The 81,440-nt window shown below is 62.9% G+C and carries 80 protein-coding genes, 1 tRNA gene, 3 pseudogenes and 1 riboswitch (1 of these 85 only partly in view); of the genes and pseudogenes, 53 read left to right on the top strand and 31 right to left on the bottom strand.

All coding sequences use genetic code 11. The features are described from left to right. Positions 1-147: 147 nt before the first annotated feature. Entirely contained in the window at positions 148-1,104 is a 957-nt protein-coding gene (trxB, locus tag CDI09_RS06780) for a thioredoxin-disulfide reductase (protein WP_078527663.1), read from the bottom strand. 144 nt (positions 1,105-1,248) lie between these two features. Here trxB and CDI09_RS06775 point away from each other — a divergent pair, with 144 nt between their 5' ends. Both CDI09_RS06775 and CDI09_RS06770 read left to right on the top strand, forming a co-directional pair. Then, a complete protein-coding gene (locus CDI09_RS06775) occupies positions 1,249-1,719 on the top strand; it encodes an Lrp/AsnC family transcriptional regulator (protein ID WP_078527661.1) in 471 nt (156 codons plus the stop codon). Positions 1,720-1,729: 10 nt separating this feature from the next. Next, complete coding sequence (locus tag CDI09_RS06770) at positions 1,730-3,196, top strand: ArnT family glycosyltransferase (RefSeq protein WP_205836665.1); 1,467 nt, start codon at positions 1,730-1,732, stop codon at positions 3,194-3,196. A 178-nt stretch (positions 3,197-3,374) separates the two neighbouring features. Here CDI09_RS06770 and CDI09_RS06765 read toward each other — a convergent pair whose 3' ends face one another. From CDI09_RS06765 to CDI09_RS06755, 3 genes are all read right to left on the bottom strand, one after another. Next, on the bottom strand, positions 3,375-3,725 hold the full coding sequence (locus tag CDI09_RS06765; protein ID WP_078524326.1) for a response regulator: 351 nt from the start codon (positions 3,723-3,725) through the stop codon (positions 3,375-3,377). Further along, positions 3,722-4,252, bottom strand: a complete 531-nt coding sequence (locus CDI09_RS06760; RefSeq protein ID WP_408884489.1) for an NUDIX hydrolase — start codon at positions 4,250-4,252, stop codon at positions 3,722-3,724. The genes CDI09_RS06765 and CDI09_RS06760 overlap by 4 nt, the downstream gene beginning before the upstream one ends. Before the next feature lie 77 nt (positions 4,253-4,329). After that, positions 4,330-4,725 carry a hypothetical protein gene (locus CDI09_RS06755; RefSeq protein ID WP_078527659.1) on the bottom strand — a complete coding sequence of 132 codons (396 nt, stop codon included), beginning with the start codon at positions 4,723-4,725 and terminating at the stop codon, positions 4,330-4,332. Positions 4,726-4,893: 168 nt separating this feature from the next. Between CDI09_RS06755 and guaA the strand changes: the two genes are divergently transcribed. Both guaA and CDI09_RS18950 read left to right on the top strand, forming a co-directional pair. Then, entirely contained in the window at positions 4,894-6,495 is a 1,602-nt protein-coding gene (guaA, locus tag CDI09_RS06750) for a glutamine-hydrolyzing GMP synthase (protein ID WP_167370246.1), read from the top strand. 320 nt (positions 6,496-6,815) lie between these two features. Beyond that, positions 6,816-6,968: an Arm DNA-binding domain-containing protein gene (locus tag CDI09_RS18950; protein ID WP_456306000.1), complete on the top strand. Its 153-nt coding sequence runs from the start codon at positions 6,816-6,818 to the stop codon at positions 6,966-6,968. A 184-nt stretch (positions 6,969-7,152) separates the two neighbouring features. Here CDI09_RS18950 and CDI09_RS06740 read toward each other — a convergent pair whose 3' ends face one another. Beyond that, complete coding sequence (locus tag CDI09_RS06740; protein ID WP_236944655.1) at positions 7,153-7,494, bottom strand: transposase family protein; 342 nt, start codon at positions 7,492-7,494, stop codon at positions 7,153-7,155. Positions 7,495-7,743: 249 nt separating this feature from the next. Here CDI09_RS06740 and CDI09_RS06735 point away from each other — a divergent pair, with 249 nt between their 5' ends. The 3 genes from CDI09_RS06735 (at position 7,744) to shc (ending at position 11,652) form a co-directional block, all read left to right on the top strand. Then, entirely contained in the window at positions 7,744-8,802 is a 1,059-nt protein-coding gene (locus CDI09_RS06735; RefSeq protein ID WP_078524323.1) for an NAD(P)-dependent alcohol dehydrogenase, read from the top strand. Between the two features lie 145 nt (positions 8,803-8,947). Beyond that, the gene (locus CDI09_RS06730) at positions 8,948-9,505 is read left to right on the top strand and encodes a TetR/AcrR family transcriptional regulator (RefSeq protein WP_078524322.1); all 558 of its coding nucleotides are present in this window, start codon (positions 8,948-8,950) and stop codon (positions 9,503-9,505) included. A 191-nt stretch (positions 9,506-9,696) separates the two neighbouring features. Beyond that, positions 9,697-11,652: a squalene--hopene cyclase gene (gene shc, locus CDI09_RS06725; RefSeq protein WP_408884490.1), complete on the top strand. Its 1,956-nt coding sequence runs from the start codon at positions 9,697-9,699 to the stop codon at positions 11,650-11,652. Between the two features lie 104 nt (positions 11,653-11,756). Here the strand turns inward: shc and CDI09_RS06720 are convergent, their stop codons facing one another. Further along, positions 11,757-12,317 carry a hypothetical protein gene (locus tag CDI09_RS06720; protein ID WP_110571219.1) on the bottom strand — a complete coding sequence of 187 codons (561 nt, stop codon included), beginning with the start codon at positions 12,315-12,317 and terminating at the stop codon, positions 11,757-11,759. Between the two features lie 154 nt (positions 12,318-12,471). Here CDI09_RS06720 and CDI09_RS06715 point away from each other — a divergent pair, with 154 nt between their 5' ends. Beyond that, entirely contained in the window at positions 12,472-12,822 is a 351-nt protein-coding gene (locus tag CDI09_RS06715; protein ID WP_146220811.1) for a hypothetical protein, read from the top strand. 83 nt (positions 12,823-12,905) lie between these two features. On the opposite strand, the gene CDI09_RS06710 is transcribed toward CDI09_RS06715, so the two are convergent. Beyond that, entirely contained in the window at positions 12,906-14,534 is a 1,629-nt protein-coding gene (locus CDI09_RS06710) for a tannase/feruloyl esterase family alpha/beta hydrolase (protein WP_078524319.1), read from the bottom strand. A gap of 131 nt (positions 14,535-14,665) precedes the next feature. Further along, the gene (locus CDI09_RS06705; protein WP_205836686.1) at positions 14,666-16,114 is read right to left on the bottom strand and encodes a phosphomannomutase; all 1,449 of its coding nucleotides are present in this window, start codon (positions 16,112-16,114) and stop codon (positions 14,666-14,668) included. A 492-nt stretch (positions 16,115-16,606) separates the two neighbouring features. On the opposite strand from CDI09_RS06705, the gene CDI09_RS06700 reads away from it, so the two are divergent. From CDI09_RS06700 to CDI09_RS06690, 3 genes are all read left to right on the top strand, one after another. Then, a complete protein-coding gene (locus tag CDI09_RS06700; protein WP_078524317.1) occupies positions 16,607-18,742 on the top strand; it encodes a putative bifunctional diguanylate cyclase/phosphodiesterase in 2,136 nt (711 codons plus the stop codon). 114 nt (positions 18,743-18,856) lie between these two features. Next, positions 18,857-18,964: riboswitch (SAM-I-IV-variant riboswitch) on the top strand. Between the two features lie 45 nt (positions 18,965-19,009). Continuing rightward, positions 19,010-19,957, top strand: a complete 948-nt coding sequence (locus CDI09_RS06695; RefSeq protein WP_078527653.1) for a homoserine O-succinyltransferase — start codon at positions 19,010-19,012, stop codon at positions 19,955-19,957. 171 nt (positions 19,958-20,128) lie between these two features. Beyond that, positions 20,129-21,208 carry a glycosyltransferase family 4 protein gene (locus tag CDI09_RS06690; RefSeq protein ID WP_078524316.1) on the top strand — a complete coding sequence of 360 codons (1,080 nt, stop codon included), beginning with the start codon at positions 20,129-20,131 and terminating at the stop codon, positions 21,206-21,208. A gap of 99 nt (positions 21,209-21,307) precedes the next feature. On the opposite strand, the gene kdsA is transcribed toward CDI09_RS06690, so the two are convergent. From kdsA to tpiA, 4 genes are all read right to left on the bottom strand, one after another. Continuing rightward, positions 21,308-22,156 (bottom strand): 3-deoxy-8-phosphooctulonate synthase, encoded by an 849-nt coding sequence (gene kdsA / locus CDI09_RS06685; protein WP_078524315.1) that lies wholly within the window; start codon positions 22,154-22,156, stop codon positions 21,308-21,310. After that, the gene (locus CDI09_RS06680; RefSeq protein ID WP_078524314.1) at positions 22,153-23,787 is read right to left on the bottom strand and encodes a CTP synthase; all 1,635 of its coding nucleotides are present in this window, start codon (positions 23,785-23,787) and stop codon (positions 22,153-22,155) included. Before CDI09_RS06680 ends, kdsA begins: the two co-directional genes overlap by 4 nt. A 130-nt stretch (positions 23,788-23,917) precedes the next feature. Then, a complete protein-coding gene (gene secG, locus CDI09_RS06675; protein WP_078524313.1) occupies positions 23,918-24,211 on the bottom strand; it encodes a preprotein translocase subunit SecG in 294 nt (97 codons plus the stop codon). Between the two features lie 37 nt (positions 24,212-24,248). After that, positions 24,249-24,992, bottom strand: coding sequence for a triose-phosphate isomerase (gene tpiA, locus CDI09_RS06670; RefSeq protein WP_078524312.1), 744 nt, complete (start codon positions 24,990-24,992; stop codon positions 24,249-24,251). Between the two features lie 263 nt (positions 24,993-25,255). On the opposite strand from tpiA, the gene CDI09_RS06665 reads away from it, so the two are divergent. The 13 genes from CDI09_RS06665 to CDI09_RS06605 all read left to right on the top strand — a co-directional run bounded on the left by CDI09_RS06665 (position 25,256) and on the right by CDI09_RS06605 (position 39,270). After that, on the top strand, positions 25,256-27,190 hold the full coding sequence (locus CDI09_RS06665; RefSeq protein WP_078524311.1) for a peptidylprolyl isomerase: 1,935 nt from the start codon (positions 25,256-25,258) through the stop codon (positions 27,188-27,190). Next, positions 27,187-28,752 carry an anthranilate synthase component I gene (gene trpE, locus CDI09_RS06660; protein ID WP_078524310.1) on the top strand — a complete coding sequence of 522 codons (1,566 nt, stop codon included), beginning with the start codon at positions 27,187-27,189 and terminating at the stop codon, positions 28,750-28,752. The genes CDI09_RS06665 and trpE overlap by 4 nt, the downstream gene beginning before the upstream one ends. A 101-nt stretch (positions 28,753-28,853) precedes the next feature. Then, positions 28,854-29,450 carry an anthranilate synthase component II gene (locus CDI09_RS06655; RefSeq protein WP_078527651.1) on the top strand — a complete coding sequence of 199 codons (597 nt, stop codon included), beginning with the start codon at positions 28,854-28,856 and terminating at the stop codon, positions 29,448-29,450. A 6-nt stretch (positions 29,451-29,456) separates the two neighbouring features. Continuing rightward, positions 29,457-30,791: an anthranilate phosphoribosyltransferase gene (trpD, locus tag CDI09_RS06650; protein WP_078524309.1), complete on the top strand. Its 1,335-nt coding sequence runs from the start codon at positions 29,457-29,459 to the stop codon at positions 30,789-30,791. Positions 30,792-30,809: 18 nt separating this feature from the next. After that, positions 30,810-31,709 carry an indole-3-glycerol phosphate synthase TrpC gene (trpC, locus tag CDI09_RS06645; protein ID WP_078524308.1) on the top strand — a complete coding sequence of 300 codons (900 nt, stop codon included), beginning with the start codon at positions 30,810-30,812 and terminating at the stop codon, positions 31,707-31,709. Further along, positions 31,706-32,197 (top strand): cyclic pyranopterin monophosphate synthase MoaC, encoded by a 492-nt coding sequence (gene moaC, locus CDI09_RS06640; protein ID WP_078524307.1) that lies wholly within the window; start codon positions 31,706-31,708, stop codon positions 32,195-32,197. The genes trpC and moaC overlap by 4 nt, the downstream gene beginning before the upstream one ends. 135 nt (positions 32,198-32,332) lie before the next feature. Further along, positions 32,333-33,292, top strand: a complete 960-nt coding sequence (gene pdhA / locus CDI09_RS06635; RefSeq protein WP_236944706.1) for a pyruvate dehydrogenase (acetyl-transferring) E1 component subunit alpha — start codon at positions 32,333-32,335, stop codon at positions 33,290-33,292. 7 nt (positions 33,293-33,299) lie between these two features. Next, positions 33,300-34,655, top strand: coding sequence for a pyruvate dehydrogenase complex E1 component subunit beta (locus tag CDI09_RS06630; RefSeq protein ID WP_078524305.1), 1,356 nt, complete (start codon positions 33,300-33,302; stop codon positions 34,653-34,655). A 12-nt stretch (positions 34,656-34,667) separates the two neighbouring features. Continuing rightward, the gene (locus CDI09_RS06625; RefSeq protein WP_078524304.1) at positions 34,668-35,900 is read left to right on the top strand and encodes a pyruvate dehydrogenase complex dihydrolipoamide acetyltransferase; all 1,233 of its coding nucleotides are present in this window, start codon (positions 34,668-34,670) and stop codon (positions 35,898-35,900) included. A gap of 13 nt (positions 35,901-35,913) precedes the next feature. Then, positions 35,914-37,323: a dihydrolipoyl dehydrogenase gene (gene lpdA, locus CDI09_RS06620; RefSeq protein ID WP_078524303.1), complete on the top strand. Its 1,410-nt coding sequence runs from the start codon at positions 35,914-35,916 to the stop codon at positions 37,321-37,323. A 150-nt stretch (positions 37,324-37,473) separates the two neighbouring features. Then, complete coding sequence (gene lipA / locus CDI09_RS06615) at positions 37,474-38,466, top strand: lipoyl synthase (RefSeq protein WP_078524302.1); 993 nt, start codon at positions 37,474-37,476, stop codon at positions 38,464-38,466. Next, positions 38,467-38,949 carry a type II toxin-antitoxin system RatA family toxin gene (locus tag CDI09_RS06610; RefSeq protein ID WP_078524301.1) on the top strand — a complete coding sequence of 161 codons (483 nt, stop codon included), beginning with the start codon at positions 38,467-38,469 and terminating at the stop codon, positions 38,947-38,949. Positions 38,950-38,988: 39 nt separating this feature from the next. After that, a complete protein-coding gene (locus tag CDI09_RS06605) occupies positions 38,989-39,270 on the top strand; it encodes a hypothetical protein (RefSeq protein ID WP_078524300.1) in 282 nt (93 codons plus the stop codon). Between the two features lie 133 nt (positions 39,271-39,403). Here CDI09_RS06605 and CDI09_RS06600 read toward each other — a convergent pair whose 3' ends face one another. The 4 genes from CDI09_RS06600 to CDI09_RS06585 are packed head-to-tail and all read right to left on the bottom strand — an operon-like array spanning position 39,404 to position 43,006. Further along, complete coding sequence (locus CDI09_RS06600; protein ID WP_078524299.1) at positions 39,404-39,907, bottom strand: CinA family protein; 504 nt, start codon at positions 39,905-39,907, stop codon at positions 39,404-39,406. 35 nt (positions 39,908-39,942) lie between these two features. Next, a complete protein-coding gene (locus CDI09_RS06595; RefSeq protein ID WP_078524298.1) occupies positions 39,943-40,407 on the bottom strand; it encodes a phosphatidylglycerophosphatase A family protein in 465 nt (154 codons plus the stop codon). Continuing rightward, complete coding sequence (locus CDI09_RS06590; RefSeq protein WP_078524297.1) at positions 40,407-42,401, bottom strand: lytic transglycosylase domain-containing protein; 1,995 nt, start codon at positions 42,399-42,401, stop codon at positions 40,407-40,409. The genes CDI09_RS06595 and CDI09_RS06590 overlap by 1 nt, the downstream gene beginning before the upstream one ends. After that, positions 42,401-43,006 (bottom strand): YjbE family putative metal transport protein, encoded by a 606-nt coding sequence (locus tag CDI09_RS06585; protein WP_078524296.1) that lies wholly within the window; start codon positions 43,004-43,006, stop codon positions 42,401-42,403. The genes CDI09_RS06590 and CDI09_RS06585 overlap by 1 nt, the downstream gene beginning before the upstream one ends. A gap of 224 nt (positions 43,007-43,230) precedes the next feature. Between CDI09_RS06585 and purB the strand changes: the two genes are divergently transcribed. From purB to CDI09_RS06535, 10 genes are all read left to right on the top strand, one after another. Continuing rightward, positions 43,231-44,583, top strand: coding sequence for an adenylosuccinate lyase (purB, locus tag CDI09_RS06580; RefSeq protein WP_078524295.1), 1,353 nt, complete (start codon positions 43,231-43,233; stop codon positions 44,581-44,583). A gap of 42 nt (positions 44,584-44,625) precedes the next feature. Next, on the top strand, positions 44,626-45,366 hold the full coding sequence (locus CDI09_RS06575) for an NRDE family protein (protein WP_078524294.1): 741 nt from the start codon (positions 44,626-44,628) through the stop codon (positions 45,364-45,366). Positions 45,367-45,502: 136 nt separating this feature from the next. Then, positions 45,503-46,267 carry a phosphoribosylaminoimidazolesuccinocarboxamide synthase gene (gene purC / locus CDI09_RS06570; protein ID WP_061274201.1) on the top strand — a complete coding sequence of 255 codons (765 nt, stop codon included), beginning with the start codon at positions 45,503-45,505 and terminating at the stop codon, positions 46,265-46,267. Beyond that, positions 46,264-46,506: a phosphoribosylformylglycinamidine synthase subunit PurS gene (purS, locus tag CDI09_RS06565; protein ID WP_078524292.1), complete on the top strand. Its 243-nt coding sequence runs from the start codon at positions 46,264-46,266 to the stop codon at positions 46,504-46,506. Before purC ends, purS begins: the two co-directional genes overlap by 4 nt. Further along, complete coding sequence (locus CDI09_RS06560; RefSeq protein ID WP_078524290.1) at positions 46,503-46,886, top strand: Rap1a/Tai family immunity protein; 384 nt, start codon at positions 46,503-46,505, stop codon at positions 46,884-46,886. The genes purS and CDI09_RS06560 overlap by 4 nt, the downstream gene beginning before the upstream one ends. Further along, complete coding sequence (gene purQ, locus CDI09_RS06555; protein WP_078524289.1) at positions 46,883-47,587, top strand: phosphoribosylformylglycinamidine synthase subunit PurQ; 705 nt, start codon at positions 46,883-46,885, stop codon at positions 47,585-47,587. The genes CDI09_RS06560 and purQ overlap by 4 nt, the downstream gene beginning before the upstream one ends. Continuing rightward, positions 47,584-49,794, top strand: coding sequence for a phosphoribosylformylglycinamidine synthase subunit PurL (gene purL / locus CDI09_RS06550; RefSeq protein ID WP_078524287.1), 2,211 nt, complete (start codon positions 47,584-47,586; stop codon positions 49,792-49,794). Before purQ ends, purL begins: the two co-directional genes overlap by 4 nt. 19 nt (positions 49,795-49,813) lie before the next feature. Then, positions 49,814-50,047 (top strand): BolA family protein, encoded by a 234-nt coding sequence (locus tag CDI09_RS06545; RefSeq protein WP_078524285.1) that lies wholly within the window; start codon positions 49,814-49,816, stop codon positions 50,045-50,047. Positions 50,048-50,090: 43 nt separating this feature from the next. Continuing rightward, positions 50,091-50,426: a Grx4 family monothiol glutaredoxin gene (gene grxD, locus CDI09_RS06540; protein WP_078524283.1), complete on the top strand. Its 336-nt coding sequence runs from the start codon at positions 50,091-50,093 to the stop codon at positions 50,424-50,426. Positions 50,427-50,567: 141 nt separating this feature from the next. Beyond that, positions 50,568-50,903, top strand: a complete 336-nt coding sequence (locus tag CDI09_RS06535; protein WP_205836664.1) for a hypothetical protein — start codon at positions 50,568-50,570, stop codon at positions 50,901-50,903. A gap of 163 nt (positions 50,904-51,066) precedes the next feature. On the opposite strand, the gene CDI09_RS06530 is transcribed toward CDI09_RS06535, so the two are convergent. Further along, positions 51,067-51,459, bottom strand: coding sequence for a YraN family protein (locus CDI09_RS06530; protein WP_205836663.1), 393 nt, complete (start codon positions 51,457-51,459; stop codon positions 51,067-51,069). Positions 51,460-51,736: 277 nt separating this feature from the next. Here CDI09_RS06530 and cls point away from each other — a divergent pair, with 277 nt between their 5' ends. After that, a complete protein-coding gene (gene cls / locus CDI09_RS06525; RefSeq protein ID WP_078524280.1) occupies positions 51,737-53,155 on the top strand; it encodes a cardiolipin synthase in 1,419 nt (472 codons plus the stop codon). On the opposite strand, the gene CDI09_RS06520 is transcribed toward cls, so the two are convergent. Beyond that, the gene (locus CDI09_RS06520) at positions 53,146-53,859 is read right to left on the bottom strand and encodes an endonuclease/exonuclease/phosphatase family protein (RefSeq protein WP_078524278.1); all 714 of its coding nucleotides are present in this window, start codon (positions 53,857-53,859) and stop codon (positions 53,146-53,148) included. The two genes, cls and CDI09_RS06520, sit on opposite strands and share 10 nt — an antisense overlap. Next, entirely contained in the window at positions 53,856-54,932 is a 1,077-nt protein-coding gene (locus CDI09_RS06515) for an AI-2E family transporter (RefSeq protein ID WP_078524276.1), read from the bottom strand. The genes CDI09_RS06520 and CDI09_RS06515 overlap by 4 nt, the downstream gene beginning before the upstream one ends. 119 nt (positions 54,933-55,051) lie before the next feature. Here CDI09_RS06515 and CDI09_RS06510 point away from each other — a divergent pair, with 119 nt between their 5' ends. From CDI09_RS06510 to CDI09_RS06495, 4 genes are all read left to right on the top strand, one after another. Next, positions 55,052-55,903, top strand: coding sequence for a sulfurtransferase (locus CDI09_RS06510; RefSeq protein ID WP_078524275.1), 852 nt, complete (start codon positions 55,052-55,054; stop codon positions 55,901-55,903). A 15-nt stretch (positions 55,904-55,918) separates the two neighbouring features. Next, positions 55,919-57,178, top strand: a complete 1,260-nt coding sequence (gene metC / locus CDI09_RS06505; RefSeq protein WP_078524273.1) for a cystathionine beta-lyase — start codon at positions 55,919-55,921, stop codon at positions 57,176-57,178. A 128-nt stretch (positions 57,179-57,306) separates the two neighbouring features. Further along, a complete protein-coding gene (gene adhP / locus CDI09_RS06500; protein WP_078524271.1) occupies positions 57,307-58,341 on the top strand; it encodes an alcohol dehydrogenase AdhP in 1,035 nt (344 codons plus the stop codon). A gap of 102 nt (positions 58,342-58,443) precedes the next feature. Then, positions 58,444-58,740 carry a hypothetical protein gene (locus tag CDI09_RS06495; RefSeq protein WP_078524270.1) on the top strand — a complete coding sequence of 99 codons (297 nt, stop codon included), beginning with the start codon at positions 58,444-58,446 and terminating at the stop codon, positions 58,738-58,740. Between the two features lie 489 nt (positions 58,741-59,229). On the opposite strand, the gene CDI09_RS06490 is transcribed toward CDI09_RS06495, so the two are convergent. Continuing rightward, on the bottom strand, positions 59,230-59,700 hold the full coding sequence (locus CDI09_RS06490; protein WP_078527647.1) for a hypothetical protein: 471 nt from the start codon (positions 59,698-59,700) through the stop codon (positions 59,230-59,232). Positions 59,701-59,781: 81 nt separating this feature from the next. Then, complete coding sequence (locus CDI09_RS06485) at positions 59,782-59,970, bottom strand: hypothetical protein (RefSeq protein WP_078527645.1); 189 nt, start codon at positions 59,968-59,970, stop codon at positions 59,782-59,784. A 199-nt stretch (positions 59,971-60,169) separates the two neighbouring features. On the opposite strand from CDI09_RS06485, the gene CDI09_RS06480 reads away from it, so the two are divergent. Further along, positions 60,170-60,478, top strand: coding sequence for a hypothetical protein (locus CDI09_RS06480; RefSeq protein WP_078527644.1), 309 nt, complete (start codon positions 60,170-60,172; stop codon positions 60,476-60,478). Between the two features lie 19 nt (positions 60,479-60,497). Here CDI09_RS06480 and CDI09_RS06475 read toward each other — a convergent pair whose 3' ends face one another. Beyond that, positions 60,498-61,826, bottom strand: coding sequence for a DUF6056 family protein (locus CDI09_RS06475; RefSeq protein WP_078524268.1), 1,329 nt, complete (start codon positions 61,824-61,826; stop codon positions 60,498-60,500). A 191-nt stretch (positions 61,827-62,017) separates the two neighbouring features. Between CDI09_RS06475 and CDI09_RS06470 the strand changes: the two genes are divergently transcribed. Further along, complete coding sequence (locus tag CDI09_RS06470) at positions 62,018-63,436, top strand: sugar porter family MFS transporter (RefSeq protein WP_078524266.1); 1,419 nt, start codon at positions 62,018-62,020, stop codon at positions 63,434-63,436. On the opposite strand, the gene trhA is transcribed toward CDI09_RS06470, so the two are convergent. After that, the gene (gene trhA / locus CDI09_RS06465; protein ID WP_078524264.1) at positions 63,433-64,110 is read right to left on the bottom strand and encodes a PAQR family membrane homeostasis protein TrhA; all 678 of its coding nucleotides are present in this window, start codon (positions 64,108-64,110) and stop codon (positions 63,433-63,435) included. The two genes, CDI09_RS06470 and trhA, sit on opposite strands and share 4 nt — an antisense overlap. 285 nt (positions 64,111-64,395) lie before the next feature. On the opposite strand from trhA, the gene CDI09_RS06460 reads away from it, so the two are divergent. Further along, positions 64,396-64,611 carry a hypothetical protein gene (locus CDI09_RS06460; protein ID WP_078524263.1) on the top strand — a complete coding sequence of 72 codons (216 nt, stop codon included), beginning with the start codon at positions 64,396-64,398 and terminating at the stop codon, positions 64,609-64,611. A gap of 78 nt (positions 64,612-64,689) precedes the next feature. Here the strand turns inward: CDI09_RS06460 and CDI09_RS06455 are convergent, their stop codons facing one another. Beyond that, positions 64,690-64,941 carry a hypothetical protein gene (locus tag CDI09_RS06455; protein ID WP_078524261.1) on the bottom strand — a complete coding sequence of 84 codons (252 nt, stop codon included), beginning with the start codon at positions 64,939-64,941 and terminating at the stop codon, positions 64,690-64,692. A 140-nt stretch (positions 64,942-65,081) separates the two neighbouring features. On the opposite strand from CDI09_RS06455, the gene CDI09_RS06450 reads away from it, so the two are divergent. Further along, positions 65,082-66,326 carry a DUF2075 domain-containing protein gene (locus CDI09_RS06450; protein WP_078524260.1) on the top strand — a complete coding sequence of 415 codons (1,245 nt, stop codon included), beginning with the start codon at positions 65,082-65,084 and terminating at the stop codon, positions 66,324-66,326. Between the two features lie 2 nt (positions 66,327-66,328). On the opposite strand, the gene CDI09_RS06445 is transcribed toward CDI09_RS06450, so the two are convergent. Next, a complete protein-coding gene (locus CDI09_RS06445) occupies positions 66,329-66,568 on the bottom strand; it encodes a hypothetical protein (protein WP_205836662.1) in 240 nt (79 codons plus the stop codon). 119 nt (positions 66,569-66,687) lie between these two features. Continuing rightward, positions 66,688-66,876, bottom strand: a complete 189-nt coding sequence (locus CDI09_RS06440) for a CsbD family protein (RefSeq protein ID WP_078524257.1) — start codon at positions 66,874-66,876, stop codon at positions 66,688-66,690. A gap of 389 nt (positions 66,877-67,265) precedes the next feature. On the opposite strand from CDI09_RS06440, the pseudogene CDI09_RS06435 reads away from it, so the two are divergent. Then, positions 67,266-68,072 (top strand): annotated as a pseudogene (locus tag CDI09_RS06435) (IS5 family transposase). 489 nt (positions 68,073-68,561) lie between these two features. After that, positions 68,562-69,821, top strand: a complete 1,260-nt coding sequence (locus CDI09_RS06430; protein WP_167370167.1) for a peptidoglycan-binding domain-containing protein — start codon at positions 68,562-68,564, stop codon at positions 69,819-69,821. A 506-nt stretch (positions 69,822-70,327) separates the two neighbouring features. Here the strand turns inward: CDI09_RS06430 and CDI09_RS06425 are convergent. Continuing rightward, positions 70,328-71,034 (bottom strand): annotated as a pseudogene (locus CDI09_RS06425) (IS5 family transposase); the annotation flags it as partial. A 362-nt stretch (positions 71,035-71,396) separates the two neighbouring features. Here CDI09_RS06425 and CDI09_RS18530 point away from each other — a divergent pair. The 4 genes and pseudogenes from CDI09_RS18530 to CDI09_RS06405 all read left to right on the top strand — a co-directional run bounded on the left by CDI09_RS18530 (position 71,397) and on the right by CDI09_RS06405 (position 74,532). Then, positions 71,397-71,927: pseudogene (locus CDI09_RS18530) on the top strand (heme NO-binding domain-containing protein). Then, on the top strand, positions 71,924-73,822 hold the full coding sequence (locus tag CDI09_RS06415; protein WP_078524253.1) for a bifunctional diguanylate cyclase/phosphodiesterase: 1,899 nt from the start codon (positions 71,924-71,926) through the stop codon (positions 73,820-73,822). Before CDI09_RS18530 ends, CDI09_RS06415 begins: the two are co-directional and overlap by 4 nt. 42 nt (positions 73,823-73,864) lie before the next feature. Further along, a complete protein-coding gene (locus tag CDI09_RS06410; protein WP_078524251.1) occupies positions 73,865-74,326 on the top strand; it encodes a site-specific integrase in 462 nt (153 codons plus the stop codon). Then, the gene (locus CDI09_RS06405; protein WP_078524249.1) at positions 74,296-74,532 is read left to right on the top strand and encodes a tyrosine-type recombinase/integrase; all 237 of its coding nucleotides are present in this window, start codon (positions 74,296-74,298) and stop codon (positions 74,530-74,532) included. Before CDI09_RS06410 ends, CDI09_RS06405 begins: the two co-directional genes overlap by 31 nt. 97 nt (positions 74,533-74,629) lie before the next feature. Here CDI09_RS06405 and CDI09_RS06400 read toward each other — a convergent pair. Continuing rightward, positions 74,630-74,704, bottom strand: a tRNA-Met gene (locus CDI09_RS06400). 177 nt (positions 74,705-74,881) lie between these two features. Here CDI09_RS06400 and CDI09_RS06395 point away from each other — a divergent pair. After that, on the top strand, positions 74,882-76,111 hold the full coding sequence (locus tag CDI09_RS06395; protein ID WP_078524247.1) for a mechanosensitive ion channel family protein: 1,230 nt from the start codon (positions 74,882-74,884) through the stop codon (positions 76,109-76,111). 17 nt (positions 76,112-76,128) lie between these two features. Here CDI09_RS06395 and CDI09_RS06390 read toward each other — a convergent pair whose 3' ends face one another. Continuing rightward, positions 76,129-76,971, bottom strand: coding sequence for an undecaprenyl-diphosphate phosphatase (locus CDI09_RS06390; protein ID WP_078524245.1), 843 nt, complete (start codon positions 76,969-76,971; stop codon positions 76,129-76,131). A gap of 126 nt (positions 76,972-77,097) precedes the next feature. Here CDI09_RS06390 and CDI09_RS06385 point away from each other — a divergent pair, with 126 nt between their 5' ends. Then, positions 77,098-77,556: an MlaD family protein gene (locus CDI09_RS06385; RefSeq protein ID WP_078527642.1), complete on the top strand. Its 459-nt coding sequence runs from the start codon at positions 77,098-77,100 to the stop codon at positions 77,554-77,556. Between the two features lie 292 nt (positions 77,557-77,848). Continuing rightward, entirely contained in the window at positions 77,849-79,012 is a 1,164-nt protein-coding gene (locus CDI09_RS06380) for a pyridoxal phosphate-dependent aminotransferase (RefSeq protein ID WP_078524243.1), read from the top strand. A 260-nt stretch (positions 79,013-79,272) separates the two neighbouring features. On the opposite strand, the gene CDI09_RS06375 is transcribed toward CDI09_RS06380, so the two are convergent. Further along, on the bottom strand, positions 79,273-80,367 hold the full coding sequence (locus CDI09_RS06375; RefSeq protein ID WP_078524242.1) for a D-alanine--D-alanine ligase: 1,095 nt from the start codon (positions 80,365-80,367) through the stop codon (positions 79,273-79,275). Then, on the bottom strand, positions 80,364-80,942 hold the full coding sequence (locus CDI09_RS06370; protein WP_078524240.1) for a DedA family protein: 579 nt from the start codon (positions 80,940-80,942) through the stop codon (positions 80,364-80,366). Before CDI09_RS06370 ends, CDI09_RS06375 begins: the two co-directional genes overlap by 4 nt. Before the next feature lie 270 nt (positions 80,943-81,212). Here CDI09_RS06370 and CDI09_RS06365 point away from each other — a divergent pair, with 270 nt between their 5' ends. Beyond that, positions 81,213-81,440 carry the 5' portion of a lytic murein transglycosylase gene (locus CDI09_RS06365; protein ID WP_167370166.1) on the top strand. 789 nt of this gene lie beyond the right edge of the window, so 228 of the gene's 1,017 nt are visible here — the first part of the coding sequence; its start codon is at positions 81,213-81,215; its stop codon lies off the right edge, out of view.

Raw genomic sequence — 81,440 nt, 5'->3', positions numbered from 1 at the left:
GATACGGCTGGGATCGGTCAAACGGGATGAAGCGGCTCATCGCGACACTCTACAGCCTTACCCCTTCACAGGGTACCCCAACCCGACAGGCTGCTAGAGGCTGTGGTGAAGGAAATGCTGGGGCAGGTCAAGGACTCATGCAGTCCTTTACTGACCCGTGGCAAGAAAACGCTCGGCCTCGAGCGCTGCCATGCAGCCGGTGCCCGCGGCAGTGACAGCCTGCCTATATATCTTGTCCTGCACGTCACCTGCGGCAAATACGCCTGGCACCGAGGTGCGTGTGCTACCGGGTGTCGTGGTGATGTAACCATCCGTATCAATGGCCACTACATCACGAAAAATTGTGGTGTTCGGGGCATGCCCGATGGCAACGAACACGCCATCCACGTCGATATGAGTGATTGCGCCCGTAACCGTGTCGCGCAGGTCAGCTCCCGTGACCACGGCGGGCGTGCCGCTGCCGGTAATGCGTTCGACCGCCTTGTTCCACAGCACCGATATCTTGGGGTTGGCATGCAGGCGGTCCTGCAGGATCTTTTCCGCCCGCAGGCTGTCGCGGCGGTGGATCAGGGTAACGTGGCTGGCATGGTGGGTGAGGTAGAGGGCTTCCTCCACCGCCGTGTTGCCGCCGCCAATCACGGCCACGCGCCTGCCACGATAGAAAAAGCCATCACACGTGGCGCAGGCTGAAACGCCACCGCCCTGGAATTCCTTCTCGCCCGGCACGCCCAGCCATTTGGCCTGCGCACCGGTGGCGATGATGACGCTGCGCGCCTCGTACACCGTGCCGGAATCGCCCGTGGCGTAGAAACGGCCGCTGCCATCCTTGCGGCTGAAATCGCAGGAAACAATGATGTCATCCATCATCCGGGTGCCGACATTGCGGGCCTGCTCGGCCATCTGCTCCATCAGCTCCGGCCCCTGTATGCCCTTGGCGAAGCCGGGATAGTTCTCGACATCGGTGGTGATCATGAGCTGGCCACCGGGCTGCAGCCCCGCCACGAGAACGGGCGAAAGACTGGCGCGTGCGGCATAGATGGCGGCGGTATAACCGGCGGGACCCGCGCCGATGACAAGCAGGTCTGTGGAAACGGTCTGGGGCATGAGATCGGGAAAACCTATCGTATCGTCATAATTTCCTTTGGTATGGTCGTCCACTGGCGTCCGTGCAAGGGTTGGAGTAGAAAGTGCTTCATTATCGTGGCACCCGGCCAGACGGTTGCCCCTTTGTCGAGAGATGGAATGTGCATGGCGGAACGGATGGCTGATCTGGATGCGATTGATCGTCGGATTGTGGCCGAACTTCAGCTCGACGGACGCATGACGAACGTGGAACTGGCGCGGCGGGTCGGCATTTCCGCGCCGACATGCCTGCGCCGCATGCGCAGGCTTGAGGAAGACCACGTGATCCGTGGCTACCATGCCGATACCGATGGCGCGCGGCTGGGCTGGTCGATTACGCTTTTCGCCCTGATCGGGCTCGACAGCCAGAAGGAAACCGTGCTCGCCGCCTTCGAGGCGCAGGTCTCGGCCTGGCCGGAAGTGCGCGAGTGCCACATGATTCGTGGCGGTGGCGATTTTCTGGTGCGGCTCGTGGCCCGCGACGCCACGCATGAAAACCTGCTGACCCGGCAGTTGACCGAAGCCACCCATGTGGTGCGCGTGCAGACACTCCAGACCATCCGCACCAGCCTCAACCGCCCCGGCGTGCCTGTGTGAAGGCAGCAGCGTGAGGGTAAAGGACAGCCCGCGCACGTGGCTGTGCCTGCTTGGTCTGGTGGTCTGCCTGCGGCTGGTGGTGGCGGCATTTCTGCCACTTTCGCCCGATGAGGCGTATTACCGCATCTGGGCGCTGGCTCCTGCCGCAAGCTACCTTGACCATCCACCCATGGTGGCGGCGTGGATCAGGCTGGGCATAACGCTGGGGGGAGATGACCCGCTTGGCGTCAGGCTGGTGGGCGTGCTGGCGGGGGCGGGGCTCTCCTTTTTCCTGTTCAGGGCCGTGCGTGACCTGCTGCCAGGTGCGGCACCCGCGCTGGCATGGCGGGCCTGTGCGCTGTTGCAGGCAACGCTTGCGCTGGCCATCCAGTCCATTGTCATGACACCCGACATGCCGGTGCTCTTCTTCCTGTCCGTGCTGCTCTGGGTCATGGGGCGCATCGTGGCCGGAGGGAGCGCGTGCTGGTGGCTGGCTGTTGGTCTTGTGGCGGGGCTGGGCTTTGACAGCAAATATACCGCCGTGCTGCCTGTGGCGGGCATTGGCCTGTGGTGGCTGGGCCAGAGCCTGTGGCGGCGCGTGCCGGGGCAGGGGCGGCACTGGGCCGCGATTGCGGGCGGGCTGGTGCTGGCGGTGCTGTGTGTCACACCCGTGCTGTGGTGGAACGCAACCCATGGCTGGGCCAGTTTTGCCCGGCAGGGTGGCCGCACGGCTGACTGGCACCCGGGCAGGGCCTTTCAGTTCCTGACCGAATTGCTGGTCGGGCAGGCGGGGCTGATGACGCCGGGCATCGCCGCGTTTTTCGTGTGGGGGCAGGTGCGTGCATGGCGGCAGGCCCGGCAGGTACCCGGCGCGGCCCTGCTGGCCTGCCTTGTGGCGGTGCCCGCCTGCGTGTTCATGCAGCATGCCATAGGCGATCGGGTGCAGGCGAACTGGCCGGTGGTGATCTATCCGGCGCTGGGGGTGGCCACGGCGCTGGTGGGCTGGCGCTGGGGGCGTTGGGCGATTGGCGGCGGGCTGCTGGTTGGCACGCTGGTTTACGGGCAGGCGCTGTTTGCACCACTGCCCCTTTCTTCCCATACCGATGTGGCCCTGCGGCAGATGGCGGGGTGGCGCGGGCTGGCAGCGGATATTGGCGCCGTGGCCAGACCTGGTGAATTCGTGGCCGCGTGTGATTACGGCACGGCGGCGGAACTGGCCACGGTGCTGCCCGGGCGCACCGTGGTGGGCATGGAGCCGCGCTGGGCGCTGTTCAACCTGCCGCATGATGTAACGGGCGGGGGCATCATGGTGTGTAATCCGCGTCGCCCGTTCGATACGGCTGTCTTCGCCTCCATAAACAGGCTGGGCACGGTGATGCGTGGGCGCAGGGGCCGCGTGGCCGAGCCGGTTAGCCTGTATCGCGTGCGGTTGCGTGATGACCTGTCCACCGCTCAGCGTCAGGCGATGGCGCGCCTGCCGGTAGCGGGCGGGGGATGAGTATCATGCATGATGTCTGAAAATTGCTTTGAAAGGCATGATATTTAAGTTCTGTTTGAAAAGTCAGGGTCAGTAATGTCCTGATAATTATAATTTTTTTTGGTGAAAATTTTTCAAAAAGCGGTTTCCTTCGAAGCATTATGAAAGAAGCCTGACCAAAATAACGGCCGTGTCAGGCTCAGTCAGCTACGGGCAATGCGAGGCGCACCTGTTCAAGCATGGCCTTCATGCGGAAGGGTTTTTCCAGCAGGGGCAGGGGGGCGTAGCCTGCCAGCCGGTCGGGGTCGCCGCTCATCACGATCACATGGCTGCCGCGCGCGCGGGCTGCGGCAATGAAGGCGTCAGGATCGCCATCGGGCAGCGTCAGGTCCACCAGCGCCAGCGCGCAAGGGCGCGCTTCAAGCTGGCGCATGGCCTCGGCCACGCTGGGGCATATCGTGGCGGTGATGCCGTCGCTTTCCAGCATGGTGGCGACCAGTTCGGCAATCATGGCCTCGTCTTCAACAATCAGGGCGGTGCGCGCAGTCATGACAGGAGACTTTCGGCCCGGTGGTGAGGGGTCGTATCGGTCGTGCGGGTTTGCGGGGCCAACGGCCAGGGGGCAATGCCGCGTGGCGACAGGGCCAGCGCGCCCAGTTCGGGCAGGCCGGGGCTGAAGGCGGCCGGGCAGGCATGCACCTGCTCAAGATCGAACCAGTCCACTGCATCCGCGTCGTCACCCGCATGGATGTCGGTCCAGCCATTGTCGTGGCATTTCACGGCCACGATCAGGTAGTGAAAGCGGATATGACCCCTGTCATCACGATCGATCAGATCGAAGGCGGTCAGCGTGCCTTCGGCGTGGGTGATGAAGCCGGTTTCCTCGCGCAGTTCACGCGCGGCGGCATCGAAACAGGTTTCGCCATGCTCGATGCGCCCGCCGGGAAAGCCCCACAGCCCCTGATCGGGCGGATTGCGGCGGCGCACGAGCAGCATGCGCCCCTTGCGGACGATGATGGAAAGAACGGCCCCGGCCAGTGTCATGTTATCGGACATAAACGGAATATATCGGATCACGGCCCCGCATCCATGCCTGTACGGGACCGGAGTGTTCCCGATTGCGTGAACACGCCCGTGCAGGCGGCATGGCAGGCCTATCGGCTGAGCACGATATGCGCCCGGCAACGCGGCGTTCCGTAGGTGCCCACAATGGTTTTTCCTTCAGGGTGGGCCTCGAACACCATGGGGTAGGCCGCCCCCGAGGGCTGTTGCAGCAGGGCCTCGGCATGATAGTGGGCGTATCCCTTTTCAGGCTGGCCGCGCAGCGGCACGGAGCCATCGGCGGGGGTGAAGGTAAGGGTTTTCGAGCCCACCTGAAAGGTGGAGGTATCGCGCGTTTCGCTGGTGCAGTTGCCCCTGTCGGTCACGAGCTGGCCGGTCCACAATCCTTTCGGGTCGTGCAGCGCATCGGCTGCGGCGGGGCGCGCAAGGGCAAGGATGCCGGCCAGGCCAAGGGCCACCACTGCTGGCCGCGCGAGGCATGCAATCATGAAAACGGACCTCTGGTTCGTGTTTCGGAACGCGGCAGGCGACATGGGCCTGCCTCATGCTTTATATTGTGCTATCTGCGCCCGAAAGACTATCCCACCCTTGCATCGGGTCGCCCGCTCATGCTGGAAGCCCTGTGTATCGATAATGCCGCGACCGAAAGACACATGATGAACGACACCGTGAATACAGCCCCCCCACCGGCAGGACTTGATGAATCCCTGCACGAAGACCGGATCCTGATCCTGGATTTCGGCAGCCAGGTCACGCAGCTGATTGCCCGCCGCGTGCGCGAGAGCGGGGTGTATTGCGAAATCTGGCCGTATTCCAGCACGGCCGAGCGGATTCGGGCCTTTGCGCCCAAGGGTATTATCCTCTCCGGCAGCCCGGCCAGCGTGCTTGACGAGAATGCGCCGACCATTCCGCCGGTGGTGTTTGAACTGAATGTGCCGGTGCTGGGCATCTGCTACGGGCAGCAGGCCATGTGCCGCATGCTGGGTGGTAAGGTCGAATCATCCGAACATCGTGAATTCGGCCGCGCGCATATCGATATCATCAAGGATTGCGCGCTGTTTCGCGGCACATGGGCGCGTGGTGGGCGCGAGCAGGTGTGGATGAGCCATGGTGACCGCGTGACCGCGCTGCCGCCCGGCTTCCAGGCCGTGGCCGTGAGCGAGGGCGCGCCGTTCGCCATCATCGCCGATGAGGGCCGCAGGCTCTATGGCGTGCAGTTCCACCCAGAGGTGGTGCACACGCCGCATGGCGCGGCCCTGCTGCGCAACTTCACGCATGGCGTGGCGGGCTGCCGGGGCACCTGGACCATGGCAGGCTTCCGCGACATGGAGATCGCGCGCATCCGCCAGCAGGTAGGCAAGGGGCGGGTGATCTGCGGGCTTTCGGGCGGGGTTGATTCCTCGGTAGCCGCCGTGCTGATCCATCAGGCCATTGGCGACCAGCTGACCTGTATTTTCGTCGATCCGGGCATCCTGCGCGCGGGCGAGGCGGATGAGGTGATCCGCACCTTCCGTGACCGCTTCAACATCCACCTGATCCACCGCGATGCTTCCGATCTGTTCCTTAACGCGCTTGAAGGGGTGAGCGACCCCGAAATCAAGCGCAAGACCATTGGCCGCCTGTTCATCGAGGTGTTTGAGGAAGAAGCCGCCAAGCTCGGCGGCGCCGAGTTCCTTGCACAGGGCACGCTCTACCCCGATGTGATCGAGAGCGTGAGCTTTACCGGCGGCCCGTCGGTTACCATCAAGTCGCACCACAACGTGGGTGGCCTGCCCGAGCGGATGAAGATGCAGCTTGTTGAGCCGCTGCGCGAACTGTTCAAGGACGAAGTGCGCGAACTCGGCCGCGAGATGGACATTCCCGAAGCGATCGTGGGCCGCCATCCGTTCCCTGGTCCGGGGCTTGCCATCCGTATTCCCGGTGCCATCACGCGCGAGAAACTGGCCCTGCTGCGCCGTGTTGATTCGATCTTCCTTGAGGAGATCCGCTCAGCCGGGCTGTATGACGCCATCTGGCAGGCCTTTGCCGTGCTGCTGCCCGTGCGCACCGTGGGCGTGATGGGCGATGGCCGCACCTATGATTACGCCTGCGCCCTGCGTGCCGTGACCAGCACGGATGGCATGACGGCGGATATCTATCCGTTTGACATGTCTTTCCTCAACCGTGTGGCCGGGCGTATTGTCAATGAAGTGCGGGGCGTGAACCGCGTTACATATGACATTACTTCCAAGCCGCCGGGGACGATTGAGTGGGAATGATTCCAACGGGGTCCTGAAATATCCCATTTCCTCCCAGAACTCGACCTAACATACTGAAATAAAAAGTTAATGTCGTCGTCTGCTATTGCAGGCTATCGATATGCACAGGTTGGTTTTGACGGTATGCCTGACGGACCTCGTCAGGCTTGCCAGTCGGGAATTGTGTGAATACCGTCATGGGCAGATGGGCCTGTGACGGTATTTTTATTTACAATAAACCTTTGTAAACAGGTCATTTTTAGCCAAAATGGCCCACCAGAATCCCCTTGACGGTATTTTCGGGTCGGAGGCGGTGCAATGCTTACGGATGCTGTAATTAGATCGTCGAAACCAAAAGGAAAAAATACAAGGTCACGGACCGTGACGGGATGCATGTCCTCGTCACGGAAAAAGGCGTGGTGTCCTTTCGAATGGACTACCGCCTGAATGGGCGGCGCGAGACCATGTGTTTGGGAAAATACGGTATCTGTTGATTTTCACTGAGAACTGGGCTCTTCCGCAAAGTGTGTGGCGATTTTTGCGCTATGAGACTGGAATTACACGTGCCCTGAGGAGTTGGAAGCCTGCTCTCCCGACGTCAGGCCCGGTCATCCACACCCGGAACACGAGGAGACCTCGAAGAAGGCTTCCCTGACATTCTGGAAAGGAGCCTGCGGATCAGAGGGTGTCTGCGCTGACCGGGCAACGCAGGCGTTCTGCCCTTCTTGCGCCAGCAGGCCCACCCGAGGCGTGAGCCACATAATGGTGAAGATCCGTCAGGCGCATGGTATGCCGCCTATAAGGCACGGTCATATCAGAAAGCGGGATGACAAACGTCCGGCGACGACAGCCAGCACTGTTGCAGTACAGACGGACCGAGGAAACCCGGAGTGTAACACGACGGCCCTGCCAGGGCAGATCCGACAATGTGCGGCGATAAAGACTGTGGATCCGCTGCGTCCGGACATGACAGTCGGGGCAGACAGTACTGCGATCACGCAAACGCGCTTCAATCTGCACCGTATTGTCGCTCGGGATGACCTGATCAACAACGAGAGAGGGAGGAAGATCAAGGCACCGGAAACGTGACACAACAGGAAAATCCCCAAAAGTTGCAAACCTTCAGGATGTCCCGGCTTCTTTTCGGCAGTACAACCCCTCGCACCACACACTTTGCGGAAGAGCCCAGTTCTCAGTGAAAATCAACAGCAAAGGGCTTTCTGCCGGTGCCCGTGCAGTAGAATCAAAAATCTGAACAGGTGAAACAACATGAAAACCATTGGTTATGCCGCGCGTGATGCAAAAACGCCGCTGGCTCCGTACACTTTCGAGCGTCGGGCGTTGCGCGATAATGATGTCGCACTCGAAATCCTGTATTGTGGCGTCTGCCATTCCGACCTGCACCAGAGCCGTGATGACTGGAAAGAGTGGGGCCCAACCCTCTACCCCTGCGTGCCGGGGCATGAAATCATTGGCCAGGTCGTGGCGGTTGGCCCAAAGGTGACGCGCCACAAGGTGGGTGATGCCGTTGCCGTGGGCACCATTGTCGATAGCTGCCAGCAGTGCGACCAGTGCCGCCGGGGCGAGCAGCAGATGTGCCGCGAGGTGCCGACCCTGACCTATAACGGGCGCGACCGGCTCACCTGCGAAACCACGCATGGCGGCTACTCCAAGCACATCGTGGTGCGTGACGACTTTGTGCTGCGCCTGCCTGAAGGGCTTGATCCCTCCCGCGCGGGGCCGCTTCTGTGCGCGGGCATTACCGTCTATTCCCCGCTGCGCACCTGGAATGTGGGGCCGGGCAGCCGCGTGGGCGTGGTGGGCATTGGCGGGCTCGGGCATCTGGCCGTGCGGCTTGCGGCAGGACTTGGCGCCACGGTCACGGTCATTACGCGCAGCGCCGCCAAAGCGGCGGAAGCAAAGGCGCTGGGGGCGGATCATGTCATCGTTTCCACCTCTGATGAGGCCATGAAGGCCGGGGCCTCCTCGCTCGATGTCATTATTGACACCGTGCCCGTCTCGCATGATGTCTCGCCCTATGTCGCGCTGCTCGATGTGGAAGGGGTGCTGGTGATCGTGGGCAATCTTGGTCCGGTGCCCGCGTTCAGTTCGCTGCCGCTGGTCATGGGGCGGCGGCGCATTACGGGCTCGCCCGTGGGCGGCCTGCCACAGACGCAGGAACTGCTCGATTTCTGCGCACGCAAGAACATCCTGCCCGATTGCGAGATCGTGCCCATGCAGCAGATCAACGAGGCCTTCGCGCGCATGGACCGGGGCGATGTGCATTATCGCTTCGTCATCGACATGGCCTCGCTCACCACGGCCTGAGCCGTGGCGGCAGGACAATAAACGCTCCCGGGTGCCGCCTTGTTGCTAAAGGCGGCATTTCCCGTATGCCACGGTCATGGCTTGCGGGGCCGCCCGGCATGGTTTAATTCCATCCGGACGGAATGAAACGGCGGAGACCCCGCGCATGGCGCGTCCGAGAACCATCGACCGCGACAGGGTGCTTGATTGTGTCGAGCACCTCGTGCAGCGCGAAGGCGCCACCGCGCTTACGCTCGATGCCGTGGCGCGCGAGGCCGGCATTACCAAGGGCGGGCTGCAATACTGTTTTGGCAGCAAGGACGACCTGATTACCGCCCTGATCGATCGCTGGATCGCGGTTTTTGATGCACAGGTCAGCCAGAACATGCCTGCCCGACCCGATGCCACCGATCGGGCGCGCGCCTATGTGGTGGTCGCCAGCCAGATTGATGAGGCCACGCAGGCCAGAATGGCGGGCATGCTTGTCACCCTCATGCAGTCCCCCAAACACCTGCACCGGCTGCGGGCGTGGTATGCACGCTGGTTCAAAGTGTGTAATCCGGCCTCTGCCGTGGCGCGTCGGGCCCGCACGGCGCTTTTTGCCGCCGAGGGGGCATTTTTTCTACGCAGCACAGGGTTTATTGAAATGGATCAGGCGGAGTGGGAAACTGTCTTCGCTGATTTTGAGCAACTGGTCACGCCCCTGCAGGCCAGCACGGATTGACAAGGCCCCTGACTATTATATCGCCCACAGGTATGGATGAAATGAACAGCGAAAGTCGTCTTTCACGCAAGCAGGCCGGAGCCCCCGGTCCCGACAAGATCGAAGCCCGCCCCGATTCCACTCCGGCGGCGGCTTTCAGGGGCATCGACAACAGCCTGACGCACACGCTCTCATCCGCCTGCAAATGGCTGATGGAGCAGCAGAAGCCTGACGGCCACTGGGTGGGGTCGGTGGCCTCGAACGCCTCGATGGAGGCCGAATGGTGTCTGGCCCTGTGGTTTCTGGGGCTGGAGGATCACCCCCTGCGCCCTCGCCTGGGCAAGGCCCTGCTGGAAATGCAGCGCGAGGATGGCTCATGGGGCATCTATTACGGCGCGGGCAATGGCGACATCAACGCAACCGTTGAATCCTACGCAGCCCTGCGCTCGCTGGGCTATGCCGCCGATGACCCCGCCCTGAGCCGGGCGGCCACATGGATCGCGAGCAAGGGCGGCCTGCGCAACGTGCGCGTGTTCACCCGCTACTGGCTGGCCCTGATCGGGGAATGGCCTTGGGAAAAGACCCCCAACCTGCCACCGGAAATCATCTGGTTTCCCAATAAATTCGTGTTTTCCATCTACAATTTCGCGCAGTGGGCGCGCGCAACATTGGTGCCGCTGGCCATCCTGTCCGCGCGCCGCTCGTCACGCCCCCTGCGCCCGCAGGACCGGCTTGACGCGCTCTTTCCCGGCGGGCGCGAGAATTTCGATTACGAACTGCCCCCGCGTGACGGGCAGGACCTGTGGGCCACCTTCTTCCGCAAGACCGACCGCGCGCTGCACTGGCTGCAGACGAAATTCCTCAAGCGCAACACCATGCGCGAGGCCGCCATCCGCCATATGCTGGAATGGATCATCCGCCACCAGGATGCCGATGGCGGCTGGGGCGGCATCCAGCCGCCGTGGGTCTATGGCCTGATGGCGCTGCATGGTGAGGACTACCAGTTCCATCACCCTGTCATGGCCAAGGGGCTGGCAGCGCTTGATGATCCCGGCTGGCGTTATGACCGGGGCGATGCAAGCTGGGTGCAGGCCACCAACAGCCCGGTATGGGACACCATGCTGGCGCTGATGGCCCTGCATGATGCCGATGCCGAGACCGATTTCACCCCCGAGATGGACAAGGCGCTGGGCTGGCTGCTCGAGCGCCAGGTGCGGGTGAAGGGCGACTGGTCCGTCAAGCTGCCGGATCTGGAACCCGGGGGCTGGGCGTTCGAATACGCCAATGACCGCTACCCCGACACCGATGACACCGCCGTGGCCCTGATTGCGCTGGCCGCCTGCCGCGACCGGGAGGAATGGAAGGGCAGGGGCGTGGAAGCCGCCATCACCCGCGGCGTGAACTGGCTCGTGGGCATGCAGAGCACCTGTGGCGGCTGGGGCGCGTTTGACAAGGACAACAACCGCGCATTGCTTTCCAAGATCCCGTTCTGTGATTTTGGCGAGGCGCTTGATCCCCCCTCCGTCGATGTTACGGCGCATGTGCTCGAGGCCTTTGGCGTGCTGGGCCTGCCGCGCGACATGCCGGCACTCCAGCGCGGTCTGGCCTATATCCGCGCCGAGCAGGAAGCCGATGGCCCGTGGTTTGGCCGCTGGGGCGTCAATTACCTGTATGGCACGGGTGCGGTGCTGCCCGCCCTTGCCGCCATTGGCGAGGACATGACCCAGCCTTACATCGCCAGGGCGTGTGACTGGCTTGTGGCCCACCAGCAAGAAAATGGCGGCTGGGGCGAAAGCTGCGCGTCGTACATGGAGATCGCCTCCATCGGGCGCGGGCCGACCACGCCATCACAGACCGCCTGGGCGCTCATGGGCCTGATCGCGGCCAACCGCAAGCAGGACCATGAGGCCATCGTGCGGGGCTGCCGCTACCTGATCGACCAGCAGCAGGCTGATGGCAGTTGGGAGGAAAAGGAGTTCACCGGCACCGGCTTCCCCGGCTACGGGGTAGGGCAGACCATCAAGCTCGATGACCCGGCCCTGACAAGCCGGTTGCAGCAGGGTGCGGAACTCTCGCGCGCGTTTATGCTGCGCTATGATCTGTACCGGCAGTTCTTCCCCATCATGGCGCTGAGCCGGGCGGTGCGCGTGCTTAAAGGCAGTAAATAAAATGGGGGGCAGGCGTGTTTTTAAAGCGCCTGCCCACATCTTTTAAAAAAACTGAAAGAAGTTTTTGATGAAGCTTTTTTCAAAAAGCTTCAGAACAGCGCTTTTTATTTCTGCTCTCCGTCTTTTTCGCTTGTAGCGGGGCTGGATTCAATCCCGATCGGTCGGGTTTTCATGGCGTCAGCCGCGGGCGCGCCGTTCAGGCGGATGGCTGCGATCCTGCGCAGGATCGGCTCCTTGGCGCGCGACAGGGCGGCTGTCAGCAGCCTGTCCATACGGGTCTTGCGCAGGACAAGCTGGATATGTGGCGGCAGGTGCGCAATGACCAGATCGGCAAACCGGGCGATGATAAGTTCATCGGCAAGGATATCGAACGCGGCGGAAGAAGCGACCTGCCGGATGGTCCGCTCGATCAGCGGGCCATATTTTTCCAGCAGTTCAGAATCCTTGATGGACAGGGTCCTGTTCCGCAGCCACTGGATCTTCTCCTGCGAGGCGTCGCTTCTGTAATAGTCTTTCACCCCGTTCCGGACCTTGCCCGTTTTTTCGGCTACCGAGGCGAATTTTGATTTCAGCCACCCCTTTTTGCCGCCGTTTTCAAGGGGAGCATCATCGCCTTCCGGTTTGCCCGGCGTGGCTTCAGTGTGTTCGTGGTCTGCTGTCATCATGTTCTCCGGCCGGGCATGGTGAATAGTGGCATGGGTCTTGATAAAGAATGGCCAGTGCCTGTCGGATGATCAGGCGTAAAGCCTGGTTTATTGACATCTATGGGCACCTTTATCATAAGCACGGCCTCAATTCCTGCCCATGAAAGAACTTACCATGCGTTTTTCAGTTAAGTCCCTGCGTTACTGCCTGGTGATGCTTCCCGTGCTGGCGCTGACGGCCTGCGGCGGCCCTTCGACGGGCGACATACAGACGGCGCTGGACAAGAGCATGAAGCAGGAACTCGATCAGGCGAACCATCTCAGCATGGAGCTGATCGGGCGGCCCAACCCGCTCGTGTCACAGAACCCGCAGGTCAAGGTTGTTGATAGCGACTGCCACACGAAGGAAGGCGATGACTCCATCTACACCTGCAAGATCACGCTGAAAAACGCGCAAGGCGACGTGCGCGAGGCCACCGTGCCGGTAAAAAAGGTCGAGGGTGAGTGGGTTATTCTCAAAAACTGAAAAGAGTATTGAAAAAATAACTGAAGTTTCAGAGAGCGCCGCCTTTTTGAAAAAGGCGGCGTTCTCTGAAAACATTGTAAAAATCAGTTCGCGCCGGGGGGAACGCAGGCAAAGCTGCGGGCATCATCCATATCGCCCTGCCCATTATAACGCGCAACGGCGGGCCAGGCGCAGAGCGGGCGGGTGCGCACGATTTTTCCCTCGTCAACGCGGGCGGCAACGATCATGTCAGGCGCCTGCCCGTGGCTGACCCAGTTATCGATTGCGCCGAGCTTGCTGAAGGTGTCGCACCCGGCGCCACCGTGGCAGTGCTCCATGCCGGGAATGGTGATAAGCCTGACCCCGTCATGCCCGGCAGCCCCCGCGTGGCGCTGCACGGCCTGATAGTAGGAGGCGAGCTGCTGGGGGTTATGGCCGTCATTCCAGCCGATATAAAGCAGCAGCCTGCCGCCACGGGCGAGGAAGGGCGTGAGGTTGTCATCCACATGCAGGAGCGGGCCGATTTTGCGGGTGGCGTCCTGTATGTCGGTATCCCATTTCAGGGTGGTCCAGTCCCAGTCAGGGTTCTGGAAGGCCGCGTATCTGAACAGGTCGAGCGCTACGGGGAAGGCCTTGCCATCAGCCGAGAACCCATACTCGCTGCCCTTGGCCGGGCCGGGGAAGATGACCGTGTGCGTCTGCGGGTCAACGGGGCCCTGATAGATGTTGCGCGCGGCGCGTACTTCATCGGCGGTCAGGCAGTTGGCGGTATTGGCGCCGGTCCTGCACAGGATCTGCTCGGGCCTGAAGGTGCATCGGTCCGGTTCATCCACAAAGCCCTGCTTTTTGCCCACCGGTCCCGCGCAGGCATTCATCACCGCCGTATTGAGCAGGCGGAACTTGTCGTGTGATACACGCAGCGCGGGGTCATGATAGCTCATCCACCCCGCCCAGAGCTGTTCGGCATTGAAGCTGACAATCGGGTTGGGCGGCGCACCGGCTACGATGCCGTCATAATCCTCGGGGTAGCGTTTTGCCTCGATCAGCCCTTCCAGGCCGCCGAGCGAGCAGCCGATCCAGTAGGCATGCGTGGCCTCGTGACCATAAAAGGTTTTGACCAGCGCCTTGGCCGCGACCGTCATCAGGTGGTCGGCGCGGTAGGCGTAGTCGATCATTTTTTCGGGGTGGCCCAGCGTAAAGCGGCCGCCCTGGCCCTCCGGCGTGGCGCTGTCATGCCCGGTATCGGTGCTGGCCACCGCATAGCCTTCGCTCAGCCCGGTGGCCATGCCGTCATACATGAGCGAGCCGGCCCAGCCAAAATTACCCACGCCCAGCAATCTGCCGTTCCAGCCCTTGAGTGGCAGCCAGACTTCGGTGCGGATGTGGGAATCCGCCGTCGGGTGCAGGGTCATGGCCACGCGGCAGAAGGTGGGGTTCGCCGCCTCGGTCGGGTGCCCGGCCAGATTCATGCCCGGGGTCGACATGATGTGGCTGAGCTGGTCCTGCGGCGCGTGCCAGCTTCCGGCCTTTACCGTTTCAACGGTGGTGAAGGTGGCGTCAGGCAGGACGTGGCGGGCCAGGTCGCTACAGCCTGCAGCCTGTGCGGCGCAGGCCCCGGCCACCATGAGCGGGGCGGCAAGCAGGGCACCTGCCATGGCGCGCCGGCAGGGGCGTCGTAGGCAGGGCGCGGGCAGGGGGGCGGGGTGGGGCATGCGAAGGTCCTGGCAGCTCATTGCAGGGAAAAATCAGGTGTCATGCGCCATGGCGGGTCATGACGGCTGGCCCCATTGTGGTCCCGAATGCCCGGAGTTGGAAGCCCCGCGCCATGGAAGGCGGGGGCTTCAATCCTGTGCGGGCCGTATGCTCAGCGCCACGCGCTGACGGCCTCAAGCCCCGTGTGCAGGAGCAGTGCCGCCCGTTCGGGGCTGGCGGCCTCCACATACACGCGCAGTTCCGGCGCGTTGCCTGAAGGGCGGAGGTGAATGACCTCGCTGCCCGCAAAGGTCATGCGCAGGCCATCGGTTTCATCCACATGAGCCAGCGGGCCGCAGGCCCCGGTCAGGCCCAGCGTATCTGCCCCCTGTGCCGGGTTGCGGCGCAGGGCGGCGATATGGGCGGCGCTCTGCTCGGTGGGCATGTCCTTCAGGCGGTCGCTCAGCGTAAAGCGGCGGGGCAGGGTGGCGACAAGCCCGGCAAGGTCGGTGCCTGCCTCGCGCGCGGCCACGAGCGCGCAGATCATGGGCAGCACGGAATCCCGCGTGGGCAGGGCCGCCAGCGTGCGCCCGCCGCGCGTGACCGGGCTTGCCAGCAGAAAACCGCCATTGGCTTCATAACCGACCGAGGGTTCGTGTCCATCGCCCGCGGCCTGCGTCATGGCCGCGACCACATAGGGCGAACCGATGCGCGTGCGCTGCACCTTATGGGCAAAGCCTGCCTGCTCCAGCGCCGTGTTGCTGCTGACCGGCGTTGCCACGGCGCGGGCGGCCAGAAACCGTGCGGCCAGAATGCCCAGCACATCGCCGCGCAGCCACGCGCCATGGCGGTCGGCCAGCAGGGGGCGGTCGGAATCACCATCGGTGGTCAGGATGGCATCCAGCGCGCCATCGGCGGCCCACTCGCGGGCAAGGGCGGCATCCTCGGGGCGGACGGCTTCGGTGTCGACGGGGATGAAGCTGTCCATGCGGCCAAGTGGCACGGCGGTCGCGCCAAGGGCCTCGACAATCTGCACCAGCACGTCGCGCCCCACGGCCGAATGCTGATAGATGCCCAGTTTCAGCCCCGCCAGCGCATCGGCGCCAAAGAAGTCACGGTAACGGGCCACGAAGCCGGGCACCACATCGGTCACGGGCGGCAGGTCAGGTGGTGCGCTCAGCGTGCCTTCGGCATCGAACCAGCCTTCGGGCAGATTGACGTCAAGTTCGCGCATCGCGGCCTCATCTGGTTTGAGGAACTCGCCGCGCGCGCGGTTGAACTTGATGCCGTTGCGGTCGGCCGGAATATGGCTGCCCGTGACCATGAGCGAGGGCATGCCGCGCGCAAACGCATGCAGGCACAAGGCGGGCGTGGGCACATAACCGCAAAAGACCGGCACGCCGTGCATGTAACGGATCGCGGCGGCACAGGCGCGCAGGATGCGCGGCGTGCTCGGGCGCAGGTCTCCCGCCACGGCCACGCCAGCACCCGGCGCGAACTCGCCCAGACTTGCGAGGTGCCGCAGGTAGCCCACCGTGTAGGCGAAGCAGACCGAATCCTTCATCGCGCTGACAAGGCCGCGCGCGCCGCTCGTTCCAAACGCGACACCGGAATGCTGCATCCACTGGGCTATCTTCATGGGTTCTTTCTCGCTCCTGACCAATCCTGCGCGGGCTTTCGCGCCTGCTTGCATACAACGCAGGCGCGCGGGCAGGCGTTTATATAAACAATCGTGCCTGATCGAGGCCATGCGTCCTGCCCGCCACGCGGGCCAGCGTGGGGCAGCGGCATGGCGCAAATAAGGCGGGCTGGCAGGAGGCCGGGAGCGGGATATTGTATTAATGGCTGATCTATACTGTGTTTTTTGGTTCTGTTCATAAAAGCATAATAAAAATGTATTGAAAATATAACACATGTGGTCAGGCGGGGCGGCTAGATGAAGGGGCCGTGGTTAAGGAATGATGAATTATGGCCTGCCGGTTTGCTGCAACATCATGATGTGCCCGTACATCGATTGCGCGGCCCCGGTTTTCAGGCCGGTGGGGCAGGCTGGCATGTTGAATACTGATGCAGGCATGGCGCCCTCCGCTTTGAAATAGACGTGGAACATTGCATGATGAACGATATCGCCGCCCCGCCAGCCCCGTCGGCCTTCATGACCATGGGCGATATTGCATGTCAGGGGCCGGTGCTCAGGCCGGATGCGCTGGGCGAGCGGCTGTTCGAACTGTTTCACAATGACCCGGCGCTGATGCTGGTGGCGGTGGTGGATGAACACGACGCGCCGGTGGGCCTGGTGGAGCGGCAGGCCTTCTTCCTCAAGGTATCGGGCCGGTTTGGCCATGCGCTGTTCAACCGCCGCCCCGTCGCGCTGCTGATGGATGACCGCCCGGTCATGATCGATGCCAATATTCCCTCCGCCGAGTTTACGGCGCGCGCGCTCATGACCCAGCCCTCCGACCTCATGCGCGGCTATATCGTAACGAAGGCGGGGCGCTATCACGGCACGGGCTCGGCGCTGGATCTGATCAACGCCTCGCATTCCCACGCCGTGGCCTCCGCCTCGGGGCTGAAGGCGGCGGCGGAAGACCTGCGCCGGGCCAATAAACGCATTCTGCGTGACAAGCTGTTCATCGACACCATTGTCGAGAACATTCCCTCCGCCCTGATCGTGCGCTCCACGCGCGATGACCACCCCGTGCTGGTCAATCGCGCGGCCGAGGAGATGATGGGCTGCACGCGCGACCTGCTGCTTGAGCGCAAGGTCGATGATGTATTCGATGCTGACGAGATCGGCCACCTGCTGCTCAGCCGCGCGGCAGGGCGCGAGCAGGCGACGGAGCAGGTTCTGTGCGACCACCATGGCACGGCGCGCGCCATTGCCACCCGCCATGTCACCATTACCGATGAGCGTGGCGGCGCACGGTGGGAGATGTGCGTGGCCGATGACGTGACCGAACAGCGCAACGCCCAGCACCGTGTCGAGCAGCTTGCCCATTACGACCCGCTGACCGGCCTTGCCAACCGTGCCCTGTTCTCCGCCCGGCTCGAGACCCTCTGCGCCCCCGGCCTGAGCGCGACGCTGCTGTGCATCGACCTGGATTACTTCAAGACCGTCAATGACGTGTATGGCCACGCGGCGGGCGATACGCTGCTGCGGCTGGTCTCCGCCCGCCTGCTGGCATGCAGCCGCCCCGAAGACCTTGTGGCGCGGCTGGGTGGAGACGAATTCGCCATCATCTGGCCCGATGTGCCTGACCCCGCCGAACTGACCGGCCGCGCGCGAGAGATTGTCGAGACCGCAAGCAGGCCCTACATCATCGACGGACACCATATCGTCATTGGCGCCAGTATCGGTGCCGCGCTGTACCCGCAGGATGGCGACAGTGCCGAGATCCTTCTCCAGCATGCCGATATTGCGCTCTATCGCGCCAAGTCGCTCGGGCGCAACGGCTTCCAGTTCTTTGATGCCGACCTGCGCGATGAAATCCAGACCCGCGCGCGCCTGGGCAACGAGCTGCGCGCGGCCATTGCGGGCAATGCGCTGACGCTGCACTTCCAGCCGCTCTATTCCATGCCGGGCAACCGCATCAGCGCGTGTGAGGCGCTGGTGCGCTGGCACCACCCCGAGCGCGGCATGATCCCGCCCGACCAGTTCGTGGGCCTTGCGGAAGAGAACGGCCTGATCCACGATCTGGGCGAATGGGTGCTGCGGGCCGCCTGCCTCGAGGCGGCAGGCTGGCCCGAGCAGGTGCGTATTGCGGTCAATGTCTCGCCCATCCAGCTACGCAATCCGCGCTTCCTGAGCATTGTGGAAGGAGCGCTGGCGTGCTCAGGTCTGGCGCCAGCGCGGCTTGAGGTCGAGATTACCGAAAACATCTTCGTGCAGAACAGCGCCACCAATCGCGACATCCTGCACAGGCTGGGCCAGATCGGGTGCAGCATCGTGCTTGATGATTTCGGCACCGGCTATTCCTCGCTGGGCTACCTGCGCTCGTTTCGTTTCCAGAAAATCAAGATTGACCGCTCGTTCGTGCAGGAACTGCCCGAGCGCGGGGCTGCGGGCATCATCCGCGCCATCATCAGCCTGGCCCAGAGCATGGACATTCCCATCACGGCGGAAGGCGTGGAAACACACGACCAGTGGACGCACCTCAACGCGCTTGGCTGCAACCAGGTGCAGGGTTTCCTGCTCGGTCGCCCGCAGCCATCGGAGATGATCCGCCAGAGCATCCTGTCTCATGCCTGAACGCAGGCGCTGCGGGCCGGGGAGGGGGGCAGCGCTGGCGCAGATGTGAGGCACGCCACACATGGCACCTGTGCGCATGGTCTTGCAATCGTAACGGAAAACACGTAAAAGCGCGGCCTGCATCAGGAGTTGGGGCGACGCCCAACGCCAACCTGCCGTGCCGGGCAAGGTGGCGCTCCCGCAAGGGAGGATGTGGCCAGACCGGCAACCAAGCGGATCATGCCACGTAGCGCGTCATGCCCCTCGTAATTGAGGATGGACGCGGCAATGCCCATAAGAATACCCGATGATCTCCCCGCCCGTGGCACGCTTGAAGCCGAGGGCGTGATGGTGATGGGCGAGACCGACGCCATACGGCAGGATATCCGCCCGCTGCGCATCGGGCTGCTCAACCTCATGCCCAACAAGATCCGCACCGAGACCCAGATCGCCCGCCTCATCGGTGCAACCCCGCTGCAGGTCGAACTCACGCTGGTGCGCATGAGCGGGCATGTGCCGCGTAATGCGTCCGCCAGTCACATGACCTCGTTCTACCGTGCGTGGGAGGATGTGCGGAGCGCGCGTTTCGATGGCTTCATCATTACCGGTGCGCCAGTCGAGCGCCTGCCCTTTGCCGACGTGACATACTGGGATGAACTGCGCCGCGTGTTCGACTGGACCCGGACCAACGTGCACCGATGTTTCAACATCTGCTGGGCCGCGCAGGCAGCGGTGCACCACTTTCATGGCATGCCCAAGCACGCGCTCGCCCGCAAGGCGTTCGGGGTGTATGACCACCGCATCCTGGCTCCGACCTCGCCCTACCTGCAGGGCTTTGCCGATGACCTGTCCATTCCCGTCTCGCGCTGGACGGAGGTGCGGCGCGCCGACCTGCCGCACAGGACTGACATGACCGTTCTGGCCGAAAGCCCCGAGACCGGCCTGTGCCTGCTTGATGATCCGCGCCACCATGCGCTGCACATGTTCAACCACCTTGAATATGATTCCACCTCGCTGGCCGATGAATATTTCCGCGATCGCGAGAGGGGGCTCGATATCGCGGTGCCGCACAACTACTTCCCGCATGATGACCCCACCCTGCGCCCCATCAACCGCTGGCGCGCGCACGCGCACCTGCTGGCGGGCAACTGGATCAACCAGATCTACCAGACCACGCCCTTCAATATCGCGCGGATCGGGCATGAAAGCCGTAGCCCCGCCCTGGCCTGTGCCTGACAGAAAACGGATGCGTGACGGGGCCATGCCTGTATCGGGCAGGTTCCGCATACGGCGTTCATCACCTGCCAGCCGTGCCGTCCGGAACATTGTGTATTCCTGTTCGCATGGTAAAACGTCCGCCGCCTGAAACAAGAGAGCCCATGACCATCGATGTGGGAGGAGAGGGTCATGCGGATCGCCTATGTCATCAACACGTTCGAGGGCGGTGGCGCTGCCCTGCCCATACCCGATATCGTGGAGGTGTTCCGCGCCAACGGACACAGTGTTGATGTAGCTGCCCTTGCGCCGCGCAATGGCCGTGCGATGCCTGTCCTGCGCAAGGCCGGGCTGGCACCGGTCGTGCTGGCCGGGGATACGTCCTCCCCCGCGCTGATGCTGCAAAGGCTCGATGCTTGGGTGCGGCAGGTACAGCCGACCCATATCTGGACATCGCTGACCCGTGCGACCCTGCTCGGGCAGCTTGTGGGGCTGCGTCAGGGCATTCCGGTGGTGAGCTGGCAGCACAATGCTTTTCTCAAGCCAGCCAACCTCGCGCTGCTGCGGCTGATGAAAAACCGCAGCCGGTTATGGGTAGGCGATTCAGACTACGTGACCGAACTGACCCGCCAGCGCCTGCGCCTGCCTGCCGGTCGGGTGATGTCATGGCCCATCTTCCGCATTGACCCTGATCTGGCGCCCGCAGCACCGTGGCGGCCGGGCGAGGTGGTGCGGATCGGCTCGTTGGGGCGGCTTGATCCATCCAAGGGGTATGACGTGCTGTTCCGCGCGCTGCTGGCCCTGCGTGACGTGCCGGGCCTGCCGCCCTACAGCGTCACCATAGGCGGCGAGGGAGCGGAACATGCGCGGCTGCGGGGCTTCTGCCAGCGCCACGGGCTGGATCAGGTGCATTTCGCGGGCTATGTCGAGGATACGGCGGCCTTTTTGCGGGGCTGCCATCTCTATGTCCAGCCATCAAGGCGGGAAGGGTTCTGCATTGCCGCCCACGAGGCCATGAACATGGGCCTGCCGGTGCTGGGCAGCGCGGTGGGCGAGATGACTCATTCCATTACCGAAGGGGTCAGCGGCTGGCATGTCCGCCCCCGTCGCCCGCATGAGCTGGCTGGCAGGCTCGAGCAGGCCCTGCGCCAGCCCGAACGCCTTGCCTCCATGGGGCAGGCGGCACGGTCCTATGTGGCGCGGCACTTCAGCCCGGCGGCCTTCATGCAGGCAGGGAGCGCCGTGCTTCAGCGCATGGCGGCGCTGGCGTAGCGCCGTTAACTGTCAGAGATAAGAATAGTAAAAGTTTTTGGGAGCTGCCTTTTTGAAAAAAGCTTCACCAAAAACTTTTGAGGCCAAGGGCAGGAGCGTTTAAAGAATCTCGTCCGGCGGGGTCTGCTTGGTCAGCTGGTCATAGCGCAGCAGGGTGCCGAGCAGGTCTTCCATGGCTGAAAGCGGCAGCATGGTCGCGCCATCGCTTGGGGCCGTGTCGGGGTCGGGATGGGTCTCGATAAACAGGCCCGCCACGCCAATGGCCAGGGCCGCGCGCGCCAGGATGGGCGCAAACACCCGCTGCCCGCCCGAGGCCGAACCCAGCCCGCCCGGCTGCTGCACCGAATGCGTGGCGTCATAGATCACGGGGTAGCCCGTGCCCGCCATGATAGGCAGGGCGCGCATGTCATTGACCAGCGTGTTGTAGCCAAACGACGTGCCGCGCTCGCACAGCATGATGCGCTCGTTGCCGGTCGAGGCGACCTTGACCGCCACGTTCGCCATATCCCACGGGGCAAGGAACTGCCCCTTCTTGATGTTGATGGCAGCCCCGGTCTGGCCCGCTGCCAGCAGCAGGTCGGTCTGGCGGCACAGGAAGGCGGGGATCTGGAGCACATCGGCCACTTCGGCCACCGGCGCGCACTGTTCGGGCTGGTGCACGTCGGTCAGCACCGGCATGCCAAAACGCGCGCGCACCTGCGCCAGGATATCAAGCCCCTGCGCCATGCCCACGCCCCGCGCCCCGTTGATGGAGGTGCGGTTGGCCTTGTCGAACGAGCTTTTATAGATCAGCCCGATGCCAAGGCGCGTGGCCATGCCGTGCAGGGCATCGGCCACCTCGGTCGCATGCTGGGCGGACTCGATCTGGCACGGCCCCGCAATCAGCACGAACGGGTGTTCATTGCCGACCGCGAGGGAGCCGATATTGACCGTGGCGTGCGCTGTCATCGCTTGCTTGCCGCGTGCGCCACCGCCGCCTTGATGAAGCCGGAGAACAGCGGATGCGGGTCAAACGGCTTGGACAGCAGCTCGGGGTGGTACTGCACCGCGATGAACCACGGGTGGTCGGGGTATTCCACCACTTCGGGCAGGATATCGTCAGGCGACATGCCCGAAAAGCGCAGGCCGGTCTTTTCCAGCTGCTCGCGGTAATGCACGTTGACTTCATAGCGGTGGCGATGGCGCTCGCGGATGTCGGTGCGGCCATAGGTCTCGGCCGCGCGTGATCCTTCGGCCAGCTTGGCAGGGTAGGCGCCAAGACGCATGGTGCCGCCCATCTCGCCGCCTTCGCGCCGGCGCAGCAGTTCGTTGCCGCGCGCCCATTCGGTCATCAGGCCCACGACCGGCTGGTCGGTCGGCCCGAATTCGGTCGAGGACGCATCGGGAATGCCCGCAAGGTTGCGCGCGCATTCCACCACCGCCATCTGCATGCCAAAGCATATGCCCATGAAGGGGATGTTGTTTTCACGCGCATAGCGCACCGCGCGGATCTTGCCTTCCGAGCCGCGCTCGCCAAACCCGCCGGGCACCAGAATGGCGTCGCTGCGGGCCAGCATGTTTACCGCGTCGTCCGATTTCTCGAAGCTTTCGGCCTCGACCCAGTTCAGCCGCACGCGCGCGCGGTTGGCAATGCCACCATGCTGCAGCGCCTCGATCAGCGACTTGTAGCTGTCGAGCAGGGCGGTGTACTTGCCCACCACCGTCACCACCACCTCGCGGTCGGGGTGGCGCACGGCGTCGACAATCTTCTCCCACCGCGACAGGTCGGGGGCCGTATCGGTCGGCAGGCCGAAATGGTGCAGCACCTCGGTGTCCATGCCCTCGGCATGATACGAGATGGGGCAGGCATAGATCGTGTCCACATCGCGCGCGGCAATGACGGCCTGCGGGCGCACGTTACAGAAATTGGCGATCTTGCGGCGCTCGTTTTCCGGTATTTCACGATCCGAGCGGCACACCAGCATCTGCGGCTGGATGCCGACGTTCTGCAGTTCCTTGACCGAATGCTGCGTGGGCTTGGTTTTCAGCTCGCCCGCGGCCGCGATCCAGGGCAGCAGGGTGAGGTGGATGAACATCGTCTGGTCAGGGGCAAGGTCATTGCGCAGCTGACGGATGGATTCAAGGAAGGGCAGGCTCTCGATATCGCCCACCGTGCCACCGATCTCGACAAGCACGAAGTCGAGATCCTCGGTATCCGCCACGATCGTTTCCTTGATCGAGTCGGTAATGTGGGGAATGACCTGCACGGTCGCGCCGAGGTAATCGCCACGCCGCTCGCGCGCGATCACGCCGGAATAGATCTGCCCCGTGGTGGCATTATCCGCCTTGGTGGCGGGCACGCCGGTAAAGCGCTCATAATGCCCGAGGTCGAGATCCGTCTCGGCACCGTCGTCGGTCACGAAGACCTCGCCGTGCTGATAGGGGCTCATGGTCCCCGGATCGACATTCAGGTAGGGGTCAAGCTTGCGCAAACGGACCCGATAGCCACGGGTCTGGAGCAGGGCAGCAAGGGCAGCCGAAGCGATGCCTTTGCCAAGGGAGGACACCACGCCGCCGGTGATGAATACAAACCGCGTCATGGATGGCCTTCCTACACTGCTTGCAGCCTACGCGCAAAGCCTACCTGCGGGCTGATCGAAAAAATAAAAAAGCCCCCGGCCCGCACATGCGGGGCGCGGGGGCGCAACCCTTGCCCGAAAGGGGCCGGGCTTACTTGCCTGCGGGGGCCGAGGGAGCGGGCGGCTGGGCCAGGATATCGTGGCCAACGCCGCTCGATGCGCCACGGTTCATGACCGCGAGCGTGAGCGACAGCACCATGAACGCCGTGCCGAGCACCGCGGTCGAGCGGGTGAGCAGCGTGGCCGTGCCGCGACCGGACATGAAGGAGCCCATGCCCTGCGAGCCGCCGATTCCAAGCCCGCCACCCTCGCTGCGCTGGATCAGGATGGTGCCGATCAGCGCGATGGTGACGAACAGGTGCAGTAGAAGAAGAACTGTAATCATGCGTCTTTCCAGTAGATCCCCGCAGGCCGCGCGGCAATCACGATGCGCGGGCGGCGCGGACAAGCGGCACGAAGGACTCGGCCTTCAGGCTGGCATTGCCCACCAGCGCCCCGTCAACGTGTTCGACAGGCAGGATATCGGTGACATTGCGTGCGTTAACGGACCCACCATAAAGGATTCGGATCGTTTTGCCAGCTTCACCGAACTGCCGCACCAGTTCGGCGCGGATAAAGGCGGACATGTCGGCAATATCCTGCTGCGATGCGGCCTGCCCGGTGCCGATGGCCCAGATCGGTTCATATGCCACGATGCCCTTGAAGCCCTGCGGCAGCGAGCCTTCAAGCTGCCAGCCCACGGTCGCCTGCGAATCCCCCGATGAGCGCTGGTCGTCGTTCTCGCCCACGCACACGATGGGGGTGAGGCCCGCCGCCATGGCGGCAACCGCCTTCTCGCGCACCGTCTCGTCAAGCTCATGGTGCTCGGCGCGGCGCTCGGAGTGGCCAAGGATGACATATTCCACCCCAAGATCGACCAGCATGGGGGCGGAAATATCACCGGTATGCGCGCCGGATGCATCCTTGTGGCAGTCCTGCGCGCCCAATGCGATGCCTGCCGCCTTGAGTTTGGGCGCAAGGCGGGCAAGCTGCGTGAAGGGCGGGCAGACCACCACATCGGCGCGGGTGGCCAGGGTGGCCAGGTCCGTGGCCAGCCCTTCCACCAGCGCGTCGGCATCCGCGCTCAGGCCGTTCATCTTCCAGTTGCCAACAATGATCTGTTTCATGTTTCCCCTCCTGGCCATGGCCCGGTCGTGCGGCCTGCGGGCGGCACGGGGCATGGCGATGATGGCGGCAAGCCTACACCACGGCTGTCGCGGCGTTGCAACCCGCGCGCGCGGCACAGCCGGCCCGCATGCATGCTAGCGCTGGTCAAACCGCCCCCGTGACCGTATGGTGCCCGACCGGAAAACAGGGCCGCCCGCACGGCGTACGGGGTGCGCGGGTCTGATCCGTCCGCCTTTATCTTGGTCCTGGTGCAGGGTTTTTCATGCTGTCTTTTCTGTATCGCGTGTTTGTCGATTCATGGGTGGGGCGTATCGTCGCCGGGCTGTTCTTCCTGGCCTTCATCGGTTTTGGCGTGGGGGATGTGCTGCTCAATATCGGCAGTGAGCGTGCCGATGTGGCCGCCCGCGTGGGCAACCGCCCCATACTGGTGCAGACCTACCAGAACGCGTTGCAGACCGAGATGCCGCAGGTGGCGCAGTCCATGCACCTGACCGACCCCTCGCAGATTCCCCCCGCCACGCGCGCGCAGGTGGCCCAGCAGGTGCTCGGTCGCCTCATGCTGCAGGCCGAGATTGCCGAGGCGGCGGACCGCCATGGCCTGATCGTGCCCGATTCCGTGGTGCGTAATGAAATCTTCTCCATCCCCGCCTTCAAGGGGCGCGATGGCCAGTTCGACCGTGCCCTGTTCAATGACCGCCTGCGCCGCACCGGCATGACCGAGGGCCGCCTGATCGAACTGGTGCAGCAGGAACAGGCCTCGCGCGTTCTGCTTCAGCCGATTCGTGATGGCGTGGCCGCCCCGGACGTGATGGTGCGCCACGTGTTCGATTTCGAGGCCCAGACCCGCACCATCGACCTCGTGCGCGTGCCGTTTGCCGAGCAGAATGTGGCCGCCACCCCCACCGCGGCGCAACTGGCCCGCTACCAGGTCAACCACCCGTGGGAATTTACCGTGCCGGAATACAGGCATGCCCGCATTGTTGTGCTGTCGGCCGATACGATTGGCCAGCGGCTTGATGTGACCGATGCCGACCTGCATCAGGCCTATGAGGCGCAGGCCCAGACCTTCAACCAGCCCGAGCGGCGCAACGTGCAGATCGTGACCGTGCCGACCGAGGAGCGCGCCAGGGCCCTCGCCGCGCAGTGGACGGATGGCGCCGCCTGGGCCAGCGTGCAGAAAAACGCGGGCAAGGATGCTGCGGCGGTTGAACTGCCGGGCATCAAGGTTGGTGACGTGCCCTCGGCCGATCTGGGCAAGCAGATCTTCGCGGCCCCCGCCGATGCAACGCAGGGTCCCATCAAGAGCGAGGGCGGCTGGGTGGTCTTTCGCGTGACAGCCATCAATGCCGCGCATTTCACGCCCTTTGATGAGGTGAAGCAGGCCCTGCACGACAGGCTCGCGCATGAGCGCGCCAGGGCGCTGCTCGCCGACCGGGTGCAGAAGCTGCAGGATGCGATTGCAGGCGGCGGGCTTGACTCCATTCCCACCGATCTGGCCGCCACCGCCGTTTCGGGCGATCTTGATGCCCGGGGCCTGACCCATGAGGGCACACCCGCCCCCATTCCCGGCAGCGACGCCGCCCGGCAGGCGATCATCGCGCGCGTGTTCTCGCAGGCAAAAGGGGCGAACCCCGAGCTGGTGGCGGGGCCTGATGGCGTATGGTATGCTGTGGCGGTTGATGGCGTAACGCCGGGCCATGTGCAGACCCTGGCCGAGGCCGGGCCGAAGGTTGCGGCCGCATGGCAGGAAGCGGCCCGTCGCCACATGGCAGACCAGCAGGCCACTGCCTATTACACGCAGGCCACGGCTCAGGGCGGCCTGGGCCATGTCAGCCCCGCCATTGCCGGGCTTGAGCACAGCCAGCCGATCTCGCCCATGCAGCCCGCGCCTGAAATCCCGCGTGAGGTGGCAGCCCTGATCTTCCGCCTGTCGCAGCCGGGGCAGAGTGTCATGACGCAGGCGGGCGATGCGTATGTCGTGGCCACGCTCACCGCCATCAACCACCCCGACCCGGTCACCCAGAAGAACCTGTATGACCAGGTGCGTGCCGGGCTGAACCAGTCGATGGGCGATGATATTGAAATGAGCTATGGCGCGGCGCTTGAGGGCATCATCAAGCCCAAGCCCAATAATGGCGCGATTCAGGCGGTCATGGCGGAAGTGACCGGCCAGCAGAATACGGGAGCAGCACAGTGAGCGCACAGGCAGCAGGCTCTGGTTCCCTTCTCCCTCAGGCCGGGCGCGACGCGGCGCTGGCCAGCCTGCGGGCGGGGCAGGCCAGTGTGGCGTGGCGTGTCGAGCCCGCTGATCTGCTCACGCCGGTCGCGGCCTTCCTGCGGCTGGCAAAGCTGGCGCGCAGCCATGGCGGCGGCAATGGCGGGCATAACGCCTTCCTGCTTGAAAGTGTCGAGGGGGGCACCTCGCGCGGGCGCTACTCGGTCATTGGCCTGCTGCCCGACCTGATCTGGCGCTGCCATGACGGCAGGGCCAGCGTGTGCACTGACCCCGCAGCCCCCGCCCATGTCTTTACGGATGAGGCCGAGGCTCCGCTGGTCTCGCTGCGGCGCATCCTGCACGAAAGCCGCATCGACCTGCCCGAGGGCCTGCCGCCCATGACCGGCGGGGTATTTGGCTATCTGGGCTATGACATGGTGCGCCAGGTCGAGCACCTGCCCGACATGCCCGCCGATGACCTGAACCTGCCCGAAGGCATTCTCATCCGCCCCGGCCTGTTCGCCATATTCGACACCGTGCGCGATGAACTGCTGCTGGCAAGTCCGCTGCGCCCCCGGCCCGGTGTCACGCCCGAGACCATATGGGAAGAGGGGCAGGCCCGCCTGCAGCAGGCCCGCGCGGCACTCTCCACCCCGGTGGAACTGCCCGATGCGCCTGCGGGGGCGATCGAGGCGCCGGTGCCGCAATCCACGCTGTCGCGTGAGGCGTTCTGCGATATCGTGCGGAAGTTGCAGGAATACATTGCGGCGGGTGATGCGTTCCAGATCGTGCCGAGCCAGCGCTTCAGCGCGGCCTTCACCCTGCCGCCTTTCGCGCTGTACCGTGCGCTGCGGCGCATCAACCCCGCGCCTTTCCTGTTCTATCTCGACCTTGACGGGTTCAGCCTTGTCGGTTCCTCGCCCGAGATTCTGGTGCGCCTGCGTGAGGGCACCATGACCGTGCGCCCGCTGGCGGGCACCCGCCCGCGTGGCCACACCGCGGCGGAGGATCTGGCGCTGGAAGAGGAACTGCTGGCCGACCCCAAGGAACGCGCCGAGCACCTGATGCTGATCGACCTCGGCCGCAACGACGTGGGCCGCGTGTGCGAACTCGGTTCGGTCAGGGTAACCGAGCAGTTCGTAATCGAGCGCTTCAGCCATGTCATGCACATTTCCTCGAACGTGGAGGGCACTCTGAGGCCGGGGCTCGAGGCGCTTGATGCGCTGATGGCGGGTTTCCCCGCAGGCACGCTGACCGGTGCGCCCAAGATCCGCGCCATGGAAATCATTGACGAGGTGGAACCCACCCGCCGGGCGACCTATGCCGGGTGCATCGGCTATTTCGGCCCCGATGGCGACATGGATACCTGCATCGGTCTGCGCATGGCGGTGGTCAGGGACGGGCGTATGTACGTGCAGGCGGGCTGCGGCGTGGTGGCCGACAGCGTGCCCGAGGCGGAATACGAGGAAACCCGCCAGAAAGCCCGCGCCCTGTTCCGCGCGGCGGAGGAGGCGGTGCGTTTTGCCAGTGATGAGGGTGCATAAGGCAATTTGATAGCAGGGGCGTGCATGATAGGATGCGCCCAGACATGCCGGGGCAGGCCACAGTGTTTGACCCGGCCCAGCGGAAAAGCCATGATACGCCCATGATCCTCCTGATCGACAATTATGACAGTTTCACGTTCAATCTCGTCCATTACCTCGGTGATCTGGGCGAGACATGCGATGTGTACCGTAACGATGCCATCAGCGTGGAAGAAGCGCTTGCGCTCGGGCCCGAGGCCATTGTCATCTCGCCCGGCCCCTGTTCGCCCAACGAGGCCGGGATCTGCTGCGACCTGATCGCCGCCGCCGCAGGCAGGGTGCCGGTCTTTGGGGTCTGCCTTGGCCACCAGGCCATCGGCCAGGTGTTTGGTGGCAGGGTGGTGCGCGCGCCCATGCCCATGCATGGCAAGGTCTCGCCGGTCTATCATGATGGCACCGGCGTCTTTGCCGGCCTGCCCGATCCCTTCAACGCCACCCGCTACCACAGCCTGACGGTCGATCCCGACAGCCTGCCCGATACGCTGGTACCCACCGCCCATACATCCGATGGCGTGATCATGGGCCTGCGCCACGCCAGCCTGCCGATCTTTGGCGTGCAGTTCCACCCCGAGAGCATCGCCTCGGAATATGGCCACGAGATCATGGCCAATTTCCTGTCCATCGCGCGTGGCAGGAACACACCGCGCAAGGCCGCCTGAGCCGATATGGGCAGCACGATGGACAACGCCCCCGATCCGCAGGCCGCGTTCAGGGATATTCTGGCCCGTGTCGTGGGGCAGGGGGACGTGTCGCCCGAACTTGCACAGGCCGGGCTGGGGCAGGTGCGCGCCGGGCAGGTGGCGGAAATTCCGGCGGTCGCGTTCCTCACCGGGCTGCGCCTGCGCGGCCTGCTGCACGCTGACCCGGTGGAGCTTGAAGGCGTCATGACCGGGCGCGCGGCTGACCCTTCGGCAGCGTCCGCCACGTTTCGGGCTGTTGTGGATGCGGTGCTTGAAGGCCACGAACTGTCGCCCGGGATGGCGGATGAAGCCTTCGGGCTGATTATGGATGGAGCGGTGGGCGAGGGCATGCTGGCTGCGTTCCTGACCGCGCTGCACATGCGCGGCGAGAGCGTGGTCGAGCTCGAGGCCGCCGTAAAGGCCATGCGCGCGCGCATGCTGGCCGTGCCCGGCATGCCCGAGGGCGCCCTTGATGTATGTGGCACCGGCGGCGACGGGCTGGGCACACTCAATGTCTCGACAGCCGTGGCCTTTGTACTGGCAGCCCTTGGCGTGCCGGTGGTCAAGCATGGCAACCGCGCCCTGTCATCACGCTCGGGTGCGACGGACGTGCTGCTGGAACTCGGCGTGCCGATGCCCGTTGACGCCGCACCGATCGGGCAGATGGTGGCGGCGTATGGCGTGACGTTCCTGGCCGCGACAAGCCATCATCCCGCCATGCGTCATGTGGGGGCGGTGCGCCGCGCGCTGGGGTTCCGCACCATTTTCAACCTTGTCGGTCCGCTTTCCAACCCCGCCGGGGTCAGGCGGCAGCTCGTGGGCGTGTTCACGCCGCAATGGCTTGATGTCATGGTCCGCACCCTGCGCGCGCTCGGCTCCGAGCGGGTCTGGGCGGTGAGCGGGGATTGCGGACAGGGGCGCTTTATTGATGAACTGACTCTCGCTGGCCCCACACAGGCCTGCGTGCTGGAAAATGGTCAGGTCCACACCCTGACCATCGAGCCCGGAAAGACCGGCCTGCAGCCCGCCCCCATCGCGGCCATTGCGGGCGGTGCATCCGCCCATAATGCCGCCGCCCTGCGCGCGCTTGCGGCAGGCGGGCGGGGTGCCTACCGTGATACCGTGCTGCTCAATGCAGCCGTGGCATTGCATGTGGCGGGGCGAGGGGACAATATCATGCACGGTGGCGTGATTGACTATGCCGCCCTGCAGGAGAACATCCGCCTCGCTGCGGATGTGCTCGACAATGGCGCGGTCGCGGCCGTGCTGGAGGCTGTCCGGCAGTTCCGGGCAGACGGGCCAAACAGAGTAACAGGGTAAAACATGAACGACACGCCAATGACCCCCCCCCAGACAGGCAGTGTCCAGCCCGTGGATGTGGACAGCATCCCCGATGTTCTGGAACGTATCTGTGCACGGACCCGGGTGGACGTGGCGCAGCGTGCCAAGGTCATGCCGCTGAAGGAAATCACCGCCCGCGCACGTGAGGTGAACACCCCGCCGCGTGGCTTTGGCCAGGCGCTGAAGCAGAAGACCGCCGACCATCAGATCGGCCTGATCGCGGAAATCAAGAAGGCCTCGCCTTCTGCCGGTATCCTGCGCCCCGACTACGAGCCCACCGTCATTGCCGAAGCCTACGAGGCGGCGGGAGCGGCGTGCATTTCCGTCCTGACCGAGGGTTCATGCTTCCACGGCAGCGCCGAGGACCTGACCCGCGTGCGCGAGGCCTGCAAGCTGCCCATCCTGCGCAAGGATTTCATCATCGACCCGTGGCAGGTGCATGAAAGCCGCCTGATGGGCGCGGACTGCATCCTGCTCATCATGGCCATCCTGACCGATGCCGAAGCCGCCGAGCTGCTCGACATCGCCCGTGGCCTCGACATGGACGTGCTCGTGGAAGTGCATGATGAAGGCGAGCTCAACCGCGCGCTGGCGCTCGATACCTCGCTGATCGGCATCAACAACCGTAACCTCAAGACGCTGCAGACCGATATCGAAACCACCTGCCGCCTTGCCCCGCTGGTGCCGCCCGACCGGATTATCGTATCCGAAAGCGGCATCCGCACGCATGCCGATGTGATGAAGCTCAACGCCATTGGCGCATCGGGTTTTCTGGTGGGCGAGAGCCTGCTGCGGCATGAAGATGTGGGGGCTGCCGTGCATGCCCTGCTCGGCACCACCGCCCCGGCCAGCCCGGACGCGGGTGAGGCCGCTCCACCCGCCGAGAGCACGCCATGACCGCACCCCGCCTGTCACATCTCGATGCGGCGGGGCACGCGGTCATGGTCGATGTCTCGGCCAAGCCTGACACGCGCCGCGAGGCCGTGGCGCATGGGCACATAAAAATGCGCGCTGCGACGCTGGGCCTGATCCTGGCGGGTGCGATGCCCAAGGGCGATGTGCTGGCCACGGCGCGCATCGCGGGCATCATGGCGGCCAAGAAAACGGCAGACCTGATCCCGCTTTGCCACCCGCTGGCCATTTCCTCCGTCAAGGTGGAGCTGGTGCCGGACGGGGCGGGTGAGGGGATCGAGATTACCGCGCGCGTGCGCACCACGGGGCCGACCGGGGTGGAGATGGAGGCGCTGACGGCGGCTTCCGTCGCGGCGCTGACCTTATATGACATGTGCAAGGCGGTGGAGCGTGACATGGAAATTGGTCAGATCCATGTGATCCATAAATCCGGCGGCGCGTCTGGCACTTATGATCGTGCATCAGGTTCCTGATGACACTGGCTACACCCTGCAATCTCAACGGCTGCCCTGCCCCGCGCGGGTGGCGGCACGGCCACCATGAACCAAGGACGTTCGATGAGTAACGAGACCGATCCCGGCCTGGGGGGCGGCCACAACAGCCGCGCCATGACCGAAGCCGACCTGAAGCATGCCTATTATCAGATGGTGCTGATCCGCCGCTTCGAGGAGCGTTCGGGCCAGCTTTATGGTATGGGGCTGATTGGCGGGTTCTGCCACCTGTATATCGGGCAGGAAGCCGTCGTGGTCGGGATCCAGATGGAACTCAAGCAGGGTGACAAGATCATCACCTCCTACCGCGACCATGGTCAGATGCTTGCCGCCGGCATGGACCCGCGCGGCGTGATGGCCGAGCTGACCGGGCGCGAGGGAGGGTACTCCCACGGCAAGGGTGGGTCGATGCACATGTTCTCGAGCGAGAAGCACTTCTATGGCGGCCACGGCATCGTGGGCGCGCAGGTCTCGCTGGGCATCGGGCTGGCATTTGCTAACAAGTATCGTGGCACGGACGAGGTTTCGGTCACGTATTACGGCGAGGGCGCCTCCAACCAGGGCCAGGTTTACGAGAGCTTCAACCTCGCTGCCCTGCACAGGCTGCCCTGCCTGTTCGTGCTGGAGAATAACCGCTACGGCATGGGCACCAGCGTTGAGCGGGCTTCGGCCTCCAAGGCGCTGTGGCGCAATGGCGAGCCGTGGGGCATTCCGGGCATGTATGTCGATGGCATGGACGTGCAGGCCGTGCGCGCCGCCGCAGCCGAGGCCGTGGCCCATTGCCGCGCGGGCAAGGGGCCGGTGTTGCTCGAGGTCGATACCTACCGCTACCGTGGCCACTCCATGTCCGACCCGGCGAAATACCGCCAGCGCTCGGAAGTGGATGAAATCCGCAAGAACCAGGACCCCATCGACCGCGTGCGCCGCGAGCTGCTGGCCATGGGCGTGGAAGAAAACGAACTCAAGGCCATGGACGAACAGGTCAAGGCGGTTGTGACCGATGCGGCGTCGTTTGCCCAGACCAGTCCCGAGCCCGACCCCTCGGAGCTGTGGACGGACATACTGGTGGAAAGCTGATCTAGAAATGGCAACAGAAATACTCATGCCCGCCCTTTCTCCGACCATGAAGGAGGGGAAGGTGGCCCGCTGGCTGCGCAAGCCGGGTGACGCGATCACCGCAGGCGACGTGATTGCCGAGATCGAGACCGACAAGGCCACGATGGAAGTCGAGGCCGTGGATGAAGGCACCCTTGGCCAGATCCTTGTGCCCGAAGGCACCGAGAATGTCGCGGTCAACACGCCCATCGCCGTATTGCTGGCGGAAGGCGAGGATTCATCGGCCATGCCTGCCGCAGCGCCCACGGCCGCGGCAGAACCTGCTGTAGCGCAGCCTTCCTGCGGGCCGGTCGCGGCCCCGCCAGGGGCTGCCCCCGTTGCCCCGCAGCCGGAAAAGGACTGGGGCGAGACCCAGGAGATCACCGTGCGCGAGGCGCTGCGTGACGCGATGGCCGCCGAACTGGCGCGTGATGAGGATGTGTTCCTGATCGGTGAGGAAGTGGCCCAGTACCAGGGGGCCTACAAGGTCTCGCAGGGGCTGCTCGACCAGTTTGGCGAGAAGCGGGTGATCGACACCCCCATTACCGAGCAGGGCTTTACCGGCATGGCCATCGGCGCGGCCCTGACCGGGCTCAGGCCGATTGTCGAGTTCATGACCATGAACTTCGCCATGCAGGCCATTGACCAGATCATCAACTCGGCGGCCAAGACGCGTTACATGTCGGGCGGGCAGATGTCGTGCCCCATCGTGTTCCGTGGCCCCAATGGCGCCGCGGCCCGCGTGGGGGCGCAGCATTCGCAGTGCTATGCCAGCTGGTACGGCCATGTGCCGGGGCTGAAGGTGGTGGCGCCGTGGTCGGCGGCGGATGCCAAGGGCCTGCTGCGCGCGGCCATCCGCGACCCCAACCCGGTCGTGTTCCTTGAAAACGAGATTCTGTATGGCCAGCGCTTTCCGTGCCCGGTGGATGAGGATTTCATCCTGCCCATCGGCAAGGCCAAGGTGGAGCGCGAGGGGCGTGACGTGACCATCGTCACCTTCTCGATCATGGTGGGCGTGGCCCTTGAGGCGGCGGCAAAACTGGCCGAGCAGGGCATTGAGGCAGAGGTGATCAACCTGCGCACCATCCGCCCGCTTGATACTCAGACCGTGGTGGACAGCGTGAAGAAGACCAGCCGCCTCGTTACGGTGGAAGAAGGCTGGCCGTTTGCAGGCATTGGCGCGGAAGTGGCCATGCAGGTGATCGAGCATGCGTTCGACTATCTTGATGCGCCGCCGGTGCGCGTGGCGGGGGCCGATGTGCCCATGCCGTTCGCCGCCAACCTTGAAAAACTGGCCCTGCCCAATACGGACTGGATCATCAATGCCGTCCGGCAGGTTGTGTGAGGGGAACGCGCGATGTCCATCAACATCCTGATGCCAGCCCTTTCCCCCACCATGAAGGAAGGCACGCTGGCCCGCTGGCTCAAGGCGGAAGGCGACACGATTGCAGCCGGCGACGTGATTGCCGAGATCGAGACCGACAAGGCCACGATGGAAGTCGAGGCCGTGGATGAAGGCATTCTGGGCCGCATCCTGATCGCGGGCGGCACGCACGGCATTGCCGTCAACACGCCCATCGCCATCCTGGTGGCGCAGGGGGAAAGCGTGCCGGATGCACCGGCGCCAGCACCTGCTGCTGCGGCGCCTGAGCGGGTTTTGGCGTCTGCTCCGGCTGCGGCAGTGGCGCCACAGGGCGCTCCGGCGGGCGCGACGAAGGGCAGGCGCGTGTTTGCTTCCCCCCTCGCGCGGCGCATTGCAGCGCAGAAGGGCATTGATCTTGCCACCCTCAAGGGCAGCGGCCCCAACGGGCGCATCGTGCGCCGTGATGTGGAGCAGGCGGCAACTGCCCCGGCACCCAAGGCCGCAGCGCCTGCCGCAACGGTGGAAGAAGCGGGCTTTGAGAGCATTCCGCACACCACCATGCGCAAGGTCATTGCGCGCAGGCTGACGGAATCCAAGTCCACCGTGCCACATTTCTATGTGGAAATGGATGTGGAGCTTGATGCGCTGCTCGCGCTTCGCAGTCAGATGAACGCGGCCTCGCCCGACGAGGGGCCGGGGGCGTACAAGATTTCCGTCAATGACATGCTCATCAAGGCCGTGGCGGTGACGCTGCGCCGCGTGCCGCAGGTCAACGTGTCCTTCACCGAGGAGGCCGTGCGGGTCTATGAGGACGTGGACATCTCGGTGGCCGTCTCCATCCCCGATGGGCTGATTACGCCCATCGTGCGCAAGGCCGACACCAAGAGCCTGCGCCAGATCAGCCTCGAGACGCGCGACCTCGTGGCGCGCGCGCGGGCAGGCAAGCTGAAGCCGGAGGAATTCCAGGGCGGCACCTTCTCCATCTCCAATATGGGGATGTATGGGGTCAAGGCGTTCTCGGCCATTCTCAACCCGCCACAGGCGGCCATCCTCGCCATTGCGGCGGGCGAGCGCAGGCCGGTGGTCAAGGGCAACGAGATCACCATCGCCACTGTCATGACCGTAACGCTTTCGGTCGATCACCGGGTGGTGGATGGCGCGCTGGCCGCGCAGTGGGTCTCGGCTTTCCGCAAGGTGGTCGAAAACCCCATGAGCCTTGTGGTCTGAGGGAGCGCGTTCAATGAGCACCACACAGTTTGATGTCATTGTCATTGGCGGCGGTCCCGGCGGGTATGTCGCGGCCATCCGCGCGGCGCAGCTCAAGCTGAAGGTTGCGGTGGTGGAGGCCTCCCAGCTTGGTGGCATCTGCCTCAACTGGGGCTGCATTCCCACCAAGGCGCTGCTGCGCGCCTCCGAGATCAACCACCTGCTGCATAATCTTGGCGCGTTCGGGTTCGCGGCGGATAACGTGCGCTTTGACTTTGACAAGGTGATCAAGCGCTCACGCGCGGTTTCGGCGCAGCTTTCGGGTGGCGTTGCCCACCTGCTTAAAAAGCACAAGGTCACGGTTATCAACGGTTTTGGCAGGCTGGCCGGAACGGCGGGCGCCAACCGCAAGGTCTCTGTAAGCGTGGAGGGCAGGGAAACCACCGTGCTGACCGCGCCGAACGTGATCGTGGCCACCGGCGCGCGGGCCCGCGTCCTGCCGGGTCTGGAGCCTGACGGCAAGCTGGTCTGGTCCTACCGCGAGGCCATGGTGCCCAAGGCCATGCCGCGCAGCCTGCTGGTGATCGGCTCGGGCGCGATTGGCGTGGAGTTCGCCTCCTTCTACCGCAACATGGGTGCCGAGGTGACCATTGTGGAAGTGGCTGACCGCATCCTGCCGGTGGAAGATGCCGAGATCAGCGGCTTTGCCCGCAAGGCGCTGGAAAAGCAGGGCATGAAGATCCTGACCGGGGCGAAGCTGGGCAAGATCACCAAGGGCGACAATTCGGTCACGATCGAGGTGAGCGCAGGTGGCAAGACCACGCCCATCACGGTTGAGCGCGTAATCTCGGCGGTGGGCATTGTTGGCAATGTCGAGAATATCGGTCTCGAGGGTACGGCCATCAAGGTGGAGCGCACCCATATCACGGTCGATCCCTACTGCCGCACGGGCGAGAAGGGCGTGTTCGCCATTGGCGATATCGCGGCTCCGCCTTGGCTTGCGCACAAGGCCAGCCATGAGGGCGTGATGGTGGCGGAACTGATTGCGGGCCATGAAGTGCACCCGATCAGCCCCATGAACATTCCCGGCTGCACCTACTGCCGCCCGCAGGTGGCCTCCGTCGGGTTGAGCGAGGAGAAGGCAAAGGCGGCGGGCTACAAGATCCGCGTCGGCCGCTTCCCGTTCATCGGCAATGGCAAGGCGATTGCGATGGGCGAGCCCGAGGGCATGGTCAAGACCATCTTTGATGACGCCACCGGTGAACTGCTTGGCGCCCACATGGTTGGCGCGGAAGTAACCGAGATGATCCAGGGCTACGTGATTGCCCGCACGGGTGAGCTGACCGATGGCGAACTGAAGGAAACGGTCTTCCCGCACCCCACCATCTCGGAGACCATGCACGAGGCCGTACTGGCCGCGTATGACGGGGCGCTGCATATCTGACCCCCGCTGAAAGCCGGGGGCAGGGGCCATACCGCACCCTGATCGTGCGGTTGTGATCCCGCCCCCGGCTCAGGGCGCCAAGAATGCTTGACGTCGTGCGGCAGGCGTTTCACTTCTGGTTATCTGCCTGTTTACGGGATTTTTTGCATCATGTCCGTGCGTTTGATGATCGACCACCGCAAGAAGGGTGAAGCCACGCTGCGCCATCCAGAAAAGGCGCACAGGCCCGATAACCCCATTGCCCGCAAGCCAGAGTGGATCCGCGTGCGCGCGCCCAACCACCCCACCTATCACGAGACGCGCAAACTCATGCGCGACAATAACCTCGTGACCGTGTGCGAGGAGGCGGCCTGCCCCAATATTGGTGAATGCTGGTCGCAGCGCCACGCTACCATGATGATTATGGGCGAGATCTGCACCCGGGCCTGCGCGTTCTGCAATGTCACCACCGGCCTGCCCAACGCGCTCGATGCCGATGAACCCGGGCGCGTGGCCGATGCCGTGGCCAGGCTGGGCCTGCGGCACGTGGTCATTACATCGGTGGATCGTGACGACCTGGCCGATGGCGGCGCGCACCACTTCGCCCGCGTGATCGGCGCGATCCGGGCCAGTGCGCCTGACACCACCATCGAGATCCTGACGCCCGACTTCCTGCGCAAGCCTGGCGCGCTGGAAGTGGTGGTGCGCGCCCGGCCCGATGTGTTCAACCACAACCTCGAGACCGTGCCCCGGCTTTACACCACCATTCGCCCCGGCGCGCGGTACTACCAGTCGATGCGCCTGCTTGATGACGTGAAGCGGATGGACCCGTCCATCTTCACAAAATCGGGATTGATGCTGGGACTGGGCGAGGAACGGCCCGAAATCCTGCAGGTCATGGATGACCTGCGCATTGCGGACGTTGATTTCATCACCCTGGGGCAATATCTCCAGCCTACGGTCAAGCATGCGGCGGTGGCCCGGTTTGTAACGCCTGAAGAATTTGCCGATTATGCGGGCATGGCCCGTGTAAAGGGCTTCCTGCAGGTCAGTTCCTCACCCCTGACCCGGTCGTCGTACCATGCGGATTCAGATTTTGCGCAGCTACGCGCCGCACGTGAGCAACGCCTGCGGGCAGAGCGTGGCGCAATGGAGATCAAGTAGATGCCCACCCATGCCGAACGTCGGCTTATTGCCTATTCGCCCAGCCAGCTTTTTGACCTGGTGGCCGACGTCGGGAAATATCCCCAGTTCCTGCCGTGGTGCACCAGTGCCCGCGTGCGCACGCGCACCGCAACCGAACTGGTGGCTGACCTGACGATCGGGTTCGGCCCCTTCCGTGAGACATTTACCAGCCGTGTCCTGCTTGAAGCGCCCAACACCATACGCGTCAGCTACGAAAAGGGGCCGTTCCGCTACCTGAACAACGTCTGGACCTTCACACCCGAGCCGCGTGGCTGCCTGGTCGATTTCTTTGTAGATTTCGAGTTCAAGTCCCGTCTGTTGCAGGCGGCGATCGGGGTGGTGTTCAACGAGGCCGTGCGCCTCATGGTCTCGGCCTTCATCCGCCGCGCACGTGATATTTATGGCCCGCCGCCCGTGGCGGCACCCGCGCAGGTGAGCGCGGCCAAGGCGGGCAACGCCTGATCCCCCCGTATTGATCGAACCGGACAGGAAAACACGTACATGAACAGGATTTTTCCCGCCATCATGGGGGGCATGCTTCTTTGCGTGGCCCCGCTGGCCCATGCAGCCTCGCCCGCGGCACATAAGGTGGAAGCGCCCACGCCCGGCAGCGATGCCGAGACCGCCGACCTGAACGAACAGAGCCTGCAAAAGGCCCGTGCCTCGCTTCAGGCACCGGCTCCTGTGGCATCCGCAGGCCACCCCGTGCAGGCACAGGGCACGGGCCAGACGGCAAGCCCCATTCAGGTGCCGGAAACCGGCAGCACGGTGGCCGGTTACTAAACCGCACCGGCATATCCTGAAAACAGAAGAAAGTTTTTGGTTAGGCTTTTTTCAAAAAGCTTAAAAACGCCGCCTTTTTGAAAGGCTTTTTGAAAAAAGGTGGCCTCTGGAAGCTTCTGTTATTGTGTCGCCCTTATTCCGCCGCCAGTCGGCCCGCATGGTCAAGCAGCAGGCCAAGGGCCGCGCGCACGGCCTGGGTGCGGATATCCCACCGTTCCCCCGCAAAATTGTGCGAGACCGTATGGACCGTGCCGCTACCCGCCACGGCAAACCACACCAGCCCCACCGGCTTGCCCGGCGTGGTCCCGCCGGGGCCTGCAATGCCGGTAATGGCGACCGACAGATTGGCATCGGGCGCGTGGCCGAGTGCACCCTGTGCCATGGCGGCCGCCACCTCGCGGCTGACCGCGCCGTATTCCTCCAGCAGTTTCAGCGGCACGCCCAGCGCATGGTGCTTCATGCTGTTGGAGTAAGTGACAAAGCCGCCGCATACGACATCCGATGCGCCAGCGGCTTCGGTCAGGGCAGCAGCCAGCAGGCCGCCAGTGCAGCTTTCCGCCGTGACAACACGCTGGCCTGCGGCGCGCAGGCGGGCCAGGGCATCGGGCATGCGGCCCAGAAAGGTGTCAGGTAACATCCGCGGCGTTCTCCTTTTTCAGGGGTGTCAACGCATCAGGCAAGGCAACGGATGCCTGCCAGGATTGCAGCGGCCATGATTCCGGCTACCACGTCATCCCCCATGATGCCCAGCGCATCATGCCTGCGGTCGAACCAGCCTACGGGGCCGGGCTTGGTAATGTCGAACAGGCGGAACAGAACGAAGGCCAGCGCCAGCCACAGCCCGTCGGCCCAGCGCAGGCCCTCAAGCGGCAGCGGGGCGAGGGGGAGCATGGCGATCCACATGCCCGCCACCTCGTCGATCACGATCCAGCCGTGATCTTCCCCGCCTGAGGCCAGTTGCGTGGCGCGGTAGCCCACAAAGGTCACCACCAGTACCGCCAGCGCCATCCATATCCACTGCCCCAGCAGTGGCACGCCCACAATCAGGGCAGCGAACGAACCCACCGTGCCCGGCGCGCGGGGTGCAAAGCCGGTGCCACAGAAGCTGGCGATGAAGCGGGCAGGAGAAAACGCCATCAGCCTGCCCCCAATGCCGGATCGGTAGCCTGATAGATGGCCATGTTTTCCTCCACCCGTTCCACGTAGTTGCGCGTCTCGCCAAAGGGGATGCTCTCGATCCAGTCCAGCATGGCATCGGGCACCGGCGTATCGCGCGCGGGGTTGCCCAGAGTGAGCAGCCAGCCATCGGTGCGGTGGGGGCCTGCGTTATAGGCGGCGGCCACATAGGGCACGGCGCCGCCCACGCGCTGGGCGATATCAGCCAGATAGGCGGCGCCGAGCCGCATGTTCAGGTCCGGGTTGGTCAGGCTGGCGGCGCTGACATTCACGTTCAGGCCCGCCTTGCGCGCGACTTCACGCGCGGTGGGCACGAGCATCTGCATCAGGCCAACCGCGTGGGCGGGGCTGACCACGCCTGCGTCAAATCCGCTTTCCTGCCGGGTTATGGCCAGTTCCACATCGGGCGGCAGGGTGCTGGTGGGGGGCGCGCAGGCGCGTGGCCAGCCCTCATGCACCAGTGTAAGCCCGTCCTTGCCTGCCAGGCGGGCCACCATTACGGCGGCATCGGGCATGCCGAGGCGGGTGGCCATGCGGGCGGCAAGCACGTGGGTGATGGGGCTGGTGCCCTGTGCATCGAGAGCGAGGACGAAGTCACGCGCATGGTGGCGGTCGTTCCATGAGACGAGGATCTCGGCCGCGCGCGCAAGGTCGGTGGTGTCGAACCGTACGGAATCGGCCACGCTGGGGCTGGGTTCGCTCTCGTGCAGCAGGTGGGCGCGGATCTGGAGGCCCGCCCTGTCGGGGGTGATAAGCTGGTTGGCGTGGTTGCCCGCCAGCCATTCTATGGCCATCTGGCCATAAAAGGTGTTGGCAAGGGTTGCGGCCTGCGTCCATTGCGCGCGGGCAGGGCCATGGCGCCCGCGTGCCCAGAGCGCGCGGCCCACCCAGAACAGGCCCCGGCTGCGGGTAATGACCGGCACGGCCTGCGCCAGCGGGGCGAAATTGGCCTGCGCATGCTCGGCATCATGCAGGTATTCCAGCCGGATCCAGCCTGTGAGGAACAGGGCGTCATAATGGTTGGCCGAGCCGATATCCGCCGTGTCGTTCGCCATGAACAGCGCGTCATCCACCCGGTGGGCCAGCAACAGGTCGCGCGCCAGCCCGTCACGCTCGCGCCAGAATACGGTGGCAATGGCGGGGGGCTGCTGCTTCTCGGTGTCCACGCCACGGGCGCGCCACAGGTCCAGCGCCTCATCCAGCCGTTGCGCGTGGTGCAGCCAGCGCAGGCGGTCGAGCACCAGCGCGCCGTCGGCCTGCTGCTCGGGCGGCAGGGTGCCCAGGGTTTCTTCCGCCTGCGGGTCGTTGCGGCGGAAGGCCAGGCGCGCGCGGGCCACGGGCTGCTGCACGGCCTCAAGCAGCGCCACCTGCCGGGTCGCGGCATCCACCTTGCCCGCGCGTTCCTGCCGGTCAAAGCGCTGCCAGTGGTCCTGGGGCGTAAACTGCGGCCCGAATCCCGCCTGCAGGGCCTGTGCATCAGTGGGGCTGTCAGCGCGGTTGATCCATGTATCACGCGCCCAGGCCGCCAGCCTGCCGGGGGCGGGGGTGGCATGGGCGCAGCGCAGCAGGGCGTGTACATCGGTCAGGGGCAGGCGGGGGCACAGCGCGCCCGCCACCGCATCATCCGCTTCCCCCGCCAGCGCCTGCTGGTAACGGGCAAGCAGGAGGCCACGCTGGGGCCAGGCGGGATTTTCGTTCAGGAAGGTGGCGTATTCCTCCGCCGTGCCGCCAGCACCCGAGAGCAGGCGCAGATAGACCAGCAGCTTGGCCGCGATGGGGTCATCATCGGCATTGCCCGTGGCGGCCTGCCGTGGCGTGGGCCAGTCGGCGCCTGCTGGCGTCTGCGCCATCGCCGCAGGAGCCGCCAGCCCCGCCATGACGGTGGCGAGGCAGGCCGCCCGGCCCAGATGGTGCAGGCGTGGGGCGCGCAGGCGCAGGGGGCTGGGGCGCGGCATCAGCCGACATGCCCCACATGCGCCCAGACCTCGCCGCCTCCCTTGACGATCAGTTCAATGGCCACCGCCAGCACAACCAGCAGCCCCACCCACGAAATCCATTTGTACCGCTCCAGCAGTCTCGCAATGAGCGAGGCCGCGACCGCCATCAGCACCACCGATATGACCAGCCCGGTCACCAGCACGCCCATATGCTCGCCCGCCGCCCCGGCCACGGCCAGCACGTTGTCCAGGCTCATGGACAGGTCTGCCACGATGATGCGGATGATCGCGCGGCGGAGGGAACCGGGGGCAGGGGTATCCGTTTCGGCATGGGAATCACCGCGCATCTCGCGGAACATGCGCCAGCATACCCACATCAGCAAAAGGCCACCCGCCAGTGTCAGCCCGATGATGGCCAGCAGCCTGACCGCCACCAGCGCCAGCCCGATGCGGATGACCGCCGCCCCCAGCACGCCGCACAGTATGGCGATTCGGCGTGACTGCTGCGGCAGGTTGCGTACCGCCATGCCCACTACAATGGCGTTATCACCCGCCAAGGTTACGTCAATCAGGATAACCTGGGCCAGTGCGTAGAGGGAAGAAGGGGAAAAAATGGCGGACATGGGCAGATGGGTTCCTGAAGGAAAGGGCGTGCCGCAGGGCAGGTCGGGCGTGGCAGGTGCTTTATGCCGCCGCGTGTGGGCAACATGCAATCATGCCTGTCATTACAGATTGTATGCCATGGACAGAAAGTGGCGTGAATATAAGGGAGACGCACGCGCCAGAATTGGCTAGGAAGGCGGCCTGATCCTGATTGTGTCGCTTTGAGCCAAGGAAGCCCGAGAACATGGTACCGCGCTATACCCGCCCCGTCATGGCCGCCATCTGGTCCCCCGAGAACCGTTACCGCATCTGGTTCGAGATCGAGGCCCTCGCCTGTGAGGCGATGGCGCAATACGGCGCGATTCCAGCCGAGGCCGCCAGGACCATCCGCGAAAAGGGCGATGCCGCCATGGCCGCCTTCTCGCAGGCCGATCTGGACCGCATTGACGAGATCGAGGCCGAAACCCGCCACGATGTCATCGCCTTCCTGACCTGGCTGGCTGAAAAGGTGGGCCCGGACAGCCGCTTCGTGCATCTGGGCATGACGTCGTCGGATGTGCTCGACACCTGCCTGTCGGTGCAGATGGTGCAGGCGACCGACCTGCTCCTGCAGGATGTCGATGCCGTGCTGGCCGCACTCAAGCGCCGTGCGTTCGAGCACAAATATACGCTCACCATCGGCCGCAGCCACGCCATCCACGCCGAGCCAACCTCGTTTGGCCTGAAGATCGCGGGCCATTATGCCGAGTTCGCCCGCAACCGCGAGCGCCTGGTCCGCGCGCGTGAGGAAATTGCCGTCTGCGCCATCTCGGGCGCCGTGGGCACCTACGCCCATATCGATCCCCGCGTTGAAGATTATGTGGCCAAGAAGCTGGGTCTGAAGCCCGAGGACGTGTCCACCCAGGTCATTCCGCGTGACCGGCATGCGGCCTATTTCTGCGCGCTTGCGGTCATTGCCAGCGGCATCGAGCGGCTGGCTACCGAAGTGCGCCACCTCCAGCGCTCGGAAGTGCGCGAGGCGGAAGAGTTCTTCCACAAGGGGCAGAAGGGTTCGTCTGCCATGCCGCACAAGCGCAACCCCGTGCTGTCGGAAAACCTGACCGGACTGGCCCGCCTCGTGCGTTCGCATGTCATTCCCGCGCTGGAGAACGTGGCGCTGTGGCATGAGCGTGACATCAGCCACTCCTCCGTCGAGCGCAACATCTGCCCCGATGGCACGATCGGCCTCGACTTCGCGCTCATGCGCCTTGCGGGCATGATGGAAAAGCTGGTGGTCTATCCGGACCAGATGCAGGCCAATATCGAGAGCCTTGGCGGCGTGGTGCATTCGGGCGAAGTGCTGCTGGCCCTTGCGCGTGCGGGCATCCTGCGGGAGGATGCGTACCGCATCGTCCAGCGCAACGCCATGGAAACATGGACGAAGCTGGGCCACAAGGATGGAAAGACCTTCCGCGAGAACCTTGCCGCCGACCCCGAGGTTGCAGGCCGGGTGCCGGCGGAAGTGCTTGATGCGGCGATGGACAGCAATGCCCATCTGGGCAAGATCGACCACACCTTTACCCGCGTGTTTGGTGAGGCGGGCCCCGCACGGAGCTGATGCACCGTGCCCTGACGGAAAACAGCAGCAGGATATCGAGGCGTGTGCACAGTCGTCATTTCCCACGATCCGGATCAGGACTGGCCGCTGCTCATGGCGGCCAACCGTGACGAACGCCTCGACCGGCCCTGGCTGCCGCCGGGGCGGCACTGGCCCGATCAGCCCAGCGTCACCGGCGGGCAGGACCAGGTGGCCGGTGGCTCCTGGCTCACGCTCAATGATGCGGGGGTCGTGGCAGGCATCATGAACCGCGTGGGCAGCCTTGGCCCCATGCCGGGCAAGAACTCGCGGGGCGCGCTGCCGCTGCTGGCAGGCAGGTTTGATACAGCCCGCGCGGCGGTGGAGCACATCGCCACCATCGATGCAGGGGCATGGCGCTCGTTCAACATGATCGTGGCGGACCGGACGGATGCGTTCTTCATCCGTGGCCCCGGCTATGGCCAGCCGCAGGTCGAACCGCTTGCACCCGGCGTGCACATGGTCGCCACCACCGACCCCGATGACATGGGCATGCCGCGCATTGCCCGGCACCTGCCGCGCTTTCAGGCCGCAACCCGCCCGGTGCCGCCGGAATGGACGGCCTGGACCACGCTGCTTGCCGACCGTTCGCTGCCTGCGGGCAGCGAACTCAACATTCCGCCGCGCTCGGGCTTTGGCACATGCAGTTCATCGGCCATCGGGGTGGCAATCGATGCCCGCCGGTCATGGTTCTTTGCCGCAGGCGCCCCCGACCGCGTGGGCTACCGGCCCATCGACCTCGGGGCGTCACAGCCACGGGCTTAAGGTAAATATGGTATCTTCCCGCCCGGAACGCTGCTATGGCATGCGGACCATTGGGGATCATGCCGCAAACAGATCCTGCAGATCAGGGGAGGGGCCGCTCCCGGCCCGTCCCCACAGCGTTATGTGAAGGACGAGTATGGGCCGCCGCCGCCAGCTTTACGAAGGAAAAGCCAAAATCCTTTTCGAGGGGCCCGAGCCGGGCACGCTCGTGCAGTATTTCAAGGATGACGCCAGCGCCGGCAATGGCGCGAAAAAGGGCATCATCACCGGCAAGGGGGTGCTGAACAACCGTATCAGCGAACACCTCATGCTGCGCCTGCACGATATCGGGATTCCCACCCATTTCATCCGCCGTCTCAACATGCGCGAGCAGTTGATCCGCGAAGTCGAGATCATTCCGCTTGAGGTCGTGGTGCGCAACGTGGCGGCGGGTTCGCTGTCCAAGCGGCTGGGCATTCAGGAAGGCACGCGCCTGCCGCGCCCCATCATCGAGTTCTATTACAAGAACGATGCCCTGAACGACCCGATGGTGAGCGAGGAGCACATCACCGCGTTTGGCTGGGCCTGCCCGCACGATATGGAAGACATCGTGGCGCTGAGCATGCGCGTGAATGACTTCCTGTGCGGCCTGTTCATGGGCATCGGCATCATCCTTGTCGATTTCAAGCTGGAATTCGGCCGCCTGTTCGAGGGCGACAACATGCGCATCGTTCTGGCGGATGAAATCTCGCCCGATAACTGCCGCCTGTGGGATGCCAAGACCAGCGAGAAGCTGGACAAGGACCGTTTCCGCAAGGACATGGGCAAGGTTGAAGAAGCTTATCAGGAAGTCGCGATGCGCCTGGGCATCCTGCCCGAGGCCACGAATTCCGACATGAAGGGACCGGAGGTAATGCAATGAAGGTGCGCGTGACCGTCATGCTGAAGGAAGGCGTGCTCGACCCGCAGGGCAAGGCCGTGGAACATGCGCTGCATGTGCTCGATTTTGGCAATGTGGGCGAGGTGCGCATTGGCCGCGTGATCGAGCTTGAGGTTGACGAGACCGACCGCGAGCGCGCCCGCGCGCAGGCCGATGCCATGGCGCGCGCCCTGCTGGCCAATCTCGTGATCGAGGATTTCACCACGGAGGTCATTGGATGAAGATCGCCCGCCTTCTTGCCCTTGGCTGCGTCCTGGCCGTGGGTCTGCCCGCGGCCCATGCGTCCGCCCAGCGCGTCTCGCGCCTTGATGGCGCGCGTCTTGGCTCGCTGTGCACCAAGCCCGCAGGCACCGGCATCTGTGATGCCTATATCTCCGGCATTGCGGATTCGGTAACGCTTGCGCACCTGTTCGAACGCAATGCGGAAAAGGACAGCAAGGACGTTCCGGCCTTCTGCATCGCATCCGCTACGCCCACGGCGGACATGCGCGGCAAGGTCGTAAGCTGGATGAAGGACCACCGCGACGACCTGAGCCGCCCGGCGGGCGAGGTCGTGTTCACGGCGCTGCATGAATCCTATCCCTGCGGCGGCGGCAAATGAAGGCGGCGATTGTAGTTTTTCCCGGAACCAACCGGGAGCGTGACATGGCGATCGCGCTGCGTGGCGTGAGCGGGCATGCTCCGGCCATGGTCTGGCACCGTGATACGGCCCTGCCCGAGGGGCTGGACCTTGTGGTGCTGCCCGGCGGCTTCAGCTACGGCGATTACCTGCGCTGCGGCGCCATGGCGGCGCATGCGCCGATCATGGCGGCCATCCGCGATTTCGCGGCCAGGGGCGGCCATATCCTGGGCGTGTGCAACGGCTTCCAGATCCTGACCGAAACGCAGCTCCTGCCCGGCGCGCTGCTGCGCAACGCGGCGCTGCGCTTCCTGTCGCAGGACTGCTGGCTGCGCGTGGAGCGCAACGACACGCCGTTTACCCGCCACTGGGCAAAAGGCGACGTGTACCGCACCCCCATGGCGCATGGCGATGGCAATTACATTGCCGAGGCCGAGACCATCCGCATGCTGGAGGATACCGGTCGCGTGGCCTTCCGCTACGTGGCGGAGAATGGCCGGCTGGATGCAGGCGACCCGCAGCTCAACCCCAATGGCTCGATGAACGCCATTGCCGGTGTGTTCAGCGAGAACCTGCGCATCTGCGGCATGATGCCCCACCCGGAGGATCTGGTTGATCCGCTGATGGGCGGCGAGGATGGCAAACCCCTGTTTACGGGACTTGTGGAGGCTCTGGTCGGATGAGTGCAAAGGCACAACGCACCGTTGATGAGGCACTGGCGCGCGAATTCGGCCTGACGGCGGAAGAATACGGCAATGTCCTGTCCATCATGGGCCGCACGCCCAGCTTTACGGAACTGGGCATCTTCTCGGTGATGTGGTCCGAGCACTGCTCGTACAAGTCATCACGCGCCTATCTCAAGACCCTGCCCACCACGGCGCCGTGGGTCATTCATGGCCCTGGCGAGAATGCGGGCGTGGTTGATATCGGGAACGGTCTGGCTGCCATCTTCAAGATGGAGAGCCACAACCACCCCTCCTTCATCGAGCCCTATCAGGGCGCTGCCACCGGCGTAGGCGGCATCCTGCGTGATGTGTTCACCATGGGCGCGCGCCCGGTGGCCAACCTCAACGCCCTGCGTTTTGGCGACCCCAACAACCCGCAGACCCGCCGCATCGTTGATGGCGTGGTGCGCGGCGTGGGCGGCTACGGCAACTGCGTGGGCGTGCCCACCGTGGGCGGCGAGATCAACTTCCACCCCGCCTATGACGGCAACCCGCTGGTCAATGCCATGACCGTGGGCGTGGCGCGGCAGGACCGCATTTTCCTGTCGGCTGCGGCAGGTGTTGGCAACCCGGTGATCTATGTCGGCTCCAGGACGGGGCGCGACGGCATCCATGGGGCCACCATGTCGTCGTCGGAGTTTGACGAGGATGCGCTGGCCAAGCGCCCGACCGTGCAGGTGGGCGACCCGTTTGTTGAAAAGCTGCTGATCGAGGCCTGTCTTGAACTGATGGCCACCGACGCCATCGTGGCCATTCAGGACATGGGGGCGGCTGGCCTGACCTCTTCCGCTGTCGAGATGGCGGGCAAGGGCGGCGTTGGCATCGACCTTGACCTTGATAACGTGCCCCAGCGCGAGCGTGGCATGACGGCGTATGAAATGATGCTGTCCGAGAGTCAGGAGCGCATGCTGATCGTGCTGCGCCCCGACCGCACCGAGCAGGCCCGCGCCATTTTTGACAAGTGGGAACTCGACTTTGCCGTCATCGGCCATCTGACCGATACCGGCAATATCGTCATCCGCCACAAGGGCGCGGTCGAGGCCGAGATTCCGCTGGCCCCGCTGGCCGATCAGGCCCCGGTCTATCATCGCCCCACGGCGCCCGCGCAGAAGCCGCAGCCGATGGAGCCGATCATCGACCCCGTGGGCGTGGAACAGGCGCTGATCCGGTTGATCGGCTGTCCGGACCTTGCCTCGCGTGCATGGGTTTACAACCAGTATGACAGCACGGTTGGCGGCCAGACGGTGCGCAGGCCGGGGGCTGCCGATGCCGCGATCATCAAGGTCGAGGATACGGAAATCGGCCTGGCGCTGACCACGGACTGCACGCCGCGCTACTGCCGCGCCAACGCGAAGCTCGGCGGCGCGCAGGCCGTGGCCGAAGCATGGCGCAACATCACGGCCACGGGCGCGCGCCCGCTTGCGGTGACCGACAACCTCAACTTCGGCTCGCCTGAAAAGCCGGAGGTGATGGGCCAGTTCGTCGATGCCATTGCTGGCATGGGTGAGGCGTGCCGCGCGCTCGACTTCCCGGTCGTGAGCGGCAATGTCTCGCTGTATAACGAGACGCGGGCACCCGATGGCACATCGCAGTCCATCCTGCCCACACCTGCCATTGGCGGGCTTGGCGTGCTGGAGAACGTGCGCCAGGCGGTCGGGCTGGAAATGCCCGAGGGCTGCGATGTCATGCTGCTAGGTGAGACGAAGGGCCAGTTGGGCCAGTCGATCTGGCTGCGCGAGATCCTTGGCGCGCAGGACGGCGAGCCGCCTGAACTCGATCTGGCCGCCGAACGGCGCAATGGCGATTTCGTGCGCGGTCTGATCCTTGATGGCACGATTGTCGCCTGTCACGATGTGGCTGATGGCGGCGTGCTTGTGGCCGTGACCGAGATGGTCATGGCGGGGCAGGCGGGCTGCGTGCTTGACGCCCCGCAATCCGGCATGCGCCCCGAGGCCTTCTGGTTTGGCGAGGACCAGTCGCGTTACATCGTGGCCGTGCGTGACGGGCAGGCGCTCGCAACACTTGCGGCAAAGGCAGGGGTGCCATGCCGCAGGCTGGGCCGTTCGGGCGGCGAGGGTTTGACATTGCCCAGCGGGTCCACAATATCCAAGGCGCGTCTGCTCGCGGTGCATTCCGAATTCTTTCCGCGACTGATGGACCGATAGGGCAGGAGTTTAAAGCCACATGGCAATGACGGCACAGGAAATCGAGACCTACATCCGCACGGCCCTGCCGGATGCGAAGATCACGATTGATGATCTGGCGGGCGATGGCGACCACTATGCCTGCCGCGTGGTGAGCGAGGCCTTCCGCGGCCTGCCCCGCGTGCGGCAGCACCAGCTGGTCTATGACGCGTTGCAGGGGCACATGGGCGGCAAGCTGCATGCCCTGGCGCTGCAGACCCAGACGCCCGACTGACCCCAGAAGCGATATCCTTACCCCCAAAGCAGGAAACAAGATTATGGCCGAAACAATCGCACAGCGCATTCAGGCGCAGATCGATGCCAACCCCGTCATGCTCTACATGAAGGGTGATGCCAACTTCCCGCAGTGCGGCTTCTCCGCACGCGTGGTGCAGGTGCTCAAGCACCTTGGCGTGCCCTTCAAGACCGAGAACGTGCTGGCTGACGCCGAGCTGCGCCAGGGCATCAAGGACTTCTCGAACTGGCCCACCGTGCCGCAGCTTTACGTCAAGGGCGAGTTCATTGGCGGCTGCGACATCGTGACCGAAATGTACCAGACCGGTGAGCTTGAAAAGCTCCTGACCGAGAAGGGCATCGCCACCGCCGCCGCCTGACCGGGCGGCCCGAAGGCAGTAAAAACGGCGGGCGGAGCAGAAATGTTCCGCCCGTTCTGTATTTGGGGCATAACATCACTTGCGTCATGCCATCGCTTTCGCCTAGCTTTCCCCTGCATTTGAAAAAAACGAGGGGGCCTGATGCGCTACATCGACTTGCGTTCTGCTACAATGCTGCTGCTTGGCGCAGGTCTGATTGGAAGCATCGCCACCCCCGCCCATGCCCGCACCCATGCGGTTACCGAGAGCGAGGCCGACCGGCTCACGCTTGGTGCGCTGATCGCGCCCCCGCCGCCGGTGCGCCATGTGGCCTATCATCATGCAGCGGGCAGGGGGCATGCCGCCCCGGTGGTGTTGGCGGCGCATCATGGCGCTCCCGCCCATACGCAGCACGCGATGGTGCATACCATCGTCTATCACCCGCATGGCAGCGTACCCCACCATATCCATCCGGCGCCTGTTCGCCATCGCACCTGAGAGCGGGTTTTAGAGTCTGTTTGAAAAGTCAGGCTCAATAATATCCTGAAATTATGAAATTTGTTGGTGAAGCTTTTTCTAAAAAGCTTCAGAAGACGCCGCCTTTTTTAAGGCGGCATTTTTTGTGGTGACGGGGCTGCCATTTCCAACGGCATGGTCGGGGTCAGTACTGCCTGAAGGCGTCAGGTATCCATTCAATGACATCACCCGGCAGCACCGCGCATACATCAAGGCGCATGCTGTCATAGGTCCAGTGCGGATTGGCGGCGCAGAGCGCCTGGGCCGCATTCATGATGCGCGTGGCCTGCGCGGGCCGGATCGATTCGCCCACTGCCAGCAGGGAAGGGCGGGCCTTGACCTCGATAAAGGCGAGGCAGCCCGCGCGCAGGGCCACGATATCAACTTCCCCCCACCGCGTGCGGGCGCGGTGCAGCAGCACCTGCCAGCCTTTGGCCCGTAGATCGGCCATGGCGGCATGTTCCGCCGCCAGGCCATCGGCAAAGGCGCGCCGGCCACGGCGCTGGCGATGAAGGGCAGGCGGACGTGCTGTTGTCATGCCCTGTTTGTACAGGTTTTCTGAAACGCCAGTCCAGCTACAGGAGAGTGTCTGAAAACACATCATTGGTACAAAATGAAAAATGTCCGGGTGTCGCTTTTTTGACAAAAGGCGACAGATGAAAACTTTTATTATTATTTATCAACAGGTTGATTGAAAAATAATATCTGCCCACAGGGGCGTGGCTGTGTAAAACCCGGCGGGTAGGATAAGAGCATGTGGGCGCAGACCCCTTTCAGCCTCAGGGCATGACCGGGCTGGAGCAGGATGAGGTGAAATGATCTTTTATTCCCTGACCATATGGGATCTGGCCCTGCTTGTGCTGCGGCTTTCCTTTCTTGTGCCGGTCGTGATTCATGTGCTCCTGACCAAGCGTGATGTCGGGGCCTCGATTGGCTGGATTGGCGTGACCGTGCTCATGCCGCTTACGGGCGGCATCCTCTATCTCATGTTCGGCATCAATCGCGTGCACCGGCGTGCCCGGCGCATGGCGGGGCAGCACCCGTGGCGCAGCCGCACCATGTCCTCGCAGTGGCGGTGCGATGAGAAGGGGGCCTTCGCCCCGCTGGGCTCCATGGTGGGCAAGCTGACTGGCCGCCCGCTGCTCGGCGGCAACGCCATCGAGCCGATGCATGATGGTGATACGGTCTATCCGCGCATGCTGGCCGCCATCAACGCGGCTGAGCGCAGCGTGCTGCTGTGCTCCTACATCTTCCGCGCCGACAGCATTGGCCGCCAGTTCTGTGATGCACTGGCCGCAGCCCACGAGCGGGGGGTGCAGGTGCGCGTTCTGGTCGATGGCGTGGGGTCGGGTTACTTCAATTGCGGGGTGGCCCGCATCCTGCGGCATGCGGGCGTGCCGGTGGGGCAGTTCATGCATTCCATGCTGCCGTGGCGCATGCCCTTCATCAACATGCGCGACCACAAGAAGATTCTGGTGGTCGACGGACTGACCGGCTTCATGGGTGGGCTGAACATCGGGGAGGAAAACATCGCCGCCTCCCACCCCGCGCATCCGGTATCCGACACGCATTTCGAGCTCAGGGGCCCGATCGTGCACCAGCTTAGCGAGGCCTTCGCGCGGGACTGGGCCTTTACCATGAACGAGGAACTGACGGCGGACATCTTCTTCCCCCCCCAGCCCAGCTGTGGCGAAACGCCCAGCCGCATCGTCACCGCAGGGCCGGACATGGATCTGGAAAAGATCGAGTACACCATGCTCCAGGCCTTCACCATGGCGCGGCACAGCATCCGGCTCATGACGCCGTATTTCCTGCCTGATGACCGGTTCCTCACCGAACTGGAACTGGCCTCGCTGCGCGGCATCGAGGTGGATATCGTGGTGCCCGCGCACAGCAACCATACATTGCTGGACTGGGCGCGGGCGGCCAACCTGCCACGCTTTCTGGATTCAGGATGCCGGATCTGGATGGCGCGGCCGCCCTTTAACCATTCCAAGCTCATGGTGGTGGACCGGCACTGGTCGTTCGTGGGCAGTTCCAACCTCGACGTGCGCAGCCTGCGCCTGAACTTCGAGATCAATCTCGAAACCTATGACGCCGCGCTTGCGGGCTCGCTTGATGCGTTCATCGCCAGCCACCGCCACATCAGGCTCACGCACCATGATCTCGACCGCCGCCCGTTCGTGCGCAAGCTGCGCGATGCGGCAGCGCGCCTGATGTTGCCCTACCTGTAGGCGCGACTGCCCGAGGGGCGCAGCGTGACCGATATGGGCCGGTGGTCGGAGGCATAGTTCTCGATCACATGCCGCTCGGTGCAGGTCAGGCCACGCACCAGGCAGCGGTCGAGGCGTATGGGCAGCATGTCAGCCATGCGGTGGGTGGGCGCGCGTGGCCCCACATCATGAAAATGGCGGATCAGTGCCGGGCCAACCTGGTTGAAATCGCCCAATATGGCGGCCTGATGCGGCAGTAGCTGCACAATGCGGCGCAACTGGCGGCGGTTGAGCAGCTGCCCGTGTGAAAGATGCACGTTGGCCACCACAAGCGACCGGCATTCGATCACCTGCGCCACCCGGCGGATGAGCGTGCCAGCGGGCAGGGTGCAGGTCAGCGGCTGGCGGTGATAGGGCCAGGGGCTCCAGCATGCCAGCCCGTGAATGCGCCCGGGCAGGGGCGAGCGGGCATAGTGGCCGCCAATCAGGGTGGGCAAGGTGTCGATTTCCACCGTGGCCTCCTGCATGAGCAGCAGGTCCGGGCGCTCGGCGTGGATCAGGTTGATCACATCGCGCACCGTGGCGCCAATGCGGCGCAGCAGGTTCCAGCTAATGACCTTGACCCCATCCCCCTCACGCGCGGGCGGGGTCAGGTCCAGCCGGGGCGGGGCGCCGTGGCGCGGCTGGACGGAAGGCAGGCGGAGATAGGGGCGGGCAAGGGTCATGGTTCGATAAACGGCTCGCGGATGTCATCAGGAACGGGATTGCGGCTGCGGGCGTCACCCGCCGCGAATTCGGCCGTGAGCGTATAGCCCACGCCAATCAGCACGGGACCGAGGAAGATGCCCAGCCCCCCGAAGGTCAGCACCCCGCCCAGCACGCCCAGCACCGTCAGCAGGTAGGGCATCTGCGCGCCACGGGCGATGAACATGGGGCGGATGATGTGATCGGCGCCCGATACGATGATGGTGCCATACAGCAGCAGGAAGATGCCCCAGCCGGGATGGTGGGTGATGAGCAGGAACACGGAAGCCGGAATCCAGATCAGTGGCGCGCCGATGGGCAGCACCGCCACGAAGGCGGTAACGGCGCCAAGCAGCACCGGGCTGGAAATGCCTGCGATGGCGAAGCCGATTCCGGTCAGGATGCCCTGGATGATGGCCGTGCCCAGAATGCCGTAGACCGTGCCGCGTATCGTGCGGCCCACAATGCCCAGTATGCGGTCGGCATATACGCCAGCAATGCGCCTGACCACGGCCACGAACGTGTCGCCCAGCGCATCACCACCCAGCCAGAAGAAGAAGGAAATGAACAGCGCCATCGCCAGATGCGCCAGCCCGCTGGCAAGCTGCATCATGGCGCTGAGCACCGACTGCCCGATGCGCCCGGCATAGGGGCGCACGACCTGGTCTATGCTGCCGACATCGACCGACCATTTCTGCCATTTTTCAACAATTTCAGGCCCGAAATGCGGAATATGGGCAATGCGCGCGGGCAGCGGCGGCAGGTGCAGCGCGCCGATGGCGTTGACCATGTACTGCAAGGTTGCGGGCACATCGGCAATGCTGCTCGACACCACGATGGCCAGCGGCACCACCAGCACCAGCGCGCAGAGCAGCGTCATGACCAGGGCCGCGGGCAGCAGCGACATGCGCGCGCGCAGCCGCATGAACACCGGCCAGGTGGAAAAGGTCAGGATCGCGGCCCAGAGCAGGGCGGTAAGGAACGGATAGAGGATGAGAACGCAGCCAAATGCGATCCCCCCCAGCATCAACCCCATCATGATACGTTCGACCATATCGGTGGCCTATCTCCTCCTGCCATGAAACGAAAGACAAATGTTCAGCACTTCCGCTCCCGTGCTGTATGCTGCACCTTATTGTCGAACACGCAATTCCTTGAAGACCGGGAGAAGGTATGCATCCGCTGATCTCAGCCACTGATCTGGCACAGGCCATCCAGCATGGTGGTGATATTCTTGTGCTTGATGCCTCCATGGCTCTGCCGGGGCAGGCCTTCGACCCGCAGCAACGCTTTGCCAACGCGCATATAACCGGTGCGGTGCGCTTTGATATCGATACTTTTTCCGATCCGGAGTCTCCCCTGCCGCATACCATTCCCGGGCAGGCCCGCTTCAGCCGCCTGGCCACCGAGCGCGGCATGGCCAATACCAGGCGCATCGTGTTCTATGATCAGGACGGCATGGCCTGCGCCGCACGCGCATGGTGGCTGACGCGGCTGTTCGGCCATGAAAACGTGCAGGTGCTCGAAGGCGGCCTGCCCGCATGGAAAAGCGCGGGCCTGCCGCTTGAAAGCGGACCGGACCTGACCACGCCGGCCCCCTTCGTCAGCCGCCCGCGCTATGACCGGCTGCACGGTACGGGTGATGTGCTCGACATCGTGCACGGGCGCATACCCGGCCTGATCCTTGATGCCCGCAGCCACGGCCGCTTTGAAGGACGTGACCCCGAGCCGCGCGCAGGCATCGAATCCGGGCACATGCCCGGCGCGCGCAGCCTGCCTTATGGCGAACTGCTTGATGATAATGGCCGCTTTCTGCCCGTTGAGGCGCTGAAGGCGAAATTCGAGACGCTGGGCGTGACCGACACCACCACCGTTACCTGCTCGTGCGGCAGCGGCATGACCGCGTGCATGATTGCGCTCGCACTGGTCTGCGCACAGGTGGGGGCAGGCGAGCCCGTGGTGTATGACGGCTCATGGGCGGAATGGGCCTCGACGCCGGATGCGCCCATCGTGTGTGGCGCGTAAGGGCGGACGGGTAGCATGACCGATCCGATGGCCCTTGTGCCAGCAGACCTGCTTGAACGCGTGGTGCGCGGCTGGCGCGAGCTCTCGCCCCGGCTTGTGCCCCTTGGCCGTGACACGCCGCAGGGGGCGAAGGGCGTATTCGTCAATCCGCCTGCCGACCGGGGTTCCACCGTGCTGTTCTCCAGTGTCGGAGCGATGGAGCAGGCGGGGCAGGGGCGCTATGGGGATGAACTGATCTATGGCGCCATGGGCACGCCCATTGGCCACCGGCTGGAGCAGGCCATTGCAACCATCGAGGGCGGCACGCACGCGCAGCTCGTGCCCTCGGGGCTGGCGGCGTGCGCGTTGCCGTTCCTGGCCTATGCGCAGGCGGGCGAGCACTGCCTGCTGTCTGATTCCGTCTATGGCCCGACCCGCCGCTTTGCCGAGAAGGTACTGCGCCGCTTCGGCGTGGAGATCACCTACTTCCCCCCCACCGCGACCGAGGCCGAACTGCGTGGCCTGATACAGCCCAATACCCGCATCATCTTTGCCGAAAGCCCCGGCAGCCATTCGTTCGAGGTGCAGGACGTGCCGATGCTGGGCCGCCTTGCGGCTGAAACCGGCGCGCGCCTGATCGTGGATAACACATGGGGTATCGGCCTGTTCAGCCCGTTCGCCCACGGGGCGCATGTGTCAGTGCAGGCGCTGACCAAATACCCGTCAGGCCATTCCGATACCATTATCGGCGCGGTAACGGTGGCCCGCGAGGCCGACTGGCGCCCCCTGCGTGATGCCGCCATCCAGGCAGGGCAGGTAGCAGGCCCCGATGACTGCGCGCTGACCCTGCGCGGCCTGCGCACCATGGGCGTACGTCAGGCGCAGCAGGCCGCAACTGCCCTGGCCGTGGCGCTGTGGCTGCAGGGGCGGCCCGAGGTGGCGCGCGTGCTGCACCCGGCCCTGCCATCGTGCCCCGGCCATGAATACTGGCAGCGCGATTTCACCGGTGCGTCCTCGCTGTTTGGCGTGGTGTTTGACGCGGCTTTCACCACGGATGACATGGTGGCGATGATCGACGGGCTTTCCCTGTTCGGCATCGGGGCCTCATGGGGTGGATATGAAAGCCTGATCCTGCCGACCACGGGTGGTATTTCGCGCCAGTGCCCCTCCGTTACGCAGGCCGGGCCGACCTGCCGACTGCATATCGGGCTCGAAGCGGGCGAGGCGCTGGTGGCTGATCTGGCCCGTGGGCTTGATGGCATGTCTGCTGCCCGCCACCGGCACGGGCCAGCCTGATGCAGATCAAGGCTGATCTGCCGCCCTGGTGAAAGAGTCACATCCCGGATGCCGCCCTGCCCAGACCGGGCCGGGGGCGGCAAGGTGCAATACCGGCCCGTTCAGGGCAGTGAAACTGAAGGTGCAAGATGGTTGGCAAGATGAAGGCAGCGGTAGTGCGGGAATTCGGCAAGCCGCTGACGATCGAGGAACTCGATATTCCGCAGATCAACGCAAACCAGATTCTGGTCAAGGTTGATGCCTGCGGCGTCTGCCATACCGATCTGCACGCCGCGCGCGGCGACTGGCCCACCAAGCCCAATCCCCCTTTCATTCCCGGCCATGAAGGAATTGGCCATGTGGTCGAGGTTGGCAGTAACGTCAACTGGATCAAAACCGGTGACGTGGTGGGCGTGCCGTGGCTGTATTCCGCCTGCGGGCATTGCGAGCACTGCCTGGGCGGGTGGGAGACGCTGTGTGAAAAACAGGAGGATACCGGCTATTCGGTCAATGGCTGCTTTGCCGAATATGTGGTGGCCGACCCCAATTACGTCGCCCACCTGCCCAAAGACATTGATCCCATCAAGACCGCTCCGGTGCTGTGCGCGGGCCTGACCGTGTACAAGGGCCTGAAGATGACCGATACGCGGGCAGGGGAATGGGTGGCCATTTCCGGCGCGGGCGGGCTTGGGCAGATGGCCATCCAGTATGCCGTGGCCATGGGGCTGAACGTGGCGGCCGTTGACATCAGCGATGAAAAACTGGCCGAGGCCCGCAAACTTGGCGCGCGCGTGACCGTCAATGCGCTGAAGGAAGATCCGGTCGCCATCATCCGTGCCCAGACGGGGGGCACGCACGGCGTGCTGGTCACGGCAGTGTCGGACAAGGCCTTCAGCCAGGCCGTGGGCTATGCGCGGCGCGGCGGCACGGTGGTGCTCAACGGCCTGCCGCCGGGTGACTTCCCGCTTTCCATCTTTGACATGGTCATGAACGGCACCACGGTGCGCGGCTCGATCGTGGGCACGCGCCTCGACATGATCGAGGCGATGTCCTTTTTCACCGATGGCAAGGTGACCACCGTGGTCAGCTCCGACCGGCTGGAAAACATCAACACCATTTTCGATAATCTCGAGCATGGGCGCGTGCAGGGGCGCGTGGTGCTCGACTTCCGCAACGAGGTGTAAGGCAACCCGGACCGTTTTGGGGCGTTTGGTTCAGTGACAGGGCATGGTGGCCAGCAATGGCCTCATGCCGCAACAGGAAACGAACGGATAGGTAAGAGCACCATGAAAAAGACAGTGATTGCGGCAGTGCTGTGTGCAACCGGCCTGAACGTGGCGACGCTTGCGCCAGCACTGGCTGATTCGTGCGATGGCGTAACCGATCATGCGGAATGCGAGGTGCGGCTCAAGGCGCAGGACACCAAGGAAGGCACGCGCCATACGGCGCACAAGGCGCATAGAAAAGCCAAGAAAGAAACCGATAGCGCCAAGGACTGGGGCGACCGCACTGGCAAGAAGCTGGATAACTGGGGGCATGACACCAAGGGTGACATGAGCCAGTTCTTTACGGGTCACCGTTAAGGCGCGTGTTTGAAACAACGCATTGATAAAATTTTCTGGATGCCGCCTTTTTCAAAAGGCGGCATTTCTTATAAGTCAGTATTGATACATCAGTCTGACCTGTCCATGCCTTCGCGTTTTACAGGAAAAGAAACCGACACCTATTGACGGGACCGAGAAACCAACATCATCTATTTTTGTTTCGATGCCATTTTTATTCGGTTCATCATGAACAGCTTTCACGTTCAGGTTTAATTCAAATATATATAAAACAATACTTATAATTTCATAATAAATATATCTACGTATAGAATTTATAATGAATAAATCATCTATATAAATTAGATTCATGTTTTTTAAATATCTGTAAAATTCTGCTGTGGCGAATTTTCAGGATATCGGGGTGCCTGCGTTATTTTCTCAAAAGGGAAGAGTTCCATAATAATATTACTTTCTGCATTGTGTAAAATACAGGTCAAAACAGATCATTCATGCCCGATTGATCAGGAATTACGCGCCAAAGCGTTGTGTAAACACCTTGCCATTAAAACTATGCGTGCAGCAGGCGCATGTGGGTTTCAGGCTGTCCTCGTTTATTTCCGGCGCAACGAGGGACAGGATGCCATCCTCATCCACAAAAAGACCGCTGAAATAGGAATTTTCGTCCGCCCGGAAGTAAGCGCACCTGTCCGCCTCGCAGGTTGCGACCATCCAGAATATTGGCGCGGTGCCGTCCAGCCTTGCACAGGCTTCCCTGAATACATCGTCCCATCTCTGCCCAACGCGTGATAATAAAAACCGGAACAGCGGCGTATAATCGCGCCCATGCTGCTGGCCACCATGCATGGAAGCCTGCAGGGAGGGGTTGTTCAGGGCTTTTTTTGTGTGCCGGTCCCAACTGAATTTTTGGCCTGAACCATGTTTTACGCCCCGCGTCCGGGTATTGACCTTTCTGTAAAGCGGTCTGGGCGTTCCGCGCATCTGCACCTCGTGGCTGAAGGTATATGAAAAAAGGGGAGGCGTTGCGCACGCCTCCCCCTGCTGGTCTGAATACAACCGCGCTTACGAGTGGTGGTGATCAGCCGCCTCATGCTCCCGCCAGCCGCTTTCAATCGCGTGCAGGAAAGTCTTGAAATGCTTCTTCACCTCATCGGGCGAGGCCTTTTCCATCACGTCCTTCTTGGCGGCCGTAAGGGTGGCGGCAGCGTGAATCAGGGCTGCGTGGATGACGTCAGTCGGTTCTTTGCTCATGGAATTCTCTCCGTTACGTGATGCGTCACGATGGAATAGGACCTCCGCGCTGGCAACCTTGCCCCCTGCATGACAGCCGTTCCCTCCCGGACCCTTGATTTGGTGCGTGGCCATCACGGGGGCCGTGTCGTTTGTGGCGGGGAACTTCATGTCCGCCCTTCCGTTGCCCTGTTCACACACAGAACAGATGGAATATCCGATGTTTTCAAGGTTTACCGCACTTGCCCTTGCCACCACGGCGGCTCTCGCCCTGCCGGTTGCAGCCCGCGCCGAGCCGGGCGGCTGCGTCAAGGGCGCCGTGGCTGGCGGGGTTGCCGGGCATTTTATCGGCAGCGGTCACGGCAAGGGCGGTGCCGCGGCAGGCTGTGCCGCAGGCATGGTGCGCCGGCACAATGCCCGCAAGGCGGAGCGCGAAGGGGCGCAGCAGCAGAACCAGCAGCCCGAGGGCGGCCAGCCCGGTGGCAATGGCGCGCCGCCACCCTCGCCCACCAATGGCAGCAGCGAATAACGCCGCACGCAATGCGCCGTCAGGGTACGGCCCTGACGGAGGACGCCCCCATGGCCCACGCGTAACACATGGTCAGCTGGTTGCGCGGGTTGGGGTTGATGCCGACGAATATGATGTCCTTGTGCACATAAAGCAGCTTGTGCCGTGGCCCCATGGTCACCTGATGCAGCACGACCGGCTGGTCGTGCGCGACCTGCGCGCGCGTGCTCACCTGCCAGTCATGGCTGATGCGGGCCAGCATTGTCAGGTCGGGTATGACAATGGCCAGATGCATGACCGCAAGCCCCGTGCAGGTCACGGCCATGACCCGGCTGAGCACAGGCCCCACCGGGCATGAAAACAGCAGGCAGGCCAGATAGCACACCAGAAAGACACTGGCAGGATAGGACACGCGGGCGGCCAGTGCCTCACGCGGGTAGATGAACAGCAGCAGCATGTAGGCCAGCGCCAGTGCGGCAAACATCCACCCCCGCCCGCAGCGCAGGCAGGCGGGAAAATGTATCTGCCGCCTGCCCACAAACAGACCGATGCCAATCAGCAGCACGAAGGGCACCCAGAACGGGTCGAACAGGCTGCCCAGATTGCCAATCAGCCCATCAAGCCGGTCGAACGGCGAACTCGGGGTCATGACCCGCGCACGCACGTAATTACCCGGTGCAATGCCCAGCGTGAATGTGCCCAGCGCGTGGCTTGCCGCCAGCGCCCAGGGCACGGGGCGGCTGTTTTTCCACGCCCATGCGGCCCACCCCAGCAGGAATAGCGCCATCAGGAGCGAAATCGATTCCATGGCCGTGGCGATCAGGAACACCGCCCCGTACTGCGCCACGTTCAGGCGCGTGCGCCCCGCCAGCACCCGTGAGAGGATCCACATCTCGCCCGTAACCGCCCACAGATAGCCAATGGCGCCGGTTTTCCATAAGGCGACCTCGGCAATGGTGCGGGGCAGCCACCACAACATCAGAAAAACCAGCAGGCACTGCGCAAACCCGGTGCGTGCCGTGGGAATGAGCCCATGGCCCGCCGCGCGCCTGCACATATGCACAACCACATGCACCAGAAACACGAATATCCCTGCATTCACCACCGCGAATGCGGCCAGCGAGCCATAATGGTGCAGGTCGAGAATGAAAAAGGTGACGAGGGTGATGAACCACCGTCCGGTCCAGAAAAAATAGTTACCCCACACGATATGGAAGATCATGCGGGGGCTGAAGGGAATGGTGCGGCAGTAATCATCGGCCCAGAGCGGCGTGATCCAGTTGGCCCACAACAGGAATGCGAAGCACAGCCAAAGGGCCAGCTTTTCACCGGGCAGGAAGCGGGAAGCAGCGGGGGCTGGCACGGTCATGGGGTGGTATCTTTATTGCGGTGTGGGGCCTGCGTGCGTAACACGGCATGGCGCATACACGAAAATGATGACCCATAATGCACCCCGAGGCGGGGTTGTGTCATGGATCAGGGCCTGTTGCATCGCCTATGAAGGGAGGGTGAGCGACGTGGTCGATTTGGATCGCGCCGCAGCGCAGGGGATCAAGTCACGTGTCACAGCCCGTATCTTCGTCCATCGCCACGCCATGTCCTCCGCAGGCTTCGCCGCCCGGCGCCACGGGGGTGCGCGCAGCGTTGACCACTGCCATGGCGGGGCTGCTCGTAGGGCTTGATACCGGGCTGATTGCCGAGGCGCTGGGCTTTATTGGCCACGATTTTCACGCCAGCGCGCGCGCGCAGGAGTGGGTCGTGTCGGTGCTGATGATCGGCGCACTGCTCGGCTCGCTGGGGGCTGGAGTGTTCTCGCGCCGCTTTGGCCGCAGGCTGGCGCTGGGTGCGGCCACGCTGCTGATCGGGGCGGGCGCGCTGCTTTGCGCCACGGCCGGGCTGATCGGGCAGATTCTGCTCGGGCGGTTTCTGATCGGGGTGGCGATTGGCATCTGCACCTTTACCGCGCCGCTTTACATATCCGAACTGACAACGGGCAAGATGCGCGGCGCCATGGTCTCCACCTTTTCCATGCTCCAGTCCTGCGGCATCCTGCTGGGCTATCTGGCGGGTGGCCTGTTTGCGGGCGGAGGGCACTGGCGGCTGATGGTGGGGCTGCCGGTGGTGCCAGCCATGGCGCTGTTCGCCGCCTGCGCGCTGCTGCCTTCCAGCCCGTCTTGGCTGGCGGCCCGTGGGCGGTTTGAAGAAGCGCGCAAGGTGCTGCGCGACCTGCGTGGCGATGAAGCCGAGGCCGACCGGGAGCTTGACTGCATCCGCCACGAACTCGGCGCGGACAAGGCGGTTGGCGGCTTTGCCCTATTGCGCGCCAGACCCTATTTCCGCCGCTCGGTGGCGCTGGGCATCGGGCTTCAGGTCATGCAGCAGCTCACCGGCATCAACGTGGTCATGTATTACGCCCCCAAGATTCTGGAAGGCGCGCATTTTGGCACCACCGCCGCCGCATGGGCCACGGTGCTGGTCGGGCTGGTCAATGCCGTGGTGGGCGTGGGGGCCATCTTTATGGTCTCGCGCTGGGGGCGCAGGCCGCTGCTGGTGTCAAGCTGTATCATCATGGCCTGCGCGCTGGGCTGCGCCGCCGTTATTGAGGGGATGCACCTGCAGGGCCTGGGAGCCACGCTGAGCCTGGTGGCGGCCCTTCTGGTGTTTGTGGCGGGCTTTGGCATGGGGGCGGGACCGCTGGTATGGACCCTGTGCTCCGAGATCCAGCCCATTGCGGGGCGTGACTTTGGCGTGGCGTGTTCCACGCTGGCCAACTGGGGCATGGACTGGGCGGTGAGCAACACCTTCCTCACCATTGTCGGGGCAATGGGGGCGGGGTGGACCTTTGCCGGGTTCAGCCTGATGAATATCGGCTTCGTGCTGTTTACCGTGCTACTGGTGCCCGAGACGCGCGACGTACCGCTGGAGGTGATCGAGCAGCACCTCGAGGCAGGTCTCCCCCTGCGCCGCATCGGGCGCTAGAACCCGCGCATCGGCCCGTGGCTGTAGTGCAGCAGCATGCAGCCCACCGCCGTCATGTGCGTGCCTGCGCCCAGCACCACCATTACGTGCCATAGCACGTTGGAAAACGGCATGTTCTCACGCATGTAGAACACCACCCCTATGCTGAAGAAGAACAGCCCGAGCACGATGAGGAAGAAGGTCGGGCCGGGCAGCGTCCACACCTGCGGATCAGGACACAGGAAGAAAACCCACGCCACGCACAGGTAAGGCACGACATGAAACCGGCGTGACCAGGTGAAGAAGCACATCTTGGCCACGATGCCTGCCGCCGCCATGGCCCACAGCACCCCGCAGAACCACAGGCTGGCGCGCCCCTGCCCACCGAGCAGGATGAAGGGGGTGTAGGTTGCGGCAATGGCCACGAAGATGATGGACTGGTCAATGCGCTGCAACCCGCCCTTGAGGCGGCAGGGCGGGCAGAAATTATAGGCTGCCGATGACAGGCAGGTGCCCAGTATGCCGCCGCAGTACAGCATGGTCACACCCGCCGCGAGGCCCGAATGCGCCAGCATGGCCGTGCGCAGCAGCCACACGACGCCATAGCCAAGCCCCACGACGCCGATGATGTGGACCGCAAGGTCGGCCGCCCGTTCGGTTACGGAATAGATGGGAAAACGCGTACGGGTGCTCATGCGGCGGAATTACCCCTTATTTCTGCTGTGGTCCGGTCCTGTAGCGTGAATAAGTCTGTTTCCCCATATGCAGAAGCGTTCAGGCCTGCGTGAAGGCGGGCGAACCCGTGCCAGCATCCGCAAGCCCGGCCCGGGGCAGGCCTGCTGTCATAGCGTGCGGTTACGCGGCACGCAAAGTCGATCCCATGCCTTCAGGCCCGTGTGTTTAGGTCCATGCGGGCAGGGCTTGTGGGGCAGGGAGCCTGTGGGGCACAACGCCCCCAGATGACAGGGAGAAAGCGGGACATGGCCCGATTATGGCTGCTTGTCTGGGTGCTGATTGCGCTTGGGGTGGGGTATTTCGCGTGTGGACTGGCGTTCACGCCATGGCATGTCGCGGCCATGGTGCTGGCAGGTCTGGGCTGCTTCGTGCTGGTCTGGGGGCTGTTTCTGGGTGGCCTGATGCTGCTGGCCTATGTCAGCAGCCTGCTTGAGCGCACGGGCAGCAAGATGCGGTGGTAGGGGATGGCAGCCAGCAGCCTGTTCCGTACATAAAAAACAGGGGTTTCCCCCTGTTTTTCGTGATGGTGCGGAACCGCTTTAGCGCGCGGTGCGCTCGCCGGTCACATGGGCGCACAGGGCCTGGATTTCGGCTGCGGTCACGCCCTCGGGGTTGTGCTCGGCCTTTTTGGCGATCTCGTGCTCGGTGCCCGAGGCGCGGCCATGTTCCTTGGCGACATGCTGGGCGATGGCGATCACCTCTTCCTTCTGCAGCAGCTTGGGCTCTTTCAGGCCGCGGGCTGCGAGCTTGTGCATGTGTTCGCGGGCGGCGGCGGTGGGTTTGTCAGTCATGGTCCGGCTATCCTGTTAACGTGGCGCGCTGTATGCGCGTAAGGGCGTGTTATAACTTATGGCCTGCACGATCTCACGTCGTATTTTACATATCAGCCCTGTCCTGCCCGGTGCGGGCAGGGCCCTGACGGAAACTCCATATGCAAACGCCTGATTCCCCCACGCCCGACAGCGCCCTGACCCGCCTTGCCCCCACCATGGGGCTGACCGGCCCGCAGCAGGCGCTGATGGATGAAGTGCTGGCCTTCTGCCGCGCCCATGGCGCCGACGCGCATGCGCTGTTCATGATCGAGGGGGATGCGGGCACGGGCAAGAGCCTGCTGCTCAACACGCTGTTCACCGCCATCCAGCACGCGGCACGCGGGCGCGATGCAGACGACCCGCTTCATGGCAGCCATAACTGCCTGCTGGTGAACCATCCGGAAATGATCAAGCTGTACCGCAATATTTCCGAATCCCAGCCCTGCCTGCGCAAGAAGGATTTCGAGCGCCCGACCACATTCATCAACCACATGGCGGGGCGCGAGCAGCGTGCTGATATCGTGCTGGTGGATGAAGCCCATCTGCTCCTGACCCGCAGCGACCCCTATAACCGCTTCCGCCAGGACAACCAGCTGGCCGAGATCATCCGCCATGCGCGCATTGTGGTGATCGTGTTCGATGCAAGGCAGGTGCTCAAGTTCAAAAGCCTGTGGACCGATGAGCGCCTCCGCGCGCTCGTGGCGGGTTATCCGGTCGTGATCCGCAGGCTTGAGCAGCAGTTCCGCATGCACGCCCATGCGGATGTGATGGACTGGATCCGCGCCCTGCGTGATGGCGAACTGCGCGCGCTACCGGCACCGCAGTCCTTTGACTTTCGTATTTATGATGATGCGCAGGCTTTGTACGAGGCCATATGCCAGCGCAACGCGCAGTACGGGCTGTGCCGCATGCTGGCGACCTATGATTATCCCTACACCCTGAACGGGCGGGACCATTTCATTACCGAGGGGCGTTTTCACCTGCGCTGGGATCGCGCCATGCCGCAGGCCCGCCTGCCATGGGCGGAGCGGGCGGACACGATTGATGAGGTGGGTTCGGTCTATACCATTCAGGGTTTCGACCTGAATTATGCGGGCGTGATCCTTGGCCCATCCGTCACCTATGACCCGGCGACCGACCGGATCGTGATCGACCCCGCCCGCTACGAGGACCGCGCTGCCTTTACCGGGCGCGACGGGGTGGAGAACCCGCCTGCGGTCATGGCGCGGATTATCCTCAACTCCATCAACGTGCTCATGACGCGCGGGGTGAGGGGGCTTTATATCTATGCAAGCGATCCCCGCCTGCATGCACGGCTCAACGCCTTGTGGAACGCGCGGCAGGCTGTTCCCGCCGCGCCGTAGGGTTAACCCTTTTCGCCGAGGCGCTTGAGGTAGGGCAGGATTTCGGAGCCGGATTCAATGGCGTGGCCGAGAACAGTCTCGACAAGCGTGGCGAGGCCCTGCGCATCAAGCCGCGCGAGGATCACGCTCAGTTCATGCTTGTCGGCATCGGAAAGCTGGGGGGACTGGATGATGCGCCGTTCAATCGCCGCTTTCATGGCGTCGGTAGTGAAGGGCATGTCGATAATCTGGTCTTTGCTCATGGCCATAAATTTCCTGCATGGATAAAGGAACAGGCCATGGTACGGGTTGCCGGTTTTCCGGCAACCACCCTGCACGCGATGCGGTTATGCGTTTGCTATTACAGGTATCTGGCAGGTTTTCAGCCCTGTTCGGACTGTTCCATGCTGGCCATGCGGTGCAGGCGCGCGGTTTGCGAAAAGCCACGCATTTCCTGTGCGATGCCCTGACGCTCCAGCCGCCGCAGGCCTGTGGCATAGCCAATTTCCTGCTTGAGCTGGCCGAGCAGCATGTTGGTGCGACCGCGGAGCATCGTCTTGAAACGATCCATGTCACATCTCCCCAAAAAGATTTATAGAGCAATGCTGCGTTATACGCATGCCAGATAACAACACGGCGCATGGAGGAATGCAACGCTTAATGCATACCTGACAGACATTTAATGCATGAATGGTGGGGAATGCATGCGGTTTGGCTTGTGCGAAGGCCTATGGGCCGGGTTGTGGTAGAGGCAATGAAATTAAAAAAACAGACCGTAGAAAACATGATTTAGTGGCTACGACACGAGAGATTTTTTGCACAGCATGTCAGCGTAGACGCATAAAAAATGGCGGATACTAACGTGGAACTGCGGTCTTGTTTGAGTGTCTGACCGAAAATGAGTTGAGTGATTTCAGTTGGTTTTAATTCATGGGTTTGCGAGAACCTGATGAGATCTGGATGGTCTGGACTGAAATGACCCGCGCGCAGTATCAAAGGGACGACCTGGAATATGCAAGCGACCTTCGCGATGCAGGGTGGGCGCTGATTGCGCTTTTGATGCCCGAGAAGAAACGACTGGGCAGACCATGACGTACGGATTTGCGCCGGGCGATGGAGGCGATCCTCCATATCGTCACGACCGGCTGCCAATGGCGGCGGTTGCCTCGTCACTGCTATTTCTACCGTTGGATCCGCGAGGGACGATGGGAAGCGATGAACCCTATTCTCGTGATCCTGTCGCGTGAGCAGGACGGGCGAGACGCCACGCCTTCGGTAGGCATTATTGACAGCCAGTCGGTTAAAACTGCTGAAAACGGCGGTCCACGCGGTTATGACGCGGGCAAGAAGATCAGGGGCCGCAAGCGGCAAATCACAACCGACACGCTGGGTCATGTCGTGGCGGCTGTCGTGCATCCTGCCGACGTTCCGGATCGTGATGATGCGCCGCTGGTAGCAACCAGAATACGTTCATTATTCTCCTGACTTCGCCATCTGATCGGTGACGGTGGATATGCTGGCGAGAAGTTGCGTGGCGCGCTGGCTGAACTCGGCCGATGGACGATCGAAATCGTCAGGCGTAGCGATCAGGCCGAAGGCTTCGTCCTCCTACCGAAACGCTGGATCGTGGAGCGCAGCTTTGCATGGCTCGGACGCTGCCGCCTCCTCCCGAAGGATGTCGAGGCAACAATCTCGTCATCCCACGCGTGGTTGATGATTGCCCGTATCCGCAGAGTTTTGCAAAAAATCAATCAAACTGCTTTCTGATTCAGGCTATTGGAGTAGCAGAACGATGGACTTAAAACACCAGACATTTGACCGCATGTCCATACGCCGCACCCTGATGCCATCTTGGTACAATCTGCCGTCAATTTGCACTTTCAACCCAGTAAGTGTGTCAGGGTGTTCAATCGTGGCAGGCCATCCATAACAGGAAAAATAAGCCTGAAAAGTTCATACATGCATACGATTTGTGTGTTATTTGAACGGTTGCTTCTTTTATTGTTTCGACAAGTATTAGGTGTTGTGTTTTTTTTGGCTCAATTTGCCTGTTTTTCCAATTAATTTCTAACTGGAATCAACGTATAAGCAGTCATACTGCCACAAAATTCATCAGCCTCAGCAGGCTGCTTGCCCTACTCTATTGGTCAGACTTATTGTACAGGCAGTATTTTTTGAATTTCTGCCTGATATTTCGCAACAAAAGGCTTTCCCATGCGCATTTTTGGCTGGTTGAGTGGCAGTTTTCTGTCTGTCATGCTCCTTTGGGTACCGGCTTTTGCCGCCCCGGACTATCATCCCGGTTTTGCCTGTCCCCGCCCTGATGGGGCCGATGTTCTGGCCACAGCGCTGTGTAATGATCCGGTCATGGCGAAAGCTGAACTGGACCTTGAAAAAGTATTCTATGCCCATCGTGGACAGGAAGGGGCAGGGGCCTATCAGGCCATCAAGGCGCAGGCCGTTGCCTATGATACGGCATTGCGCAATGCCTGCGCCATTCCCGCAGCGGGCACGCCGGGCGCGGTCATGCCATCGGGGGCTGCTTCATGCTACGTGAAGGTAACGGAGCAGCAGGCTGTTGAGTGGGCAGAATCCCTCAGCGGCCCCTATGCGCAGGAAGCCGCGCGCAATATTGACCTCCACATCGCCCTGCAGCAGAAACTCATCAATGCCGGATATTCGTTTTCCCCCATGGATAAGGCCGATGGCCTTTATGGCGATGCCATGCGCACGGCCATCAAAACCTGGCAGGCTGCCTATGGAGATGAGCAGACGGGCGCGATTTCGGATGATGAAGTACCTCATGTTCAGAAACTTGGCATCTCGCGCGCCGTGCGCTGGGCTAATCAGCCGCCTGAGCCCTCCCTGAGCAGTGATACGAGCGCGCCGCCCCTGCTGCGGATATTTCAGCTGGACATGTTGGGTATCCAGCGCCCCTTTCTTGAGCAGTTCACGGGACCAGCCAAATATGTGAACCACTATTCAGACAAGACAACCACCTATACTTACATGGTCAAAAACTGTGAACTGACAGCCTATGAACAGGGAGGGAAAATTCAGGGCTACGGGCTGAAAATAACCCCGTCCTGCTCAGTGCCACTGACACCGTTCATCCAGAATTCCACCCCTACGGTAGCTGAACTGACACTTGGCGATGTCAGTGCCGCGCTGAATGGCAATGCCAGGCCGGTTTCCGATTGCCTTGAAAGCTGCGGTAATGCCGCTGATCCCAATATCGGACTGATGGAACAGGGATCCCATGCCGAGGATTACGTAAATATTGAAGTCTATGCTCCGGTGGTGGATGAGAAGGCCCTCAATGCTTATGCAAACTGGAGGGATGCGCTCAGGAAGCATGAAACAGAGGACTACATTCTCAACGGCAAGTTCAACTGCGATGGCAAATATGCTGCCGAGGGGCTGCACGCCATGCGCAACGTGGCGGTGAAGCAGCTTTTTGTGGGCTGGGGAGCGTCGGGCTTTGGCCAGTACATTAACGGGCAGTGTGGCCAGTAAAGAAGGTTCTGGCATAATTTACGCTGAGCTTCAGCATGCTTTTTTCAGGGCTACCTGGGGAGGCTCTGCTCAAAATGCAAGCACGTCTGGATATTGCTTTATGAATGGGCCTGCGCGATGCAAATACATAAGTAGACAGATCGCGCGGCAGGCCTGAAGGAGCGCGGCACGTAAGGATTGTGCATTGTGGCGGTTAGGGAGGAAGCTGGAGCGCGAAACCCATGCCGCTGTAAACGTCATTATCAAGTTTCCTGCCTGATCTCCTGATGCAGAGCAGCAGGTGAGGGGAGTGACTGGCGTTTTTGAAAAAAGGGGAAAATCCAGTGACTGGCATCAGCCCCATAAAAAGGCTGTATCAATATACCAAGTCCTTGAAAATAAACCATAACGCAGATGGTAGCGGTGGACGGATTTGAACCGCCGACCAAGGGATTATGATTTTCCTGTTTCTTCAGGGCCTGTTGGGAATTATCTTGAATTGATGATTGCGCCAACGAGATAGACATGGCTTCGAATGACCTGTCTGTTTTTTCGCTGCGCATGGCGATGCGCTTGAACTCCTTGAGCTTGCAGAAGAAGTTCTCAATGAGATGGCGTGCTTTGAACAGGGTCCCATCGAACGGGCGTCTGTCGAGGCGGTTTTTGCGCTGGGGGATGGCCACGCAGGCCCCTTGCGCGCGTATGGCGTCCACGATCCAGTGGACGTCGAATGCCTTGTCAGCAAGAATTCCTTTAAAATCCGCCGGTTCGAGAAGAGGCGCAACGCCGACCGTATCGTAATGCTGGCCGGGGATCAGCGTGAAGCGGACCAGATTACCCAGCGCGTCGGTCATGGCGATGATCTTCGTTGACCATCCCGTTACACTCCGCCCTATCGCCTGGCTTCGGGTCCCCCTTTTGCGCCCTGGCCGTGAACCTGGACCACCGTGCCGTCAATCATCGCGTATTCCATGTCGGGATCATCGGAGACGGCCTCGAAAATCTTCTGGAAAACACCGGCTTTCGTCCAGTCGCTGTAGCGCGAATAAACCGAGTTCCAATGTCCGAAATACGTCGGCAGGTCCCGCCACGGACTGCCCGTCCGGGCAATCCACAGGACCGCCTCGATGAAGAGGCGGTTATCCTTCCCGCTGCGTCCCCGATCCGTCTTCTTGCCAAGGCACAGCGGTTCCATTTTCGCCCATTGGGCATCCGTCAGTATGAAGCGATCCATATGGTCTTTGAAACACATCATGGTCCTTTAGAAAACTCAATTCCCAACAGTCCCTGAAAGGGAGGAAAAATATGCTGCAAATTATGTTATTACGAGTCCATAACACATATTTTTAATATGAATAAATGACAGGTTTATTTATTGCAATAATGACTGTAATGGTTCGAAATTTTAGAGGAAACCGCGAATTCTTCGTATAGTTTTAAGTCTTATGCTCAGCATACGATTTCCTGGATTTCTGAAAAATCGATTAGATATGCGAAAAACACATACAAGGCATAAAGTGACATCAGAATGCATCATTATTACATATCCACGATACATCTTTAAAATGAATATATATTACAAGAGGTTGTGGAATAATGAAGGGTATTGTTTTTAATATTCTGGAAGAGGTCGTGGAAAAGAACCACGGCGCGGAAGCATGGGATACCCTGCTGGAGGCCGCCAATGTCAGCGGCGCCTATACTTCGCTGGGCAGCTACCCTGATGCGGAAATGCAGGCGCTGGTAGTCGCAGCTTCAAAGCACTTGGGTATTACACCGGCCGAATTGCTGCACAGTTTCGGGCGGGATGCCATGCCCATCCTCAAGCAACGCTATCCGGAACTGTTCAGTACGCATCCCAATTCGCGCAGCTTTATCCTGAGCGTGAACAGCATCATCCATCCCGAAGTGTGAAAGCTCTATCCCGGCGCGATGTGTCCGTATTTCCACATGAAGGAAAACGATGATGGCACGCTGGACATGACTTACAGTTCCGAACGCCACCTGATCGACCTGGCGCAGGGCTTTGTGCTCGGTGCGGCCGATGTATTTGGCGACAGGGTTGAAGTCGAGCGTTTCCCACCCGGATCTGGCAAAGAAAACATGCTGCGGGTGAAGTGGCTATGACCATCAATTCTGGACCGGAGACAGAAGTAACGGATTATGAAGCCCTGTACCGCCGCATCCGCCGCCGTTATGAGCGCGAACGCGAAGTGCGCATGGAAGCTGAACGCATCGCGGAGGACGGGTTGAGCCAGCTGTATGCGCGTAATCGCCAGCAGGCCTTGATGGAGGCGGTTGCCGCCCAGGCCAATAGTGGCCTGTCAGTGGAGGACATCGTCCGCTTTGCTTTTTCGCAGGCCTGCGAGATGGGGCCATGGTGCATGGCACTGGCATGGTTGCCGGACAGTAAGGGCAGCGGCCGGGTGTTCCGTCTGGCCAGCCATCTTTCCGGACATGAGAATGCGGCTGCCGGCCGTGCACTGCCTACCGGGTCTGACAATGCGCTATTGCCCAGCATCTGCTCACGTTTGCAGATCGAGTCAGCGCCTCTGTGGCTCGTGGGTGAGGGTACCCGCTCAGGCATGCAGACCGTACTGATGGTGCCGGTCATGGTGAGTGGCCGCATGGCGATGGTACTTGAATTCGATGCCCTGTCGCGCCACGAAAGCGATCCCTATACGCTGGCCATGTTCTCCAACATCGCGCGTCAGCTGTCTCATGTGCTCGAACGGCGGGAGACCGCTGATCTCCTGCGCCACGAGGCCACGCATGATGCGCTGACCGGCCTGCCCAACCGCAAGGCTTTTCTTGCGCGGCTGGATGCCATCATGGAGCGCGACCGGAAAACTGGCCACGATCATGCGGTAATGTTCATCGACCTGGACAAGTTCAAGATGGTGAACGATAGCTTCGGCCATCATGCAGGCGACATGTTCCTGATCGAGATCGTCAACCGTTTGCGTCGCGTGTTCGATACCGAGCAGAACTGCTTTATCGCCCGTCTGGGCGGTGACGAATTTACCGCCATCATGACCGGCCCGCGCGACCAAGCCGCCCTTGAGAAGATCGGTGCGCGCATCTGTCAGGAACTGGAGGCGGAAATGGTGATTGATGGGCATCACCTGCGGCCTTCCGCCAGTATCGGTATTGTCACGTCCGATCACGACCATAAATCCTCGGCTGATATCGTGCGCGATGCCGATCTCGCCATGTATGAAGCCAAGCGTCGTGGTGGCGACCGGGTTATCCTGTTTACACCCGACCTGCTGGCACGCATGCATCACGCGCTGATCTTGCAGGGTGAATTGCCCGATGCGCTGGAACGCAACGAGTTTTTGCTGCATTACCAGCCCATCGTGGATGTGCAGGCTGGCCGCGTGGTAGGACATGAGGCCCTGCTGCGCTGGCGTGACCGGCGCGGCGTGCTGCATGACCCGGCGGCTTTTATCCGCAATGCAGAAGAAACAGGTCTGATCGTTCCTATTGGCAACTGGGTGCTGGAACAGGCGCTGCGCCATGTTGTGGCCTTCAATCGTGACCAGGCACCGGGGTATGAAATCGCAGCCCATATCAATCTGAGCGCGAACCAGCTTCGCCAGCCCGACATGCCGCGACAGGTACGCGAACTGCTGGCCATAAGCGGTGCGAAGGCTGAATGGATTGTGCTGGAAATAACCGAGGACGCCCTGCTGCCGGATATGGACGCTTCCGTCCGCCATCTTGCCGCCCTGCGCGGTGCGGGCGCACGGATTGCGATCAACAGCTTTGGCGGCGGTCGCAGTTCGCTCTCGCATCTCGGCATCATGCCGTTTGACATCATCAAGACCGACCGTGGCTTCGTGAAAACCATGGGCACCCATGGCCATACGGTGGATGTGCTGCGCCTTATGGCCGATCTGGGCAAAAGGCTGGACAAAATGGTTATTATCGAGGGGGTGGAGACGCAGGCTGAACAGAACCAGCTACGGACGTTGGGCTTTCGTTATATGCAGGGTTTCCATATCGGTCGTCCGGCCTGACGTCACGCGGCCGGCATTTCAGAAAAGGATTGTCGGCCGTGTTTGCTATGCCATCTTCAAACCAGAATTGCCGTTCTGTCGATCCTCCTGACCTGGGCGGTTAATCGGGAATGGCGACCGGACAACCCGGCGCTTCGCGTGCCAAAGCTCAAGACGTTGGGCGGATACCGTGCCTGGTCCGATGTGGAGTTGGCGACCATGCTGGGAGCGAGCACCACGACCGACGACATCCGCCATGCCGTCATTCTGGCCTACACGACTGGCCAACGCGGTCAGGATCTGATCAGGATGAAATGGTCAGATTATGATGGGGAGGGGATTTATGTCGTCCAGCTCAAGACCAAAGCGCCAGTCTGGATTCCTCTGCATGAGCAGGGCAGGCGGCTACTGGACACAATGTCCCGCCACAACGCCGAAACAATCCTGACCCGGGCAGATGGGGGCCGTGGAAAATCGATCATTTCCGGCACGAGATGGGCGCGCAGATCCGCGCGGCAGGCCTGACCGGCATTGTCACGCATGGGCTGAGAACGACGGTGGCGAGGTGGATGGCAGAGGCCGGGTGCTCCGAACGCGAGATCATGGCCATCACTGGCCATACCAGCCCGGCCATGGTCAGCCGCTACGTGCGTGAGGCAAGCCAAAAAGCGCCGCGCGCAGAGTGCCGCAACAAAGGTCACTCAATACCGTTTGGAGCAGGGGAGTGCTAAAACAGGGGAGCGCGCAGTGCTAAAGCCGCAAATCACCGGGGCCGGTAATGGGTCTGAAAAAGCATAAAAAATGTAGGAAAATCAATCCTAACGCAGATGGTAGCGGTGGACGGATTTGAACCGCCGACCAAGGGATTATGATTCCCCTGCTCTACCGCTGAGCTACACCGCCATCGCGTTAGGATGAGTGCGGAATACCCGCGCTTATGGGGCAAGTCAACCCGTGTTTTCGCATTCGGCTTCAAAACACATAAAAAAGCCCCGGATTTGGCACATCTCCCCGATAGGGGGTACTAAGGCAGACCCACCCCCAAAACGGCAACAACCAGAAAAAGGCTGTGCATCCTTCGTGAAAACCGAATTCCTTACACTTCTGACCCAGATCAGGCACCTGTTCGGATGGCTGCCGGGACTGCTGTCCTCCATCCTCATGCTGTGTGTGGCCGGACTGGTGGCGGAAATGTTCAGCCGGTTCATCACGAAACTCATCGTGCGCATACCGGGGCAGAAGCGTGGGGCCTTCGTGCGTTCGTTCACCATGGCCATGCAGCGCCCGGTGCGCATCATGCTGGTTATCGTGTTTGTCGGCACCGCGCTGCCGGTGTCGGGCCTGCCATATGACATCATGCAGGCCACCACCCACGCGCTGGTGGTGCTGTTCGTGCTCATGCTGGGTTATGCCGCCGTCGTGGCCACCCGCATCCTGTCCGATGCCTACCTCAAGCGCATCAACGGCAAGGATGACAAGGACGACATCCTGCTGCGCACCCACATGACCCAGGTGCGCGTGCTGCGGCGCACGAGCGACCTGCTGATCGGCCTGCTCACCATAGGGGCGGCATTGATGACATTCGAGCCCGTGCGGCAGTATGGGCTGAGCCTGTTCGCCTCCGCCGGTGCGGCATCCCTGGTCGTGGGTCTGGCTGCCCGCCCGCTGCTGACCAACCTGTTCGCGGGCATGCAGATCGCCATGACCCAGCCCATCCGCATGGAAGATCTCATTATCATTAATGGAGACTGGGCGTGGGTGGAGGAAATCACCTCCACCTATGTCGTGCTGCGGGTGTGGGACTGGCGGCGGCATATCGTGCCGATCTCGTATTTTCTTGAAAACACGTTCCAGAACTGGACCCATAATTCGGCGGCCCTGATCGGAGTGGTGTTCCTTCATCTTGATTTCAACGCGCCGATGGATCGCATCCGCGAGCGCCTGCGCGAGATCGTGCATTCCGCGCCGTTGTGGGATGGCAAGGAATTCGCCGTGCAGGTGGCTGACTGCAATGCCCATGTCATGACCGTCCGCGTCATTGCCAGCGCGCGCTCGGCCATGCAGAGCTGGGACCTGCGGTGCGAGATCCGCGAACAGATCATTGCCTATCTGCGTGATGAATGCCCCGAGGCGCTCCCGCGTGAGCGCCTGTCGCATGTGGCGTCCGTCTCGGGGCTGGATGTGATGACGGACCCGTCATCCCTGTCGCCGCCTGTCATGCGGCCGCCGCCGGGGGCATATCTCGGCCCGCGCAATGGCGCGGGTGGTGGCGGCATGGGGCTCAGCGATGGCGGTCAGGGTCACGGCTGAGCGCCCATGCGGGTTGGTCAGAACGACAGGTAAAGGAACGCGATCGCGCCCGCACCAATGCAGTACCAGCCAAACGGGCGCAGCGCCCAGTCTTCATGATCGCGGAAGTAGCGCATGAGGATGCCCGTGCACACCAGCGCCACAACACCCGCCACGATGGCGGCGATGATGGCCATGTGCATCTGTTCGGGCTGGGGCGGGGCATGGCGCAGCTTCAGCGCCTCGAGCACGGTAGCGGCCAGGATGACCGGCTGCGCCATGAGGAAGGAGAAGCGCGCCGCATTCTCATGCGAAAGCCCGCGCAGCAGCCCGCCCACAATGCAGGCACCCGAGCGCGACAGGCCGGGAAAGAAGGCAAGGCACTGGAACAGTCCGATCACCAGCGCCTCGCCAAACCCCAGGGCTGCGAGCGGGCGGTCGTTGTGGTGCCGCAAGGTGGCGCGCATGCGGTCCACCACCAGGAGCATGACACCATTGAGGGTGAGGAAAACGGCGGCGTAACGCGCCGTGCCGAACAGGTTGCGGATGGCGTGCTCGAACAGGCCGCCAATCAGCACGGCGGGAATGGTGGCCACGCACAGCAGGGCAAGGATGCGGATGCTGTCCATCTGGCATGTTTCGCCATGGCGGCCCGCAGCCCCCGTAAACAGGGCAACCCAGTCGCGCCAGAAAAAGACCAGAAGGGCGGCACAGGTGCCCAGATGCAGCATGACCAGCAGGGGCAGGAACATCTCCCCATGCAGGTCGAGTGGCCAGTGCAGCATGGCCGGAACGATGGCCGCATGCCCAAGGCTGCTGATGGGGAACTGTTCGGTCGCCCCCTGAATGATGGCAATAATGATAGCCTGAAGGAGTGTCATTGTCCCCCCGTCCATGACGCAGTAGAATGAAAAGATAAGGCAAGGTGTTGCGCCGCATTCCCCTCGCACCGCATTGCGGCAGCTTTCGGGATGGTGGTGTGGCGCACAGGCGGGCAGGGAGCCAGCATGGCAAGGCAGAGAAGTGGGGCGATCATATGCAGCGGGCTTGTCCTTCTGGTGGCGGGCGGGTTCTGTATTTACGCCCGGGCCTCGCAAAGCGGCGGATCACATGATCGCTATCCCGTCATGGCGCGTTTCGTTTCGGCCAACGGGCTGAAGGTCGGCGCGGATGTCGACATGGATGGCGTGCCCGTGGGCCGCGTCACCTCCATCGCGCTCGACCCCGCCACCTACATGGCCAATGTGGGGTTTACACTCGACCGCACCGTGTTGCTACCGGAAGATACAACCATTTCAATCGGTAGCCCCACGCTCACGGCCGATACCGCCCTGATGGTCGAGGCCGGGCAGGCTCCGGGCCGCATCGCGCCGGGCACGGTCATTACAAATACGCGCGAGCCGCTCAGCCTGGAGCAGCAGGTGAGCAACTATATTTTCGGCAATGGTGGCCTGCCCGGCAATTAGACTGTCGTTATGGCAGGGGTGGTCTGACCTGCCTCCTGTTGAGACAGGCTCGCGTCATATGATTTTTATTTGATCTGACCATGTAATATTTACAGCAATACGGCTTCGTGGCCTGAACCTTTCAGCCTTTCAGCCTTTCAGCCTTTCAGCCTTTCAGCCTGTTTCAGGGCGCATTGCCTGGTAGGATGTCATTTCGTTCAACGTGGTTTTGGCCAGGCTGCCCTTACGTGGTGGGGTATTGTCCTGTATGGCAGGCACGATCTGAAACCCTGTTTCCTGCCTTGAGGTCGTGATGACTGTGCCCCGGATTGATCCTTTCCATGCCATGACCATCAGCGCACTGGCGCATGAACTGGCAGGCGAGGGGCGGAGCATCATCCATATGGAGTTCGGGCAGCCTTCGACCGGCGCGCCTCGCGCGGCGATCGAACGCGCGCAGCACGTACTCGCCACCGATCCCATGGGGTACTGGGAAAGTCAGGCGCTCAAGGCCCGCATCGCCCGGCATTATCACGATACCTATGGCGTCACCCTGGCACCCGGGCAGGTTATCCTGACCTGTGGCGCATCGCCCGCGCTGGTGCTGGCCGTGACGGTCAGTTTCGTGCCGGGTGCGCGCGTGGCCATGGCGCGGCCGGGCTACGTGGCCTATCGCAACGTGCTGCGGGCGCTGCACATGGAACCCGTCGAGATCGCCTGTGGCGAGGCCGAGCGTTTCCAGCTCAGCGCGCAGGCCATAGCCGCCCTTGACCCCGCACCCGACGGGCTGATCCTGGCCAGCCCCGCCAACCCGACGGGCACCATCCTCTCGGCAGGGGAAATGCAGGCCATCGTCACGGTCTGCCGCGCGCGCGGCATCCGCATCATCTCCGATGAGATCTATCACGGCCTGAGCTACGGCGAGCCCGCCCATAGCGTGCTGGAATATGACCCGCAGGCGCTGGTGGTGAACAGTTTCTCCAAATATTTCAGCATGGCCCCGTGGCGGCTGGGCTGGCTTGTCGTGCCGCCTGAAAAGGTGGAGGCCGCCCGCGCACGCATGGGCAACCTGTTCCTCACGCCCGCGGCGCTAAGCCAGCATGCCGCCCTCGTGGCGTTTGATTGCGGGGCGGAACTTGAGGGGCACGTGGCCACCTACCGGCGCAATCGTGACCTGCTGCTCGGGACCCTGCCCGAAATGGGCCTGACCCATATCGCCCCGCCCGATGGCGCATTCTATATTTATGCCGATATCCGCCACCTGACCGATGACAGCATCGGCTTCTGCACGCAGTTGCTGCGCGATACGGGGGTGACAACCGCGCCGGGCGTGGATTTCGACCCCGTGGATGGAAAGCATTTCATCCGCTTCAGCTTCGCCGTGGCGACCGACCTGATCGAGGAAGCCATCCGCCGCATGGTCCCGTGGTTTCGCGCGCAGGCCGAAAAAACACGGAACGCCCCTCATACGGCCTGATGCCACCCGGCCCTGGTTGCGTTTACATGCTGCTGCGCATGAGGGGGCTGTGGTGGTTCGTTACGACCCTGCTTGGCATTATCCGCGGCATGCAGGCGCTGCGCCGTAACTGCCCCGTTAAGCCATCTGTTCGTGAAACTGGCTACCATGACCTGAAAAAAGCACCCGGCTCCGCCTTGAACAAAAGGCAGCGCCCAAGAGCCTCGGCGCACTGAAAAAAACACGTCCCGACCACGGGCGCATATAGCAGGCGCGCTGCCTCAGTCGTTGAGCGGATAGGCGGCCATGAGCCTGCGCTGGCGCAGCCAGGCGCGCAGCATGGCCATCGCGCCACTGCTCTTCCAGCCTTCGCGGCGCTTCTTGGCGCCAATGCGGAAGGTCTCGCCATAATGCAGGAACTGCGTGGCGTATGCATCGCGCAGGGTGGTGCGCGCATCCCATATATGGGTAGCTTCCGAACCCACGCCGTTGATCTCGATGATCTGGAAATCCTTGCCCTCGCGCAGATGGGCAAGGCTCAGGGCCTTGGCGTCGATGCGGCCAAAATGGAAATCGGGAATATCGCGCATGATCGTATTTACCCGCGCCGTCAGTTCGGGCGTGATGTCGGCGGCGCAGTCATGGAAGATCGAGCCCTTGCAGTGATTGCCCGCGAATACCAGCGGCAGCGACTGCCCGGCGGGCGGCACTTCGTGCAGGCGGGGCCTGAGGCGGGGAATATAGATGTGCGGCACGAGGCGGGTGCGTGGGTCGGCGTGGAGCAGTTCCTCCACCGTGGAGTGACCATCGCCCGTAAGGCAGGGTACCTCCTTATAGGTGAGCGAGGTAATGCGGCCCTCTGCCTCATCAGGGTGGCGGATGTAGAATATGCCCACCTCATGCCCGTAGGGGATCAGGTGCTGGAGCATGACCGGTACCCCGCGGCCAAAGGCGGCGAGGCCCTCGCGCAGGCTGTCGGCATCACGCATGATGCGCACGCCGGTGCCGTTGCAGCCCACATCAGGCTTGAGCACGACGGGAAAGGACAGGCCTGCCTGCTCCATGGCGGCCAGCGCGCGGGGGGTATCGTTCTCGCCCGTGGTCAGCACCGCGTAAGGGGCGATCCACTGCCGCGCCTCGTCGCCCGCCATGTCCAGGATCGAGCTTTTGCTCTCGCCGCACAGCCCGCCTGTCTCGATACGGGGGTTGGCGGCGGTAGGCAGGCTGAAATCGCGGTAGCGCAGCCCGAGCAGGATCCAGTACAGCACGATGGGGGTATAGAAGATCCAGCCGGGCCAGAACTCGAAGGCGGAAACCGTGGGGGCGGCAGGCCGCGCATCGGGCTGGCCGTTCACGGTGGTGGTGGTGTCGGTCATCTGGTCTCGTTACCCTGCAAACGTGCGATCATGCGGCTTATCAGAAGGATGGTCAGGACAAAACCGCCCATGCCCGCCCATTTCCATGTTCCCAGATGGTCGATCAGGAACTGCCCCACCTGGAGCGAGACGAGAAACAGCATGGTTGTCCAGATCAGCGTTGCTGCGATGGCCGCGACACAGAACAGCCCGAACCGGGCATGGAAGAAACCACACGCGGTATAAAGCGGCAAGCGCGCGCCGGGCACGAAACGGCTGATGAACACGATGCGGAACACGTTGCGGTCGAACCACTTGCCCTCGCGCGCGCCGCCGGGCAGCGTGATCCACCGCCGCGCGGGCGGCCACAATGCCGCCAGTCGGCCCATGCCATACAGCCCCATGTCGCCCACCACGATGCCGATATAAAGCGCCACCAGCGCCACCCACAGGGCGACATGGCCGGTGCGCACCTGCATGGCGGTCAGGATCGTGGCCGCATCCTCCAGTATGAAGGTGCCGACAATGATCGCCAGCGCCTGCATGATGGGGGAGGCGCCCGCCGTGGCAAGGAAGGCGGTCAGCGATGCGGGCATGCAGCGCGCTTTTGCACATCCGGGCGGGGCGGACAGGATAAACCGTGGCTGGACAAGAACATGCCTTCTGGTCGGCCCGGCATGCGGGCAGGTAAACAAAAGATCGGCCATCCGCCCAACGCGGGGCAGCGTCCGGCGTTCTTGTTGCATGCTTCGCCTATGGTCACAAACGCGAAATTATGTCGCATAATGTATCGCGCTGCCCGCCAGGGCGCGTGATGTGCAAGTCAGAGATTGAAACGGGCGTGGTGGCGTGGCACAGCATCTGACATGCTCGTACGTCGTCGCCTCCTTCATGCTGCTGCCGCTTCCCTTGCCGGAGCGGGTGCTACGTGGCTGCTGCCCGCGCAGGCGGCACGCCACAGGCCCCCGGCCACGCCGGCGGCCAGCGGGGATTACGCCGCCTTTCTCGCCACCATCCGGCGCGAGGCGAGTCGGCAGGGGCTGAACGCTCCAGCGGTGGCGCAGGCGCTCGATCTGCAGGCGCCCAATGCGCAG

Origin of the sequence: Komagataeibacter nataicola, assembly GCF_003207795.1 — a bacterium.
Taxonomy (GTDB): Bacteria; Pseudomonadota; Alphaproteobacteria; order Acetobacterales; family Acetobacteraceae; genus Komagataeibacter; species Komagataeibacter nataicola.
The sequence above is the reverse complement of the archived record's forward strand: the minus strand, read 5'-3'. Positions and strand labels throughout refer to the sequence as shown.

Bases quoted from the DNA above. Each gene is read 5' to 3' on its own strand.
- trxB (WP_078527663.1), bottom strand. From the start codon at position 1,104: ATGCCCCAGACCGTTTCCACAGACCTGCTTGTCATCGGCGCGGGTCCC.
- CDI09_RS06775 (WP_078527661.1), top strand. From the start codon at position 1,249: ATGGCGGAACGGATGGCTGATCTGGATGCGATTGATCGTCGGATTGTG.
- CDI09_RS06765 (WP_078524326.1), bottom strand. From the start codon at position 3,725: ATGACTGCGCGCACCGCCCTGATTGTTGAAGACGAGGCCATGATTGCC.
- CDI09_RS06755 (WP_078527659.1), bottom strand. From the start codon at position 4,725: ATGATTGCATGCCTCGCGCGGCCAGCAGTGGTGGCCCTTGGCCTGGCC.
- guaA (WP_167370246.1), top strand. From the start codon at position 4,894: ATGAACGACACCGTGAATACAGCCCCCCCACCGGCAGGACTTGATGAA.
- CDI09_RS06735 (WP_078524323.1), top strand. From the start codon at position 7,744: ATGAAAACCATTGGTTATGCCGCGCGTGATGCAAAAACGCCGCTGGCT.
- CDI09_RS06730 (WP_078524322.1), top strand. From the start codon at position 8,948: ATGGCGCGTCCGAGAACCATCGACCGCGACAGGGTGCTTGATTGTGTC.
- shc (WP_408884490.1), top strand. From the start codon at position 9,697: ATGGAGCAGCAGAAGCCTGACGGCCACTGGGTGGGGTCGGTGGCCTCG.
- CDI09_RS06720 (WP_110571219.1), bottom strand. From the start codon at position 12,317: ATGATGACAGCAGACCACGAACACACTGAAGCCACGCCGGGCAAACCG.
- CDI09_RS06715 (WP_146220811.1), top strand. From the start codon at position 12,472: ATGCGTTTTTCAGTTAAGTCCCTGCGTTACTGCCTGGTGATGCTTCCC.
- CDI09_RS06710 (WP_078524319.1), bottom strand. From the start codon at position 14,534: ATGAGCTGCCAGGACCTTCGCATGCCCCACCCCGCCCCCCTGCCCGCG.
- CDI09_RS06705 (WP_205836686.1), bottom strand. From the start codon at position 16,114: ATGCAGCATTCCGGTGTCGCGTTTGGAACGAGCGGCGCGCGCGGCCTT.
- CDI09_RS06700 (WP_078524317.1), top strand. From the start codon at position 16,607: ATGATGAACGATATCGCCGCCCCGCCAGCCCCGTCGGCCTTCATGACC.
- CDI09_RS06695 (WP_078527653.1), top strand. From the start codon at position 19,010: ATGCCCATAAGAATACCCGATGATCTCCCCGCCCGTGGCACGCTTGAA.
- CDI09_RS06690 (WP_078524316.1), top strand. From the start codon at position 20,129: ATGCGGATCGCCTATGTCATCAACACGTTCGAGGGCGGTGGCGCTGCC.
- kdsA (WP_078524315.1), bottom strand. From the start codon at position 22,156: ATGACAGCGCACGCCACGGTCAATATCGGCTCCCTCGCGGTCGGCAAT.
- CDI09_RS06680 (WP_078524314.1), bottom strand. From the start codon at position 23,787: ATGACGCGGTTTGTATTCATCACCGGCGGCGTGGTGTCCTCCCTTGGC.
- secG (WP_078524313.1), bottom strand. From the start codon at position 24,211: ATGATTACAGTTCTTCTTCTACTGCACCTGTTCGTCACCATCGCGCTG.
- tpiA (WP_078524312.1), bottom strand. From the start codon at position 24,992: ATGAAACAGATCATTGTTGGCAACTGGAAGATGAACGGCCTGAGCGCG.
- CDI09_RS06665 (WP_078524311.1), top strand. From the start codon at position 25,256: ATGCTGTCTTTTCTGTATCGCGTGTTTGTCGATTCATGGGTGGGGCGT.
- CDI09_RS06655 (WP_078527651.1), top strand. From the start codon at position 28,854: ATGATCCTCCTGATCGACAATTATGACAGTTTCACGTTCAATCTCGTC.
- trpD (WP_078524309.1), top strand. From the start codon at position 29,457: ATGGGCAGCACGATGGACAACGCCCCCGATCCGCAGGCCGCGTTCAGG.
- trpC (WP_078524308.1), top strand. From the start codon at position 30,810: ATGACCCCCCCCCAGACAGGCAGTGTCCAGCCCGTGGATGTGGACAGC.
- moaC (WP_078524307.1), top strand. From the start codon at position 31,706: ATGACCGCACCCCGCCTGTCACATCTCGATGCGGCGGGGCACGCGGTC.
- pdhA (WP_236944706.1), top strand. From the start codon at position 32,333: ATGACCGAAGCCGACCTGAAGCATGCCTATTATCAGATGGTGCTGATC.
- CDI09_RS06630 (WP_078524305.1), top strand. From the start codon at position 33,300: ATGGCAACAGAAATACTCATGCCCGCCCTTTCTCCGACCATGAAGGAG.
- CDI09_RS06625 (WP_078524304.1), top strand. From the start codon at position 34,668: ATGTCCATCAACATCCTGATGCCAGCCCTTTCCCCCACCATGAAGGAA.
- lpdA (WP_078524303.1), top strand. From the start codon at position 35,914: ATGAGCACCACACAGTTTGATGTCATTGTCATTGGCGGCGGTCCCGGC.
- lipA (WP_078524302.1), top strand. From the start codon at position 37,474: ATGTCCGTGCGTTTGATGATCGACCACCGCAAGAAGGGTGAAGCCACG.
- CDI09_RS06610 (WP_078524301.1), top strand. From the start codon at position 38,467: ATGCCCACCCATGCCGAACGTCGGCTTATTGCCTATTCGCCCAGCCAG.
- CDI09_RS06605 (WP_078524300.1), top strand. From the start codon at position 38,989: ATGAACAGGATTTTTCCCGCCATCATGGGGGGCATGCTTCTTTGCGTG.
- CDI09_RS06600 (WP_078524299.1), bottom strand. From the start codon at position 39,907: ATGTTACCTGACACCTTTCTGGGCCGCATGCCCGATGCCCTGGCCCGC.
- CDI09_RS06595 (WP_078524298.1), bottom strand. From the start codon at position 40,407: ATGGCGTTTTCTCCTGCCCGCTTCATCGCCAGCTTCTGTGGCACCGGC.
- CDI09_RS06590 (WP_078524297.1), bottom strand. From the start codon at position 42,401: ATGCCGCGCCCCAGCCCCCTGCGCCTGCGCGCCCCACGCCTGCACCAT.
- CDI09_RS06585 (WP_078524296.1), bottom strand. From the start codon at position 43,006: ATGTCCGCCATTTTTTCCCCTTCTTCCCTCTACGCACTGGCCCAGGTT.
- purB (WP_078524295.1), top strand. From the start codon at position 43,231: ATGGTACCGCGCTATACCCGCCCCGTCATGGCCGCCATCTGGTCCCCC.
- purC (WP_061274201.1), top strand. From the start codon at position 45,503: ATGGGCCGCCGCCGCCAGCTTTACGAAGGAAAAGCCAAAATCCTTTTC.
- purS (WP_078524292.1), top strand. From the start codon at position 46,264: ATGAAGGTGCGCGTGACCGTCATGCTGAAGGAAGGCGTGCTCGACCCG.
- CDI09_RS06560 (WP_078524290.1), top strand. From the start codon at position 46,503: ATGAAGATCGCCCGCCTTCTTGCCCTTGGCTGCGTCCTGGCCGTGGGT.
- purQ (WP_078524289.1), top strand. From the start codon at position 46,883: ATGAAGGCGGCGATTGTAGTTTTTCCCGGAACCAACCGGGAGCGTGAC.
- purL (WP_078524287.1), top strand. From the start codon at position 47,584: ATGAGTGCAAAGGCACAACGCACCGTTGATGAGGCACTGGCGCGCGAA.
- CDI09_RS06545 (WP_078524285.1), top strand. From the start codon at position 49,814: ATGGCAATGACGGCACAGGAAATCGAGACCTACATCCGCACGGCCCTG.
- grxD (WP_078524283.1), top strand. From the start codon at position 50,091: ATGGCCGAAACAATCGCACAGCGCATTCAGGCGCAGATCGATGCCAAC.
- CDI09_RS06535 (WP_205836664.1), top strand. From the start codon at position 50,568: ATGCGCTACATCGACTTGCGTTCTGCTACAATGCTGCTGCTTGGCGCA.
- CDI09_RS06530 (WP_205836663.1), bottom strand. From the start codon at position 51,459: ATGACAACAGCACGTCCGCCTGCCCTTCATCGCCAGCGCCGTGGCCGG.
- cls (WP_078524280.1), top strand. From the start codon at position 51,737: ATGATCTTTTATTCCCTGACCATATGGGATCTGGCCCTGCTTGTGCTG.
- CDI09_RS06520 (WP_078524278.1), bottom strand. From the start codon at position 53,859: ATGACCCTTGCCCGCCCCTATCTCCGCCTGCCTTCCGTCCAGCCGCGC.
- CDI09_RS06515 (WP_078524276.1), bottom strand. From the start codon at position 54,932: ATGGTCGAACGTATCATGATGGGGTTGATGCTGGGGGGGATCGCATTT.
- CDI09_RS06510 (WP_078524275.1), top strand. From the start codon at position 55,052: ATGCATCCGCTGATCTCAGCCACTGATCTGGCACAGGCCATCCAGCAT.
- metC (WP_078524273.1), top strand. From the start codon at position 55,919: ATGACCGATCCGATGGCCCTTGTGCCAGCAGACCTGCTTGAACGCGTG.
- adhP (WP_078524271.1), top strand. From the start codon at position 57,307: ATGGTTGGCAAGATGAAGGCAGCGGTAGTGCGGGAATTCGGCAAGCCG.
- CDI09_RS06495 (WP_078524270.1), top strand. From the start codon at position 58,444: ATGAAAAAGACAGTGATTGCGGCAGTGCTGTGTGCAACCGGCCTGAAC.
- CDI09_RS06490 (WP_078527647.1), bottom strand. From the start codon at position 59,700: ATGCGCGGAACGCCCAGACCGCTTTACAGAAAGGTCAATACCCGGACG.
- CDI09_RS06485 (WP_078527645.1), bottom strand. From the start codon at position 59,970: ATGAGCAAAGAACCGACTGACGTCATCCACGCAGCCCTGATTCACGCT.
- CDI09_RS06480 (WP_078527644.1), top strand. From the start codon at position 60,170: ATGTTTTCAAGGTTTACCGCACTTGCCCTTGCCACCACGGCGGCTCTC.
- CDI09_RS06475 (WP_078524268.1), bottom strand. From the start codon at position 61,826: ATGACCGTGCCAGCCCCCGCTGCTTCCCGCTTCCTGCCCGGTGAAAAG.
- trhA (WP_078524264.1), bottom strand. From the start codon at position 64,110: ATGAGCACCCGTACGCGTTTTCCCATCTATTCCGTAACCGAACGGGCG.
- CDI09_RS06460 (WP_078524263.1), top strand. From the start codon at position 64,396: ATGGCCCGATTATGGCTGCTTGTCTGGGTGCTGATTGCGCTTGGGGTG.
- CDI09_RS06455 (WP_078524261.1), bottom strand. From the start codon at position 64,941: ATGACTGACAAACCCACCGCCGCCGCCCGCGAACACATGCACAAGCTC.
- CDI09_RS06450 (WP_078524260.1), top strand. From the start codon at position 65,082: ATGCAAACGCCTGATTCCCCCACGCCCGACAGCGCCCTGACCCGCCTT.
- CDI09_RS06445 (WP_205836662.1), bottom strand. From the start codon at position 66,568: ATGAGCAAAGACCAGATTATCGACATGCCCTTCACTACCGACGCCATG.
- CDI09_RS06440 (WP_078524257.1), bottom strand. From the start codon at position 66,876: ATGGATCGTTTCAAGACGATGCTCCGCGGTCGCACCAACATGCTGCTC.
- CDI09_RS06430 (WP_167370167.1), top strand. From the start codon at position 68,562: ATGCTCCTTTGGGTACCGGCTTTTGCCGCCCCGGACTATCATCCCGGT.
- CDI09_RS06415 (WP_078524253.1), top strand. From the start codon at position 71,924: ATGACCATCAATTCTGGACCGGAGACAGAAGTAACGGATTATGAAGCC.
- CDI09_RS06405 (WP_078524249.1), top strand. From the start codon at position 74,296: ATGGGCGCGCAGATCCGCGCGGCAGGCCTGACCGGCATTGTCACGCAT.
- CDI09_RS06390 (WP_078524245.1), bottom strand. From the start codon at position 76,971: ATGACACTCCTTCAGGCTATCATTATTGCCATCATTCAGGGGGCGACC.
- CDI09_RS06385 (WP_078527642.1), top strand. From the start codon at position 77,098: ATGGCAAGGCAGAGAAGTGGGGCGATCATATGCAGCGGGCTTGTCCTT.
- CDI09_RS06380 (WP_078524243.1), top strand. From the start codon at position 77,849: ATGACTGTGCCCCGGATTGATCCTTTCCATGCCATGACCATCAGCGCA.
- CDI09_RS06375 (WP_078524242.1), bottom strand. From the start codon at position 80,367: ATGACCGACACCACCACCACCGTGAACGGCCAGCCCGATGCGCGGCCT.
- CDI09_RS06370 (WP_078524240.1), bottom strand. From the start codon at position 80,942: ATGCCCGCATCGCTGACCGCCTTCCTTGCCACGGCGGGCGCCTCCCCC.